The organism is Actinocorallia aurea, from assembly GCF_054783995.1.
Window position 1 is genome coordinate 1,241,750 of sequence record NZ_BAAGPQ010000002.1, and the last position, 99,481, is coordinate 1,341,230.

At 70.7% G+C, this 99,481-nt stretch carries 102 protein-coding genes, 2 tRNA genes and 2 pseudogenes (1 of these 106 only partly in view); 22 read left to right on the forward strand and 84 right to left on the reverse strand.

The window, feature by feature from the left end:
- From rpmG to ACYVOM_RS05995, 5 genes and pseudogenes are all read right to left on the reverse strand, one after another.
- Window positions 1–52: the beginning of a 50S ribosomal protein L33 gene (gene rpmG, locus ACYVOM_RS05975; RefSeq protein ID WP_106397297.1), read on the reverse strand. The gene continues 113 nt to the left of window position 1, outside the view; only the first 52 of its 165 coding nucleotides appear in the window; its start codon is at window positions 50–52; the stop codon falls past the left edge of the window.
- A gap of 82 nt (window positions 53–134) precedes the next feature.
- Window positions 135–208, reverse strand: a tRNA-Met gene (locus ACYVOM_RS05980).
- Window positions 209–318: 110 nt separating this feature from the next.
- Window positions 319–391, reverse strand: a tRNA-Thr gene (locus ACYVOM_RS05985).
- A gap of 222 nt (window positions 392–613) precedes the next feature.
- A pseudogene (locus ACYVOM_RS05990) lies at window positions 614–1,981 on the reverse strand (alpha/beta fold hydrolase); the annotation flags it as partial.
- Between the two features lie 72 nt (window positions 1,982–2,053).
- Entirely contained in the window at window positions 2,054–2,740 is a 687-nt protein-coding gene (locus tag ACYVOM_RS05995; protein WP_460302196.1) for a FadR/GntR family transcriptional regulator, read from the reverse strand.
- Window positions 2,741–2,846: 106 nt separating this feature from the next.
- On the opposite strand from ACYVOM_RS05995, the gene ACYVOM_RS06000 reads away from it, so the two are divergent.
- On the forward strand, window positions 2,847–4,034 hold the full coding sequence (locus ACYVOM_RS06000) for an MFS transporter (protein WP_460302197.1): 1,188 nt from the start codon (window positions 2,847–2,849) through the stop codon (window positions 4,032–4,034).
- Here the strand turns inward: ACYVOM_RS06000 and ACYVOM_RS06005 are convergent.
- From ACYVOM_RS06005 to ACYVOM_RS06035, 7 genes are all read right to left on the reverse strand, one after another.
- Entirely contained in the window at window positions 4,031–5,470 is a 1,440-nt protein-coding gene (locus ACYVOM_RS06005; RefSeq protein WP_460302198.1) for a sensor histidine kinase, read from the reverse strand. The two genes, ACYVOM_RS06000 and ACYVOM_RS06005, sit on opposite strands and share 4 nt — an antisense overlap.
- 67 nt (window positions 5,471–5,537) lie before the next feature.
- A complete protein-coding gene (locus ACYVOM_RS06010) occupies window positions 5,538–6,683 on the reverse strand; it encodes a methyltransferase (protein WP_460302199.1) in 1,146 nt (381 codons plus the stop codon).
- 158 nt (window positions 6,684–6,841) lie between these two features.
- Window positions 6,842–7,558 carry an ABC transporter permease gene (locus ACYVOM_RS06015; protein WP_460302200.1) on the reverse strand — a complete coding sequence of 239 codons (717 nt, stop codon included), beginning with the start codon at window positions 7,556–7,558 and terminating at the stop codon, window positions 6,842–6,844.
- The gene (locus ACYVOM_RS06020; RefSeq protein WP_460302201.1) at window positions 7,555–8,466 is read right to left on the reverse strand and encodes an ABC transporter ATP-binding protein; all 912 of its coding nucleotides are present in this window, start codon (window positions 8,464–8,466) and stop codon (window positions 7,555–7,557) included. Before ACYVOM_RS06020 ends, ACYVOM_RS06015 begins: the two co-directional genes overlap by 4 nt.
- Window positions 8,466–9,392: an ABC transporter permease gene (locus ACYVOM_RS06025; RefSeq protein ID WP_460302202.1), complete on the reverse strand. Its 927-nt coding sequence runs from the start codon at window positions 9,390–9,392 to the stop codon at window positions 8,466–8,468. Before ACYVOM_RS06025 ends, ACYVOM_RS06020 begins: the two co-directional genes overlap by 1 nt.
- On the reverse strand, window positions 9,389–10,282 hold the full coding sequence (locus ACYVOM_RS06030) for an ABC transporter ATP-binding protein (RefSeq protein WP_460302203.1): 894 nt from the start codon (window positions 10,280–10,282) through the stop codon (window positions 9,389–9,391). Before ACYVOM_RS06030 ends, ACYVOM_RS06025 begins: the two co-directional genes overlap by 4 nt.
- A gap of 32 nt (window positions 10,283–10,314) precedes the next feature.
- Window positions 10,315–11,265, reverse strand: a complete 951-nt coding sequence (locus ACYVOM_RS06035; protein ID WP_460302204.1) for a DUF389 domain-containing protein — start codon at window positions 11,263–11,265, stop codon at window positions 10,315–10,317.
- A gap of 94 nt (window positions 11,266–11,359) precedes the next feature.
- Here ACYVOM_RS06035 and ACYVOM_RS06040 point away from each other — a divergent pair, with 94 nt between their 5' ends.
- Window positions 11,360–11,995 (forward strand): HNH endonuclease family protein, encoded by a 636-nt coding sequence (locus tag ACYVOM_RS06040; protein ID WP_460302205.1) that lies wholly within the window; start codon window positions 11,360–11,362, stop codon window positions 11,993–11,995.
- Between the two features lie 3 nt (window positions 11,996–11,998).
- On the opposite strand, the gene ACYVOM_RS06045 is transcribed toward ACYVOM_RS06040, so the two are convergent.
- The 4 genes from ACYVOM_RS06045 to rplM form a co-directional block, all read right to left on the reverse strand.
- Window positions 11,999–12,301 carry a hypothetical protein gene (locus tag ACYVOM_RS06045; RefSeq protein WP_460302206.1) on the reverse strand — a complete coding sequence of 101 codons (303 nt, stop codon included), beginning with the start codon at window positions 12,299–12,301 and terminating at the stop codon, window positions 11,999–12,001.
- A gap of 292 nt (window positions 12,302–12,593) precedes the next feature.
- A complete protein-coding gene (gene glmM, locus ACYVOM_RS06050) occupies window positions 12,594–13,934 on the reverse strand; it encodes a phosphoglucosamine mutase (RefSeq protein WP_460302207.1) in 1,341 nt (446 codons plus the stop codon).
- Window positions 13,935–14,065: 131 nt separating this feature from the next.
- Window positions 14,066–14,566 (reverse strand): 30S ribosomal protein S9, encoded by a 501-nt coding sequence (rpsI, locus tag ACYVOM_RS06055; protein WP_460302208.1) that lies wholly within the window; start codon window positions 14,564–14,566, stop codon window positions 14,066–14,068.
- A 110-nt stretch (window positions 14,567–14,676) separates the two neighbouring features.
- On the reverse strand, window positions 14,677–15,120 hold the full coding sequence (rplM, locus tag ACYVOM_RS06060) for a 50S ribosomal protein L13 (protein WP_460302360.1): 444 nt from the start codon (window positions 15,118–15,120) through the stop codon (window positions 14,677–14,679).
- Between the two features lie 347 nt (window positions 15,121–15,467).
- Here rplM and ACYVOM_RS06065 point away from each other — a divergent pair, with 347 nt between their 5' ends.
- Both ACYVOM_RS06065 and ACYVOM_RS06070 read left to right on the forward strand, forming a co-directional pair.
- Window positions 15,468–17,144, forward strand: coding sequence for a hypothetical protein (locus ACYVOM_RS06065; protein WP_460302209.1), 1,677 nt, complete (start codon window positions 15,468–15,470; stop codon window positions 17,142–17,144).
- Window positions 17,145–17,228: 84 nt separating this feature from the next.
- Window positions 17,229–18,452: a hypothetical protein gene (locus ACYVOM_RS06070; protein WP_460302210.1), complete on the forward strand. Its 1,224-nt coding sequence runs from the start codon at window positions 17,229–17,231 to the stop codon at window positions 18,450–18,452.
- A gap of 13 nt (window positions 18,453–18,465) precedes the next feature.
- On the opposite strand, the gene truA is transcribed toward ACYVOM_RS06070, so the two are convergent.
- The 8 genes from truA to infA form a co-directional block, all read right to left on the reverse strand.
- Window positions 18,466–19,353: a tRNA pseudouridine(38-40) synthase TruA gene (truA, locus tag ACYVOM_RS06075; RefSeq protein ID WP_460302211.1), complete on the reverse strand. Its 888-nt coding sequence runs from the start codon at window positions 19,351–19,353 to the stop codon at window positions 18,466–18,468.
- Window positions 19,354–19,459: 106 nt separating this feature from the next.
- Complete coding sequence (rplQ, locus tag ACYVOM_RS06080; RefSeq protein WP_460302212.1) at window positions 19,460–19,981, reverse strand: 50S ribosomal protein L17; 522 nt, start codon at window positions 19,979–19,981, stop codon at window positions 19,460–19,462.
- Between the two features lie 53 nt (window positions 19,982–20,034).
- Complete coding sequence (locus ACYVOM_RS06085) at window positions 20,035–21,051, reverse strand: DNA-directed RNA polymerase subunit alpha (RefSeq protein WP_460302213.1); 1,017 nt, start codon at window positions 21,049–21,051, stop codon at window positions 20,035–20,037.
- Window positions 21,052–21,161: 110 nt separating this feature from the next.
- Window positions 21,162–21,788: a 30S ribosomal protein S4 gene (gene rpsD, locus ACYVOM_RS06090; protein ID WP_460302214.1), complete on the reverse strand. Its 627-nt coding sequence runs from the start codon at window positions 21,786–21,788 to the stop codon at window positions 21,162–21,164.
- Between the two features lie 16 nt (window positions 21,789–21,804).
- On the reverse strand, window positions 21,805–22,209 hold the full coding sequence (gene rpsK / locus ACYVOM_RS06095; protein WP_230615089.1) for a 30S ribosomal protein S11: 405 nt from the start codon (window positions 22,207–22,209) through the stop codon (window positions 21,805–21,807).
- A 67-nt stretch (window positions 22,210–22,276) separates the two neighbouring features.
- A complete protein-coding gene (rpsM, locus tag ACYVOM_RS06100; RefSeq protein WP_230615091.1) occupies window positions 22,277–22,657 on the reverse strand; it encodes a 30S ribosomal protein S13 in 381 nt (126 codons plus the stop codon).
- A gap of 171 nt (window positions 22,658–22,828) precedes the next feature.
- On the reverse strand, window positions 22,829–22,942 hold the full coding sequence (gene rpmJ, locus ACYVOM_RS06105; protein WP_106402415.1) for a 50S ribosomal protein L36: 114 nt from the start codon (window positions 22,940–22,942) through the stop codon (window positions 22,829–22,831).
- A 67-nt stretch (window positions 22,943–23,009) separates the two neighbouring features.
- Window positions 23,010–23,231, reverse strand: a complete 222-nt coding sequence (infA, locus tag ACYVOM_RS06110) for a translation initiation factor IF-1 (protein WP_123670005.1) — start codon at window positions 23,229–23,231, stop codon at window positions 23,010–23,012.
- Window positions 23,232–23,568: 337 nt separating this feature from the next.
- Between infA and ACYVOM_RS06115 the strand changes: the two genes are divergently transcribed.
- Window positions 23,569–24,114 (forward strand): hypothetical protein, encoded by a 546-nt coding sequence (locus tag ACYVOM_RS06115; protein ID WP_460302215.1) that lies wholly within the window; start codon window positions 23,569–23,571, stop codon window positions 24,112–24,114.
- A 6-nt stretch (window positions 24,115–24,120) separates the two neighbouring features.
- Here the strand turns inward: ACYVOM_RS06115 and ACYVOM_RS06120 are convergent, their stop codons facing one another.
- From ACYVOM_RS06120 to ACYVOM_RS06265, 30 genes are all read right to left on the reverse strand, one after another.
- Window positions 24,121–24,564, reverse strand: coding sequence for a DUF1707 domain-containing protein (locus ACYVOM_RS06120; RefSeq protein ID WP_460302216.1), 444 nt, complete (start codon window positions 24,562–24,564; stop codon window positions 24,121–24,123).
- A 43-nt stretch (window positions 24,565–24,607) separates the two neighbouring features.
- On the reverse strand, window positions 24,608–25,423 hold the full coding sequence (gene map / locus ACYVOM_RS06125) for a type I methionyl aminopeptidase (RefSeq protein WP_460302217.1): 816 nt from the start codon (window positions 25,421–25,423) through the stop codon (window positions 24,608–24,610).
- 27 nt (window positions 25,424–25,450) lie between these two features.
- A complete protein-coding gene (locus ACYVOM_RS06130; RefSeq protein WP_460302218.1) occupies window positions 25,451–26,092 on the reverse strand; it encodes an adenylate kinase in 642 nt (213 codons plus the stop codon).
- Window positions 26,092–27,390, reverse strand: coding sequence for a preprotein translocase subunit SecY (secY, locus tag ACYVOM_RS06135; protein WP_460302361.1), 1,299 nt, complete (start codon window positions 27,388–27,390; stop codon window positions 26,092–26,094). The genes ACYVOM_RS06130 and secY overlap by 1 nt, the downstream gene beginning before the upstream one ends.
- A 157-nt stretch (window positions 27,391–27,547) precedes the next feature.
- Window positions 27,548–27,994 (reverse strand): 50S ribosomal protein L15, encoded by a 447-nt coding sequence (gene rplO / locus ACYVOM_RS06140; protein WP_460302219.1) that lies wholly within the window; start codon window positions 27,992–27,994, stop codon window positions 27,548–27,550.
- Window positions 27,991–28,176, reverse strand: a complete 186-nt coding sequence (gene rpmD / locus ACYVOM_RS06145; protein ID WP_123669999.1) for a 50S ribosomal protein L30 — start codon at window positions 28,174–28,176, stop codon at window positions 27,991–27,993. Before rpmD ends, rplO begins: the two co-directional genes overlap by 4 nt.
- Window positions 28,173–28,811 (reverse strand): 30S ribosomal protein S5, encoded by a 639-nt coding sequence (gene rpsE, locus ACYVOM_RS06150; RefSeq protein WP_460302220.1) that lies wholly within the window; start codon window positions 28,809–28,811, stop codon window positions 28,173–28,175. Before rpsE ends, rpmD begins: the two co-directional genes overlap by 4 nt.
- A 34-nt stretch (window positions 28,812–28,845) precedes the next feature.
- Window positions 28,846–29,232 carry a 50S ribosomal protein L18 gene (rplR, locus tag ACYVOM_RS06155; RefSeq protein WP_460302221.1) on the reverse strand — a complete coding sequence of 129 codons (387 nt, stop codon included), beginning with the start codon at window positions 29,230–29,232 and terminating at the stop codon, window positions 28,846–28,848.
- Between the two features lie 2 nt (window positions 29,233–29,234).
- Complete coding sequence (gene rplF / locus ACYVOM_RS06160; RefSeq protein WP_460302222.1) at window positions 29,235–29,771, reverse strand: 50S ribosomal protein L6; 537 nt, start codon at window positions 29,769–29,771, stop codon at window positions 29,235–29,237.
- Between the two features lie 18 nt (window positions 29,772–29,789).
- Window positions 29,790–30,188 carry a 30S ribosomal protein S8 gene (rpsH, locus tag ACYVOM_RS06165; RefSeq protein ID WP_123669995.1) on the reverse strand — a complete coding sequence of 133 codons (399 nt, stop codon included), beginning with the start codon at window positions 30,186–30,188 and terminating at the stop codon, window positions 29,790–29,792.
- Between the two features lie 235 nt (window positions 30,189–30,423).
- Entirely contained in the window at window positions 30,424–30,609 is a 186-nt protein-coding gene (locus ACYVOM_RS06170) for a type Z 30S ribosomal protein S14 (RefSeq protein WP_460302223.1), read from the reverse strand.
- A gap of 2 nt (window positions 30,610–30,611) precedes the next feature.
- Window positions 30,612–31,181, reverse strand: coding sequence for a 50S ribosomal protein L5 (gene rplE, locus ACYVOM_RS06175; protein ID WP_460302224.1), 570 nt, complete (start codon window positions 31,179–31,181; stop codon window positions 30,612–30,614).
- Between the two features lie 2 nt (window positions 31,182–31,183).
- Complete coding sequence (gene rplX / locus ACYVOM_RS06180; RefSeq protein ID WP_460302225.1) at window positions 31,184–31,486, reverse strand: 50S ribosomal protein L24; 303 nt, start codon at window positions 31,484–31,486, stop codon at window positions 31,184–31,186.
- Entirely contained in the window at window positions 31,486–31,854 is a 369-nt protein-coding gene (rplN, locus tag ACYVOM_RS06185; RefSeq protein WP_123669991.1) for a 50S ribosomal protein L14, read from the reverse strand. The genes rplX and rplN overlap by 1 nt, the downstream gene beginning before the upstream one ends.
- 155 nt (window positions 31,855–32,009) lie before the next feature.
- Window positions 32,010–32,276 carry a 30S ribosomal protein S17 gene (gene rpsQ, locus ACYVOM_RS06190; RefSeq protein ID WP_460302226.1) on the reverse strand — a complete coding sequence of 89 codons (267 nt, stop codon included), beginning with the start codon at window positions 32,274–32,276 and terminating at the stop codon, window positions 32,010–32,012.
- The gene (gene rpmC / locus ACYVOM_RS06195; RefSeq protein WP_230615122.1) at window positions 32,273–32,500 is read right to left on the reverse strand and encodes a 50S ribosomal protein L29; all 228 of its coding nucleotides are present in this window, start codon (window positions 32,498–32,500) and stop codon (window positions 32,273–32,275) included. The genes rpsQ and rpmC overlap by 4 nt, the downstream gene beginning before the upstream one ends.
- Window positions 32,500–32,916, reverse strand: a complete 417-nt coding sequence (gene rplP, locus ACYVOM_RS06200) for a 50S ribosomal protein L16 (protein WP_460302227.1) — start codon at window positions 32,914–32,916, stop codon at window positions 32,500–32,502. The genes rpmC and rplP overlap by 1 nt, the downstream gene beginning before the upstream one ends.
- A gap of 5 nt (window positions 32,917–32,921) precedes the next feature.
- On the reverse strand, window positions 32,922–33,758 hold the full coding sequence (rpsC, locus tag ACYVOM_RS06205; protein ID WP_460302228.1) for a 30S ribosomal protein S3: 837 nt from the start codon (window positions 33,756–33,758) through the stop codon (window positions 32,922–32,924).
- Window positions 33,758–34,129 (reverse strand): 50S ribosomal protein L22, encoded by a 372-nt coding sequence (rplV, locus tag ACYVOM_RS06210; protein ID WP_460302229.1) that lies wholly within the window; start codon window positions 34,127–34,129, stop codon window positions 33,758–33,760. The genes rpsC and rplV overlap by 1 nt, the downstream gene beginning before the upstream one ends.
- Before the next feature lie 29 nt (window positions 34,130–34,158).
- Entirely contained in the window at window positions 34,159–34,440 is a 282-nt protein-coding gene (rpsS, locus tag ACYVOM_RS06215; protein WP_460302230.1) for a 30S ribosomal protein S19, read from the reverse strand.
- 8 nt (window positions 34,441–34,448) lie between these two features.
- The gene (gene rplB, locus ACYVOM_RS06220) at window positions 34,449–35,282 is read right to left on the reverse strand and encodes a 50S ribosomal protein L2 (protein WP_460302231.1); all 834 of its coding nucleotides are present in this window, start codon (window positions 35,280–35,282) and stop codon (window positions 34,449–34,451) included.
- Window positions 35,283–35,320: 38 nt separating this feature from the next.
- The gene (rplW, locus tag ACYVOM_RS06225; protein ID WP_460302232.1) at window positions 35,321–35,620 is read right to left on the reverse strand and encodes a 50S ribosomal protein L23; all 300 of its coding nucleotides are present in this window, start codon (window positions 35,618–35,620) and stop codon (window positions 35,321–35,323) included.
- Entirely contained in the window at window positions 35,617–36,222 is a 606-nt protein-coding gene (rplD, locus tag ACYVOM_RS06230) for a 50S ribosomal protein L4 (protein WP_460302233.1), read from the reverse strand. The genes rplW and rplD overlap by 4 nt, the downstream gene beginning before the upstream one ends.
- A complete protein-coding gene (rplC, locus tag ACYVOM_RS06235) occupies window positions 36,219–36,875 on the reverse strand; it encodes a 50S ribosomal protein L3 (protein WP_460302234.1) in 657 nt (218 codons plus the stop codon). Before rplC ends, rplD begins: the two co-directional genes overlap by 4 nt.
- A gap of 8 nt (window positions 36,876–36,883) precedes the next feature.
- Window positions 36,884–37,192, reverse strand: a complete 309-nt coding sequence (gene rpsJ / locus ACYVOM_RS06240) for a 30S ribosomal protein S10 (RefSeq protein WP_012854632.1) — start codon at window positions 37,190–37,192, stop codon at window positions 36,884–36,886.
- A gap of 216 nt (window positions 37,193–37,408) precedes the next feature.
- On the reverse strand, window positions 37,409–38,602 hold the full coding sequence (tuf, locus tag ACYVOM_RS06245) for an elongation factor Tu (RefSeq protein ID WP_460302235.1): 1,194 nt from the start codon (window positions 38,600–38,602) through the stop codon (window positions 37,409–37,411).
- A 102-nt stretch (window positions 38,603–38,704) separates the two neighbouring features.
- A complete protein-coding gene (gene fusA, locus ACYVOM_RS06250; RefSeq protein WP_460302236.1) occupies window positions 38,705–40,816 on the reverse strand; it encodes an elongation factor G in 2,112 nt (703 codons plus the stop codon).
- A gap of 41 nt (window positions 40,817–40,857) precedes the next feature.
- Window positions 40,858–41,328: a 30S ribosomal protein S7 gene (rpsG, locus tag ACYVOM_RS06255; protein ID WP_460302237.1), complete on the reverse strand. Its 471-nt coding sequence runs from the start codon at window positions 41,326–41,328 to the stop codon at window positions 40,858–40,860.
- Window positions 41,328–41,702: a 30S ribosomal protein S12 gene (rpsL, locus tag ACYVOM_RS06260; RefSeq protein WP_123669978.1), complete on the reverse strand. Its 375-nt coding sequence runs from the start codon at window positions 41,700–41,702 to the stop codon at window positions 41,328–41,330. The genes rpsG and rpsL overlap by 1 nt, the downstream gene beginning before the upstream one ends.
- A gap of 588 nt (window positions 41,703–42,290) precedes the next feature.
- Window positions 42,291–43,937: a hypothetical protein gene (locus ACYVOM_RS06265; protein WP_460302238.1), complete on the reverse strand. Its 1,647-nt coding sequence runs from the start codon at window positions 43,935–43,937 to the stop codon at window positions 42,291–42,293.
- A 165-nt stretch (window positions 43,938–44,102) separates the two neighbouring features.
- On the opposite strand from ACYVOM_RS06265, the gene ACYVOM_RS06270 reads away from it, so the two are divergent.
- Window positions 44,103–44,468, forward strand: coding sequence for a DsrE family protein (locus ACYVOM_RS06270; protein WP_460302239.1), 366 nt, complete (start codon window positions 44,103–44,105; stop codon window positions 44,466–44,468).
- Here the strand turns inward: ACYVOM_RS06270 and ACYVOM_RS06275 are convergent.
- The 3 genes from ACYVOM_RS06275 to ACYVOM_RS06285 all read right to left on the reverse strand — a co-directional run bounded on the left by ACYVOM_RS06275 (window position 44,462) and on the right by ACYVOM_RS06285 (window position 46,960).
- On the reverse strand, window positions 44,462–44,755 hold the full coding sequence (locus ACYVOM_RS06275; RefSeq protein ID WP_460302240.1) for a hypothetical protein: 294 nt from the start codon (window positions 44,753–44,755) through the stop codon (window positions 44,462–44,464). The genes ACYVOM_RS06270 and ACYVOM_RS06275 overlap by 7 nt on opposite strands.
- Before the next feature lie 263 nt (window positions 44,756–45,018).
- Window positions 45,019–45,738, reverse strand: a complete 720-nt coding sequence (locus ACYVOM_RS06280; RefSeq protein WP_460302241.1) for a type 1 glutamine amidotransferase — start codon at window positions 45,736–45,738, stop codon at window positions 45,019–45,021.
- Complete coding sequence (locus ACYVOM_RS06285) at window positions 45,728–46,960, reverse strand: MurT ligase domain-containing protein (RefSeq protein ID WP_460302242.1); 1,233 nt, start codon at window positions 46,958–46,960, stop codon at window positions 45,728–45,730. The genes ACYVOM_RS06280 and ACYVOM_RS06285 overlap by 11 nt, the downstream gene beginning before the upstream one ends.
- Window positions 46,961–47,378: 418 nt before the next feature.
- Between ACYVOM_RS06285 and ACYVOM_RS06290 the strand changes: the two genes are divergently transcribed.
- The 4 genes from ACYVOM_RS06290 (at window position 47,379) to ACYVOM_RS06305 (ending at window position 54,412) form a co-directional block, all read left to right on the forward strand.
- Complete coding sequence (locus tag ACYVOM_RS06290) at window positions 47,379–50,030, forward strand: hypothetical protein (protein ID WP_460302243.1); 2,652 nt, start codon at window positions 47,379–47,381, stop codon at window positions 50,028–50,030.
- A gap of 89 nt (window positions 50,031–50,119) precedes the next feature.
- Window positions 50,120–51,289: a hypothetical protein gene (locus ACYVOM_RS06295; RefSeq protein WP_460302244.1), complete on the forward strand. Its 1,170-nt coding sequence runs from the start codon at window positions 50,120–50,122 to the stop codon at window positions 51,287–51,289.
- 5 nt (window positions 51,290–51,294) lie between these two features.
- Window positions 51,295–54,099, forward strand: coding sequence for an ATP-binding protein (locus ACYVOM_RS06300; RefSeq protein ID WP_460302245.1), 2,805 nt, complete (start codon window positions 51,295–51,297; stop codon window positions 54,097–54,099).
- A 10-nt stretch (window positions 54,100–54,109) separates the two neighbouring features.
- Window positions 54,110–54,412: a hypothetical protein gene (locus ACYVOM_RS06305; RefSeq protein ID WP_460302246.1), complete on the forward strand. Its 303-nt coding sequence runs from the start codon at window positions 54,110–54,112 to the stop codon at window positions 54,410–54,412.
- A 59-nt stretch (window positions 54,413–54,471) separates the two neighbouring features.
- On the opposite strand, the gene ACYVOM_RS06310 is transcribed toward ACYVOM_RS06305, so the two are convergent.
- The 9 genes from ACYVOM_RS06310 to ACYVOM_RS06350 form a co-directional block, all read right to left on the reverse strand.
- Entirely contained in the window at window positions 54,472–56,238 is a 1,767-nt protein-coding gene (locus ACYVOM_RS06310) for a hypothetical protein (protein ID WP_460302247.1), read from the reverse strand.
- 197 nt (window positions 56,239–56,435) lie between these two features.
- The gene (locus ACYVOM_RS06315) at window positions 56,436–57,542 is read right to left on the reverse strand and encodes a hypothetical protein (protein WP_460302248.1); all 1,107 of its coding nucleotides are present in this window, start codon (window positions 57,540–57,542) and stop codon (window positions 56,436–56,438) included.
- A gap of 106 nt (window positions 57,543–57,648) precedes the next feature.
- Window positions 57,649–57,957, reverse strand: coding sequence for a DUF1416 domain-containing protein (locus ACYVOM_RS06320; protein WP_460302249.1), 309 nt, complete (start codon window positions 57,955–57,957; stop codon window positions 57,649–57,651).
- Between the two features lie 49 nt (window positions 57,958–58,006).
- The gene (locus ACYVOM_RS06325; protein WP_460302250.1) at window positions 58,007–58,846 is read right to left on the reverse strand and encodes a sulfurtransferase; all 840 of its coding nucleotides are present in this window, start codon (window positions 58,844–58,846) and stop codon (window positions 58,007–58,009) included.
- Between the two features lie 13 nt (window positions 58,847–58,859).
- Window positions 58,860–59,282, reverse strand: a complete 423-nt coding sequence (locus tag ACYVOM_RS06330; RefSeq protein WP_460302251.1) for a DUF4395 domain-containing protein — start codon at window positions 59,280–59,282, stop codon at window positions 58,860–58,862.
- Between the two features lie 83 nt (window positions 59,283–59,365).
- Complete coding sequence (locus ACYVOM_RS06335; RefSeq protein WP_413774902.1) at window positions 59,366–59,431, reverse strand: putative leader peptide; 66 nt, start codon at window positions 59,429–59,431, stop codon at window positions 59,366–59,368.
- Between the two features lie 123 nt (window positions 59,432–59,554).
- Entirely contained in the window at window positions 59,555–59,866 is a 312-nt protein-coding gene (locus tag ACYVOM_RS06340; protein WP_460302362.1) for a TlpA family protein disulfide reductase, read from the reverse strand.
- Between the two features lie 143 nt (window positions 59,867–60,009).
- Entirely contained in the window at window positions 60,010–60,714 is a 705-nt protein-coding gene (locus ACYVOM_RS06345) for an LmeA family phospholipid-binding protein (RefSeq protein ID WP_460302252.1), read from the reverse strand.
- A 71-nt stretch (window positions 60,715–60,785) separates the two neighbouring features.
- On the reverse strand, window positions 60,786–61,040 hold the full coding sequence (locus ACYVOM_RS06350; protein WP_460302253.1) for a MoaD/ThiS family protein: 255 nt from the start codon (window positions 61,038–61,040) through the stop codon (window positions 60,786–60,788).
- A 171-nt stretch (window positions 61,041–61,211) separates the two neighbouring features.
- On the opposite strand from ACYVOM_RS06350, the gene ACYVOM_RS06355 reads away from it, so the two are divergent.
- Window positions 61,212–61,925: a winged helix-turn-helix transcriptional regulator gene (locus ACYVOM_RS06355; protein WP_460302254.1), complete on the forward strand. Its 714-nt coding sequence runs from the start codon at window positions 61,212–61,214 to the stop codon at window positions 61,923–61,925.
- Window positions 61,926–62,231: 306 nt separating this feature from the next.
- On the forward strand, window positions 62,232–63,902 hold the full coding sequence (locus ACYVOM_RS06360) for an alpha/beta hydrolase (RefSeq protein ID WP_460302255.1): 1,671 nt from the start codon (window positions 62,232–62,234) through the stop codon (window positions 63,900–63,902).
- A gap of 120 nt (window positions 63,903–64,022) precedes the next feature.
- On the opposite strand, the gene ACYVOM_RS06365 is transcribed toward ACYVOM_RS06360, so the two are convergent.
- Window positions 64,023–65,819 carry a bifunctional metallophosphatase/5'-nucleotidase gene (locus tag ACYVOM_RS06365; RefSeq protein WP_460302256.1) on the reverse strand — a complete coding sequence of 599 codons (1,797 nt, stop codon included), beginning with the start codon at window positions 65,817–65,819 and terminating at the stop codon, window positions 64,023–64,025.
- 155 nt (window positions 65,820–65,974) lie between these two features.
- Between ACYVOM_RS06365 and mshD the strand changes: the two genes are divergently transcribed.
- The 7 genes from mshD (at window position 65,975) to ACYVOM_RS06400 (ending at window position 72,962) form a co-directional block, all read left to right on the forward strand.
- Window positions 65,975–66,832, forward strand: coding sequence for a mycothiol synthase (mshD, locus tag ACYVOM_RS06370; RefSeq protein WP_460302257.1), 858 nt, complete (start codon window positions 65,975–65,977; stop codon window positions 66,830–66,832).
- 170 nt (window positions 66,833–67,002) lie between these two features.
- Window positions 67,003–68,109 (forward strand): phosphate ABC transporter substrate-binding protein PstS, encoded by a 1,107-nt coding sequence (pstS, locus tag ACYVOM_RS06375; RefSeq protein WP_460302258.1) that lies wholly within the window; start codon window positions 67,003–67,005, stop codon window positions 68,107–68,109.
- A gap of 129 nt (window positions 68,110–68,238) precedes the next feature.
- The gene (pstC, locus tag ACYVOM_RS06380; RefSeq protein ID WP_460302259.1) at window positions 68,239–69,219 is read left to right on the forward strand and encodes a phosphate ABC transporter permease subunit PstC; all 981 of its coding nucleotides are present in this window, start codon (window positions 68,239–68,241) and stop codon (window positions 69,217–69,219) included.
- Window positions 69,216–70,106 (forward strand): phosphate ABC transporter permease PstA, encoded by an 891-nt coding sequence (gene pstA, locus ACYVOM_RS06385; RefSeq protein ID WP_460302260.1) that lies wholly within the window; start codon window positions 69,216–69,218, stop codon window positions 70,104–70,106. Before pstC ends, pstA begins: the two co-directional genes overlap by 4 nt.
- A gap of 29 nt (window positions 70,107–70,135) precedes the next feature.
- The gene (gene pstB, locus ACYVOM_RS06390) at window positions 70,136–70,912 is read left to right on the forward strand and encodes a phosphate ABC transporter ATP-binding protein PstB (RefSeq protein WP_460302261.1); all 777 of its coding nucleotides are present in this window, start codon (window positions 70,136–70,138) and stop codon (window positions 70,910–70,912) included.
- 269 nt (window positions 70,913–71,181) lie between these two features.
- Window positions 71,182–71,799, forward strand: coding sequence for a DUF47 domain-containing protein (locus tag ACYVOM_RS06395; RefSeq protein ID WP_460302262.1), 618 nt, complete (start codon window positions 71,182–71,184; stop codon window positions 71,797–71,799).
- Complete coding sequence (locus ACYVOM_RS06400) at window positions 71,796–72,962, forward strand: inorganic phosphate transporter (RefSeq protein WP_460302263.1); 1,167 nt, start codon at window positions 71,796–71,798, stop codon at window positions 72,960–72,962. Before ACYVOM_RS06395 ends, ACYVOM_RS06400 begins: the two co-directional genes overlap by 4 nt.
- Before the next feature lie 98 nt (window positions 72,963–73,060).
- Here ACYVOM_RS06400 and ACYVOM_RS06405 read toward each other — a convergent pair whose 3' ends face one another.
- From ACYVOM_RS06405 to ACYVOM_RS06415, 3 genes are all read right to left on the reverse strand, one after another.
- The gene (locus ACYVOM_RS06405) at window positions 73,061–73,231 is read right to left on the reverse strand and encodes a hypothetical protein (protein WP_170201811.1); all 171 of its coding nucleotides are present in this window, start codon (window positions 73,229–73,231) and stop codon (window positions 73,061–73,063) included.
- A 133-nt stretch (window positions 73,232–73,364) separates the two neighbouring features.
- Window positions 73,365–77,603: a hypothetical protein gene (locus ACYVOM_RS06410; RefSeq protein ID WP_460302264.1), complete on the reverse strand. Its 4,239-nt coding sequence runs from the start codon at window positions 77,601–77,603 to the stop codon at window positions 73,365–73,367.
- Window positions 77,604–77,621: 18 nt separating this feature from the next.
- Window positions 77,622–78,143, reverse strand: coding sequence for a gamma carbonic anhydrase family protein (locus ACYVOM_RS06415; protein WP_460302265.1), 522 nt, complete (start codon window positions 78,141–78,143; stop codon window positions 77,622–77,624).
- A gap of 211 nt (window positions 78,144–78,354) precedes the next feature.
- Between ACYVOM_RS06415 and ACYVOM_RS06420 the strand changes: the two genes are divergently transcribed.
- Entirely contained in the window at window positions 78,355–79,302 is a 948-nt protein-coding gene (locus tag ACYVOM_RS06420) for a DivIVA domain-containing protein (RefSeq protein ID WP_460302266.1), read from the forward strand.
- 12 nt (window positions 79,303–79,314) lie between these two features.
- Here the strand turns inward: ACYVOM_RS06420 and arfB are convergent, their stop codons facing one another.
- Window positions 79,315–79,755 carry an alternative ribosome rescue aminoacyl-tRNA hydrolase ArfB gene (gene arfB / locus ACYVOM_RS06425; RefSeq protein ID WP_460302267.1) on the reverse strand — a complete coding sequence of 147 codons (441 nt, stop codon included), beginning with the start codon at window positions 79,753–79,755 and terminating at the stop codon, window positions 79,315–79,317.
- 89 nt (window positions 79,756–79,844) lie between these two features.
- Between arfB and ACYVOM_RS06430 the strand changes: the two genes are divergently transcribed.
- Complete coding sequence (locus ACYVOM_RS06430; RefSeq protein WP_460302268.1) at window positions 79,845–80,678, forward strand: oxygenase MpaB family protein; 834 nt, start codon at window positions 79,845–79,847, stop codon at window positions 80,676–80,678.
- 106 nt (window positions 80,679–80,784) lie between these two features.
- Here the strand turns inward: ACYVOM_RS06430 and ACYVOM_RS06435 are convergent, their stop codons facing one another.
- From ACYVOM_RS06435 to ACYVOM_RS06450, 4 genes are all read right to left on the reverse strand, one after another.
- Complete coding sequence (locus tag ACYVOM_RS06435; protein WP_460302269.1) at window positions 80,785–81,612, reverse strand: S1C family serine protease; 828 nt, start codon at window positions 81,610–81,612, stop codon at window positions 80,785–80,787.
- Between the two features lie 305 nt (window positions 81,613–81,917).
- Window positions 81,918–82,682: a crotonase/enoyl-CoA hydratase family protein gene (locus ACYVOM_RS06440; RefSeq protein ID WP_460302270.1), complete on the reverse strand. Its 765-nt coding sequence runs from the start codon at window positions 82,680–82,682 to the stop codon at window positions 81,918–81,920.
- A 13-nt stretch (window positions 82,683–82,695) separates the two neighbouring features.
- Window positions 82,696–83,469, reverse strand: coding sequence for an SDR family NAD(P)-dependent oxidoreductase (locus ACYVOM_RS06445; RefSeq protein WP_460302271.1), 774 nt, complete (start codon window positions 83,467–83,469; stop codon window positions 82,696–82,698).
- 143 nt (window positions 83,470–83,612) lie between these two features.
- Window positions 83,613–84,911, reverse strand: coding sequence for a glycoside hydrolase family 1 protein (locus ACYVOM_RS06450; protein WP_460302272.1), 1,299 nt, complete (start codon window positions 84,909–84,911; stop codon window positions 83,613–83,615).
- A gap of 138 nt (window positions 84,912–85,049) precedes the next feature.
- On the opposite strand from ACYVOM_RS06450, the gene ACYVOM_RS06455 reads away from it, so the two are divergent.
- On the forward strand, window positions 85,050–86,204 hold the full coding sequence (locus tag ACYVOM_RS06455; RefSeq protein ID WP_460302273.1) for a pentapeptide repeat-containing protein: 1,155 nt from the start codon (window positions 85,050–85,052) through the stop codon (window positions 86,202–86,204).
- Between the two features lie 35 nt (window positions 86,205–86,239).
- On the opposite strand, the gene ACYVOM_RS06460 is transcribed toward ACYVOM_RS06455, so the two are convergent.
- The 9 genes and pseudogenes from ACYVOM_RS06460 to ACYVOM_RS06500 all read right to left on the reverse strand — a co-directional run.
- Entirely contained in the window at window positions 86,240–91,039 is a 4,800-nt protein-coding gene (locus tag ACYVOM_RS06460) for a DNA repair ATPase (RefSeq protein WP_460302274.1), read from the reverse strand.
- Window positions 91,036–93,036 (reverse strand): flotillin family protein, encoded by a 2,001-nt coding sequence (locus ACYVOM_RS06465; RefSeq protein WP_460302275.1) that lies wholly within the window; start codon window positions 93,034–93,036, stop codon window positions 91,036–91,038. The genes ACYVOM_RS06460 and ACYVOM_RS06465 overlap by 4 nt, the downstream gene beginning before the upstream one ends.
- A 114-nt stretch (window positions 93,037–93,150) precedes the next feature.
- Window positions 93,151–93,726, reverse strand: coding sequence for a hypothetical protein (locus tag ACYVOM_RS06470; protein WP_460302276.1), 576 nt, complete (start codon window positions 93,724–93,726; stop codon window positions 93,151–93,153).
- A gap of 103 nt (window positions 93,727–93,829) precedes the next feature.
- Window positions 93,830–94,426: a hypothetical protein gene (locus tag ACYVOM_RS06475; RefSeq protein ID WP_460302277.1), complete on the reverse strand. Its 597-nt coding sequence runs from the start codon at window positions 94,424–94,426 to the stop codon at window positions 93,830–93,832.
- 32 nt (window positions 94,427–94,458) lie between these two features.
- The gene (locus ACYVOM_RS06480; RefSeq protein ID WP_460302278.1) at window positions 94,459–96,099 is read right to left on the reverse strand and encodes a thiamine pyrophosphate-binding protein; all 1,641 of its coding nucleotides are present in this window, start codon (window positions 96,097–96,099) and stop codon (window positions 94,459–94,461) included.
- A 3-nt stretch (window positions 96,100–96,102) separates the two neighbouring features.
- Window positions 96,103–96,873, reverse strand: coding sequence for a cyclase family protein (locus ACYVOM_RS06485; RefSeq protein WP_460302279.1), 771 nt, complete (start codon window positions 96,871–96,873; stop codon window positions 96,103–96,105).
- A gap of 90 nt (window positions 96,874–96,963) precedes the next feature.
- Window positions 96,964–97,764 carry an SAM-dependent methyltransferase gene (locus ACYVOM_RS06490; protein WP_460302280.1) on the reverse strand — a complete coding sequence of 267 codons (801 nt, stop codon included), beginning with the start codon at window positions 97,762–97,764 and terminating at the stop codon, window positions 96,964–96,966.
- A gap of 360 nt (window positions 97,765–98,124) precedes the next feature.
- Window positions 98,125–99,105, reverse strand: coding sequence for a PAS domain-containing protein (locus tag ACYVOM_RS06495; protein ID WP_460302364.1), 981 nt, complete (start codon window positions 99,103–99,105; stop codon window positions 98,125–98,127).
- Window positions 99,106–99,156: 51 nt separating this feature from the next.
- A pseudogene (locus ACYVOM_RS06500) lies at window positions 99,157–99,420 on the reverse strand (PAS domain-containing protein); the annotation flags it as partial.
- Window positions 99,421–99,481 lie beyond the last annotated feature (61 nt).

Sequence of the window (99,481 nt, forward strand, 5' to 3'; positions counted from 1 at the left end):
TGCACTCCTGGCAGGCCAGCGTGATCTTCGGCCGAACGTCGGTGGCAGCCACGATGGAGTGCCTTTCTGCTCAAGGGATTCGGACATACTGATCCGAACACGTCCCGGGGGGACTTTGGTGTGATCGGATTTTGTAGCGAGGGCCGGACTTGAACCGGCGACACAGCGATTATGAGCCGCTTGCTCTGCCTGACTGAGCTACCCCGCCATGACGAGGCCACTGATGGCACTGATAAGAGTACCTGACCCAGTGGTCGCCCGAAACACAGTGAACGCCCGACCCGATGCGGGCCGGGCGTCTACTTCAGTGTTTCTCCGAGCCCCTTTACGGAATCGAACCGTAGACCTTCTCCTTACCATGGAGACGCTCTGCCGACTGAGCTAAAGGGGCTTGCGTCGTGCTCGCAGGGAAAACAATACACGCTCCCGACCCCTTGCGCGAACCGGATAACGGGCGGTCCGTTCCGGGGGTCGTCGCGACGGTGTTGCGGCCGGTCCGGCCTGCTCTTTCGGCGTCCCGCGCGGCCCCTTCGCCGTCGTGCGCGCGGTCCCGGCAGGCGGTGCCGCCCTCGGGCGGTCTCCCCGAGAGCAGGAATCCGTCCACGACCCCTCTCGTGCAGTCGCCCATCGGGTAGAACCCGTGGCCGCCGGACTCGTTGACGACCAGCGCGCTGCGGTCGAGCCTTCCGTGCAGGGCCCGCGCCCAGTGGACGGGCGTCGCGGCGTCGTGGCTGTTGTGCACGAGCAGGATCGGCGGCGCGCCCGCCGCCCCGAGCGCCCTGCCCGCCTCCGGCAGGGACGGCACGGGCCAGTCGACGCAGGCGAGCCACTGGGACTCGACCTGCCTGCCGAACAGGGGCGCGACGGCCATCGCCTCGTCGCCCGCGCGGGCCGCGGCCTCCGCGGTGCGCTCCTCCGGACGCAGGTGCGGGCAGAGCACCGCGTGGTATCCGGCGGGGACGGTGCCGGCGCCGCCTCCCGACTCGGTCTGCTCGGCGGTGAGGGCGCGCAGGGCCGAGCCGTCGCCGCGCAGGGCCCTGGCCAGCGCCTGGGCGACCTTGGGCCAGGACGCCTCCCGGTAGGTGGCCAGTTCGATCACCCGCAGCAGTTCGCGGCTGGTGACGGGGGTGGCTCCCGCGGCGGTCCGCAGGGGGCGCTCGTCGGTCCGCGCGATCATCCGGCCCAGCCGGGACAGGATGTCGGTGCGGTCCTTGCCGAGCGGGCAGCCTCCCTGGTCCACGCAGGTGGCGACCATCACACCGAACGCGGTCTCGAATCCGACGGCCTGGGCGGACGGGTCCCCCGGCCATCCGGTGGGGTCGGCGACGGAGTCGAGGACCATCCGCCCGACGGACCGGGGGAACAGATGGGCGTAGAACTGGCCGAGGACCGTGCCGTAGGAGGCGCCGTAGTAGTTCAGGGCGCGCTCCCCGAGGACGTGCCTGACGATTTCGAGGTCGCGCGCCACGTCGGGGGTGCGGGCGTGGCCGAGCAGCGCGCCCCCGGTCGCCGCGCAGCTCGTCGCGAAGGCCCGGGCGTAGTCGGCGGTGGAAGGCGCCTGGTCCATCGCGGTGGTCTCCGCGCAGGAGACGGGGTCGCTTTCGCCGACTCCCCTGGGGTCCATGCCGATGATGTCGTAACGCGCGCGCAGGCCGTCGGAGAAGAACGTGCGGGCGCGGTAGGCGAAGGCCAGGCCGGACGAGCCCGGACCCCCCGGGTTGGTGACCAGTGCGCCTCTGCGGTGCGCGGGGTCGGCCGCGGGCAGCCGGTTGAGCGAGAGGGAGACAGTGGCTCCGTTGGGGTCGGCGTAGTCCAGGGGCGCTTTGACGCGGGCGCAGGAGAAGGAAGGGTCGTGGGCGCAGGGCGTCCACACGGGGCGCTGTCCGTAGAAGTCGCGCAGGGGGTCGGCGGGCGGGGGCGCGAAGGCGGGGAGCCAGGCGATCGCCAGCCCTGCCAGAGCAAGCCAGACACGCACGCCCATCCGGCTTCCCCCGAAGCTGTCCGATCGTGAAATTCCCCCTACGGAACGTAGTGATTCCCGCGCTTTGTCCGGTTAAGCCTGCGAGTCCCGGCTCGCCCGGTCGAACAGCGCCCACTCCCGGGCGGCGGCCTCGGCGTCGCCGGCCCGGATGGCGGCCACGAGCCTGGCGTGGTCGACGTGCCGGTCGGGGGTCAGCTCGCCGGCGAACAGGTCGCGCAGCTCGGCCCGGAAGGAGTCGCCGAGATCGGCGTAGATGGCGCTGAGGGCGGGGTTGTGGGCCGCGTCGACGACCGCCCGGTGCAGCGCGGCGTCGGCCTGCACGAAGTCCTCCAGTTCCCCGGTCCGCTCGGCGTGCGCCCAGGCGCTCTCGCGGCGGGCCAGGAGGATGTCGAGGTACGCCAGGTCGGCGTCGGTGCGGCGGAGGGCGGCGAGGCCCGCAGCCGACCTCTCCAGCATCATCCGCACCTCCCGCACGTGCGCGTGCCCGACGTCGGCGAAGCTGCGGCGCATGACGCCGGCGAGTTCGCTGGCGGCGAGCACGTAGGTGCCGGAGCCCTGGCGGATGTCGAGGAGCCCGTTGTGGGCGAGGGCGCGGACCGCCTCGCGGAGAGTGCCGCGGGCGACCCCCAGCTGCTCGGCGAGTTCGGGTTCGGTGGGGATCCGGCTGCCGACCGGCCAGCGGCCCGCGGTGATCTGCTCCCGGAGCTGGGCGGCGACCTGCTCGAACAGCGGCGTGCGCCGCGGGGACGACAACGTCATGAGGGCATGCTCCCAGCAGTCGCCGTCGCTCGGCGGCCGGGCGCGGGAGAGCCGGGGGGCGGGGCCGCTGGTCGCAAATTCATCCAATCATTCTATGATTGCCCCTATGACGCTCGCCACCCCCCTGCGCCGCGCCTCCGCGGCGGGACCCGTCACCGCCCTGATCCTGCTCGTGTCGCTGAACCTCCGGCCGGGCGCCACGACCGTCGGGCCCCTCCTGCCCGAGATCAGGGCCGACATCGGGCTGAACGGCTTCACCGCGGGGCTGCTCACCGCGCTGCCCCCGCTGTGCTTCGCCGCCTTCGGGCCGCTCGCGCCGCGCGTCGCGCGCAGGTTCGGCGCGGCCGGGGCGCTGGGCGCCGGAATGCTCATGCTCGCCGCCGGGCTCGCGGCCCGCGCGCTGGCCGGCGACACGTGGGTGTTCCTGCTGTGCACCGTGCTCGCGCTGGGCGGGATCGCCATGGGCAACGTGCTGATGCCGTCCGTGGTCAAGCGCGAGTTCCCCGAGAAGACCGGCCTGATGACGGGCGTCTACACGACGGTCCTGACCATCGGCGCGACCGTGGGGGCCGCGGCCGCCGTGCCGGTCGCGCACGCGTTCGGATCGTGGCGGAGCGGCCTGGCCGTCTGGGCGGTGCTCGCGGTGCTCGCCCTGATCACCGCGGTGCGCTGCCGGGGGGTGACCGCCCGGTCCGGCGACGGCGCTCGCACGCTGCCGCCCCTGTGGCGCAGCCGGACGGCCTGGGGCCTCGCGGTGTTCTTCATGGTGAACGCGACCGCGGCCTACTTCACGATGGGCTGGATGCCGCAGATCTACCGGGACGCCGGGTTCTCGCCGAGCACCGCGGGCCTTCTGCTCGCCCTGTGCATCGCGATAGGCATCCCGTTCGCTTTCGTCATGCCGGTGCTCGCCACCCGGCGGCCCGACCAGCGACTCCTGGTGGCGGTGCTCCTCGGCACGGGGTTCCTCGCGTACAGCGGCCTCGCCTTCTGGCCCGCGACGATGCCGTGGCTGTGGGCCCTGCTCGCGGGCGTCTCCCAGTCGGCCTTCCCGCTGGCCCTCGCGCTCATCGGCCTGCGGGCGCGGACTCACGAGGGCGTCACGCTGCTGTCGTCGTTCGCCCAGAGCACCGGCTACCTCTGCGCGGTGCCCGGGCCGGTCATCATGGGCGTCCTCTACCAGTGGACGGGCGGCTGGGTCGCCCCGCTGCTGTTCCTGATGGCGCTGCTGGTGCCCGCGCTCGTCGGCGGGCTGCGGGCGGCGTCCGCGCACGTGCTGGAAGACGAGCTCTAGGCCTCCGACAGCGCCTCGGACGCCGCCTGGGGCGGCGCCTCGGCGAGCGGGAGTCGCATCTCGAACCGGCCGCCCGGCCCGTCCACGACGCTCAGGGTGCCGCCGTAGTTGTGGGCGATCTCACGGGCGATGGGCAGGCCGAGGCCCGTGCCTCCGGAGTCGAGCTCGCGGGACTCCTTGAGTCGGGCGAACCGCTCGAAGATCCGTTCCCGGTGCTCCTCGGGCACGCCGGACCCGTCGTCGTAGACCCCGAGGACCACGTCGGAGCCGTCGACCCGCACCTGGACGTCGACGACCTTCGTCCCGTGCCGTTCGGCGTTGGCGAGCAGGTTCTCCAGCACCCGGCCCAGGCGCAGCCTGCTGCCCCGGACCCAGGCCCCGCGGGCGAGGTCGGCGGCGATCGGAAGCCGGTCGGTCATCCGCTGGCCGAGTTCGTCGGCGACGACCGCACCCAGGTCGAGGGTCTCGGTGGGAGGGGCCGAGCCGGCCTCCAGCCGGGCGAGCTCCAGCAGGTCCTCGACGATCGCGCTGAGCCGCTCGACGTCGTGGACGGCCTCATGGACCGCCTCCTTCCAGGGGTAGTCCTCCTCTTCCATGTCCAGGACCTCCAGCCGGGTGAGGAGGCCCGCGATGGGGTTGCGCAGGTCGTGGGAGGCCTCGGCGACGAACCTGCGCTGCCGGTCCGTCGCCTGCTCCAGCCGCCCGAGCGTCGCGTTGACGGTCTCGGCGAGCCGCTGCACCTCTCCCCCACCGCTGTAGTGCACCGGGATGCGCCGGGAGAGGTCTGAGGCGGTGATGTCGGCCATCTCGCCGGTGATCTCCTCGACCGGTCTGAAAGCCGCGCCGATAGCCGTCCAGATGCCGAGGCCCAGGATGGAGATGAGGGCGAGCAGGAGGATCACCGCCCGGGCGCCGACCGAGGACCCGTCCCTCCCGAGGAGGCTGGGCAGCTCCACGGCCGCGTAGACGGTGACGGGCTGACCGTAGGCCGACTCCGCGACGTGGAATCCGACGACGTACAGGCAGTGGCGGAAGTCCTCGGGGCATGCCGTGGTGTCGATCCTGATGTCGTCGGGATCGGCGGGCCGGGCGGTGGACAGCGGGGGGTCGCCGAGGAGGGGCCGGCTCGCCGCCAGGACCGTCCCGTCGGCGCCGACGATCTGGACGAGGTCGCTGTGGGTCTTGCCCGCCGACGGGATGGGGTTGCCGAGACGCTCGCCGACGATCTTGAAAGAAAGCGAGCGGGCGGTGCGCGAGGCGGTCACCGCGGCCTCCGCGGCGGCCTGCTGGCGGATCAGTGCGAGCACGAGGAGCACGCAGATCGACAGGACGACCGCGGCGACGCCCACCGCGATCGCCGTGACCCGGCCGCGCACGGAATGGAACGCCCGCGCCCACACACGGGCGAGGCGTCCTCCCCTCTTGCGCCGGTTCACCCCACCCCCGATGTCTCGAACGGCACGAAACGAGGTGTACCCCCAGGTCAGGTGGGGGGAACCCGGGTCAGCGGCGGCGGACGGCGCGCAGCACGGAGAACTTCGGGTTCGCCGCGGCGACGGAGCAGCCGCCGAAGATCCGCCGGAGGGTGGCGTGGTGGCCGAGGTGCCGGTTGGCGACGACCCACAGCTCTCCACCCGGAGCGAGCGCGCGGTGGGCGCCCGCGAACATCCGGCGGGCTGCTGCGTCGGTGGTGGCCTGGTGGGAGTGGAAGGGCGGGTTGGTGAGGACGAGGTCGCACGAGCCGGGCGCGATGTCGCCGATCCCGTCGGCGGCGGTGAAGACGCCCCCGGTGGCGCCGTTGGCGGCGAAGGTGGCGCGGGCGGAGGCGACCGCGGCGTAGGACTCGTCGGTGCAGACGACCTCGGCGTCGGGATGGGTGAGCGCGGCGGCCAGGCCGAGGACGCCGTTCCCGCAGCCGAGGTCGACGATCCGGCGGGCGCCGGGCACGGCGGGCAGGTGCTGGAGCAGGAACCGGGTGCCGATGTCGAGGCGGTCGGCGCAGAAGACGCCCGCGTGGTTGACGGCGGTCCGGCCGGAGACGGGCCCGGCATCGCCGTCGAGGGTGTGGATGAGCGGCCAGGGGTCGGGGCCGGGGTCCAGGGAGGGGTCGTACTCGGTGAGGATCAGCCTGGCCTTGCGCTCGGCGAGCGAGGTGCGGGTCGGGCCGATGATCTGCTCGAACAGGCGCAGGGTGGAGGTGTGGATCTCCTTGACCATGCCGGTGCCGATGATCACGGCGCCGGGCGACAGGGCCGGGCGCAGCGCGTGCAGGCCGTGTTCCAGGGCGGCGAGGCTCTTGGGCACCCGGACGAGCAGCGTGCCCGCCTTGGCGGGCAGGGGGTCGCCGGGGGTGCGGAAGGAGACGGCGTCCGGGTCGACCCCGTTGCGGGCGAGGTTGGCCAGGGCGGCGCGGTGGCCGAGGAAGGAGTCGGTGAGCGAGACCGGCCGCTCGGCGGCGAGGGCCGTCGCGAGGGCGCCCCAGCGGTCGCCGAAGAGGACGACCTCGCCTTCGGGTGAGATCTCCCTTTCCGCGAGGTGGCGCAGCAGATACTCGTCCGCGGCGTCCCAGGCCCGCAGGGGATCGCGTTCGTCTTCGGGGTACCGGCCGAGGTCCAGCTCGCCCCGGGCCGTCTTCAGCCGCTCCAGCACCGGCCCAGGGTAGCCGTCCGCCAGCGGTGGACGTTCTCCGCGGTCCGCCGTGCACGCCCGGCCCGAGGCGATGCGCCCGCGAGCCCGCCGGCTGCTGAACGCGCGAGGGCCCCGTGCCGCGGATCACGGCACGGGGCCCTCGGGGCAGCGCCCGTTTGTTAGTCGGCGGAGGCCAGGGTCAGGGTGCGGAGCCTGGACACCGCGAAGGCCAGCGCCACTGCCGTGGTGATCGCCGACAGGACCAGGCCCGTGGTGACCGACGAGCCGATGTCGATGGTCGTGGCGGAGGTCAGGGCGTCCACGGTCGACAGGCCCCAGCTCTGGACGGACAGGTTGCGGGAGCCCGCGACGAAGCCGCCGATCATGGATTCCCAGACCAGGGCGTAGATGAGCCCGATGGTGACGGCGTTGCGGCTCACCACCGCCAGCGCCAGGAACACCGCGGCGTAGACCACGCCGCTCTGCAGGACGCCGACGGCGAACGCCCACGGGACGTCCGAGCCAGGGCCGAGCATCAGCACGCCTGCCAGCCACACGGGCACGGCGGCGAACGCGGCGAGGAGGCCGACCGCGCACACGTACTTGGTGAGCACCACCGACGTGCGCGGGATCGGCTTGGTGAGCACGTACATGATCTGGCCCTCGTCGATCTCCGGGCCGATGACGCCCGTCCCGATGATCAGCGCGAGCAGCGGCAGCAGCACCACGACCCCGAACGCGTGCAGCACGTCCGTGCTGGTCTGCAGGTTGTCGTAGCCGGTGACCGCCAATCCCACCGCCAGCGCCAGCAGGACCAGGGGCAGCAGGAACAGCAGGATCGCGCGGCGGCGTCCGAGCATCCCCCGCAGGGTCAGCGCGACGATCGTAAGGTTCATCTCTCCACCAGGTAGCTGAAGACGCTTTCGAGGGACTCGTCCGAGGGCGAGACCTCGTGCAGGCGGACGCCGGACTCCTTGGCCAGCCTGGGCAGGAGGCGGGTGAAGCGGGCGAAGTCGCCGACCTCGATCTCCAGGCCCTGGTCGGTGACCCGGACCGCGGTCGCCGAGGCGTCGGCGATCACCGCGGTGGCGAGCGCCCGGTCGTCGGAGGAGCGCAGCGAGAACACGTGCGCCCGGTCGGTCATCAGCCGGCGGATCTCGCGGAAGTCGCCGGACGCCGCGTGCCGTCCGGCGACGACGACCTCGATGTGGGTCGCGAGCCGCTCGACCTCCTCCAGGATGTGCGAGCTGAACAGGATCGTGCGCCCCTGGTCGGCCATGTTCCGGATGAGGTCCATGAGCTGGAGCCGCTGGCGCGGGTCCATCCCGTTGAACGGCTCGTCGAGCAGCAGCACCGCCGGGTCGTGCACCAGGGCCGAGGCCATCTTGATGCGCTGCTTCATGCCCTTGGAGTAGTTGCCGATCTGACGGTCGGCGGCGTAGTCCATCTCCACGAGGCCGATCGCCCGCGCGGCCGCGGCCTTCGGGTCGGGGAGCTTGTGCAGCCTGGCCATGGCGAGGATGAACTGCGCGCCGGTGAGGAAGTCGTAGGCGCTCTCCCGCTCGGGCACCAGGCCGATGTGCCGGTACACCTCGGGGTTGCCCCAGATGTCCTGGCCGTCGATCTTCAGCGCGCCCGTCGACGGGCCGAGGAAGCCGCCCATCATGTGGATGAGCGTGGACTTGCCCGCGCCGTTCGGGCCGAGCAGGCCGGTGACGCCCGGCCCGATCGTCATGGTGATCCCGTTGACGGCGACGACGTTGCCGTACCAGCGCGAGACGTTCTCCACGGTGATGACGGCCATCAGACGCCCGCCTTCCGGAACCGGGCGTGCAGCGCGGCCAGCGAACCGGCGACGACGAGCACGCAGAACAGCGGGAAGACGACGACGGCGCCGTCCGGTGGGGGCCAGACGATCGGGGCCTCGGCGGCGCCGAACACCGACACCTGGGTGCCGTAGACGAGCTTGACCGGGGTGAACAGGTTCATCCAGCCGGCGAGGTCGTAGGCGCCGCGCGAGTCGGCGACGCCCTGCACGATCCCGACGAGCGCGTTGGACATCAGGTAGAGCGCGACGACGGCGGCGACGCCGAAGCCGCGCCGCGGCGTGTAGGCCGCGACGAGCAGCGCGAACGAGGACAGGACCAGGGCCAGCAGCACCGCGCCCACCAGGGCGAGCGCCCACTGTCCGGTGACCTCGGCGGCGGAGGCGATGTCGTCGGTGCCGCCGATGGCCCCCGCCTGCGCGGCGGCGTCGACGATGCTCGACCGGGTGAGGAGGAACCCGACGTACATGAGGGTCATGGGCAGCGCGGTCAGCAGCGTCAGCGCCGTGGCGAACGCGCCGAACTTGGCGAGGACGAAGTCGCGCGGCCCGATCGGCCGCGAGAAGTACAGGGGGACGACCCGGAACCGGATCTCCCGGGACGCCGCCACCGGGGCCTGCGCGGCGAGGAAGATCGCGATGAGCGGCTGGAAGCCGTAGCCGTAGGCCTCGATCGGCACGATGAACTCGGCCTCGTGCACGACCGCCTTGATGACGACGTCGGCGAGCGCGGGCAGCATCAGCATGGCCGCCAGCGCGAAGGGGATGATCTTGGCCTTGGCGCCGCGGCCGAACCCGAACACGGTGCGGAGGTTGTGCACGTACAGCGCCCGGACGGTCTGCGCATGGCTCTGGCGGGGGCCGTCGTAGTGGCGGTACCCGATGTCGTGGATGGCGGTGCTCATCGCTGGAACACCTCCTCGATGTGGTGGCGCGCCTGCTCCATCCGGATGAGCGCGAGGTCAAGGTCGACGACGCCGTCGCGGATCACGTCGTAGGTCTCCTCGCCGTCGATGCGCACCACGAGCGTGCGGCCCTCGGGCCGTGCCTCGAGGCCGCGTTCGGCGAGGCGGGCGCCGAGTTCGTCGCGGCCCTCCTCGACCTCGACGACGAGCATGCCGCTGGTCTCGGTGAACGACGCGACGGCCGACGAGCGCAGCAGCCTGCCGCCGTCGATGATCACGACGTCGTCGCAGATCCGCTCCAGCTCGCCGAGCAGGTGGGAGGTGACCAGGACGCTGATGCCGAACTCCGCGCCGATCCGCCGGATCAGGCCGAGCATCTCGTCGCGGCCGCGGGGGTCGAGGCCGTTCGTGGGCTCGTCGAGGAAGACGAGGCGCGGGTCGTGCACGAGCGCCTGGGCGAGCTTCACCTTCTGCCGCATGCCCGTGGAGTAGCCGCCGATCGGGCGGTACCGCTCCTCGTACAGGCCGACGTGGCGGAGCACGTCGGCGGCGCGCTCACGGGCGGCCGACGCCGGCAGCCCGGACATCCGGGCCATGTGGACGACGAACTCGGTGGCGGACACGTCGGGGGGAAGGCACTCGTACTCGGGCATGAAGCCGACGAGGCCGCGGATCTCCGCGCCGCCCGTCGCGATGTCGTGGCCGAGCACCTCGGCGGCTCCGGACGTCGGCTTCTGCAGGCCGAGCAGGATCCTGATGAGGGTCGACTTGCCCGCTCCGTTCGCGCCGACGAGCCCGGTGACGCCGGGTTCGACGCCGACGCTGAGCGATTCCAGCGCGGTCACGCCGGGGAACCTCATCGTGAGGTCCCGGGTGGTGATGATGGGCATAAGGGAAGGCTAGGGCTGGTCGGGCGATTGCGTCATCCCTCCTTGGAACGACCCCGCCCCCTCCTTAGTACCAGTCTCCAGCACAGCCACTGGACCACGAACGTCACGATGCCGGCGAGGACCATCCCGGCGATGTTCACCGCGAGCTGGAGGACCGACCCGCGCACCTCCGAATAGTGCCCGAGCGCGAGCGCCACGGCGAGGTTGCCCGCGGCCGGGACCGTTGTGACCGAGATGAACACGCCGACCAGCGCCTCGGCCTTGCCCGACGTCAGCGACAGCACCCCGGCGATGCCGGCGAGGATCGCGACGAGGAACGACCACCGGTCCGGGCTGTAGATGAAGCCGGTGAGCGGGCGGCTCGCGGGCAGCTCGGCAAGGTCGAGGAAGCCGGTGGCGCGGCCGAGCCTGGTGCACAGGTACGTCCCCGCGATGGCGAGCGCGAAGCCCAGGAGAAGCGTCGTCGAGGCGTCGCGCAGCAGCCGCCACCGGAAGGTCAGCAGCGCGAACGCGATCGCGGCGATCGGCACGAACTCGGGGCCGAGCACCATCGCGCCGACGACGAGGATCGGCGAGTCGAGCAGGGCGGCGACCCCGGCGAGGAGGGTGGCGAGGACGAGGAACGCCCCGAACGTCCAGGTGAGCTGGGAGCCTTCCTGGAGGTGCCGGTAGACCTGGTCCCACACCACCGCGTCGGATCCGTGGCCGGGCGCGCGCGCCTCGGCCTCCTCCGCGGCGTCGGAGAGCGCGAGGTCCACCTCGGTGGCCGAGATCGAGCCGGCCTGGGCGATGCCGCGGGCCTTGAGCCCGCCCAGGACGTCGTCGGCGGCCTCACGGGCCACGTCGCACGTGACGAGGTCGCCCGACGGCACCCGGGCCGCGTCGGGCAGCACGACGACGTTGGTGACCCCGACGTGCAGGGCGAGTTCCGCCACGACCGCCTCGGTCCGGTCCGGGGGCACGATCGCGCGCACATGCAGCATGCGGCCCATGCTGCCGCAGACGCCGCCGCACGCGTAATCTGACAATTCCCCCGAATCAGGGCTAATGCCCGCAGAAAACTGAAGAGGTGGCCCCATGCTCCGCATGGCCCTCGCCGCGGTGTGCGCAGGTCTCGCCCTGACCTCCTGCACGGTCTCCGCCGGCTCCCCCGACCGCGAACCCGCCGACGCCGACGGATCCGGCCTCGCCTCCGTCGAGCGCCTGCGCGTCGCGAAGGAGACCGACGACGGCTCCTACGAGCGCGAGGCCTTCGGCAGCTCCTGGAAGGACGTCGACGGCAACGGCTGCGACACCCGCAACGACGTCCTCGCCCGCGACCTCGCCGACGTGGACAAGCGCGACGACTGCGTCGTGCTGTCCGGCGTCCTGAAGGACGACCCTTACGGCGACGGATCCATCGACTTCGACCGCTCGCGCCCGACCGAGGTCCAGATCGACCACCTCTATCCGCTCGCCCTCGCGTGGCGCATGGGGGCGTCGGACTGGGACAAGGCGCGCCGGGAGGAGTTCGCCAACGACCCGCGCAACCTGCTGGCCGTCGGCGGCCGGGCCAACCAGCGCAAGGGCGACTCCGGCCCCGAGGAGTGGCAGCCCCCGCAGGACTTCCGTTGCGAGTACGCGCAGGGGTTCGTGAAGGTCGCGCTCGCCTACGACCTGCCCGTGACGGCAGCCGCCGAGGACGGCCTCACCGCGATGCTGAAGACCTGCTGAACCTCACGGCACGGCGAGCCCGCGCCGCGCGACCCGGCACCATGGACCGTTCCCCTCCTCCGTACGCCTCGCCTTGATCGCGACGCTGAGCAGCGTCACCACCAGCTTCACGTCGTTCTCCCCGTTCAGCAGCACCCGGATCGCGGGGCCGTCGGGGACGATGCGTCCCGCGCACTCCAGCGCGGGGCGGATCCGGTCGACGCTCGCACGGCCGACCAGCAGCTCGGCGTCGTCGTCGTGCAGGTGGGCCACCTGGCCGCCGTCGACGGAGAGGGCGACGCCCACCCCGCAGTCGGCACGTTCCACTCGCAGATGGGGCCAGGAACGGGTCAGCGAGATGACTCGCTGGGAGAAGGGACTTTCCGCGCGGGCGTCGTCCATGGGGCCATCGTCACCCGGCCCGGCGGTTCCCCGGAACCAGGCACACCCAAATCGTTATCGCCGGATTCGGCGAATGTTCAGCCGACCTCGCACCATCGCAATTCTCATCTGCGCGGGTGTTATGGAAGGCACGCGGGAATGCCCGCGAGGCGCCGACCGAAACCACGCCTCGCGGCGGGGCCGAGCGGACGGCGCCGCCGCCCGCTCCCCCGCGGCCTCACAGGTGCGTCCGGACCGCCTCGGCCAGGCGCTCGGCGACGGTGTGCGCCTGCTCCTCGGCGGCGGCCTCCACCATCACCCGGACCATCGGCTCGGTGCCCGAAGGCCGGATGAGCACCCGGCCCGAGTCGCCCAGCTCCGCCTCGGCCGCGGCGACGGCGGCGGCCAGCTCCGGCGACGTCGCCGCGCGCTCCTTGGCCACCCCCCGCACGTTGATGAGGACCTGCGGCAGCCGCGTCATGCACTTGGCCAGCTCGTCCAGCGGACGGCCCCGGCGGGCCACCGCGGCGAGAAGGTGCAGCCCGGTGAGCACTCCGTCGCCCGTCGTCCCGTGCTCCAGCATGATCACGTGGCCGGACTGCTCGCCGCCGAAGCCGAACGCCCCCTCGCGCATCGCCTCCAGCACGTACCTGTCGCCGACCGCGGTCTCCACGACCGTCAGGCCCTGCTCGCGCAACGCGATCTTGAACCCGAGGTTCGACATGACCGTCGCGACGACCGTGGCCTCCGGCAGCCGGCCCGCGTCGTGCAGCTCCAGCGCGAGGATCGCCATGATCTGGTCGCCGTCGACGTCCTCGCCCGACGCGGTCACCGCGAGGCACCGGTCGGCGTCCCCGTCGAAGGCGAGGCCCGCGTGGGCGTCGTGCGCCACGACCGCGGCGCGCAGCGCCTCCAGGTGGGTCGAGCCGACCCCGTCGTTGATGTTGAGGCCGTCCGGCTCCGCGCCGATCGCGACGACCTCCGCGCCCGCGCGGCGCAGCAGGTCCGGCGCGAGGCCCGCCGCGGCGCCGTGCGCGCAGTCCACGACCACGCGCAGCCCGGCCAGGGACACCCCGAGCGTCGAAAGGAGGTGGTCGGCGTAGCGCGACAGCTCGCCGGCGGCCTCGCGGACCCGGCCCACGCCGCCGCCCGTCGGGCCCTGCCAGTCCTCGCCGAGCCGCGCCTCGATCCTGTCCTCGATCTCGTCGGCCAGCTTGAAGCCGCTGCGGTCGAAGAACTTGATCCCGTTGTCGGGCGCCGGGTTGTGCGACGCCGAAAGCATCACGCCGAGATCCGCGCCCAGCTCACGCGTCAGATAGGCGACCGCGGGGGTCGGCAGCACTCCCAGGCGCAGCACGTCCACACCGGCGCTCGCCAGGCCCGCCACGACCGCGGCCTCAAGGAACTCACCGGAAGCACGCGGGTCCCTGCCCACGACGGCCACCGGGCGATGCCCTTCGAACGCGCCCGCGTCGCCCAGCACCCGCGCCGCCGCGATGGAAAGATCCACCGCCAGCCGTGCGGTCAGGTCCCGGTTCGCCAGCCCGCGCACCCCGTCGGTTCCGAACAGCCGACCCACGTCAAGATCACCCTCAATCCCTGGATAGATAGACAGAAGCGGCGGACACCACGTACACCTTCGTGCATCGTGATGTCCGCCGCTCTGCGACACAAGCCGCGCTAAGCGAACCCGTCGAGCAGCTTGCGGGATTAGCGCTTGCTGTACTGCGGAGCCTTGCGGGCCTTCTTGAGACCGGCCTTCTTGCGTTCCTTGGCCCGCGGGTCACGGGTGAGGAAGCCGGCCTTCTTCAGCGCCGGGCGGTTGTCCGGGTCCGAGAGCTGAAGCGCCCGGGAGATCCCCATGCGCAGGGCGCCGGCCTGACCCGTGACACCGCCGCCGTGGACGCGCGCGATGACGTCCCACTGGCCCTCGAGGCCGAGCGTGACGAAGGGCTCGTTGATGAGCTGCTGGTGCACCTTGTTGGGGAAGTACCCCTCAAGGGTGCGGCCGTTGACGGTCCAGTTGCCCGAACCGGGGACGATGCGCACGCGGGCGATCGCCTCCTTGCGGCGGCCGGTCGCGGAGGCGGGGCCGGTCGCGGCGGGCACCCGCACGACGACTTCCTCGATCTCGGCGGACTCGGTGGTGTACTCGGACGGGGCGTCCTCGATGTCGAACTCGGTCGACTCGGTCTCGGTGGTCTCAGCCACTGTGTTCCGTTCTCCTGTCTGGTCTTCTAACCGGGGCGGCGGACCCTGCCTAAGCTCTCAGGGCGCCCCAGCGGCCTCTTTTTCGATGCGGGGGCTGGCGTAAGCCAGACCTACTGGGCGATCTGCGCGATCTCGAACGGCACCGGCTGCTGAGCCGAGTGCGGGTGGTTCGGACCGGCGTAGACCTTGACCTTGCCGAACTGGGCGCGGCCCAGCTTGGTCTTCGGCAGCATGCCCTTGATCGCCTTCTCGACGGCGCGCTCCGGGAACTTCTCGAGCAGGTCCTTGTAGGCGAGGGCCCGCAGACCACCCGGGTAACCCGAGTGACGGTAGGCCTTCTTCTGCTCGAGCTTCTTGCCCGAGAGCGCGATCTTGTCGGCGTTGACGATGATGACGAAGTCACCGGTGTCAACGTGCGGCGCGTAGATCGGCTTGTGCTTGCCCCGAAGCAGGACCGCGACCTGGCTGGCGAGGCGGCCCAGCACGACATCGGTCGCGTCGATGACGTGCCACTGACGCTCCACGTCAGCGGGCTTAGGGGTGTACGTGCGCACGGCGTAAGCCTTCTTTTTGTCGACTGTCGGAATCGGCCCTTCAGACGTTCCGTACCGTCCATGCTCGGCGGCGGAAGCCGCACCCTTGCGCATGGCCGTACTTCAGACGGGCCTGTGCCGGATGTTTGAGACGCCGGAAGCGGCGGAGTTCCCACTCCTGATCTCTCAGGCGATCTCTCGGGAAAATCTCCGCCCTCTCAGGCAACCCGACACATACGAACGCTCAGCATATCCGAGCCCGGGAGCATGCGGCAAAGCGGCTGCGCACGGGCCTTGCGCCGTGTCATCGTGGAGTCAGCAGCCGGGCCGCAAGGGCAACTGACGATTCGACCGATAGGCTCAGCATCATGGGTTATCCGGGTGACAGCAACCAGCAAAGGGCGTCCTGGGACAGCGATCCGCTGGAAGCGGCCGAGGACGACTGGTCCCGCCACCCCTTGAGCGCCCCCGTCCCCCCGCAGCAGCCCCCGCTCCCCGAAGGCCAGGGCGAGGCCCCCGCGTCCTGGCACGGCCCGGAGGCCGCCGCCGGATGGGGCGGCGAGCAGACCGGCGGCGCCTGGCTGGAGGGCGCGGCCGCCCGTCCGCAGGGACCGCTGGACGACAGGCCCTGGCCCGAGGCCCCGCAGGGCGGCGTGCCCGAGAACCCGCTCGCCGCGCCCGCCGCCGGCTACGCCGACACCTGGCAGGCAGGCCCCGAAGCCTCCTTCGACGGCCCCAGTGGGCCGCAGCAGTCCCCCTGGCACGACGGCGTCGCCTCAGGCGAGATCCCGGTCGGCCCCGGCCCGTCCGGCGCACCCGCCGGGGGCTACGACAACCCGACCGTCGCCACCGCGCCGCCGTCGCCCGAAGGGGCCACCGGCACCTACGCGCTGCCGCAGTACGGGGAGCCCCAGCAGTACGGAGAACCTCAGCAGTACGACGAGCCTCAGTACCACGACCAGGAGTCGCATTCCGGGCCGTACCGGCAGCCCGCCGAGCACGATTTCCGGTACCCGCCCAACGCCTACCCCCGCGAACCCCACGCCGACCCCTACGCCGACGAGGCCCGCCACGACGCCGAGCGCTTCGGCGGCGGCGCCACCGCCAGCGGGAGCTACGAGGTCCCGCGCTACGACGCCGAGCACGCCTTCACCGGCGCGCAGGCCGTCCCGCCGCCCGCCGGCTGGGGCGAGCCGCAGATCGACACCTCGGTGCCCCCCGCCCGGCCCGCCCCCGCCTATGACCGCGGTGAGCAGTGGCAGCCCGAGGGCGCGCGCGAGGAGATCGGCAGCGAGCGCGGCGGAGGCGGAGGCGGCCGAAAAGGCCTGATCATCGCGGGCGCGCTCGTCGCCGCGGTGGCCGTCGCGGGCGTCGGCGCCTACGCGCTCACCCGCGGCGACGACTCCGCCGACAAGAACGTCCCGGTCGCCGGACAGAGCTCCGACGGAACCGCCCCCGAAGGGACGTCTTCGGCGGAGCCCTCCGTGCCGGCGGCCTCCGGCCTGCTGAAGAGCCGCAAGACCGACCCCAAGCCGCTCAAGCTGGGCGAGGTCTTCGCCAAGAAGAAGTTCACGGTCAAGGGCACCGCCTACGTGATGTCCATCCGCAAGTCCACCAAGGGCTGCGCCGACGCCGTGCACGGCACCGCGCTGCAGAGCGCCCTGAAGAAGGGCAAGTGCACCCAGTTCCTGCGGGCGACGTTCGCCACCAAGGACGGGCGCATGATCGGCACGATCGGCGTCGCCAACCTGGCCACCTCGCAGGCCGCGGCGAAGGCCGAGAAGGCCGCCAAGGACAAGGACGCCTACGTGGTGGCACTGCCCGGCAAGGGCGTCACCGCCAAGATCGGTCAGGGCGACGCGCTGGGCGCGGCCTGGACCGAGGGCCACTACCTGATCATGACGTGGGTGCAGGCGCCGGACGGCAAGCCCATCCCCGCCAAGAACCGCAAGCGGGCCCAGGTCTTCGCGCAGAGCACGGTGAACGGCAGCAATCTGGGTCCCGCCCTGCACTTCCGCGACTCCGCGGGCGAACCGTCCTCTTGACCAGCGAAGCGCGAATTGACCGGCGAAGCGCGAATTCCCGACGAACCCTCCGGATCTTCACCCCGTTGACTACCCTGTACGACCATGTCCGGTCCTGACGACACCCGGCGCGGGTCCGAGGCCGCGGAGGCTCCCCCGTCTCCTCCGGCCTCGACGCTCGAAGCCGACCCCGCCGAAGGTCCGCCCGCCGCCCCCTGGTGGGCACCGGTGATCCCCCCGGCCGAACCTCCCGCCGGGGCGCCGATCGGCGTCCTCGCAGCTCCCGTGCAGGGCGCCACCCAGTCCCCGGAGTCCTCCGGCGACTTCCTCACGGGCACGATCGTGCCCAAGAGCCCGGAGATCCCGCCCGCCGAGGCGACGATCACCGGCGAGATCCCGCGCAGGGTTCCGCCACCCGTGCCGCCGGCCGAGCCCGCCCCTGCCGTCTCCTCGGGCGGCACGACGGTCGTCGGACTGGCCTCCCGGCCTTCCGCGGCGCCGTCCGAGCACCCGGCGGACCCCGCGCCCTCTTTCTCCGTCCCCGAGCCCGCCCCCGCGGAACCCTCCGCCACGGAACCTCCCGCCGAGGCGGAAGCCCCGACGCCGTCACGGTCCGCCCGGCACGGGGCGCGCAGGCGCAGGCGGGCTCCCCTGTACGTCGCGCTCGCGCTCGTGCCCGCCCTCGCCATCGCGGCGCTCGCCTACGCGGTCCTCACCGACGACGGGCCGCCTCCCGCGGCGGCCGCCCCGACCGTCACCGCCACCGTGACGGCCTCCGCGCCCCAGCCGACGGAGACCCCCGCGTCGTCCGGGATCCCGTCGGTCGACACCGCCGACACCGACCCCGAGCCGCTCACCATGGGCGAGGTCTTCCCCACCCGGAAGGTCACCCTGGACGGCCGGGACTACGCCCTCGACCGCAAGTCGCTCAACCTCCGCTGCGACTACGCCGCCGCGGGGGCGATGGCCAAGTCGCTGATCAGGAACGACTGCCAGATGGTGGTCCGCTCCACGTTCGTCAGCGGCAACGGCAAGACCGGGATCACCGTCGGCGTCGTCGCGATGCCGACCAAGCGCGTCGCGATCACCGTCCAGAAGGGCGGCAGCCCCGCCCGCAAGGGCGAGTGGTTCACGGGGCTGCCCGGCAAGCGCACGAAGCAACTCGGCGCCTCAGGCGGCTACGCCGCCAGCACCACCTACGGCAGATACATCCTGTACGTCTACGTACGCCATCTGGAGGGCCGCAAGCCCGCGAAGGCAGACCTGGCCTTCGCCAAGGTCGCCACGGCCTTCATCGGCTACGTGGGGGCCCCGCTGCACGAGCGCTGATCCGGGCCCGCGCTCAGCCCGCGCCATGCGCCGCCGGCTCGGAGGGCGCGGGCCCGGAGGGCGCGGGCCGCTCCACCGGAGGCGCCAGCGTGCGGACCCTGCGGGTCTCCTGAGCCCTTGCGGCGAGCTTGCTGTTCTCCGGATAGACGATCTCCACGAGGGCGAGCCCGTGCGCGGGCGCCACCTTCACCGCGGAGTCCCGCACGCCCGCCAACAGCACCTCGGCGGGCCACTCGACGGGCTTGCGGCCGTCGCCCACCGACAGCAGCGCGCCCACCAGCGCCCGCACCATCGAGTGGCAGAAGGCGTCGGCCTCGACCGTCGCGACCGCGAGGCGCTCACCGCGCCGCTCCCACTCGTAGCGCAGCAGCCGCCGGATCGTGGTCGCGCCCTCGCGCTTGCGGCAGTAGGCCGCGAAGTCGTGCTCGCCGACGAGCAGGGCCGCCGCCGCGTTCATCCGGTCCACGTTCAGCGGCCTGGGGTGCCAGACGGTGTCGTGCCGGTCCAGCGGCGGCAGGCCGGTCGGCTCGTCGCTCACCCGGTACTCGTAGCGGCGCCGCAGGGCCGAGAAACGGGCGTCGAAGCCATCGGGCGCGAGCGTCACCGCGGTCACGCGCACGTCGGGCGGCAGCACCGCGGCCAGGCGCCGCGTCATCGCCCCGCTGATCTGCTGGTAGTTCGGGTACGGCACGACGACGTGCGCGACCTGCCCCGTCGCGTGCACGCCGGCGTCGGTGCGGCCCGCCACCGTCAGCACCGGCGGCGGGTCGAGCCGCATGATCTTGGCCAGGGCGTCCTCGACCGCCCCCTGGACGGTCCGCTGCTCGGGCTGCCTCGCCCAGCCCGCGAATTCCGAGCCGTCATAGGAGATGTCGAGCCGGAGCCTCACCAACGACGTCATGTCCCCGCTTCCCCGCAGTCCAGTGGTCACACTCAGTGTCTCAAACGACAACGGCCCGCCGTCCCCGAACGGGAACGACGGGCCGTTGGCAGAACCGGAACGACGCTTACTGGGCGTCGTCGGCCTTCTCCTCGGCGGCCTCGGTCGCCTCGGCCTCAGCGACCGGGGTCTCCTCGGCGGCGGTCTCGTCAGCAGTGTCCACTGCCTTCGGGTCCTCGACCTTCGGCTCCTCGACCGGCGCGCTGGTCTTGCGGACGGTGACGCCCGAGACCTGCTCGGCGACGAGCTCGATCACGGCCATCGGCGCGTTGTCGCCCTTGCGGGGGCCGATCTTGGTGATCCGGGTGTAGCCGCCGGGACGCTCCGCGAAGTGCGGGCCGATCTCGGTGAACAGCTTGTGCACCACGCCCTTGTCGCGGACGGTCTGCAGCACCAGGCGGCGGTTGGCGATGTCACCCTTCTTCGCCTTGGTGATCAGCTTCTCGGCCACGGGGCGAAGGCGGCGGGCCTTGGCCTCGGTGGTCGTGATGCGGCCGTGCTCGAAGAGCTGAGTCGCCAGGTTCGACAGGATCAGCTTCTCGTGGGCCGGGCTACCGCCGAGGCGGGCTCCCTTGGTGGGCCTGGGCATGGCACTTCCTTCCTGCTCCAGCCGTGTCAGGTACTGGAGTCAGCGATGATGAATTAGTACTGCTCGGTCTCGGCGAACGACTCGTCGTCCCCGTCGCCGTAGGCGTCGGCGGCGGCGGTCGGGTCGAATCCGGGCGGGGAGTCCTTGAGGGACAGCCCCATGTCGTGCAGCTTCTGCTTGACTTCCTCGATCGACTTGGCGCCGAAGTTGCGGATGTCGAGCAGGTCCTGCTCGGAGCGGGCCACGAGCTCGCCCACCGAGTGGATGCCCTCGCGCTTGAGGCAGTTGTAGGAGCGGACCGTGAGGTTCAGCTCCTCGATCGGCAGCGCCAGATCGGCCGCCAGCGCGGCGTCGGCCACGGACGGGCCCATGTCGATGCCCTCGGCCTCGACGTTGAGCTCACGGGCGAGGCCGAACAGCTCCATGAGGGTCTTGCCGGCCGACGCGACGGCGTCGCGCGGCAGCATGCAGTGCTTGGTCTCCACGTCGAGGATGAGGCGGTCGAAGTCGGTGCGCTGCTCGACTCGGGTGGCCTCGACCTTGTAGGTGACCTTCAGCACCGGGGAGTAGATGGAGTCGATCGGGATCCGGCCGATCTCCTGCCCCGGCTGCTTGTTCTGGGTCGCCGAGACGTAACCGCGGCCGCGCTCGACCGTCAGCTCCATCTCCAGCTTCGCCTTGCCGTTCAGCGTGGCGATCTTGAGGTCGGGGTTGTGCACCTCGACCCCGGCCGGCGGCGCGATGTCCGCGGCGGTGACGTCACCCGGGCCCTGCTTGCGCAGGTACATGACCACCGGCTCGTCGTGCTCGGAGGAGACGACCAGCTGCTTGAGGTTCAGGATGATGTCGGTGAGGTCCTCCTTGACGCCCGGCACGGTGGAGAACTCGTGCAGGACGCCCTCGACGCGGATGCTGGTGACAGCGGCGCCGGGGATGGAGGAAAGCAGCGTGCGACGCAGCGAGTTGCCGATGGTGTAGCCGAAGCCCGGCTCCAGCGGCTCGATGACGAAGCGGCTGCGGTAGTCGTCGACCTGCTCTTCGGTGAGAGCGGGGCGCTGTGCGATGAGCATGATGCCCACTTTCCGTCGGGCCGCCCGCTATTTGACGGCACTGACAACAACAGGGTGCCCCCGATAGGCGCCGAAGCACCTGTCGGGGGCGGTGAGATCTCCCGAAGGGATTACTTCGAGTAGAGCTCGACGATCAGCTGCTCCTGGACCTGCGTGTCGATCTGCTGACGGACCGGCACGGAGTGCACCAGGATGCGCATCTGGTCCGAGAGCACCGAGATCCACGCGGGGACCTGGTGCGCCTCGGCCTCGGCGCGGGCGACGACGAACGGCGTCATCTCGACCGACTTGGCGCGCACCTCGATGATGTCCTTCTCGGACACGAGGAACGACGGGATGTTGACCCGCTTGCCGTTCACGAGGATGTGGTTGTGGCGGATCGCCTGGCGCGCGGCGTCGCGCGACTTGGCGAAGCCGGCCCGGTAGACCACGTTGTCGAGGCGGCGCTCCAGCAGCGTGAGCAGGTTCTCACCCGTCTTGCCGCTCTTGCGGGTCGCCTCTTCGTAGTAGTTGCGGAACTGCTTCTCCAGCACGCCGTAGATACGGCGGGTCTTCTGCTTCTCGCGCAGCTGGAGCTGGTACTCGGACTCCTTGGTCCGACCGCGGCCGTGCTCACCCGGAGGGTAGGGCCGGCTCTCGATCGGGCACTTGGCGCCCAGGCACTTGCTGCCCTTCAGGAACAGCTTGGTCTTCTCCCGACGGCACAGCTTGCAGTCGGCACCGGTGTAACGAGCCATGTCTCTATCTCTCCGATCAGACCCGACGACGCTTCGGCGGGCGGCAGCCGTTGTGCGGCACGGGTGTGACGTCCTGGATCGAGCCGACCTCGAGGCCGGTGGCCTGGAGGGAGCGGATCGCGGTCTCGCGGCCGGAGCCCGGACCCTTCACGAAGACGTCGACCTTGCGCATGCCGTGCTCCATGGCGCGGCGGGCGGCGTTCTCGGCGGCCTGCTGCGCGGCGTACGGGGTGGACTTACGGGAGCCCTTGAAACCCACGTGGCCGGACGAGGCCCAGGAGATCACGTTCCCGTTGGGGTCGGTGATGGAGACGATGGTGTTGTTGAACGTGCTCTTGATGTGGGCGTGCCCGTGAGCGACGTTCTTCTTTTCCTTGCGGCGCAGCTTCTTGGCAGCGCCCTGGCGGCTCTTAGGAGGCATTGCTCTTCTTCACTCCAGAGGTCATCGGACCGGTCGTCGGCGGGGCGCGTTCTCGCGCCCCCAAGGCCTACTTCTTGCCGGCCTTCTTCTTGCCGGCGACGGTCTTCTTCTTGCCCTTGCGGGTGCGCGCGTTGGTCTGCGTGCGCTGACCGTGGACCGGGAGGCCCTTGCGGTGACGGATGCCCTGGTAGCACCCGATCTCGATCTTGCGGCGGATGTCGGCCTGCACCTCGCGGCGCAGGTCGCCCTCGATCTTGTAGTTCGCGTCGATGTACTCGCGCAGCGGGATCAGCTCGGCGTCGCTGAGCTGGTGCACCCGCAGGTCACCGGAGACACCGGTGGCGGCGAGGGTCTCGAGCGCACGGGTGCGACCGATGCCGTAGATGTAGGTCAGCGCGACCTCCAGGCGCTTTTCGCGCGGAAGGTCGACACCGGCGATGCGTGCCATCGGGCAGTGTCCTTTCGTTCAGGCGGAGGTCCTACCGACCGCGTCCCCGTCCCTGCCCAGGGCGGGCCCCGGCCTCCGACCGGGGGTCACTCGCCCGTATCCCCCGAGATCTCGGAGGACGTGGCGAACTGCGGCGGTTGTTGAGTTGTTGTGGAGCGCGTAGAGAGAGCCTCAGCCCTGACGCTGCTTGTGGCGCGGGTCCTGGCAGATCACCATGACGCGGCCGTGCCGACGGATGACGCGGCACTTGGAGCAGATCTTCTTGACGCTCGGCTTGACCTTCATGAGGGTCTCCTGACGTGTTCGCAGGGTCATTCCCGTCTGCCACGACGGAAAAGGCAACCCTTGTCGGTTACTTGTAGCGGTAGACGATCCGGCCGCGAGTCAGGTCGTAGGGAGAGAGCTCCACAACAACCCGGTCATCGGGGAGGATTCGGATGTAGTGCATCCGCATCTTGCCGCTGATATGCGCGAGGACCTTGTGCCCGTTGTCCAGTTCCACCCGGAACATGGCGTTCGGGAGAGACTCGACGACAACGCCCTCGATCTCGATGGCGCCTTCCTTCTTGGCCATGACCTCCGCGCTTCGCTGCTCGGTTTCGTCTGTTCCCCGCGTCGACACACGCCCGCGACCGTACGAGACGGCGGCGGGTGGTGTTCCTCGCGGAGAAGTCCAGGACAGGCCCTCCGAGAGGAGGGACGTCCGCGACCCGAGCCACCCCATTCGCGACAACGTTCCCGGAACCGGAATTCCTTAGAACGCGTGTTCGATATGAGGGCACATGACGGGTCTGATACTGGACCGAATAGCGAGTCTACGCGACGCGCCCGAGAATGCGAAATCAGCGACCCGCCGCCCCGCTCGCCCCTACCGGCTTTCCCAGCGCGGGCCGGGCGGGTACGTTGCTCACATGGCGGCTTATGACTTCGAACTGGTCCTCAGCAGACCAGTCTTCGAGCATGAGCTGGACCCGCTCTTCGAACGGACCCAAGGGTACGTCACCGTCTCGTTCGTGAAGTCCTCCGCCGAGGTCACCGGACCGGCCAACGCCAGGTGCAGCTGGGAGGCTCCGTCCCTGGCCCAGGCCATGGTCGAGGTCGTCACCGAGGTCGAGGGCGCCGCGCCCGGCATCGTCGTGCGGCGCGTCGAGGCCGATCCGCTGCTGGCGCTGCGCGAGATCGCCGAGCGCGTGGGGCGGACCGTCGAGTCCGTCAGGTTGGCCTCCACCGGCCAGCGGGGCGCCGGCGGCTTCCCGCCACCCGAGCAACACCGGCTGTGGCGTTGGTCACTCATCTCCGCCTGGTACGGGATCGACGACCCCGCGCTGGACGAGGCCGCGCCGACCACCCGGGCCGTCAACGGCTGGCTCGCGCTGCGCGAGGTGGTGCCGGAGATCGCCCCCGACCCGCGCACGCTCGTCAAGGCGCTGACCCACGCGATCCGCGCGACCGCCTGAGGCGGCTCAGCCGTCGGAGCGTCCGCCGCCGAACAGCGTCTGCGCCAGCAGCACCGCGCCCCAGGGTCCGGCGACCCACAGGAACCAGGGGAAGCCGACGCCGCCGGCGGCGATCGAGGCGATCAGCCAGATCGAGGCGAGGACCAGGTTCACCGAGACGTAGGTGGCCCATTCGGCGCGCAGTCCCTTGCCCGGGCGTGCGACCTCGCCGCCCTTGCGGGTGGCGACCGTCGTCTCCGAAGCGGGGATCGGGAGGTCGTACATGTCCTTGGCGGGCAGATCCGCGGTCAGCGTTTCAAGGTCGCCGAGCGTCTTCGCGGCGTACGCGCGCTCCAGGCGCTCGTTCAGCTCGTCGAGGTTCAGCCGGCCCTGGGCGTAGTTGTCCCGGAGGACCTCCGCGAACCGGTCACGGTCCCGGTCGGACGCCCGCATCTCCGGACTCGACGGCATCGCTGGTCACTTCCCTCGTAGGCCGGACCGCCCATGATCGGGCTCAGCCCAATTCTGCGATGCGCTCCCGCCACCCATCAAGTGCCGTCAGCACCTGGGGTCCCTGCGCGGTGATCGCCACCGTGTGCTCGAAGTGCGCCGAGGGGCTGCGGTCGGCGGTGACGACCGTCCAGCCGTCCTCCATCTCCTCGGTGTGCGGCTTGCCGAGGTTCACCATCGGCTCCACCGCGAACACCATGCCGGTGCCGAGCAGCATCCCGCTGCCCTTGCGCCCGACGTTGGCGATGAAGGGCTCCATGTGCATCTCGGTGCCGATGCCGTGCCCGCCGTAGCCCTCGACGATGCCGTAGCGGCCCTCAGAGCGCACGTAGGACTCGACGGCGTGCCCGATGTCGCCGAGGTGGCCGCCGACCTTGCAGGCCGCCATTCCGCGCCACAGCGACTCCTCGGTCACGTCGAGGAGCTTCTGGACGTCCGGGGCGATCTCGCCGACGGCGACGGTCACGGCAGCGTCGCCGTGCCAGCCGTCCACGATGGCGCCGCAGTCGATCGCGATCACGTCGCCCTCGCGCAGGACCTTGTCCGCGCGCGGGATGCAGTGCACGATCTCCTCGTTCACCGAGGTGCAGAGGGTGGCCGGGAAGGGGGTGATCGGCCCTGGTACGCCGATGAAGGATGGGACACCGCCGTTGCCGCGGATGTTGTCCTCGGCGATCCGGTCCAGGTCCAGCGTGCTGACTCCCGGCTTCACCGCCGCGGCGACCAGCGCGAGCGTCTCGCCCACCAGTCGCCCGGCGACCCGCATGAGCTCGATCTGCTCAGGAGTCTTGAGCTGGATGCGCGTCCGCCTTCTGAACACCCGTCCCCCCAACTGCCCTGCTCTCGGTTACGCGCGCAGCGCGCCGAGCGCGCGGGCGGTGACCTCTTCGACGGTCCCGGTGGCCTGAATGCCGACCAGGATCCCTTCCTTGTCGTAGAACTCCACGAGCGGCTCGGTCTGTTCCTTGTAGACCTCGAGCCGGTGCCGGACGACTTCTTCCTTGTCGTCGTCCCGCTGGAACAGCTGTCCGCCGCAGTCGTCGCAGATGTCGTCGCGACCCTGGTCGAACTCCACGTGCCAGATGCGGCCGCACTGGCCGCACGTCCGACGGCCCGACAGCCGCCGCACGACCTCTTCCTCGTCGACCTCGAGCTCCAGGACCTTGTCCAGGGCCAGGCCGCCGTCGGCGAGGATCGTGCGCAGCGTCTCGGCCTGCGGCACGTTGCGGGGGAAGCCGTCCAGCAGGAACCCACCGAGGGCGTCCGGCTGGGAGATGCGGTCGCGCACCATGGCGACCGTCACCTCGTCGGGGACGAGGTCGCCCTTGTCCATGTACTGCTTGGCGAGGACGCCGAGCTCGGTTCCGCCGCTCACATTGGCGCGGAAGATGTCACCTGTCGAGATCTTCGGGACCGACAGATGGGATGCGATGAACTGGGCCTGAGTTCCCTTGCCCGCTCCCGGGGGGCCCACGAGCACGATACGCACTAGCGGAGGAAACCTTCGTAACTACGCTGCTGGAGCTGAGATTCGATCTGCTTCACGGTGTCCAACCCAACGCCGACGATGATCAGGATGCTGGTGCCGCCGAAGGGGAAGTCGTTCGCCGCCTGGATCAGCGAGAACGCCACCAACGGAATGAGGGCGACCAGACCCAGGTAGAGCGCGCCGGGAGCGGTGATCCGCGTGAGCACGTAGTCGAGGTACTCGGCGGTGGGCCGCCCCGGACGGATACCCGGGATGAAACCACCGTACTTCTTCATGTTGTCGGCGACTTCAGTGGGGTTGAACGTGATGGCCACGTAGAAGTACGTGAAGAACACGATCAGGGCGAACGTGATGCCCATGTTCACCGGGTTGTCCTGCTGGAGGTACGGCAGGACCCACTTGCCGAGGAACTCGTTGTTCGGCCAGAGCTGACCGGCGAGCTGCGGGAGGTACAGCAGCGAGGAGGCGAAGATCACGGGGATGATGCCCGCCTGGTTGACCTTCAGCGGGATGTACGTCGAGGTGCCGCCGTACATGCGGCGGCCGACCATCCGCTTGGCGTACTGCACCGGGATGCGGCGCTGCGCCTGCTCGACGAAGACGACGGCGGCGACGATGGCCAGACCGATCAGGAGGACGATCGTGAAGACGAAGCCGCCCTTGGTCTGGAAGATGTTGATGAACTGCTGCGGGAACGAGGCGACGACCGTGGTGAAGATGAGGATCGACATGCCGTTGCCGATGCCGCGGTCGGTGATGAGCTCGCCCAGCCACATGATGACGCCGGTGCCGGCCGTCATCGTGATGACGATGGTGATGATCGTGAACAGCGAGGTGTCGTAGAGCACGTCCACCGACTGTCCACTGAACAGGTTCCCGGTCGAGGCCATGGCCACGATGCCCGTGGACTGGAGGATCGCCAGCGCGATCGTCAGGTACCGGGTGTACTGGGTGATCTTCGACGTGCCGGCCTGGCCCTCCTTCTTGAGGGCCTCCAGCCGTGGGATCACCACGGTGAGGAGCTGCAGGATGATGCTCGCGGTGATGTACGGCATGATGCCGAGCGCGAAGATCGACAGCTTGAGCAGCGCGCCGCCGCTGAAGAGGTTGATCAGCGAGTAGAGGCTCGCGTTGGCGCCGGACTCGGCCGCCTCGATCGCCTGCTGCACGGCCGGTACGTTCACACCGGGGGTCGGCAGCAGCGCGCCGATCCGGAAGATGACAATGATCGCCAATGTGAACAGTAGCTTTTTGCGCAGGTCGGGCGTCTTGAATGCCCTAACAACAGCGGTGAGCACCATTCCTCCTGCGCGTTTACGACCTGTTCCAGACGGCCTGGAGCCGCGATCCAACTTTGCTCTGGACCCCGGGTGGGGCCCGTCGAATGCTAACAGCAGACGAAGCCGGGGCCGACCCTCCAACGATGGACGGTCAGCCCCGGTTCCGCATCTTCGATCAGACCTGCTCGGCGGTTCCGCCGGCGGCCACGATCTTCTCCTTGGCGGAGCCGGAGAAGGCGTTCACCTTCACCTGGACCGCGACGGAGATCTCGCCGGTGCCGAGGATCTTCACCGGACGGCCGGCGCGGACCGCGCCCTTGGCCGCCAGGTCCTCGGCGGTGACCTCTCCACCGGAGGGGTACAGCTCGCCGAGCTTGTCCAGGTTCACGACCTGGAACTCGACCCGGTTCGGGTTCTTGAAGCCCTTGAGCTTCGGAACCCGACGGATCAGGGGCATCTGCCCGCCCTCGAAGCCGACCGGGACGGTGTTCCGGGCCTTCGTGCCCTTCGTACCGCGACCCGCGGTCTTGCCCTTGGACGCCTCACCGCGGCCCTTGCGGACCTTCTTCTTGTGGGCGCCCGGAGCCGGCTTGAGGTCATGGACCTTCAGCGCCTCGCTCATGATTCGACCTCCTCCACCTTCACCAGGTGGGCAACGGTGCGGATCAGGCCGATGACCTCGGGCTTGTCCTCCCGAACGACGCTCTGGCCGATCTTCTTGAGGCCCAGGGTCCGCAGCGAGTCCCGCTGGTTCTGCTTCTCGCTGATCACGGACTTGATCTGCGTGATCTTGAGCTGGCTCACGAGTTCACCTCGACCTTCGCGGCCTCGAGGCCGGCGGCGCGGGCCCGCAGCATGGCGGCGGGGGCGACGTCCTCGATCGGCAGGCCGCGCTTGGCCGCGATCTCCTCGGGGCGCTTGAGCTGCTTGAGCGCCTGCACCGTCGCGTGGACGATGTTGATGGCGTTCGAGCTGCCGAGCGACTTGGACAGGACGTCGTGGACGCCCGCGCACTCCAGGACGGCGCGCACCGGGCCACCGGCGATGACACCGGTACCGGGGCTGGCCGGCTTCAGCAGCACGACACCCGCGGCGGCCTCACCCTGGGTGAGGTGGGGGATGGTGCCCTGGATCCTGGGGACCTTGAAGAAGTTCTTCTTGGCCTCTTCGACGCCCTTGGCGATGGCCGCGGGGACTTCCTTGGCCTTGCCGTAGCCGACGCCGACCGTGCCGTTGCCGTCGCCGACGATCACGAGGGCGGTGAAGCTGAAGCGACGACCACCCTTCACGACCTTGGCGACGCGGTTGATCGCGACGACGCGCTCGATGTAAGACGTGCCCTTGTCGGCGCCACCGCGGCGGTCGTCACGGCGTCCGTCACGACGGCCGTCACGACGCTCGCCGCCCTGGCCGCCTCCGCGACTGGGAGCAGCTGCCATTAGTGGTTCCTCTTCTCAGACTGGGTCTTGGAGGTCACAGTGCGAGACCCCCTTCACGGGCGCCATCCGCGACGGCGGCGACACGGCCGTGGTACTTGTTGCCCGCCCGGTCGAAGACGACGGCCTCGACACCGGCGGCCTTGGCGCGCTCGGCGACGAGCTTGCCGACTTCCTTCGACTTCGCGGTCTTGTCGCCCTCGGCCGTGCGCAGCGCGGCCTCCATGGTCGACGCCGACGCGACGGTCTTGCCCAGGGTGTCGTCGACGACCTGGACGAAGACGTGCTTGGTGGAGCGGGTCACGATGAGGCGCGGACGCGTAGCCGTGCCGACGACCCTCTTGCGGACCCGAAGGTGACGGCGCTTGCGGGAGACCGCCCGCTTGCTCGTGACCTTCCGGAACAGGCCCTTGGTGCCAGCCATGACTACTTACCAGCCTTTCCGACCTTGCGGCGGATCTGCTCACCCTGGTACCGCACGCCCTTGCCCTTGTACGGGTCGGGCTTGCGCAGCTTGCGGATGTTGGCAGAGATCTCGCCGACCTGCTGCTTGTCGATGCCCTCGACCTTGAACAGGGTCGGCTTCTCGACCGTGAAGGTGATGCCTTCCGGCGCCTTGACCAGGATCGGGTGGCTGTAGCCCAGGGAGAACTCGAGGTCCCGGCCCTTGGCGACGACGCGGTAACCGACGCCCTGGATCTCAAGGGTCTTGGCGTACCCCTGCGTGACACCCACGATCATGTTGAAGATCAGGGTGCGGCTCAGGCCGTGGAGGCTCCGAACCGTGTTGATGTCGTTCGGACGGGTGACCGTGATCACTCCGTCGTTGAGCTCGATGGCGATCGGCTCAGCGATCACCTGCTCGAGCGCGCCCTTCGGGCCCTTGACCGAGACCTTCTGGCCGTCGATCTTGACCTCGACTCCGCTGGGAACGGAGATCGGCAGACGTCCAATGCGTGACATTGTCTGTTTCTCCTTCCGCTACCAGACGTAGGCGAGGACTTCGCCGCCCACGCCGCGCTTGCCGGCCTGCTTGTCGGTCATGAGTCCGGAGGACGTCGAGATGATCGCGACGCCCAGTCCGCCCAGGACCTTCGGCAGGTTGTCCTTCTTCGCGTACACCCGGAGACCGGGCTTCGAGACGCGCTTGATGCCGGCGATGGAGCGCTCGCGGGTGGGACCGAACTTCAGGTCCACCACGAGCTTCTTGCCGACTTCGGCGTCCTCCACGTGCCATCCGGTGATGTAGCCCTCCTGCTGGAGGATCTCCGAGATGTGCGCCTTGATCTTCGAGTACGGCATCGACACGCTGTCGTGGTATGCCGAGTTCGCGTTGCGCAGACGCGTGAGCATGTCTGCGATCGGGTCGGTCATCGTCATGGCCGCTTGGCCCTCCTCGCTGCGGTTTCCAGCTGCCCCGGCTCCTCCCGCCTCACGAGCGGGGAGCGCAGGACCCTACGGACCTACAGCGCGGTCGTGGGCGCCTCAGAGTCGGGCGCCCGGTTTGTTGTACGTACGGTACGCGATCCGTGCCGCGACCACCGAATCGGCGGTCGCGGCACGCGATCAGCGTGATGTTCCGTTGGCCCGGAGGATCCGGACCGGTCAGCCGTCCTTACCAGGACGACTTGGTGATGCCGGGCAGCTCGCCCCGGTGCGCCATCTCACGGAAGCAGACACGGCACAGGCCGAACTTCCGGTAGACCGAGTGCGGACGACCGCACCGCGAGCAGCGGGTGTAGCCGCGCACGCCGAACTTCGGCTTGCGGGCAGCCTTGGCGATCAGGCTCTTCTTCGCCATTCTCAGGCCTCCTTGAACGGGAAGCCGAGGAGCTTGAGAAGCGCCCGGCCCTCTTCGTCATTCGTGGCGGTCGTCACGATGGTGATGTCCATGCCGCGCTGACGGTCGACCTTGTCGACGTCGACCTCGTGGAACATGACCTGCTCGGTCAGACCGAAGGTGTAGTTGCCGCGGCCGTCGAACTGCTTGGGGTTGAGGCCCCGGAAGTCGCGGATGCGCGGGAGCGCCAGCGACAGCAGACGGTCGAGGAACTCCCACATGCGGTCGCCGCGCAGCGTGACGTGCGCGCCGATCGGCATGCCCTCACGCAGCTTGAACTGCGCGATGGACTTCTTGGCCTTGGCCACGGCCGGCTTCTGGCCGGTGATGGCGGTCAGGTCCTTGACGGCGCCTTCGATCAGCTTGGCGTCGCGAGCGGCCTCACCGACGCCCATGTTCACCACGATCTTGACCAGACCGGGGATCTGCATGACGTTGGCGTAGCTGAACTGCTCCTGCATCGCCGGCTTGATCTCGCTCCGGTAGCGCAGCTTGAGCCGGGGCTGGGGAATCTCGACGGAAGTCTCGGTCATGATCAGATCTCCTTGCCGGTACGACGCGAGATCCGGACCTTCTTGCCGTCTTCGTTGACCGTGTAGCCCACGCGAGTCGGCTTGCCATCCTCGACCAGCGCGACATTGCTGACGTGCAGCGGCGCCTCGACGGTGACGATCCCGCCGCCCTTGCCCTGGGCGTCGACCTTGGTGTTCTTCTTGATGAGGTTCGCGCCCTCGACCGTGACGCGCGAGCGCTCGGTGTCGACGGCGATGACCTTGCCGGTGGCGCCCTTGGACTTGCCGGCGATGATGACGACCTCGTCGCCCTTGCGGATCTTCATTACAGCACCTCCGGCGCGAGCGAGACGATGCGCATGAACTTCTTCTCGCGCAGCTCGCGGCCGACCGGGCCGAAGATGCGGGTGCCACGGGGGTCCCCGCCATCCTTGATGAGGACAGCCGCGTTCTCGTCGAAACGAATGTAGGAACCGTCGGGACGACGGACTTCCTTGCGGGTGCGAACGACGACCGCCTTGACGACGTCGCCCTTCTTGACACCGGCCGCGGGGATGGCGTCCTTCACCGTGGCGACGATGATGTCGCCGATGCCCGCATAGCGCCGACCGGAGCCACCGAGCACACGGATGCAAAGGATCTCCTTCGCACCAGTGTTGTCGGCGACCTTCAGTCGCGACTCCTGCTGGATCACTTCTAACTCCTGTTGGTTCTCACCGGTTCTCCGGCCTCGGCCGGAGCCTGGTGGAGCTGCCCTCCCGGAATCGGCCCGGGAGGGGGAGTGCGGGGAGCTGCCGCGGCACGGGACACGCCCGGCGGCCGGGGCAGCTCGGCCCCCCGCAGGTCCAGTTACTTGGCCTTCTCCAGGATCTCGATGACGCGCCAGCGCTTGGACGCCGACAGCGGACGGGTCTCCATCAGGCGGACCCGGTCGCCGACGCCACAGGCGTTGGCCTCATCGTGAGCCTTGTACTTGGTCGTACGGCGGATGATCTTGCCGTACAGACGGTGCTTGACGCGGTCTTCGACGGCGACGACGACGGTCTTGTCCATCTTGTCGCTGACGACCAGGCCCTCGCGGACCTTGCGGTTCGCGCGCTGGGTGGTCTCGCTCACTTCTCGCCCTCCTCGGCAACGGTGACGATGCCGAGCTCGCGCTCCCGCATCACGGTGTAGATGCGGGCGATCTCACGCTTGACCGTCCGCAGCCGCCCGTGGTTCTCCAGCTGACCGGTAGCCGCCTGGAACCGGAGGTTGAAAAGCTCCTCCTTGAATTCCTTCAGCTTGGTCACCAGCTCGTCCTCGGGCTGGGTGCGCAGGTCTTCGGCCGTGTTCGCCATTACTCGCCCACCTCCCTCTTCACGATCCGGCACTTCATCGGCAGCTTGTGGATGGCGCGGGTGAGCGCCTCACGAGCGATCTCTTCGTTCGGGTAGGACAGCTCGAACATCACCCGACCGGGCTTGACGTTCGCGATCCACCACTCGGGGGAACCCTTACCGGAACCCATGCGGGTCTCGGCGGGCTTCTTGGTGAGCGGGCGGTCCGGGAAGATGTTGATCCAGACCTTGCCGCCACGCTTGATGTGACGCGTCATGGCGATACGAGCGGACTCGATCTGCCGGTTGGTCACGTAGTGACCCTCGACAGCCTGGATGCCGTACTCGCCGAACGTCACCTTCGTCCCGCCCTTGGCCATGCCACGGCGACGCGGGTGGTGCTGCTTGCGGTGCTTGACCCTGCGAGGGATCAGCATGGAATTCAGCTCCCCTCAGGCGCCGGAGCAGCCTCGGGGGCGGCCGGCGCGGTGTTCTCGTTCTGACGCGGGGCGCGCTCGCCACCACCGCGACGGGCGCCGCCACGCGACGGACGGTCGCCGCGGCCACCGCGACGGTCACCGCCGCGACGGTCGCCGCCACCGGCGCCGGCGCCGGCGCGCTGGGCCGCGGCCCGCTGCTCGCGCTCGGCGCGGGTCGGGGCGGCGTCACCCTTGTAGATCCAGACCTTCACGCCGATGCGGCCGAAGGTGGTCCGGGCCTCGTAGAAGCCGTAGTCGATGTCCGCGCGCAGGGTGTGCAGCGGCACCTGGCCCTCGCGGTAGAACTCCGACCGGGACATCTCAGCGCCGCCGAGACGACCGGAGCACTGGACCTTGATGCCCTTGGCGCCGGACTTCATCGTCGACTGGATCGCCTTGCGCATGGCGCGACGGAACGCGACACGGCTCGACAGCTGCTCGGCCACGCCCTGCGCGACGAGCTGGGCGTCCATCTCGGGGTTCTTGACCTCGAGGATGTTCAGCTGGACCTGCTTGCCGGTCAGCTTCTCCAGGTCGCCCCGGATGCGGTCGGCCTCAGCGCCGCGACGGCCGATGACGATGCCCGGCCGGGCGGTGTGGATGTCGACCCGGACGCGGTCGCGGGTGCGCTCGATCTCCACCTTGGAGATGCCGGCCCGGTCCATGCCCTTGGTGAGCATGCGACGGATCGCGACGTCTTCCTTGATGTAGTCCTTGTAGAGCTTGTCGGCGTACCAACGGCTCTTGAAGTCGGTCGTGATACCGAGTCGGAACCCGTGCGGGTTGATCTTCTGCCCCACTACCGGGCCCTCCTTGTCTTCTTGACCGGCGCGCCGTCCTCGACGGACTCGACGACCACGCTGATGTGGCTGGTGCGCTTGTTGATGCGGTAGGCGCGGCCCTGGGCACGCGGCCGGAACCGCTTCAGGGTCGGACCCTCGTCAACCCAGGTGCGGGAGACGACGAGCGTGTCCTGCGCCAGGTTGAAGTTGTGGGTGGCGTTGGCGATGGCGCTGTTCAGCACCTTGCCGACCGGCTCGCTGGCTGCCTGGGGGGCGAAGCGCAGCACAGCCTGAGCCTCCGCGGCCGGCAGGCCGCGGATGAGGTCCACCACACGGCGGGCCTTCCTGGGCGTGACGCGGACGAACCGCGCCTGGGCCCTGGCTTCCATGACTGTTCCTCTCGTGTGATTGCTGTGCTTCAGCCTCGGCGGCTGCGGCGGTCTTCCTTGACGTGACTGCGGAACGTGCGGGTGAGCGCGAACTCGCCCAGCTTGTGCCCGACCATCGACTCGGAGACGAACACCGGGACGTGCTTGCGGCCGTCGTGCACGGCGATCGTGTGACCGATCATCTCCGGCACGATCATGGAGCGCCGCGACCACGTCTTGATGACGGTGTGGGTTCCCTTCTCGTTCTGAGCGTCCACCTTCTTCATGAGGTGGTCGTCCACGAAGGGGCCCTTCTTGAGGCTACGTGGCATGACGACTCCTACCGCTTCTTGTTGCTGCGACGACGGACGATCAGCTTGTCGCTGGGCTTGCCGGGCTTGCGGGTCCGGCCTTCCTTCTGGCCCCACGGGCTGACCGGGTGGCGTCCACCTGAGGTCTTGCCCTCACCACCACCGTGCGGGTGGTCGATCGGGTTCATGGCGACACCGCGGACGGTCGGGCGCTTGCCCTTCCACCGCATGCGGCCGGCCTTGCCCCAGTTGATGTTGGACTGTTCGGCGTTGCCGACCTCACCCACCGTCGCGCGGCAGCGGACGTCGACCTTGCGCATTTCGCCGGACGGCATACGCAGGGTCGCGTAGGTGCCTTCCTTGGCGAGGAGCTGGGCGCCGGAGCCGGCCGAGCGGGCCAGCTTGGCGCCGCCGCCCGGACGCAGCTCGATGGCGTGCACCACGGTACCCGCGGGGATGTTGCGCAGCGGGAGGCAGTTGCCGGGCTTGATGTCGGCGCCGGCGCCGTTCTCCACCGCGTCGCCCTGACGCAGGCCCTGCGGGGCGAGGATGTAGCGCTTCTCGCCGTCCGCGTAGTGCAGCAGCGCGATGCGCGCGGTCCGGTTGGGGTCGTACTCGATGTGCGCGACCTTGGCCGGGATCCCGTCCTTGTCGTGACGACGGAAGTCGATCACACGGTAGGCGCGCTTGTGCCCGCCGCCCTGGTGCCGGGTGGTGATGCGGCCGTGGTTGTTACGGCCGCCCTTCTTGGGGAGCGGTCGCAGCAGCGACTTCTCCGGCTCGGACCGCGTGATCTCGACGAAGTCGGCCACGCTGGAGCCGCGACGACCCGGAGTCGTCGGCTTGTACTTACGGATGCCCATCTTTTTCGTTCATCCCATCCAGTTCGGAACCCCGGCCCTTAGGCCTGGGGGCCGAAAATGTCGATCCGCTCGCCCTCCGCCAGGCTGACGATCGCGCGCTTGGTGTCCTTGCGCTTGCCGTAGCCGTGACGAGTGCGCTTGCGCTTACCCTGCCGGTTGATCGTGTTGACGCCCGTGACCTTGACGCCGAAGACCTCTTCCACCGCCTGGCGGATCTGGACCTTGTTGGCGTCGGGCGAGACGATGAAGGTGTACTTGCCCTCATCGAGCAGCCCGTAGGACTTCTCGGACACGACCGGCGCGAGAAGGATGTCCCGGGGGTCGTAGATCTTGCTCACTTGTCGCTCCCCTTGGCGTGGGCGACGAAAGCCTCGTAGCCCTTCTCGGTGAACACGACGTCGTCATTGACCATGACGTCGTAGGTGTTCAGCTGGTCGGCGACGATGACGTGCACGGAGGGCTCGTTGCGCAGCGACTTCCAGGTCAGCTCGTCCTCACGGTCCAGGACCACGAGAACGCGCTTGGCCGAGGTCACCTCGCGCAGCGCCTTCACGGCGAGCTTCGTCTTGGGGGCGTCCCCCTCGACCAGACCGTCGACGATGTGCACCTGGCCCGCGCGGGCCCGGTCGCTCAGCGCACCGCGCAGGGCGGCGGCCTTCATCTTCTTCGGCGTCTTCTGGGTGTAGTCACGCGGCTGCGGGCCGTGGACGACGCCACCGCCGGCGAACTGCGGCGCACGGGTCGAACCCTGGCGGGCGCGGCCGGTGCCCTTCTGGCGGTACGGCTTCTTGCCGCCACCGCGGACCTCACCACGGGTCTTGGTCTTGTGCGTGCCCTGCCGAGCGGCGGCGAGCTGCGCGACCACGACCTGGTGGATCAGGGGAACGCTGACCTTGGCCTCGAAGATCTCGGGGGCCAGTTCGACGTTGACCTTCGTCACGGCTGGGTCTCCATCTTCTTCACGGCGTTGCGGACCAGCACCACGCCGCCGTTGGGGCCGGGGACCGCACCCTTGATCAGGATGAGGTTCTTCTCGGCGTCCACGGAGTGCACGGTGAGGTTCTGGATGGTCTTGCGGACCGAGCCCATGCGGCCGGCCATGCGCAGACCCTTGAACACGCGACCGGGGGTCGCGCAGCCGCCGATGGAGCCCGGCGAACGGTGCTTGCGCTGCACGCCGTGGCCCGCGCCCAGACCGGAGAAGCCGTGGCGCTTCATGACGCCCGCGAAGCCCTTGCCCTTGCTGGTGCCGGTCACGTCGATCTTCTGACCGGCCTCGAAGGTCTCGACGGTGACTTCCTGGCCGAGGGTGTACTCGGAGGCGTCGTCCGTGCGGAGCTCGACGAGGTAGCGGCGCGGCGTGACGCCGGCCTTCTCGAAGTGGCCGGCGGCCGGCTTGTTGACCTTGCGCGGGTCGATCTGCCCGAAGCCGAGCTGCACGGCGCTGTAGCCGTCGCTTTCGGCGGAGCGGACCTGGGTCACGACATTGGGCCCGGCGAGGACGACGGTCACCGGAACGATCCGGCCCTCATCGTCGTAAACCTGGGTCATGCCGAGCTTCTCGCCCAGGACGCCCTTCCTGTTGACGCTCATCGTTTTCCTTAGAGCTTGATCTCGATGTCCACGCCCGCGGGGAGGTCGAGCCGCATGAGCGAGTCAACCGTCTTCGGGGTGGGGTCGATGATGTCGATCAGCCGCTTGTGCGTGCGCATCTCGAAGTGCTCGCGGCTGTCCTTGTACTTGTGCGGCGAGCGGATGACGCAGTACACGTTCTTCTCGGTCGGCAGCGGCACCGGTCCGGCGACCTTGGCGCCAGTCCGCGTGACGGTCTCGACGATCTTCTTCGCGGAGCTGTCGATGACCTCGTGGTCGTAGGCCTTGAGCCGAATGCGGATCTTCTGTCCCGCCATGGTTGCCCGGTGTCCTTTACTGCTCAAGCGAGGGAGTGTGGACTCCCCGCGCTATACCTCCCGCTCTCGCGAGAGGCGGGCTGACGTGTCAAATGCGAGTGCTTGCGCACTCGCGGCGAGCCCCTGCCGAAAAAGGGCCAAGGGCAATGATATGTGACCGCGGGGGTACCTTCCGCAGTACGGGGCACTCCCCCGCGGTCACATACGTGAGCTGTACTACTTGAGGATCTTGACGACGCGACCCGCGCCGACGGTCCGGCCACCCTCACGGATGGCGAACTTCAGGCCCTCCTCCATGGCGATGGGCTGGATCAGCTCAACGCGCATGTCGGTGTTGTCGCCCGGCATGACCATCTCGGTGCCCTCGGGGAGGTTCACCACGCCGGTCACGTCGGTCGTCCGGAAGTAGAACTGCGGACGGTAGTTGTTGAAGAACGGGGTGTGGCGGCCGCCCTCGTCCTTGCCCAGGATGTAGACCTGCGCGGTGAACTCGGTGTGAGGGGTGTTGGTGCCCGGCTTGATGACACACTGGCCGCGCTCGACGTCCTCGCGCTTGATGCCGCGCAGCAGGAGGCCGACGTTGTCGCCCGCCTGGCCCTGGTCGAGGAGCTTGCGGAACATCTCGACACCGGTGACGGTGGTGGAGGTGCTCTTCTCCTTGATGCCGATGATGTCGACGACCTCGTTGACGTTCACGACGCCGCGCTCGATACGACCGGTGACGACGGTGCCGCGACCGGTGATCGAGAAGACGTCCTCGATCGGCATGAGGAAGGGCTTCTCGGTGTCACGCTCGGGCTGCGGGACGTTGTCGTCCACGGCCTGCATGAGCTCGAGGATGCTCTTGGACCACTTCTCGTCGCCCTGGAGCGCCTGGTAGGCGGAGACCCGCACGACCGGCAGGTCGTCGCCGGGGAACTCCTGGTCGGAGAGCAGCTCGCGGACCTCGAGCTCGACGAGCTCCAGGATCTCCTCGTCGTCCACCATGTCGCACTTGTTCAGGGCGACGACGATGTAGGGCACGCCGACCTGGCGGGCGAGCAGGACGTGCTCGCGGGTCTGCGGCATCGGACCGTCGGTGGCGGCCACGACCAGGATCGCGCCGTCCATCTGGGCGGCACCGGTGATCATGTTCTTGACGTAGTCCGCGTGACCCGGGCAGTCGACGTGCGCGTAGTGCCGGGACTCGGTCTGGTACTCGACGTGCGCGATCGAGATGGTGATACCGCGCTCGCGCTCCTCCGGCGCCTTGTCGATGTCCTCGAACGCGGAGGCCGCGTTGAGGTTCGGGTAGGCGTCGTGCAGCACCTTGGTGATCGCCGCGGTAAGAGTGGTCTTACCGTGGTCGATGTGACCGATGGTGCCGATGTTTACGTGCGGCTTCGTCCGCTCGAACTTGGCCTTCGCCACGAGGTTCTCCTCAGTATTGCGATCCCCGACCGTCCGCCCATGGACGGCCGACGCTACGAATCTGACGTAGTTGACTGTTGGCTTGTGGTGCCGCGGTTAGGACTATTCGCCCTTGGCCTTGGCGATGATCTCCTGTGCGACGTTCGAGGGAACCTCGGCGTAGGAGTCGAACTGCATGGTGAAAACAGCCCGGCCCTGGGTCTTGCTGCGCAGGTCACCCACGTAGCCGAACATCTCCGAGAGGGGCACGAGCGCCTTGACGATCCGGGCGCCGTGGGACTCGTCCATGGCCTGGATCTGGCCGCGGCGGCTGTTGAGGTCGCCGATGACGTCGCCCAGGTTGTCCTCGGGACAGGTGACCTCGACCGCCATCATGGGCTCGAGCAGCGCGGCGCCGGCGCGGCGCGCGGCCTCCTTGAACGCCATCGAACCGGCGACCTTGAACGCCATTTCCGAGGAGTCGACCTCGTGGTAGGCACCGTCGAGGAGGGTGACCTTCACACCCACCATCGGGTAGCCCGCGAGAACACCGAACTCGGCGGCCTCCTGGCAGCCCGCGTCCACCGACGGGATGTACTCCCGGGGGATGCGGCCACCGGTGACCTTGTTCTCGAACTCGTAGCCGTCGCTGCCGCCGCCGATGGGCGACAGCGTGATGATCACGCGGCCGAACTGGCCGGAGCCACCCGTCTGCTTCTTGTGGGTGTACTCGACCTTCTCGACGGTCTTCGTGATCGTCTCGCGGTACGCGACCTGCGGACGGCCCACGTTGGCCTCGACCTTGAACTCGCGCTTCATCCGGTCGACGAGGATCTCCAGGTGGAGCTCGCCCATACCGGAGATGACGGTCTGGCCGGTCTCCTCGTCAGTGCGCACCTGGAAGGACGGGTCCTCCTCGGCGAGCCGCTGGATCGCGGTGCCCAGCTTCTGCTGGTCGGCCTTGGTCTTGGGCTCGATGGCGACGCTGATGACCGGCGCCGGGAAGCTCATCGACTCCAGCACGACCGGGTGCTTGTCATCGGCCAGCGTCTCACCGGTGGTGGTCTGCTTGAGGCCCATGACCGCGACGATGTCGCCCGCGCCCACGCGGTCGATCTCCTCGCGCTTGTTCGCGTGCATCCGGTAGATCTTGCCGATCCGCTCCTTCTTGTCCCGAACGGTGTTCAGGACCGAGGAGCCGGACTCCAGGACGCCCGAGTACACGCGGACGAAGGTCAGCTTGCCCAGGTGCGGGTCCGACATGATCTTGAACGCCAGGCCGGAGAAGGGCTCGTCCTCGCTCGGCTTGCGCGCGATGACGGTCTCCTCGTCGCCCATCTTGTGGCCCTCGATCGCCTCGACGTCCAGCGGGGACGGCAGGTAGCGGACGATGGCGTCAAGAAGGGGCTGCACGCCCTTGTTCTTGAAGGCGGTACCGCAGAACACCGGGGTGAGCTTCGCGGCGAGGGTCGCACGACGGATGCCGGGGACGATCTGCTCGATGGTGGGCTCGCCGCCCTCGAGGTAGATCTCCATGATCTCGTCGTCGTTCTCGGCCAGCGTCTCGATGAGCTCGCCACGCGCCACCTCGGCGGCGTCGGCGAGGTCCTCGGGAATCTCGACCTCGTTGTACATCTCGCCCAGCTTGGCCTCGGCGTTCCAGACCAGCGCCTTCATGCGCACCAGGTCGATCACGCCGAGGAAGTCGGACTCGGCGCCGATCGGCAGCTGCATGACGAGCGGAACCGCGTTGAGGCGGTTCACGATCATGTCGACGCAGCGGTGGAAGTCGGCGCCGGTCCGGTCCAGCTTGTTGACGAAGCAGATACGCGGAACGCCGTAGCGGTCGGCCTGACGCCACACGGTCTCGGACTGCGGCTCGACGCCGGCCACGCCGTCGAAGACGGTGACGGCACCGTCCAGAACGCGCAGCGAACGCTCCACCTCGACGGTGAAGTCGACGTGACCCGGGGTGTCGATGATGTTGATCGTGTGCTCAACGTTCTCGACAGGCCACTTGCAGGTGACAGCGGCGGAGGTGATGGTGATCCCCCGCTCCTGCTCCTGCTCCATCCAGTCGGTGGTGGCCGCGCCGTCGTGGACCTCGCCGATCTTGTAGCTCATCCCCGTGTAGTAGAGGATGCGCTCAGTCGTCGTGGTCTTGCCAGCGTCGATGTGCGCCATGATCCCGATGTTGCGGACCTTGGAGAGGTCTACACCGGTCTTAGCAGCCATTGTGCTCGCGTCCTTGCTCTCGTGGGTTCAGCCGACCGCTGTTACCAGCGGTAGTGGGCGAAGGCCTTGTTGGACTCGGCCATCTTGTGGGTGTCCTCGCGCTTCTTGACCGAGGCTCCGAGGCCATTGCTGGCGTCCATGAGCTCGTTCATCAGGCGCTCGGTCATCGTCTTCTCGCGGCGACCGCGGGAGTAGGTGACGAGCCAGCGCAGCGCCAGCGTGGTGCTGCGCGCCGGCCGGACCTCGACCGGGACCTGGTAGGTCGCGCCGCCGACGCGGCGGGACTTGACCTCGATGGTCGGCTTCACGTTGTCGAGCGCGCGCTTGAGGGTGACGACCGGGTCGTTGCCGGTCTTCTCGCGGCAGCCTTCGAGCGCGTTGTACACGATGCGCTCGGCGATCGACCGCTTGCCGTCCAGCAGGATCTTGTTGATCAGGCTGGTGACCAGCGGCGAGTTGTACACCGGGTCGGCGACCAGTACGCGCTTGCCCGCGGGGCCCTTACGCGGCATTAGCTCTTCTCCTTCTTCGCGCCGTAGCGGCTGCGCGCCTGCTTGCGGTTGCGGACACCCTGGGTGTCGAGCGAACCGCGGATGATCTTGTAGCGAACACCCGGCAGGTCCTTCACACGACCGCCGCGCACCAGCACGATGGAGTGCTCCTGCAGGTTGTGTCCGACACCGGGGATGTAGGCGGTGACCTCGATGCCACTGCTCAGGCGGACACGGGCGACCTTGCGCAGAGCCGAGTTCGGCTTCTTCGGCGTCGTCGTGTAAACGCGCGTGCAGACGCCGCGGCGCTGGGGGCTTCCCTTCAGCGCGGGCGTCTTGGTCTTGGTCACCTTGTCCTGCCGGCCCTTTCGGACCAACTGCTGGATTGTGGGCACCGCTCTCCGTCTTCCTTCGTCGTACCGGGCCCGGTCTCCGCGACCGGGTGAGCACGGCTTGTCCATGCTCTGTTTTGTATGCGCGAGTCACACCCGGAATTTCTCGTCCGCGCATAACCCTGATCAGCGACCTTTGAGGGGCCTCTGACCTGCCGGTTTGCTTGATCTGCCGACCCCCGCGGTCGGGCGTGTCGCACCGGCCGTGACCCGTCCGGTTCCCAAGGGGAACCCGGTCGTGCCTGGGGGAAGAGATCCGCGCCGCTCCCGGGGTCCTTCTCGAGGTACCCGCCGGAGCGCACGCACGCGTAACCCACGATGCCGCGGGCACGAAAGTAGAGCGTACCCAACCCCTACGGCGAGGTCAAAGCGAATACGCCATTACCGGGAAGGGCCCTCCTGCGCAACCTTCACGCGGCGGAGCGGCGAACGCTTCAGGATGAAGAACGGGGCGGCCCGGGGGGAAGGTTCCAGGAAGGCGGGGTGAACCCGCGACGACGAAGAGACCCGTATGACGGGAGATCATACGGGTCTCTTCGCGGCTCCGTCACTACGGGGCCTTCGGCGCCTGCGTTCGGCGCGCCGCGCGGCCTAGCCGCCGAAGGGCGACGCGAGGAAGGCGATGGCGATCACGATGACGGCGACCAGGGCGACCAGGCCGAGCCAGATCCAGATCTTGTTGTCCGAGCGCGCGGGCTCTTCTTCGCCGGACTGGGCGGGCTGCTGCTGCTCGCCGTACTGCTGCGGCTGCTGCGGGTGGGACCGGCCCTGCTCGCCGCCCTGGCCGTACTGGCCGCCGTAGGCCTGCTCGCCGAACTGCTGCGGCTGCTGGCCGTACGCCTGCTGTCCGTAGGGCTGCTGCTGGCCGTACTGGCCCTGCTGCTGCCCCTGGGCGGACTGCTGACCCTGCTGCTGGCCCTGAGCGGGCTGCTGCGGCTGGCCGAAGCCCGGCTGCTCGGCCTGCTGGCCGTAAGGCTGCTGCTGCCCGTAGGGCTGGCCGAAGCCGCCCTGCTGGGCCTGCTGCTGGCCGTAGCCCTGCTCGGCGCCCTGGCCGTACTGGCCTCCGTAGGGCTGCTGGCCATACTGGCCGCCCTGCTGGGGCTGGCCGTACTGACCCTGCTGGCCCTGCTGACCTTGCTGGGGCTGCTGGCCATACTGGGGCTGCTGGCCCTGCTGGGGCTGCTGGCCCTGCTGGGGCTGCTGGCCCTGCTGGCCCTGCTGCGGGGCCGGGGCCTGCGGGCGGTCGCCGAAGGAGAAGGCCTGGGTGGCGTCCGGATCCGCCTCGGGCTGGGCCGGAGGCTGCTGCGCGGGCTGGGGGGCCTGCTGCTGGTAGGCGCGGGCGTCGAAGTCCAGGATGGTCTCGCCGCCGGCCGCGGCCTGCGGGGCCGCGGCGGCCCAGGGCCGCTCACCTTCGCGGACGGTCTCCTCGACCGGCGGCTGCGGCTTGTTGACGACCAGCGGGATGTCACCGGGGTAGGGCTGCCCGGACGGGGCCGGCGCCTCGGGCGCGGGCGTGCCCAGACCCGGGATGACGGTCGTCGCGGGGGCCTCGCCGACCGGCGGGCGCAGATCCTCGCGCCGCGGCAGCGCGGTGGGCGCCGTGCCCCACGGGTCTTCGAGCTCCGGCGCGGGCCGGGCCGACGCAGGAGCCCCGGCGACGGGGTTCCGGTCGCCGGACCCGCCGGGCTGCGGGCTGCCGTAGGCGGGCGCCGACGGGTAGCCCTGCTGCGGCTCGGCCGGAGCCGGGAACGCGCTGCGCGGCTCGGCGGGGGCCTGGAACGGCTCCGCCGGGGCCTGGTAAGGCTCGGCAGGGGGCTGGTAGGCCTCCGCGGGGGGCTGGTACTGCTCCGCGGGCGGCTGGTAGGCCGGGGGCTGGTGGCCGCCGGGGGCGCCGCCGGGCGGGGCCCACGCGGACGGCGGGGCCTGCGGGGAGGGCTGCGGCTGCGGGGCGGGCGGCTGCCACGCCGGCTGCTGGCCGTAGGACTCGGCGGGCGCACCGTACTGCGGAGCCGCGGGCGGCTGCGCGGGCTGGCCGTAGGGCGGCTGCTGAGGCGCGGGCTGGGCCGGGGCCGCCGGCGGCTGCGCGGGCTGCTGCGGCCGCAGCTGCGGCGCGCCGAAGACGACGGTCCGCTCCCCTGCGGGGCGGACGGGCGGATCGACCTGGTCCGGGGCGCCGGGCTGGTCGGCCGATGCCGGCTCTTCTGGCGACGGCCACTGGGGGCCGTTCTGCTCGGTCATCGGTGGACTCCTTATCGGCTCTCGAATACCACGCGACCAGTCACAGAGTGCCCGGTGCGTCTGCATACGGCAAATCCCCGGTGCACCGGTCAAGATTGTTTACGTCCCGATTACACAAAGATCTCCGCTTTCGGGCGACCGAAGTCGGCGAAGTAGGCTGCGGCCATGACTCGCTCGCTGGTGATCAAAGTGACCGTGGGGGCCGACTCCCCCGAACCCGCCAACCAGGCGCTGACCGTCGCCGCGGCCGCGGTCGCCAGCGGGGTGCCGGTGTCGCTGTGGCTGACGGGCGAGGCGGCCTGGTTCGCCGTGCCGGGCGGGGCCGACCGCTTCCCGCTGCTCCCGCACGCGACGCCGGTCGCCGATCTCCTGGACGTCGTCCGGGCCGGAGGCAGGGTGACCCTGTGCACCCAGTGCGCGTCCCGCCGGAACCTCACCCAGGACGACCTGCTGGAAGGCATCCGCATCGCGGGCGCGCCCGCGTTCGTCGAGGAGGCGATCGCCGAAGGGGCCCAGGCTCTCGTCTACTGACCGGGCCTCTCCTCCCCCTCTTCGCGGGGGGCGTGGTGCTCGCGGGCCTCGACGTGGATCGCGGCCTCCTCGGCCGGGCGGTCGTCGTCGGCCCGGTCCCCCGCACGGCTCTCCCGCCGCATCCAGGCGGTGATGCCGATCTCGCCCCGGTCCTCGTCGGAGATGACCCGGTCCCGGGGCGGATCCTCCTCGTACTCGCGCAGGAGTTCGGTCTGGTACTGCTGGTCGTCGTCGCCCAGTTCGGCCTGCGGTGACCGATCCCGGCCGCCGTCGCCTTCCCGCTCCATGGCATCCCTCCCGGATCGCCGAACGTCACGCCCCACGCAGGGACTCATAACGCACAACGCCCGGAAGAGCCGATTTCGTGCCTGGCCGCGGCGAAACCCTCCGCATCTTCCCCCGGCCCCGGGGATCGGGCACCCCGGCGAAGCCGGGCTCTCCAGTGCCCGTATGCGTGGGCGAAGCGGACGATCCCGCATCTTCCCCCGGCCTCGGGGATCGGGCACCCCGGCGAAGCCGGGTTCTCCAGTGCCCGATCCCCGAGGCCCGATCAAGAAGGTGCGGGAAGAACCGCGCGGAGGCGCTCTTCGCGGAGGCGGCCGGCCCAGCTGTCGTCGATGGGGTCGAGGCGGCGCTTGACGGCCCAGCTCAGCAGGAGGTCGGCCAGGGCCGGGTTGCGGACGAGCGCGGGACCGTGCATGTAGGTGCCGAGGATGCGGCCCGCGTAGGCGCCCTCGTAGCCGTCGCCGTTGCCGATGCCGACCGCGACCCTGGCCAGCGGCTTGGCGCCCTGGCCCAGGTGGGTGACGCCCTGGTGGTTCTCGAATCCGGTGATCATCGGCACGCCGAGCGCCGGGTCGACCTCGCCCGCCAGTTCGCCGACCGCGCGGACCTCGCCGCGGCCGCTGCGGATGTCGAGCAGGCCGATGCCCGGGACGGGCTGGCCTTCCTCGCCGCCGAACTCGTGGCCGAGCAGCTGGTAGCCGGCGCAGACCGCGAACACCGCCGCGCCGAACTCGACGGCCTTGTGCAGGCCGCCGTCGGTGCGCAGCCGCTGCGCCGCGAGGATCTGCGGCCGGTCCTCGCCGCCGCCGAGCAGGTAGATGTCGCCATCGACCGGGACCGCTTCGTCGGAGCGGACCCGGACCGTGCGGGGGATGATGCCGCGCAGCCGCGCCCGGCGTTCCAGGACGATGACGTTGCCGCCGTCGCCGTAGGTGCTGAGGAGGTCGGGGTAGATCCAGACGATCTTGATGCTCTCAGAGGGCACGGCCGTACCTCGTTCGGATGTCCTGGAAGGCGGTGTAGTTGGCGATCACGTCGAGCTTGCCGGGCGGCACCGCGAGCACCGCCTGCTCGATGTCGTCGACCATGCGGAAGTCCACCTCGGCGGCCTCCAGTCGGGTCGCGAGGTCGAGCCTGCGCTCGCCGGTCGCCCAGACGGGGCGGCCCTTGAGGACGCGGTAGTCGACGTCCCACAGCCACGAGGTGTCCCGGCCGTCGGGCCCCTGGGCGTTGATCGACAGGACGACGGGGCCGGGCGCGGGTTCGAGGACGTCGAACGCCTCCAGCCAGCCCGCCGGGTTCTTCGCCAGCAGCAGCCGGATGTCACGGCCCTGGTAGGCGACCGTGGTGTAGCGGCCCGCGACCGAGGCGACCTTGCCGAGCAGCGGCAGCGCCTGCTCGGGCGAGACCCCGAACAGGGAGACGACGGCCAGGGACATCGCCCCGTTGGAGCGGTTGGCCCGGCCGGGGAGCTGGAGGTCGAGCGAGTAGGTGTTGCCGCCAGGGGTCGTCACCCTGTCTCCGTGCAGGATCCAGTCGGGCTTCGGCCGGGCGAAGTGGCACTGGCGGCACGCCCAGTGGCTGCCGTCGCGGTCGAGCGGCCCGCCGCACTCGGGGCAGCACCAGGAGTCCTCCTTCCAGTGCTGGCCCGCGGCCACCCAGGTGACCTTCTTCGCGGTGGAGGCGCCCCACGTCACCAGCGGGTCGTCGCAGTTGGCGACGACGTGGGTGTCGGCCCCGTCGAGGGCCTTGCGCCATTTCCCGGCGAGCTGCCAGATCTCTCCGGCGCGGTCCATCTGGTCGCGGCTGAGGTTCATCAGCAGGACGACGTTCGCCCGGGTCTCGCGCAGGACCAGCGGCACGTACTTCTCGTCGCACTCGAGCACGCCGTACTGCGCGTTGGGCGCGGCGGCGAGCGCGCTGACGTGGCCGGTCGGCATGTTGGCGCCGAAGGCGTTGGTGGCGACCTCTCCGAGCCCGCTCATCGCACTGGCGATCAGACGGGTCGTGGTGGTCTTGCCGTTCGTTGCGCTGACCAGGACGAGCTTGCGGTCGGCCGACAGGCGGGTGAGCAGTTCGGGGTCGAGCTTCAGCCCGATCTTCCCGCCGATCACCGAACCGTCGCCGCGCCCGGCAAGCCGCGACATCCGGGAAGCGGTCCGCCCGAGGGCGACCGCCAGCTGCGACCGCAGCGGAAGATCACTCATCGAATCTCTTTCCCCTATAAGCCCGACTCCCGCCGAGCCTAGCGGCTGGCGCGCCCGTTCCCGTCTCGTCAAGGTTAAACCGGCTACTGTCGCACGCTGAGCTACGGTACGACTACCGTTCGCAGTACTGTGACGAACGCCGCAGTGTGGTGTGAGCCCCAGCTAGACATGCACGCCAAATGCCACATGTGCCGAGGAATCTTCCTTGCGCCCCTACTCGCGTAAGGGACAAGGCAGAATCACCGGGTAACGACGTGAAGAAGGGTTGAGCGCCATGCGGTGTCCGTCCTGCGCCGTGCAGGCGCCCGAGGGGCAGCCGTCTTGTGCCCACTGCGGTGCCCCCCTCCCCGCCGCTTCGGGTGCCTCCTCTGCTCTGGCCGGTGCCTATGCGGCCCCGACGAGCAGCACGGAGAAGACGATGGTGTTCGACAAGTGGCCGCCGGAACCCGAGCCGGAACCCCAGGTCCCGCCTCCCCCGCATTACGGAGCGCCGGGCGCCGGAGCCCCCGCGTACGGGGCCTTCCCGGCGCCGTACGGGACGCCCGAGACCGCGCCCGAGGCGGGGCCGCGGCTCCCGTCGCAGTACGCGGCCTCCCCACCCGGGCAGGACCAGCCGGGCTCCACTCCCGTCCCCGGCACCCCGTTCGTCCCGAACGCCCCGCTCCGGCCCCTCTCCACCGACGGCGCCTTCACACCCGGCCAGGGCTTCCCCCCGGCTCCGCTGTACGCGGAACCCCCTTACGCCGACAACCCCTTCGTGCCCGACCCCGCCCCCTCCGCCGACCATCCCTTCCCCAACACGCCCGGATTCCCCGCCGACACCGCCCACCCGGGCGACACCGGTTTCCCCGGCGACACCGCTTACCCGAGCGACCCCGGATTCCCGAGCCCCCACGGCTTCCCCGGCGGCGGCGGCCCCGCACCGGGTGTGCCGGGCGGCAGCTCCTTCCCGGGCGACACCGGCTTCCCCGGTGACAGCTCCTTCCCGGGTGGAAGCTCCTTCTCGGGTGGCACCGGCTTCCCGGGGGACAGCGCCTTCCCGAGCGATCTCGGCGTCTCCGGCGAGCACGGGTTCGCGAGCGGGCCCGGTGCCGTCGGCGGGTCCGGTTCCACGGGCGAGCACGGCTACCTCGGCGACCAGAGCCTCGCGGGCGGCCACGGGCCGCTCGGCGACGCCGCGTTCCCGGGCGCGACCGCGTTCCCGAGCGACCCGAACCGCTTCCGCGACGGCGAGTTCCCGGGGGACACCGCGTTCTCCAGTCGCCCGCACCACCCCGGCGGCCTCGGCGACCAGGGCTTCGCAGGAGATTCCGCGTTCGGGGGCGGCTCGTTCCCGAGCGACCCCGGGTTCCCCGCCGCGCCGGGCCTCTCGGGCGGCACCGCCTTCCCGGCCACCCCTTCGGGCGACGCGGCCTTCTCCCATGACTCCGCCTTCCCGGGTGACAACGCCTTCCCCGGTGACTCGGGTTTCCCGAGCGATCCCGGCTTTCCGGGCGGACGGGGGGTCCCGGGGGACGGCGGGGGCTCGGCCGAGACCGCGTTCGCGGGCGGTTCCGGCTTCTCCGGCGAGCCGGGCTTTCCGGGTGGGGCGGGTGACGGGGGGTTCCCCGGCGCGGGTGCGCTGACCAGCGGCGAGCACGGGTTCCGGGGGGCGTCGGGTTTCGCGGACGAGGGAGCCCTTTCGACGGGAGAGCGCTTCGGCGAGTTCGGTCACGGCGCGGACGCGGCGGACGGTAGCGCACCCGGGGAGCGGGTCTTCCCCGGCGGCGGCGACTCCTTCCCGCCGGGCCCTCCGCCCACCGACAGCACCTTCGCCATCGACAGCAGGGCGACCGGGTTCGGGTCCGACGGCACGCCGCCGCCTGGCTCGACGTTCGCCGCCGCCGTCTACGACCCGTCGCCCGCGACGCCGTTCGCCGGGGGCCCGTTCGACGCGCCAGGACCGTTCGGCGGGTATCCGCCCGCGTCCGAGAACTCCGGTTCCGGCCCAGGGTTCGGCTCGGCCTTCGACTCGACGTTCGCCGGGCAGCCGCCCGGGGCGCTGTCGGCCGCGCCGCCGCCTTCCGAAGACCCGGGGGAGGCCACCCAGTGGTGGACCCCGGCACTGGACGGGCCGTCCGGCGGCACTCCCCTGCCGCCGCCGGCCTCCCCGCCCTCTGCCGCGCAGGCTCCCGAGCCCGCCCAGTCCGCCGCGCCGCTCGTGCCGGACTCGTGGTTCGCCGAGCCCGTCGGCCCCGGCCGGAGCGCCGTGCAGCCGCCCCCCGCGCGGCCGCAGGCGCCGCCCGCGCCCCCGGCGCCGTCCGTCCCGTCCGTACCGTCCGCCCCGTACGCGCCGCCGCCCATGCCCGGCCCTTACTCCGAGCCGGGCGGGCAGTCCTGGGGACCGCGCGAGGAGCGTCCCCTGTGGGACCCCGAGGGCCCCATGCCGATGACGCGCTCGCACCGGTCGCCCGCGGCGACCACGGGCCGGGGACGCCCGCCGAAGCCGCTGCTCGTCGGCGTCACCGTGCTGGTCGCCCTGGCCGCCGCCGCGGTCCTGTTCGTCACCACGAACGGCGAGGATCCGGAGCCTGTCGTCAACCCGACGAAGACCTCGGACACCGTCGCCGCGGGCTCCTCGGCAGATCCCGCCGCGACGCGTCAGGCCAAGCGGGTCAACGCGCTGCTGAACGCCAGCTCCAAGAGCCGCACCCAGCTCGGGTCGGCGCTGGAGAGCGCCAAGAAGTGCAAGCAGCTCCCGGAGGCCGTCGCCTCGATGCAGCAGATCGCCCAGCAGCGGCAGGAGCAGCTGCAGAAGGCGCAGGCGCTGAAGATCGGGAAGCTGCCGAACAAGGCGAAGCTCCGGTCGACGCTGGTGCGCTCGATGCAGCTCTCGCTCGACGTCGACAACGCCTTCCTGGCGTGGGCGGGCCGGCACACGGGCTGCAAGGGCAAGACGCCGACGAAGGATCCCGACTACGAGCGCGGCAACACGCTGTCCGCGCAGGCCAGCACCGCCAAGAGCGATTTCCTGTCGGTGTGGAACAAGGTCGCCCCGACGCACGGGCTCGCGAAGCGGCAGCACTTCTAGGCGGTGCGTGACGAAATGCCCGGCGTGCTGGCGCTAGTGTGAGCTGCGACGTACGCCGGGTCTGAGCCCCTCCCCCTGGAGCGACCGCGATGCAGTGTCCCGAATGCCGGAGTGAGACGCCGGGGTCCCTCGGCAGGTGCACCCGCTGCGATGCCCCTCTCCCGCAGGCCGACGAGGCGCCCTGGACTCCGCAGATCTCCGCCGAGCCTTGGCCGCCGGAGCCGTGGCAGCCCGATCCCGCGGTGCGTTCGTCGTGGCGGCCTCCGGAGCCCGTCGAGGAGGATCGGGCGCCTTGGCCGGACGTGGTGCCGCCGCAGTCCCCCGAGCCGCGCACCGAACAGCACGCCGACGCCTACGGTGCCCCGTGGCCAGGTCCGCAGCCCTCCCCGCCAGCTCAGTCCGCCCAGCCAGCACAGTCCGCCCAGCCAGCACAGTCCGCCCAGCCAGCACAGTCCGACCCGGGCTGGGGCGGCGCGGGGCGGCCCGAGGTCTGGGGCGGGCCCCCGCAGGAAATGCCGCGGCCTCCCGCGCCCGAGGAGGCGCCGCGGCAGTACCAGGACGGCAACTGGCTGCCCGACGAGGGCGGCTCGCGCTGGCGGGGACCGCTGGCCGCCGGCCTGGCCGCCGCGCTGTTCACCGCGGCGGTCGTCGTCGGCTACCTGTTCTTCTCGCGGGACTCGGACAACGACATCGACCTGTCGCTCAACGGCGGCCAGGGCACCGAGCAGGCCTCCCCGTCCGACGAGAAGGACGGCGCGGGCGCCGGCGAAGACGGCGGTGACGGCGGCACGGGTGAAGACGGCACCGGCGAAGACGGCGACGACGCCCCCACCGGTGACGCCGCGGCCCAGGCCGAGTCCGTCGACGGCCTGCTGGACGACATGGCCGGCAGCCGAGGCAAGCTCGCAGGCGTCTCCTACTCCTGCGCGAACATCGGGACGGAGAAGTCCGCCTTCACCGAGGTCGTGGAGGAGCGCAAGACGCAGCTCGCGGGCGTCGGCGATCTCGACACCTCGGCGCTCACCCAGGGCGAGGAGTTGAAGGCCGCGCTCGAAAAGGCGCTCCAGGCCTCGGTCGACGCCAATACCGCGGCCCTCGACTTCCTGGAGGACGGCGGCACCTGCGACGGCGCCGACCCGGCCGACACCCTGAAGGACGTCAACGACACCGCGACGGAGGCCAAGGAGGCGTTCGTCGCGCTGTGGAACACGATCGCCGACGAGCAGGGCCTCCCGCCGCGGGAGGCCGGGAAGATCTGACGGCGATGGCCTCGGCGGAGCCCGCACCCGGGCCGTGGATGCGGATCGAGGCGGTGCCTGCGGCGCAGCGCACGGCATCGCCCGAATGGGACTTCCTCACCATGCTGCCCGCCGCGCTGTCGGCGGCGCAGCAGCGCCGCCCGTTCGTCGCGGGCTGGCTGTCGCGGGGCGGCGGCACCCCGCTGGAGCTGGTGACCAACGCGGTGTCGGCGGACGGCGGGCTGCTGTTCCCGAACGGGGCCCGCGGTGTGCCGTACCGGGCGGACTGGCTCGCCGAGGCGGCCCGGCTGGTGTGGACGCGCTGCCCCGGCCGCCAGGCGCCGCCGCTGCCCGCCGCGGCGGCCGAGGGCGCGTCGCTGTTCGAGTCGATGCTGGTGACGCTGCTGGGGCGGCCGTTCGGCTGGCTGGTCGCGGCCGAGGCGCGCAGCGAACCCGAGCTCGACGAGGAGATCCGGGCGGTCCGGCACGAGCTGCGCGTCGCCCGCCGCGACGAGCAGAGCGGGTTCGAGCGGCTGGAGCGCCGCCTCGCCGAACTCGACACCTACCGGGAAGGCGCGCTGTGGGACGTGCGGGTGCTCGCGGGCGCGGCGAGCGCCGCCGATCTGGAGCGGGTCGCGCCCGTCCTCGTCGGCTCGGTGGAGCTCGGCCACCACCCTTACCGGCTGCGCACCGGGCGAAGCGTGCAGATGCTGCGCGAGGCGCTGGCGGGCGCGGAGGACGGGTTCCCCTTCGCGGCGACGGCCGGGGTGCTCGCGCCGCTCGCCGGGCTGCCGCGCCGGGAGGTGCCGGGCGTGCGGGTGCTGGACTCCGGCTCCTTCGACGTCACCTCCGAGACCCCGCCGGGCGGCCTCGTCCTCGGCGACATCCTGGACGGGCGGGACAGGCCCGTCGGCGCGTTCACGGTGCCGCTGGAGACGCTGAACCGGCACGCTTTCGTCACCGGGGCGACGGGATCGGGCAAGTCCCAGACGGTGCGGCACCTGCTGGAGCAGTTGACGGCGGCGGGGGTCCCGTGGCTGGCGATCGAGCCCGCCAAGTCGGAGTACGCGGCGATGGCGGGCCGGATCGGCACCCCGGTGACCGTCGTGAACCCCTCGGATCCGGCGGCGGTCCCGCTGTCGGTCAACCCGCTCGCGCCCGAGCCGGGCTATCCCGTGCAGGCGCACATCGACATGGTCCGGGCGCTGTTCCAGGCGGCGTTCGCGGCCGACGAGCCGTTTCCGCAGATCATCGCGCAGGCTCTGCAGCGGGTGTACGAGGAGAACGGCTGGGATGTCGTGACGGGCGCGGGCAAGCCCGGCGCGCACGTCCCGCCCGCCGTCCCGACGCTGGAGCAGCTCCAGCGCGCCGCCCTGGAGGTCATCGACGACGTCGGCTACGGCAAGGAGCTGATGGCCGACGTGAAGGGCTTCGTGGACGTCAGGCTGCGGTCCCTGCGGATCGGGTCGGCGGGCCGGTTCTTCGAGGGCGGCCACGACGCCGACATCCGCGGGCTGCTGCGCGAGAACGTCGTCCTGGCGATCGAGGACGTGGCCAACGACGAGGACAAGGCGTTCCTCATGGGCACCCTCATCATCCGGGTGGTGGAGCATCTGCGGATGCGGGCGCGCGAGGAGCGTCCGCCGGGGCTGCGGCACGTCATCGTCATCGAGGAGGCGCACCGGCTCCTGCGGCACCGGGAGCACGCCGGCGCGCACGCGGTGGAGCTGTTCGCGGGGCTGCTCGCGGAGATCCGCGCCTATGGCGAGGGCATCGTGGTGGCCGAGCAGATCCCGGTGAAGCTCATCCCGGACGTCGTGAAGAACACCGCGCTGAAGATCGTGCACCGGCTTCCGGCCTACGACGACAGGCATGTGGTGGGTTCGGCGATGAACCTCGACACCGAGCAGTCGCGCGAGGTGGTGTCGCTGCGGCCGGGCGTCGCGGCGGTGTTCGCCGACGGGATGGACCGGCCGCTGCGCGTCCGCGTCCCGCACGGGGAGGGCAGGGAGCGCAGGATGCCGGGGCCGCCTCCGCCGATCGACGGGCGCCGGTCGGCGGCGTGCGGACGGGAGTGCCGGTCGGGCCGGGCGTGCTCGCTGCGGGAGCTGCGCGAGGCCGAACTGCTGGCGGGCGGGACCGAGCAGGCTTGGCTGCGGCTGTGGACCGACGTCCTGGTGCTCGCCCACCTGGTGAACCGGCCGCTGCCGGAGGTGCCCGCGGAGCTGGGCCGCGCCTGGCGGCGGCTCGCACCCCGCACCCGCGAGTGCATGCTCGCGACCGTCGTGGACCGGACCATCGACCGCCGGGCCCGCGCCCTGCGCGACACGTTCGACCCGGCGGACCTCACCTGGCACGTCACCGCCGCGGCGGGCGCCCTGCTGGGCGGGGCTGTCGCGACGCAGCCGCCGGGGCCGGGGTTCGTGATCCCGCAGCTGCGCTGGCTCCACGAGATAGACAAGCTCCTGCCTTTGGACGTCCCCGACCCCGACGCCCACGCGCCCGCCCCTCCCCTGGACTACGTCCTGCCCGGCCTGCGCTCCCGCGACCCCGCCGTCAAGATGGGCCACCGCCTCCACGCGCTGCGCCGTCATCCCCTGTCCATGGACCTCCCGGCGAACCGCCCCACCGCGCTCACCGCCCTCGTCGGCACCCCGCCCGACCCTTTCGAGACCGACCTGGACACGGTCTCCGTGGGCCTCCCCGCCGACGCCCATCTGGACCACCTGACGACGTCCCTGGCCGTCCCCTGGCTCCCGACCGTCCTGTCCTGGCCCGACCGCTTCATAGAACCGCCCCCCGACGAGCACCCCGACCTGCTGGAACGCTAGCCTCGACGGCATGTTGAACACGTTCAATCAGTGGATCGCCAAGGCCTTCGTCACCATGCTCGCCTTGGCGGTGCTCGGGTTCGGCCTCCTGTGGCCGGTGACGGTGCTGATGCTGGGCTCGTCGGCGGCGATACTCGGCGAGTACCCCGGCCTCGGGCTGTGGTCCCTGTTCCTGGTCACCGTGCCCGGTGTCGCGGGGGTCGCGGTGTTCCGGCTGCTGCTCGGCTTCCCCATCCGGTCGCCCTGGCTGCTGCCCCCGCTGGTCTTCCCCGCGCTGTGGCTGGCGCTGCCCGTCGCGTTCGCCTGGGCCTGAAGGCCGTCGGGCCGTGCCGCCGGGCCGTGCCGACCGGTTCGTGCCGACCAGTACGGGGATCAGTCCTTGCCGTCCGCCGTGAGGGGCACCGCCGTGGGGAGGGTGAGGATGCCCGGGTTGGTGTCGATGAGGTGGATGGTGCCCTCGTGGGCGAAGACCATGGCGGTGGGGGGAAGGTCCTGGAGCTGGCGGCGTTCGGGGCGGAAGTCGCGGGTCTGCTGGGGGGTGTGGGCGTCGGCGACGGTGCCGGGCCAGGGGCCGGTGCGGATGGCGTCCAGGAGGGTGGGGCCCACCTGGGCGGGCACGGCGACGGGCGCGGTCAGGATGTGCTCGTCCTGCTTGCGCCGGGCGTAGGCGATCGTCGACGGGTAGGGGCCCTTGGGCTCCTCCGGGGCTGTCTTCACGGTGGTCTCGGCGAGCAGGAGCCGGGGGTCGGCGCCCAGGTAGGCGGCGGCCGCGGCGGCGTCGTCGGCGTTGCCGAGGCGCATGAACCCGACGGCGCTGTTGCCGCGGCCGAGCCGTTCCCTGACGTGCGGCGGCACCGTCCGGTACAGCAGGACGAGGCCCGTGCCGGTCGTCTCGCAGGCGTCGGTGAGCCTGTCGAGGACGTCGCCGCGGAGCTTCTCCGCGCCGCAGAGGAACACGGTGTGGCCCCACGGGTGCTGCGCGGGCGACTGGCGCAGCAGGTGGGTGAGCACTGTCGCGACGTAGGTGCCGAGGACCTTGTTGGTGAGGACGCCCGCCCTGCGGTCGAGGGAGACGACGCGCAGCCGGGCCGGCGGCAGGTGGACGGTCTCGGCGCCGAGGTCGTCGAGCTTGCGGAGCTGGGATTCCAGCGTCCACGCGCGCTCCAGGACGACCCGGTCGGCGGCGGTCCTGCCGAACAGGGTGGTGAGCCGATCGAGCTGCGCCTCGGTGAGCAGGCCGGCGCGCAGGTCGTCGCGTGGGTCGCCGACCTGGCCGAGGGCGCGGAGCGCGGCGGTGATCTGGCTGATCCGCGGCGCGCCGCCGAGGACGGCGATGACCCGCTCCAGGATGGAGTTGTCGATGGAGGTGTCGCGGACCGTCGACTCGGCCTCGGTGGCGTTGACGACGACCGACAGCACGTCCGCGAGCGCCGACGGGCTCAGCCGCGCGCCGAGGTCGAAGCGGCGGAGGTCGGCGGGCAGCACCCAGACGAGGGGATCGTCGGCGGCGGCGCGCAGCAGGTCGCGGGCGACGGCCCCTTCCGACAGGTCGAGGACGGTCACCTGGGCGCCGGCCGCGAGGCGGGCCGAGCCCATGAGGGTGACGGCCGCGGACCATCCGGCGAGGGTGCCTCCGGCGACGTCGACACGGTCGACGCCGGGCGGGACGGGCACGGGATGCCATTCGGGCTGGCTCTCATAGGCGGCGCGCTGCTCTTCCCAGCGGATTCGGGCGCGGACATAGCCGTCCTCGGCCTCCGCGCGGCGCCGCTCCACCCTGGCCCGCTCCCCGTCCTGCCTGGCCCGCTCGGCGCGGCGGCGGATGCGCATCGCCTGCTCGCCCTGCCAGATGGCCCATCCGGTGATGCCCGCGACGACGGCGCAGGCCAGCAGCCCGACGAGCGCGAACGGCCACGGGAGCCAGTCGAGGACGCCGAGGACGAGCAGGAACGCCGCCGCCGCGCCCGAGGCGCCCGCGGTGTACTTGAGCGGCCGGTTGAGCAGGGTCTGCCCTTCGAAGCGCTCGGCCTCCTCCTGCCAGGTGGGGGCGCCCCGGACGTGCGAGGACGGAGGCCGGGGGGCCGGCCCCGGGTCGGGATGCGCCTGGGCGTAGCGCCAGCCGACGAACACCCGGTCCATAACCGTGCGGCCCACCTCACGTCGTCCAGGTCCGGCGCCTCCGCGGAGGTCGCCGGTGTGCAGGTTTCCTACTCGTCACAGAGTAAGAAGGTTGCCCGTTATCCGCCCCGAGTTCAACGGAACAGGCAGGGAGCCTTCATGCCAAGTCGGGCATATGACACATTTCACCCGGGTGTCGCCCGCCGTCCGCCGGCGGGTCACTGGAACGCGAGGACCGCGCTCAGCTCCGCGCCCAGCTCGCCGGACGCCTTGTTGGCGACGCCGCCCTTGTCGGTCTTGCCCATGTCCGACCGGTACGCCATCGCGAAGAGCGCGAGGTTGCCCTTGATCTGGATCTGGGACCAGGTCTGGACGGGCGACTTGCCGAACGACTTCACCCCACTGCCCTTCTTCGGGGCGATGAGGTACGGGTACTTGCCCGCGCGCTTGACCGCGGCCGCCGCGTCGGCGTTCTTCAGCGGCATGATGATGACGGTCACGACCGCGTCCTTCTTGGGACTGCTGTAGACCGCGCCCCGGTACTGCCCTATGCAGGGGTTCTTGGCGAGCGCCTTGCGCAGGGCCTTCGGCGCGATGGACGGGCACTTGCCCGACGCGGTCCCGGCCCGCGTGTAGGTCGTGCCGAACGCCGTCTTCACCGACGCCTTGAGGATGTCGGGCACCTGCCGCGGCTCGGACGCGGCAGGAAGGGTCGGCGCCTCCGTCGGCACGGCCGACACCGTCGGCATGGGCGGCACGCTCACCGACGGCATCGAGACCTCGGGGGGCTTCTTCTCGTCGTCGCTCCTGACGAAGTGCATCGCGACGAGCCCCGCGACGAGGACCACCACGATCGCGGTGATCGCCCCGATCGCGAAGACGACGGGATTGGGCTTGGGCGCGAGCGGCGGCGGCGGGGGGAATCCGCCCTCGCCGAAAGGCGCGGGAGAGCCCTGCGGCGGGTAACCCGGCCCGTAAGGCGGCGCGAAAGGCGGCGGGGTGCCTTGGGCGAAGGGCTGCGGGGCGGGGAACGGCGGCGGCGTGCCCGGCGCGAACGGCGGCGGCGTGCCGGGTCCGGGCTGCGGAGCCGCGGCGGGAGGCTGCGGAGCCTCGCCTTGCGAGGCCGCGTCGTGCGGAAAGGCGCCATGCGGCAAGACGCCCTGCTGGGCTGCGCCCTGCTGGGCGTCGGAGGGCTGGGCGAAGGACGGCGGCGCGCCCTGCGGCTGACCGGGGTGCACCAGTGGCGTGCCGAGCTGCGTTTCCTCGCCGGGAGCCTGCGGCGGGTGCTGGTACGGGAACGGGTCTTGGTTGCCGGGGTCGACCATACGAACGCACTTTACCTTTCCTTGACGCGGCGCCCCACTGTCCGGACGCGAGAAGGCCCCGCGACGCGGTGCGCGTCACGGGGCCCTCACTTGCGAGCGGGTCCGCTCAGATGGCCACTTCGAGGCCGGCGATCGTGCCGGTCTCCGCGGTCACCGAGGAGTCCACGCTGACCCCGCCGGGGGCCAGGACGCGGACGGTCCACGAGCCGTCGGCGGCGAAGAAGCGGAAGACGCCTTCCTCGCTGGTCACGACCTCAGCGGTGAACTCACCGCTGGAGTCGAGCAGGCGGGCGTAGGCGCCCGACACCGGGGAGCCGTCCCGCAGGACGGTGCCCTGGATCACGGCCTCGTTGTTGAGGTCGACGGTGGCCGGAATGTGGGCGGTCTGGGCCGGGGCGGCGCATCCCTGGGTCATGACTGTGTCTCCCTAGAGCTTCTCTTACCGAACTGGCTTCGGCCGGGTGTTACTTGGCGGGGCCGAGTTCGATCGGCACGCCCACGAGCGAGCCGTACTCGGTCCAGGAACCGTCGTAGTTCTTGACGTCGGGCAGGCCCAGCAGCTCCTTGAGCGCGAACCAGGTGTGCGAGGAGCGCTCGCCGATGCGGCAGTAGGCGATGATCGGCTTGGCGAGGTCGACACCGGCCTCGGTGTACAGCTCGCGCAGCTCCTCGTCGGACTTGAAGGTGCCGTCGTCGTTCGCGGCCTTCGACCACGGGATGCTGCGGGCGGTCGGCACGTGGCCGGCGCGCTGCGCCTGCTCCTGCGGGAGGTGGGCCGGGGCGAGCAGCTTGCCGGAGAACTCGTCGGGGGAGCGGACGTCGATCAGGCCCTTGGTGCCGATCGCGTCGACGACTTCGTCGCGGAAGGCGCGGATCGCGAGGTCCTGCGCCTTGGCCTTGTAGTCGGTGGCCGGGCGGGTCGGGACGTCCTTGACCAGCTCGCGGGAGTCCAGCTCCCACTTCTTGCGGCCGCCGTCGAGGAGCTTGACGTTCTCGTGGCCGTAGAGCTTGAAGTACCAGTACGCGTAGGCCGCGAACCAGTTGTTGTTGCCGCCGTACAGGATCACGGTGTCGTCGTTCGCGATGCCCTTGGACGAGAGCAGCTGCTCGAAGCCGACCTGGTCGACGAAGTCGCGGCGGACCGGGTCCTGCAGCTCGGTCTGCCAGTCGATCTTGATGGCGCCACGGATGTGGCCCCCGTCGTAGGCGGAGACGTCCTCGTCGACCTCGACCAGCACCAGGCCGGGGGCGTCAAGGTTGGCCTCGACCCAGGCGGCGTCCACCAGGACGTCGTTGCGGCTCATTACGGAACCTCCTCTAGGAGAACTTCTTCTTCGGCGTGACACGCTTGATGATCAGAAACATTTCGCACCCGAGGCAGAACGAGAACGCGGCGTTCAGGAACGCCGCCCCGAGGGCGAAGGCGGTGGCTGTGATGCCCAGCCACGTGGCTCCCAGGCTGTATCCGGCCACGCCCACCAGCGCGAACACGAGACCGACACCCTGCGCGAATCGCGGCGGGGCCTCGTCTTCGAGTTCTCCTGGCGGGCCCAAGCGCGGCCGTACGAAGCGGGCGAAGAGCTGCCCGTACGGATGGTGACGCAATCCGAAGAAGACTCCGACGGCGAACACCACGGCCTGAGCGGCGAGAAGCACCCAGTTCCCGGTGAGAAGGACGGCCAGCAGGACGATCGAGGTCGCTGCGGCAGCGAAACGCTGCCCTCGCGGGTCGACTCTCATGATGGGTTCGCTCCCTCAGGAAGCAAGAGGTGCGGGCGCCTGGACGGTGCGGGTACTCCCCGCGACAGCGGCTACGGCTGTTCTCAGGCCATGCGACAGAGCGCTGTGGCGACGCGGCAGTAATCGACCGCCCGTCGCTTCGTCAGCATCTGCTCTGTCCAGTAACGCACGGACCCGATGTTACGAGCCTTCTCGCCGGATGTCACCCCCGTCTCGTATGACGAGACGATTACCACGCGGTAAGGAGATCATTTCGGCAGGTAGGAAGGGGTTCAGACCGTGGTGGAACGGCCCAAAGCGGCGATGACATCGGCTTTGCGGGGCTGTCCGGAAGCCCGTTGCACGATCGCGCCCCCGGCGTCGAGGACGAAGACCGTCGGGGTCTTCAGGACGTTCAGCTCGCGGACGAGGTCGAGGTGGTCCTCGGCGTCGATCTCGATGTGGCGGACCCCGTCGACCATGCCGGCCACGTCCGCGAGGACGCGCCGGGTCGCCCGGCAGGGCGCGCAGAACGCGGAGGAGAACTGGAGGAGGGTGGCCCGCTCCCCCAGCTCGAAGTCCCAGGTGCGCGTCTGCTCCGCCATCTTCTTCTGCGCCTTCAGCCGTCCGCCCCGCCGCTGCCTGACCAGCCCGAAGACCGTGCACACGGCGAGGGTCGCCGCGGCGACGAGAACTCCGGTCATGCCCGCAATCTACGCGACGGGCATGACCGATCGTCTCGCCCGCGTTACAGGGCGCCCTGGTCGAGCGGGACGTTCACTGCCTCTCCGGTGACGCGGAGGCCCGCGTCCGTCGGCGAGACGTCGGTGATCTTCGCGCCGAGCGGGAGGCCGACGACGGGGATCGTGTAGGTGAACATCTCCTTGACCGAGGCGAGCGGCACCTGGATGCCGACGGCGGTCACCTTCTCGGGCACGACCGCGACGCCCTTGGCGGTCACCTTGAGGGAGACGATCAGGTCGATCGGGACCTCGCCGACGAGCGGGGCCTGGTAGGTGCCCTTGGCCAGGACGTTGCCGTCGGCGCTGCGGGAGACCGCGGTCACCCCGCGCTCGGCGAGCTGCTTCTGCACGACGCCGTAGGGGATGACGGCCGAGGCGATGGCCTTGTCCGCGGTGATCGACGAGGAGTCGCCGCTCATCAGATCCGACAGCGGCGCGTTCAGGCCCTCGACCCGCAGCGCGACGTCCTGGAAGGTGACGCCCTGGTCGGCGTAGTCGCCGATCTCGATGTCGACGGAGTCGTACTTGCCGGACAGCGCCTGGGTGAGGAACGGGAAGCCGCCGAAGGAGACCGCGGGCTCGCTCGTCAGCCGGTACTGGACCGCGACCTGCCGGGCGACCTCCGCCTCCGCGCGGGACTCCGCGAACCGGTCGGCGCCGAAGACTCCGGCGAGGATCAGCACGAGCAGGACGAGCAGCACCTTGCGCATCAGGCCTCCGGGTTCCCTGGGCTACCAACGGTGAGACGAAGGGTAGTGCCGGAAAAGTTCTCGATGTGACCTCAACCACCCGCGAACGGCGGCAGAACCTCCAGCACGCCTCCCTCGGGAAGCCCGACGGACGCGTGCGGGCGGACTCCGACGGGAGCGCCGTCGATGAGGAACGAGCTGCGCCGAAGGACGTCGCGGAACGCGGCATCCCTTCCCGCGCAGGCGTTCTCCAGGGCTTGCGCGACGTTCTCGGCAGCGTATGGTTCTTCCGCGACACCGGCGGCGGCCTTGGCCGCGGCCCAGTAGCGGATCACTCCGTTGGCCATCGTCCAAGGATCTCATTCATGTATCGCCCGTAATGAATCGGTCGGCCGACCATTGCCGGTTTCGAGGGCTCGTATAAGCTTCTAGCGAAGGATCCGGGCGATGAGGCCCCCGGGTCCTTGACGTCTTTAAGGGGAGATTCACCCCCGAAAGGCAAGAGAGGGAGGCGGCCGTTGAGCAGCTTGCTGTTGCTCACCAACGCGCTGGAACCGTCAGATGAGGTTCTTCCGGCGTTGGGTTTGCTCTTGCACTCGATCCGCGTCGCACCGGCGGAGGCGTCCGCCCTGATCGACGCACCACCCGCCGACGTGATCCTCGTCGACGCGCGCCGCGACCTGGTGCAGGCCAAGAGCCTGTGCCGGCTGCTGCGCACGACCGGTCTTGACTGCCCGCTGATGGCCGTCGTCACCGAGGGGGGCCTCGCTGCCCTCACCCCCGAATGGGGACTCGACGACGTGCTGCTGCAGGCGTCCGGTCCGGCGGAGGTCGAGGCAAGGCTCCGACTCGCGATCGGCCGCTCGTCGGCCGGCGAGGCGGAGGACCAGCCCGGAGAGATCCGTTCCGGCGACCTGACCATCGACGAGGCGACCTACACCGCCCGGCTCCGCGGCCGGGTGCTCGACCTCACCTTCAAGGAGTTCGAGCTGCTGAAGTACCTGGCGCAGCACCCCGGCCGGGTCTTCACCCGCGCCCAGCTGCTCCAGGAGGTCTGGGGATACGACTACTTCGGCGGCACCCGCACCGTGGACGTCCACGTGCGCCGCCTGCGCGCCAAGCTCGGCGCGGAGTACGAGTCCCTGATCGGCACGGTCCGCAACGTCGGCTACCGCTTCGTCCCCGACCACCGCCCCGGTGCCGAGGAAGAGGCGCTGGCCGGCAAGAACTGAACATGATCTCGCCATCGGCCGCTGGAACGTTCCTACCGGCCAGTAGCGGAGTCATCGCAGGCTGAGACGCCCCCGTGCGACGTTGCCCGGGGGCTCTTCGCGTTCAACGGACCCCGCGCGAGCGCCGTACGACCCCTCTGCCGCTTCGTCTGCGGAACGTCTCGGTCGAGACTCGAAAGGGCGACTTTCGGGCCGCGTGTATTTACCCGCCGCTTATGTCCGTGAAACTCTCCTTGAGAACTCTGTAGGGAGGGCCCCCGGCCGACATCGGCCGGGGGCCCTCCCGTTTGTCCGCGAGGAGGATGCATGCGGCGTAGCGTCGCCCGATGGGCCGGTCCCGTCCTAACCCTGGCCCTGGTGGGAGCGGCCCTCAGCCCGACGGGCGCCACAGCCGCTCCCGACCCCTTCCGCGCGCTCCCCGCCGCGAAGATCAAGTGGGAGAACTGCTTCGGGCCCCTGATCGGCGCGCCCGCCGCGTACGGACGGCTCCAGTGCGGGACGCTCAAGGCGCCCCTCGACTGGCGGAAGCCGAGCGGCAAGAAGATCACCCTCACCGTCTCCCGGCTGAAGGCGCTGAGCGGCAAGCCCAAGGGCGTGCTGTTCACCAACCCGGGCGGCCCCGGCGGACCCGGCCTCGAACTGCCCCTGCTGTTCGTCGAGGCGGGCCGCAAGAGCATGCTCAAGAACCTCGACATCATCGGGATCGACCCGCGCGGCACCGGCTACGGCACCCAGGCGAGCTGCGGGAACCTCACCTACGCGGTGGGCGACGCGCGCAAGGCGTCCGGCGCGAACGCGCTGCTCGCCGCGGCGAAGAAGAACGCGGCGGCCTGCCAGAAGAAGGGCGCCAAGGCCCTCCCGTCCAAGTACGTGACGACCTGGCAGACGGTCCACGACCTCGAGTGGATCCGGCGCGCCATGCGCGACTCGTCCGGCGCCCAGGTCAAGAAGATCGACTGGCTCGGCTACTCGGCCGGCACCTGGCTCGGCGCGCACTACGCGCGGTACTTCCCCGAGCGGACCCGCCGCTTCGTCCTCGACTCCAACGTGGACTTCACCTCCACCTGGCAGCGGGCGAGCACCCTCCAGGCGAAGGGCTTCCACACCCGCTTCGTCAAGCAGTTCGCGCCTTGGGTCGCCGCGAACGACGCGACGTACAAGCTCGGCAAGACCGCCAAGGACGTCCTCGCCCAGTACGAGAAGGTCCGCACCTCCCTCCTCAAGACGGGCGGCGTCGAGGTCGTGTACGAGATCGACGAGGGGGTGACCGCCGAGGAGGTCATCGACGGCCCGGCCCTCGACTACATGCTCGCCAACGCGATGTACGCGAAGATGGCGTTCCCGTACGCGGCGGAGAACCTGAACTACGTGATCTCGCTGGTGTTCCCGGCTGCGGCGCGCGCCCGCGGCGGGAAGCTGGTGCTGGCCAAGAACCCGTACGCGGGGATGGACGCCACGTACCTCAACACCACCTGCAACGACGCGAAGTGGAAGGGCTCGGTCAACGACCTCAAGGCCCAGGCCGTCGCGTCCGGCAAGAAGTACCCGCTCATGGGCTACTACCTCGTCGACAACCCCTGCGTGTACTGGAAGAACCCGGCGGGCAACCCCGTCCTGAAGCACCTGACGGGCCGGAAGGGCCCGCGGATGCTGATGATCCAGACCGCCCTGGACCCCGCCACGCCGATGGAAGGCGCGGTCGCGGCCCACAAGAAGTACCCCAACAGCCGCCTGGTCACCGTCAAGAACGAGGGCGACCACGCGATCTACCTGGGCGGCAACTCCTGCGTCGACAGGATCGTCGAGAACTACCTGATCAACGGCAAGTACCCGAAGGCCGGCACCTCCTGCAAGGGCACCCCGCTGCCCACCGCTTACGTCCCGTCGGCGGACGAGCCCCTCCGCGGCACCAACCCGATCTACCGCCTGGCCGACATCGCCGAGCAGGTGCGCCCCCTGTTCTCCCTCCCGAAGTAACTGCGTTGGATTGCGCCGCCTTCGGCGTCGCGTGATCGGGCGCCTGAGATCCCGGCGCTGCCGAAGTGAAAATCGTGAATGAGGCCCGCTCCGGGGAGCGGGCCTCATTCACGCTTCAGCTCAGTACTTGATGCGGGTGGTGGCGGGCGGGGAGACGGGGGAGTTGGCGGTGAGGTACGCGGTGAAGCCGTCGAGGTCGAGGGGGCCGCTCCACAGGTCGGTGCCCTGCGTGAAGACGGAGAAGCCGTCTCCGCCGCCGACGAGGAAGTTGTTGGCGGAGACGCGGTAGGAGGCGGCGGGGTCGACGGGGGCGCCGTCGATCTCGATGCCGCTGACGCGGTCGCCGAACGCGTTGGCGAGGGTGGCGGTGTAGGTCAGGCTGGCGGACGGCTGGAGCACCGCGGTGCGGGCGGCGGTCCACTGCTGCTCCAGCAGCGCGTCGATCTGCGCGCCGGTGAGCGTCACGACCTGCATGAGGTTGCTGAAGGGCTGGACCGTGAACGCCTCGCCGTAGGTGATGACGCCGTCGGGCGCGTAAAGCAGGTCGGTGCGGATGCCGCCGGGGTTCATCAGCGCGATCTGGGCGCCGCCGCCGGTCTTGGTCGCGGCGAGCTGGGAGTCGGCGATGAGGTCGCCGAGCGGGCTCTCACCGGCCGGGGTGGCCTTCCGGTCGATGTCGGCGGTGACGGAGCCGACCTGCTTGTTGGCGACGCCGGCGACCCGGTCCTTCCAGGTCTGGACGAACGTGGCGGTGTCCTCGTCCGAAATGGCGCGGGTGACGATCTGGTTGTCGATGGTCACCGAGGAGCGGTCGATCTCGCCGGTCTTGCGGGAGATCTCGAGGTCGACCTGGGAGATGACCCGGCCGAAGGAGCCGCCCTGGCTGTAGAGGCGGTCGTTGCCGGCGGGGTCCTTCACCGTGCAGACGTAGGCCTGGTGCGAGTGGCCCGAGAGGATGAGGTCGATCTCGGGGTCGGCGTTCGCGGCGATCTCGGTGCCGGCGCCGGCGCTGCCGTCGGGGTCGGTGGTGGTCGAGCAGGTGTCGGGGGACTTGCCGGTCAAGACGTTGTCGCCCTCGTGCACGAGCAGCACCTGGGCGTCGACGCCGAGTTCCTTCAGCAGCCGGGAGCCGAACTCGGCGGACTTGACGACGCCGCCGAACCTCAGGCCGGCGATTCCGGCCGCGGTGACGATGTTCGGCGTGTTCTCGGTGACCGCGCCGATGAAGCCGATCTCCTGGCCGTTCATCTCGCGGACGGCGATGGGCGGCAGCGCGGGCACGCCGTACTTCTTGACGAGGGCCGCCAGCCGCTTCTTGTTGATCTTGGACAGCAGCTCCATGCCCGGGACCTTGGGCAGCCTGGTGCCGTCTTCGAGGAAGACGTTCGCGCCGATGTACTGGTACTCGGCGCCCTTCCACTCGCCCGCCGGGGACGCCCCGTCGACGGGGTGGGAGCCGCCCTTCATGATCCGCTTGAGCTCGTCGTAGCCCTCGTCGAACTCGTGGTTGCCGACCGAGGAGACGGTGATGCCGAGGTCGCCGAGGAACTCGACGCTGGGCTCGTCGTGGTAGGCGGCGGAGATCAGCGGGGTCGCGCCGATGAGGTCGCCCTGGGCGACCTTGAGGGTGTTCTCGTCCGACAGCCGGTCCATCCACGCCGCGATGTGGGCGGCGCCGCCGGCCTCGACGGTCGCGCCGGTCTCGTCGACCATCCGGCCGGACGAGCCGGTGGGCGGCTCAAGGTTGCCGTGGAAGTCGTTGAGGGCGAGGATGCGGACCGGGACTGAGGGGTCCTTGGGGCCCTTCGGCTTCGGCTCGGCCTGCACGGCGGGGGCCGTGGCGGCGGCCAGCACGGCGGCGACGGTGCCGGCGAGCAGGGTGTTGCGGAGGCTGCGCGTCCTTCTGGAGGGCATCATGCGGATCCTTCGGGAGTACGGAGACAGGAGTCCACGGATGACACTAAAGATCTCCGTCATACGTGTCACTTGGAGATTGATGAGAACATCTCCGAGTGCACGGAGTGCGGCCTGGTGGTGACGTACGAACGGACTGACGAATAAGCTGGCGATCTATGGTCGTCGTGCATGAGTTGTCAGCCCAGCAGTCCGCCTCCGTCCTCGATCTGGCCGAGCGGGCCGCCGAGGCCGACGGCGTTGCCCCCCTGTCCGAGCAGACCCTGCTGGCCGTGCGGCACGGCGGCGGCGAGCACCATCTCGTCCACGAGGGCGACGTGCTCGCCGGCTACGCCTTCGCCGAGGCCGGGTCCGCCGAGGTGGTCGTGGACCCGGCGCTGCGCCGCCGCGGCATCGGCGCCCGGCTGCTGGCCGAGCTGCCGCAGGACGTCCGGATCTGGGCGCACGGCGACCTTCCCGGCGCCGCCGAACTCGCCGCGTCCCAGGGACTGCGGCCCGTCCGGACCCTCCTGCAGATGCGCCGTCCGCTGGCAGAGCCGCTGCCGGTGAACCGGGTCCACGCCGGATACACGCTGCGCACCTTCCAGCCAGGCGACGCCGCGGCCTGGCTCCGCCTCAACGCCGCCTCCTTCGCCTCCCACCCCGAACAGGGCCAGTGGACGGAGGAGGACCTCCGCCGCCGGATGGCCGAGTCCTGGTACGACCCCAAGGGCTTCTTCGTCGCCACCAAGGACGACAAGCTCGTCGGCTTCCACTGGACGAAGGTGCATCCGGCCGAGCCCGGCCACCCCCACGGGATGGGCGAGGTCTACGTCGTCGGAGTCGATCCGGCGCAGCAGGGAGTGGGCCTGGGACGCTCGCTCACGCTCCGTGGCCTGTATCACCTGAAGGATCTCGGCCTGGACACCGTCCTGCTCTATGTCGACGGCGAGAACACCAGTGCCGTGAGGCTTTACGAGTCCCTCGGGTTCCGCCGGTACCAGGTCGACGTCCAGTTCGGACGCTCGTTCACCTGACGGCAACGCCAAATCGAGACATTCTTCCCGAAGCATCCCAACGCTGTTCACTCTGCGTTCACCTGGACCGCTCCGAGCCGTTCACCTGGGCTTCCTACCTTCATTCCTGACGGTGACCCCACCTCCCTGACCTAGCACGGGGATCACCGCATCGACTGGAGGAACAACCCGTGAAGAACGGCATCCGGCTTGCGGCCCTCGGCGGCGTCATCCTGAGCGGCGCCCTGTCGCTCTCCGCCTGCGGCTCTGACAACAACGCCGACGTGGACGCCTCGACGGCGCCCGAGAGCGGCAACTGCGTCGAGGCCACCGTGAACGCCGCCGGTTCGAGCGCGCAGAAGAACGCGATCGACGAGTGGATCAAGAACTACACCGCGAACTGCGCCGGTGCCGTTCTGAACTACAACCCGAGCGGTTCGGGCGCGGGCATCGAGGCGTTCAACGCCAAGCAGGCGTCCTTCGCGGGCTCTGACTCCGCCCTCAAGCCCGAAGAGGCCACCGCCGCGCAGGCCCGCTGCGCCGGCAACACCGCGCTGAACCTGCCGATGGTCGTCGGCCCGGTCGCGGTGGCCTACAACCTGGAGGGCGTCGACGGCCTCCAGCTCTCCCCCGAGACCCTGGCGAAGATCTTCGCGGGCGAGATCAAGAAGTGGAACGACCCGGCGATCGCCGCGGACAACCCCGACGCGAAGCTGCCGGACACCGACATCACCACCGTGCACCGCGCGGACGAGTCGGGCACCACCGACAACTTCACCAAGTACCTCACCGCCGTCGCCCCCGACGTGTGGAAGTTCGAGGGCGGCAAGGTCTGGACCGCCCCCGGCGGCCAGGGCGGCACCAAGTCCGACGGTGTGACCACGCTGATCAAGCAGTCCGCGGGCTCCATCGGCTACATCGAGATGTCCTACGCCGAGAACGCGGCGCTGTCCACCGCCAAGGTGAAGAACGGCGCGGGCGAGTACGCCGAGCTGAGCGCCGACTCGGCCTCCAAGGCCATCGCGGGCGCCAAGATCGTCGGCACCGGCAACGACCTCGCGCTGGAGCTCGACTACAAGACCGCGACCCCGGGCGCCTACCCGATCGTCCTGGTCACCTACGAGATCGCCTGCGAGAAGGGCCTCACCGGCACCGAGGGCGAGTTCGTGAAGTCGTTCCTCACCTACACCTCCTCCGACGCGGGCCAGGCGGCCCTCAAGGGCCTCGGCTACGCGCCGATCCCCGCGGAGATCATCGCCAAGGTGCGCGCCTCCGTGGACGCCATCTCGGCCGCCTGAGACCGCTCTCTCTAGAAACCGAGCAGGGCACTGAGCGCAGAGCAGGACCGAAGCCCCTCCGCCGAGACCGGCGGAGGGGCCTCACCCGGTTACAGGGAAATGGCAAAAGATCCCGAGGGAGGGGCTGGTGTGACCAGCATCGACGACGTCCAGAGCAGGGCCGTCGGCGCGGCGCGGAAGAGAAGGGCGATCAGCACGGGCAGGAAGGGCGACCGGATCTTCTCCGGCGCGGCCCTCGGCTCCGGCACGCTCGTTCTCATCATCATGGGTGCGATCTCGCTCTTCCTGGTGTGGAAGGCCATCCCCGCCCTCCGGGCCAACGAGGGCAGCTTCCTCACCGACACCCAGTGGCTCGCCAACAACGACCCGCCGCGATTCGGCATCGCCCAGCTCACCTTCGGCACGCTGATGTCGGCTGCCCTCGCCCTCCTCATGGCCACGCCCGTCTCCATCGGGATCGCGCTGTTCATCTCCTTCTACGCGCCGCGCAGGCTCGCCGATGGGCTGGGCTTCGTGGTGGACCTGCTCGCGGCGGTGCCCAGCATCGTCTACGGCCTGTGGGGCCTGCACTTCCTGGTGACGAACTCCGAGGGCGTCGTGGAGTTCCTCAACACCTGGCTCGGCTGGATCCCGCTGTTCGCGGGCGACAACGTGGGCGGCCAGTCGATCTTCATCGGCTCTGTGGTGCTGGCGATCATGATCCTGCCGATCATCTCCTCCATCTCCCGCGAGGTCTTCCTCCAGGTCCCGACGCCGCACATCGAGGCGGCGCAGGCGCTCGGCGCGACCCGCTACGAGACGATCCGCCTGGCGGTGCTGCCCTACGGCCGCTCCGGCGTCGTCAGCGCGATGATGCTCGGACTCGGCCGCGCGCTCGGCGAGACCGTCGCCATCGCGCTGGTGCTGTCCACCGTGGTCGGGATCAACTGGCGCATCCTGGAGCCCGGCGGCAACACCTTCGCCGCCAACATCGTGCGCAGCTTCCCCGAATCGGGCGAGATCGGCCGCAGCGCCCTCATCGCCTCCGGCCTCGTGCTCTTCCTCATCACGATGGTCGTCAACATGGGCGCCCGCGCGATCGTCTCCCGCCGCAAGGAGTTCACCGAATGAGCGCCGTCACCACCAAGACGAGCCTCGCGATCCCCGCGACGTCGGCCGGTCGCAAGATCAAGGACAGGATCGTCCTCGTCGCGGTCTACATCGCCTTCGCGCTCGCCGTCATCCCGCTGATCAGCGTGCTCTACAAGGTGATCAGCGAAGGCATCGGGGTCATCAGCTCCGACTTCCTGCTGCGCTCGATGAACGGCATCGGCGCCCGCGACGCGGGCGGCGGCATCTACCACGCCATCGTCGGCACGTTCCAGCAGGTGCTGCTCGCCAGCGTGATGGCCATCCCGGTCGCGGTGCTCACCGCCATCTACCTCGTCGAGTACGGCCGGGACAAGCGGCTCGCCCGCGTCATCAGCTTCTTCGTCGACGTCATGACGGGCATCCCGTCGATCGTCGCCGGCCTGTTCGTCGCCAGCTTCTGGATCCTCATCCTCGGCTTCAAGGAGTCCGGCTTCGCCGGCGCGCTCGCCTTGGCCGTGCTGATGATCCCCACCGTCGTCCGCTCCGCCGAGGAGATGCTCAAGCTCGTCCCGAACGAGCTGCGCGAGGCCTCCTACGCGCTCGGCGTTCCGCGGTGGCGCACGATCACCAAGGTCGTCCTGCCGACCGCCTTCACCGGCATCATCACGGGCATCATGCTGGCGGTCGCCCGCGTCATGGGCGAGACCGCGCCGCTGGTCCTGACGATCTGGGTCACCAAGGTGATCAACTTCAACCCGTTCAGCGGAGCGCAGTCGTCGCTGCCGACCTACATCTGGGAGCAGAGCACCGACTCCCAGCTCGTCGCCGTCGACCGCGCCTGGGGCGCCGCCCTCACGCTCATCTTCATCATCATGGTCCTGAACCTCGGCGCGCGGCTGATCGCGCGCAGGACCTCGATCCGATAGCCGTCCCAGGACAAGGAGCACAAAGCATCATGGCCAAGCGGATCGAGGTCTCCGACCTCAACGCCTACTACAGCGGCTTCCTCGCCGTCGAGGGCGTCTCCATGACGATCGAGCCCCGCTCGGTGACGGCCTTCATCGGCCCGTCCGGCTGCGGCAAGTCGACGTTCCTGCGGACGCTCAACCGCATGCACGAGGTCATCCCCGGCGCGCGCGTCGACGGCAAGGTCATGCTCGACGACCAGGACCTGTACGGCGCGGGCGTCGACCCGGTCGCGGTCCGCCGCGTCGTCGGCATGGTGTTCCAGCGGCCGAACCCGTTCCCGACCATGTCGATCTACGACAACGTCGCCGCGGGCCTCAAGCTGAACGGCGTCAGGGGCAAGAACCAGCTCGACGACATCGTCGAGACGTCCCTCAAGGGCGCCAACCTGTGGAACGAGGTCAAGGACCGGCTCGCCAAGCCGGGCGCGGGCCTGTCCGGCGGTCAGCAGCAGCGCCTGTGCATCGCCCGCGCGATCGCGGTGCAGCCGCAGGTCCTGCTCATGGACGAGCCGTGCTCGGCGCTGGACCCGATCTCCACCCTCGCCATCGAGGACCTGATCGCCCAGCTGAAGTCGCAGTACACGATCGTCATCGTCACCCACAACATGCAGCAGGCCGCGCGCGTGTCCGACAGGACGGCGTTCTTCAACATCGCCGGGACGGGCAAGCCCGGCAAGCTCATCGAGCTCGACGACACCTCGAAGATCTTCACCAACCCGACGGAGAAGGCCACCGAGGACTACATCACCGGACGTTTCGGCTGATCAGCCGCCCCGTCGAGGGCGTCCGCAGGCCGGACGCCCGGTGAGAAGGCCCACACCGCGAAGCGGCGTGGGCCTTCTCCGTTGTCGGGTACGTGCGCGCGGGGCGAGTCCCCAAAACGCGAGTGTCGCGGCGTGTGTCCGCACCGATCATTGGTAACCATCACAGGTGGACGGTGGTGAACACGAACGAAATCTTCGGACAAGGTTCGTCAACTCGGGCAACTGCGCCTACGATCACACGCGGACAGTTCCCGCACTAGGAGAAGAACGTGCGCTTGCGTCTCACACCTCGTGAAGACGGCTTCTACGATCTGTTCGCCGACTCGGCGAACAACATCGTGACCGGGGCCCGTCTTCTCGTGGAACTCATCAGCGAAGGCGCTGACCGAGAGGCCATCGCGGAGAAGATGCGCGCCTGCGAGCATGCGGGCGATGAATGCACTCACGCGATCTTGCACCGACTCAACGAAAGCTTCATCACCCCGTTCGACCGCGAGGACATCTACGACCTGGCCTCGCAGCTCGACGACGTGATGGACTACATGGAAGAAGCCGCCGATCTCGTCGTCCTCTACAAGATCGACAAGCTGCCGTCCGACGTGCTCCGGCAGGTCGAGGTGCTGGAACGAGCCGCTGAGCTGACGGCCGAGGCGATGCCCCGGCTCAAGTCCATGCGGGAGCTGAGCGAGTACTGGATCGAGATCAACCGGCTGGAGAACGAGGGCGACCGGATCCACCGCCGCCTCCTCGCCCGCCTGTTCAGCGGTGAGTACGAGCCCCTTGAGGTCATGAAGCTCCAGCAGGTCGTCGACCGGCTGGAAGAGGCGGCCGACGCGTTCGAGCACGTGGCCAACACCATCGAGACGATCGCGGTCAAGGAATCATGACCGCGAAGGGTCCCGGGCCGGACCTGGTCAAGGAGACCGAAGAGCTGCCGGTGGACTTCGCCACCGGCGCCAGCACCAAGCAGGCCCGCACCACCTGGGTGTCCGTCATCGGCGGGCTCATCACCATCGCCGTCGCGGTGTTCTTCGTCTTCTACCTGGGCCCGTCCACCGAGACCATCGCGCTCGTCGCGGTCGTCGCGGTGGCCCTGGGCTTCAACTACACCAACGGCTTCCACGACGCGGCCAACGCCATCGCCACCTCGGTGTCCACCCGGGCGCTGACACCGCGGGCGGCGCTGCTCATGGCCGCGGTCATGAACCTGCTCGGCTCGTTCGTCGGCGTCGGAGTCGCCAAGACGATCGCGGAGATCCTCCCCGATCTCGACGGGCTGAGCGGCCTCGCCGTCGTGTTCGCCGCGCTGGCCGGCGCCATCGTCTGGAACCTCATCACCTGGTGGTTCGGCCTCCCCTCGTCCTCGTCGCATGCCCTCATCGGCGGTCTCGTCGGCGCGGGCATCGCCGCCGCGACCACCATCGGCTGGGACAAGGTCGTCGAGAAGGTCATCATCCCGATGGTCATCTCGCCGTTCGCCGGATTCCTCCTCGGCTACCTGTTCATGGTCGCCATCATGTGGATCTTCCGGCGGGCCAAGCCCGCCAAGGTCAGCCGCGGGTTCCGCATCGCGCAGTCCCTGTCGGCCGCCGCCATGGCGTTCGGGCACGGCCTGCAGGACGCGCAGAAGACCATGGGCGTCATCGTCCTGGCGCTGGTCTCGACCGGCTACCAGGAGGACCTCGGGCACGTACCGCTCTGGGTGATCCTGGTCAGCGCCGCGGTGCTGTCCATGGGCACCTACGCCGGCGGGTGGCGCATCATGCGCACCCTCGGCCGCAAGGTCATCGAACTGGACCCGCCGAAGGGGTTCGCCGCCGAGGCGACGGCGTCGTCCATCCTGTACATCGCGGCGATGGGCTTCCACGCGCCCATCTCCACCACGCACGTGATCTCCTCGGCGATCATGGGCGTGGGCGCCACCAAGCGGCTCTCGGCCGTGCGGTGGGGGGTGGCGGGCAACATCCTCGTCGCGTGGATCCTCACCCTGCCCGCGGCGGGCCTCATGGCCGCGGTCGTCTTCTGGGTGCTCAGCCTCTTCGGCGTCTGAGCCGTGTTCGACCGCCGGTTCCCTGGCGGTCGAGAACCCGGCGACCCAGCGTCCGGCCCCGAGCCCGCACCTTCCCCGGGTGCGGGCTCGGGCGGACGTCAACGGCGCTCTACCGCCGGTTCCTCGCACACGCCGAGCACGATGTCTATCTCGGCCTCGGTGAGCCGCCGGTCGGCCACGGCGACCGCGCTCAGCAGTTCCGACACCAGCTCGATCTCGCCCAACGCGACGTCGTCGTGCAGCCGCCGGTCGAGTTCTGACAAACGCACCGTGCACCTCCTCCTTGCCCGCTCCGGCTTCAAGGCTACGCGGCGGGAAGGCGGGATCCCATGACCCATGCGGGCTAGCCCGGGGCTATTCGCGTTAGCGCCGTCCTAGCCCTCGCGGGTGCCGCCCGCCCCGTCACTCCCCCTGCGGGCGGCGGGTCTGCTGGAGGTCGCCGAGCATCCGGTCCAGGCCGGACTCGGGCAGGTCACGGGTGGTGAGGCGGGCCGCGACGTGGCCGTCGGCGCCCGCCTGGCCGGAGATCCGGCGGCTCTGCCGGGCGAGGGTCTCGTCGAACCAGGCCTGCACGGTCCGGCCGAAGGCGAAGTTCTCGCTGTCGCGGAACCGGGCGAACCGGGTCATCAGCTCGAGGCGCAGCTCCTCGTCCACCATGTAGAGCTTCTTCTCGGCGAGCCGCACGAACATCTGGACCAGCTCGCGGTCCGACGGGGCGGGGAAGTCCACCCGCTCGAACGTCGCGGCGATGTCGGGGTTGGCGGTGAGGAACGGGTCGATGTCCGTCGCGGCGAGCACCAGCATGTAGGGGTGCTCGCGCAGGCCGCGGAACAGCTCGGCGACGGCTTCGGGGGTGAGCCCGTCGGCCTTCTGCACGAGCAGCACGCCGCCCTCGGCCTGCCGGACGATCCCCGCCGTGCGCAGTTCGGTCTCCAGCGCGTCGCGGCCGACGATGTGCTCGGGCCGGCACTGGATGAGATGGCCGGAGGGGAGCAGGCCCAGGGCGCCGAAGATCCCCGCGACCAATGCCGCGACGGTCGCCTTGCCGGTGCCCGCGGGCCCCTCGAAGGCGAGGTTGACGGGCCCGTCGGCCTCCCGCGCGAGCCTCTCCACGGCGGCCTTCGCCTCGTCCAGGCCGACCATCTCGCCGAGGAGGTCGAGGTAGCCGTCGACGTCTCCGGCGGGGTGCAGCGCGGGCTCGATCGACTCGGCCACGCCCGCGAAGTCGGCGGCCTGGAGGACCAGGCGTTCCGCGGCACCCCCTCCGCGGCCCAGAGCGCGGTTGTAGGCCCGCTCCAGGTACGTCTCCACCAACCGGGCCGCCGTGAGGTCCCCCGGGCCCCTGAGGCGCACCAGGTCCTCGCGGACCGCCGCCCACGCGACGGTGTCGAGGGACGCGCGGCGCTCGTCGGCCAGCACCCGCAGCAGGGTCGTGCGCTCCTCGGCGTCGCGCAGCTCCGGCAGCTCGTAGACCCGGAAGACGCGCGCGAGCTCCGGGTACTCCTCGGCGATCCGCCGGTAGGAGCGCGGGTCGCAGGTGGCGATCAGGGGGGTGCGGGCGCGGGTCCGGACCGTCCGCAGGGTGCGCAGGAACACCGCGGGGTCGTTGGCGTCCAGCAGCGCGACGTCCAGGCGCTCCAGCAGGACCGGCGAGCCGCCCGGGTCGAACAGGGTCGCCAGCCGCTCCAGCGCGAGGCCGCGGAGGTCCTCGGCGTCCCGGACGACCAGCGCGCCGTCGGAGACGACCGAGGAGATCATCCGGGCGAACCTGCGCTGGCCGGTGTGCGGGGTGCCGACGAGCAGCACGGACACGGCGACCGGACCGGTGTGGGCGGGCTCCGCCCGCGTCGGGGGCGGGCCGCCGTCGAGCCGGGTGGCGCCGCCGACGCCCGCGTCGAAGACCGTGGCCTGCGGCTCCGCGGGCCTCCCCCGGACCCCCGGGTCGAACATGGTCGCCTGCGGATCGAAGGCGGTGGCCTGCGGATCGAACGCCCCATGGCCGGGAGGACCGGAAGGACCAGGGCGGGAAGAAGGCCTGCCGGAAGAAGCGGGGCCGGAGGGCGCGGGCGGGTCGAACATGGTCGCCTGCGGGTCGACGGGACGAGGACGGTGCGGCCCGGCCGGGTCGAAGATCGTCGCGTGCGGGTCCACGGGCGGCGCGGCGGGCCTGCCGGAACCGCCCTGGTCGAGCATCGTGGCCTGGGGATCGAAGCCGCCCCGCTCCTGCGGGCCCTGCGCGTCCGGGACCGTCGACTCGTCGTCGAGGCCGAACGCGCCGGGCGGCGCGACCATCGTGCGCGGCGGCTCGGCGGGCCGTTCGGGCGCGGGCTCGAACGCGCCGGGCGGGGCCACCATCGTGCGCTGGGCGTCGGCGGGGTCCGCCTGCGCGGCGCGCGCCTCGCGGAGCAGCCCGGCGACGTCCTGGTCGAGCATCGTGAGCGGGTTCTCGGGCGTGGGCGGCCGGTAGACCTGTGTGGAGTCCGCGGCGAACGCGGGCGCGGGCAGCGCGTCCAGGAAGGCCTCGGCGTCGGAGCGCGGGTCGTAGACGAACGTGACGCCGCGCCGGGTGACCGTCGCCGCCTCCGGCGGGCCCTCGGGCGGCGGGGCGATGTCGCGGACCGGGCGGGAGGGCGTGGGGGCGTAGTCGAGGATGTCCCCGACCATGGTCTCCGACATGATCATGGTCCCGTGCGCGGGCGCGGGGGCCTGCGGGGTCGGCACGGGCGGCTGGCTCGGTCCGTCGGGGCGGTCGAAGCCGACCGGCCCCGTCGTGTACGCGTCGGGCTGGGCCTCGGGGGCGCCGCCGCCGAGCAGCCGGCCGCCGAGCCGCCGGGCCCGGCCCCAGGCCTTCTCGAACACCTTCCCGGCGTTCTGGGCGAGTTCCTCGGCCGTCGGGCCGCGCTGGGCCGCGGCGGGCCTGCGCACACCCGGCTGCGCGGCCTGTTCGGCCTGCCACGGCTGCGCCTGCTGGTCGTGGGCGGCGGGCTCCTCGACGCGGTTCGGGTCGCCCTGCGGCCCGGCCTGCGGCGACCAGGGCGTGGCGGGCTGCTGCACGTCCCAGGGCGCGCCGGCCTGCGGCTGCTGCTGCCGGGGGTCCGGCCCGGCGGAGGGCTCCTGCGGCTGCTGCGGGCTCCACGCCTCGGGCCCGGGCTGCGGCTGCACCTGCGGCTGTATTGGGGGTTGCGGCTGGGGTTGCGGCTGAACCGGAGGCTGCGGCCGCTGATCGGTCTCCTGCGGACGCCGGCCGCCCCACACGTGCTCGGACAGCTCGGGCGTCGTGGCGGTGGCCCGCGCGACGCCGACGAGTTCGGCGAGCACCGCGATCGCGGCGGGGAATCCGCGCGGCCGCGCGGGGATGCCGCCGCCGAGGCGGCACCAGGCGAGGTCGAGGGCGCACAGGGCGGCCAGCACTTCCGCGCGGTCGGCGGCGATGCCGGTCCGCAGCGGCTCGGGAAGCAGGTTCCCCTCGGGCCAGAAGCGGCGGCGCAGCGGGTGGCCCGCCTGCGCGACCATCGCCTGGACGGTGAAGCGCAGCTCGGGGTCGAGCCAGCGGGACACCTCCTGCACGACGTCCTGGCGGACCACCGACAGGTCGGCGGCGAGCAGCGCCGCGGCGATCAGCCGGGGCTCGACGAACGCGGCGGCGGCCGGTTCTCCGGCGGCGCCGACGAGGGTCTGCGCGAAGTCGTAGAAGGCGTGCCGGAAGCCGTCGCCGGGCGAGCTCTCCACCCTGAGCGCGGGGGTGAGGTGCGGCGGGCAGCGGGTGATCCACAGCTGGGCGACGGCGGCGTCGCCGTGCGCCAGCGCCCCGTAGTCGACCTGCGGGTCGGCGAGCGTGCTGCCGAGGACGGCCAGCAGCGCCTCGGCCCGCGCGGCGAACCGCGGCTCGTCGCGCAGCACCGAGGCGATCGCCCACATCGTGCGCAGGACGACGACGGCCGACTCGACGCGGTGCGCGCGCAGCCGCTCGGTGTAGAGGGAGACGAGCTGTTCCAGGGTCGGCGGGGTGAGCCAGCGCGGACCCGCGACGCGGGGCAGGGGCGCGGCCCGGTACTGCTTCCACACGTCGAGGAGGCGTTCGTCCTCAAGGCCGTCGAAGACCGGCGCGGCGGCGCACCACAGCATCGTGCCCCAGCACGCGGCGACGGTGCTGGGCCCCGCCGTGGAGAACTCGGCGAGCCATCGCGCGGGGTTCTCCGGTATCGGGTGGTCCTGCGGGCTGAGCATGGCCGCCGACGTCACGGTGGCCCGGACGCGGTCGGTCAGCGCGGACAGGTCGCCGCCGAACACCGGCAGCGCGCGGGCCGCGGACCCCGCGAAGTCGGGCCCGAGCGGCACCACATGCGGGGGCGGCGGGGAGCCGGCCTGCGCCTGCTTCCCCGAGGCCCGCACATGCGCGGCGTAAGGCGGCGGGCACAGGTACCACTGCGTGTCCCCGGCGTGCTTGCGGTACCACCGCGCCCACGCCCCGAACAGCCACTGGGACCCGTCCGGCAGTTCCACGACCTGCGCCGCGAGCGCGTGCTCGCGCTGCCCGGGCCGGGCGGTGGCCCACCACTCGGCTCCGACGACGTCGCGCACCGCCCGCTCGGCGGCGTCGAACGGATCGTCCCGCCGCGATTCTCCCGGTCCCCATCCCACGCGGGCCATGCTAATTGATTACCTCCATTCGACCTCTCGGTGCTGGCGCGCCTTCTCCATGTAGTGGGTGGAGGTGTGCTCCAGGACGAGACGGTCGTTGTCGTTCAGTTCTCTTACGACGCGCGCGGGGGCTCCGGCGACCAGGACTCCGGAGGGGAATTTCTTGCCGGGGGTCACGAGGGCCCCTGCGGCGACGAGGGTGTGCGCGCCGATGCGGGCGCCGTTGAGCACGATGGCGCCGATGCCGATGAGCGCGCCGGTCTCGACGTGCGCGCCGTGCACCATCGCCTTGTGGCCGAGGGAGACGCGGTCTTCGAGGACCGCGGGCATGCCGGGGTCGGAGTGCATGCAGCTCAGGTCCTGGATGTTCACGCCCTCGCCGACGATGACGGCCTCCTCGTCGGCGCGCAGGACCGTCCCGTACCAAACGCTGGAGTCCGCGCCGAGGCTGACCTTTCCGACGACGATCGCGCCGGGCGCGATCCATGCCGTCGGGTGGACTTCCGGCTCGTATGCGCCCAGTGCGCCCAGATTCGTCATGAGCCGTATTGTGTCTGGTTCGGGGTGCCGACCCCGACGGCGACCCGCAATTCACGCGAGTACCGGCGTTTCGGTTGCGCGAACAGGTCAGACCGGACCAGAGTCAGCCTTGAAGCCTGTACTGAAGCCAGTATCAGGGGTCACCCCAGCGCCCCTAACCGAACCGACACCAGCAGATTCCCCGGTCACGGGGCCGACCGCCTGAGGCGCCATGAGCAACGAAGCAGAGATCCTCCCGAACCTTCTCCGGGACGAGCAGTTCGAGATCGTGATGCGGGGCTACAACCGCCGTCAGGTCGACGAGATGATCACCCGCTACCAGAACCAGATCCGCGACCTGGAGGCACGCCTCCAGCGGTCGCTCGACGACGTCGAGCGCACCCGCCGCGAGATGGTCGAGGTCCGCGAGGCGCGCAAGCCCACCGGTGACGACCTCAGCGACCGGCTCCGCCAGATCATCAACCTCGCCGAGGACGAGGCGAAGGAGAAGATCTCGCAGGCCGAGGACACCGGCAAGCAGATCCGCGAGGGCGCCGAGAAGGAGTCCAAGCGCATCATCGACGACGCCCGCGGCCAGGCCGAGCGCGACGTCGCCACCGCGCAGGACAAGGCGGGGCAGGTGCTCAACGCGGCGAAGAACGAGTCGGAGAAGGTGCTGACGGCCGCCAAGCACGAGGCCGAGCAGACCGTCACGAGTGCCCGGCTGGAGGCCGAGCGCACCCTGACGCAGGCCGAGCGGCGCGCGACCGTCATCAACGAGGACGCGACCGAGCGGCTGAACCACGTCACGAAGAACCACTCTTCGGCGCTGCAGCGGCTGACCGAGATCAGCCACACCCTCAGCGCGCTGCTGCGGGCGGAGAACGAGGCGGGGCCGCTGGAGAAGATGGTGGAGGACGCCGTCGCCAAGCCGGTCCGCAAGCCCGCGCCGACCCGTCCGGCCGCGCCGGTGGCCGAGCCGCGGCCGAGCCAGACGGCGCCGCTGCCGCCGGTTCCGGCCGAGCCGGTCGAGCAGGTGAAGCCGCTCGCCTCGCCGGCCGCGGTGTCCGCCGTGGCTCCCGGGGCCGTGTCGGCCTCTTCGCCGTCGCTTTACAAGGACGACGACGACCTGCGCCCGTCGCCGCTGTCGAGCCCGCTGTCGAACGACCTCGGCATCTGACGCCGAAGCCCGCTACCAGTCGCGCCGCCGGCCCTCTTTGAGGGTCGAGCGGCGCTTCTTGTTGTCGAGCCGCCGCTGCACCGCGCCGCGGGAGGGCCGGGTGGCCTTGCGCTTCTTGGGCGGCGGGGCGAGGGCGGTGCGCAGGAGGTCGGCGAGGCGCTCGCGGGCGGCTTCGCGGTTGCGCAGTTGGGAGCGGAACTCCTCGGCGCGGATGGTGACGGCCCCGGCGACGAGTCGGCCGGCGAGCCGCCGCAGCGCGCGGTCGCGGAGGTTCTCGGGGATCGAGGGCGATCCGGCGACGTCGAAGGTCAGCTCGGCCGCGGTGGACGAGGTGTTGACGTGCTGGCCGCCGGGCCCGGAGGAGCGGGAGAAGCGCCAGCTCAGCTCGGTTTCCGGGACCACGACCGAGACGTCGGACGTGACGTCGATGCGCAGGGGTTCGCTGGCGGACATGCCTCCATTATCGGAAACTCCCGCCGAGTGCGCGACGCAATATCGCCCGGCCCTGGAGAGTACTGCAAGTACTTACTTACACTCGTCCCATGAGCGAACCCGGTCTGTTCAAGGACGGCGACGTCATCCGGCGCGTCACCCAAGAGGGCGTCCTCCTGCTCGGGGGCGGCGTGGCCTCCATCCTCCAGACGTCCCATCCCGGCGTGGGCCAGGGCGTCCACGACCACAGTTACACGTTCGACGACCCGTTGCTACGGCTGCGCGGCACCATGGAGTGGCTGACCGCCGTCCACTTCGGGACACGGGAGGAGGCCGAGCGCGTCAGCGCCTTCGTCGGGAAGATGCACGACAAGGTGAACGGCCCCGGCTACGACGCCCAGGACCCGGAGCTGAAGGTCTGGGTGGGCGCCACCCTCTTCGACGTCTCCGCGCGGCTCTACCAGGCGCTCTTCGGCCGGCTCTCGGAGGCCGAACTCGAGGAGTACTACCAGCAGACCAGGATCTACGCCCAGATCCTCGGCGCGCCCGCGGACCTGCAGCCCGCCGACCTCAAGGAGTTCAAGGCCTACTACCGCAAAATGGTCGAGAGCTTCGAGCTGACCCCGGCGTCCAAGGAGGTCGCCCGGCTCGTGCTGCACCCGAAGGCCCCCTGGTACCGCCGTCCGGCGCTGGTGGCGGTCCGGCTCGCCTCGGCGGGCCTCATGCCGGAGCCGCTGCGCTCGGCGTACGGCTGGCCGTGGTCGCCCGCGCGCGAGCGCCGCTTCCTCGTCCTGATCAACCTGCTCAGGCTGGTCTATCCGCGGCTGCCCGAGTCGGTCCGCACGGCGCCCCGCGAGATGTTCCTCGCCTCGCTGCGGCACCGCCTCGCCAAGGCCGAGAAGGCCAGACCGCGCAAGCGCCTGCGCTCCACCGACCCCGCCTGACCCCGGAACGGGACCGGAAAAGGGCCGGGCCCGGGGCGCCCCGGCGAAGCGGCGGGATCGGAGACTCCACCCCCCAGTGGCCTCCGACCCCGCCGGTCTCAGGGCGTCAGTTCGGGACTGACGCGTGACTGGCGATGATCTTGTCGGTCACCGCCTTGACGGACTCGCCCGGGATCGCGAACCCGACGCCGACGCTCCCCGCCGCGGTGCTGGTCGTGGCGATCGCGGTGTTGATCCCGATGATCCGGCCCGTGCCGTCGGCGAGCGCGCCGCCGGAGTTGCCCGGGTTGATCGCGGCGTCCGTCTGGATGGCGTTCTGGATGACGGCTCCGCCGGTCTCCTTGACCGCCCGGTTCAGCGCGCTGACGATGCCCGCGGTGACCGAGCCGTCGAGGCCGAGAGGGCTGCCGACGGCGATCACCGTGTCGCCGACGGCCAGGGACCGGCTGTCGCCGAGCGTCGCCGGAGTGGCGGCCTTGCCCGAACGCGTCGCTTTGATGACGGCGAGGTCGTGGTCGGGGCTGGTGCCGACGACCCGGGCGGGCGAGGTGGTCCCGTCGCTGAACTTGACGGTGATCTCGCCGGCGTCGGAGACGACGTGGTCGTTGGTGACGATCATCCCGTCGGCGCGCAGCACCACCCCGGAGCCGGTGGCCTGCGTGTTCGCCGAGACCGCGGTGACGGAGACGACCGAGGGCTGCACGTTCGCGGCGATCTCGCTGACGGTGGTGTGCGCGGCGATCCCGTTGGCGACGGTCACCGCGGTGGCGCCGCCCCCGGTGAGGGAGATCGCGCCGACGGCTCCGGCCGCGCCTCCGGCGAGCCCGAGGGACAGGGCGACGCCCATCGCCACGATCATGCCGCCGGCCCGCGGCCCGCGCCGCTTCGCGGGACGCAACCTGTAGGCGGCGTACTGCGGCGTCTCCTCGGTCACGTGTCCCCCCGGCTGCGGTCTGTCGGCGCCGGGCGGTTCCGCCCGGCACAACACACAATGCGGGGAAAACCTGAAAGATTCCTTAACCAACTGTGGGCGAAGGTAAAGAATTCCGTTTCCTCATCCGTCTCCGGCTGGCGATCCGATGACCCGGACGGGACCGGAGCGCGGGGAACGGAAGTCCCGGACGGGGTCCCGGGATGGTCGGTCACGGGACGGCAGGCCCGCCGGCCCCGGAAACGGCGCAGGCCGCACCCTTGCGGGCACGGCCTGCGGCGGAACGCCTGGATCGGGAGTGCGGAAGGCTACTCGCCGCTCCAGTTCGGCTTGCGCTTCTCGGCGAAGGCCCGGGGGCCCTCCTGCGCGTCCTTGGAGCCGAAGATCGGGTTCGAGATCTCGCCCTGCTTGTCCCACATCTCTTCCGTGGACCACTCGGCGGACTCGACGATGATCTTCTTGGTGCCGGCCAGCGCCAGCGGAGCGTTCTCCGCGATCTTGGCGGCCAGCTCCTTGGCGGTCTCCAGCGCCTTGCCGGGCTCGGCGATCCGGTTGATCAGGCCGAACGCGGCGAGCTGCTCCGTGCCGTAGAAGTCGCCCGTCAGGGCCATCTCCATGGCGATGTGGAACGGAATCCGCTTGGGCAGGCGCATGAGGCCGCCGGCCGCCGCGACCAGGCCGCGCTTGGGCTCGGGCAGACCGAACTTGGCGGCCGAGGACGCCACGATCATGTCCGTCGCCAGCGCGATCTCGCAGCCGCCCGCGAGGGCGTAGCCCTCGACGGCCGCGATCAGCGGGGTCGCCGGCGGCTTCTGCACGATGCCCGCGAAGCCCCGCTCGGGGGTGAACGGCAGCTCGCCCGTCAGGAAGCCCTTGAGGTCCATGCCGGAGCAGAAGGTGCCGCCCGCGCCGGTGATGATGCCGACCGCGAGGTCCTTGCGGCTGTCGAGCAGGTCGAGGGCCGCGCCGACACCCTTGGCCACCTCGCCGTTGATGGCGTTCTTGGCCTCGGGGCGGTTGATCGTGATGACGAGAACGCCACCGTCTTCTTCGACGAGAACTGCGTCGCTCATGTCTGACCCTGCCTTACTTCGGCTGGAAGCGGATGCCGCCGTCGAACCGGACGGTCTCGGCGTTCATGTAGTCGTTCTCGATGAGCGCGAGCGCGAGGTGCGAGAACTCGGTCGCCTTGCCCATGCGCTTGGGGAACGGCACCGGCGCGTACAGCTTCGCCTTGAACGCCTCGGCGGCCTCGCCCTCACCGTAGATGGGGGTGTCGATGATGCCGGGGCAGATGGTGTTGACCCGGACGCCGATCGCGGAGAGGTCGCGGGCGGCGGGCAGGGTCATGGCCACGATCGCGCCCTTGGAGGCGGAGTAGGCGAGCTGGCCCGTCTGGCCCTCGAGTGCGGCGACGGACGCGGTGTTGATGACGACGCCGCGGGCGCCGTCGGCGTCGGCGGGCTCGGTGGCGCCCATGGCGGCCGCGCCGAGGCGCATCAGGTTGAAGGTGCCGATCAGGTTGATCTGGATGACCTTCTCGAAGGGCTCCAGCGGGTGCGGGACGTTGCCCTTGCCGACGGTCCGGGTGGCCCAGCCGATGCCGGCGCTGTTGACGACGACGCGCAGCGGCGCGCCGGTGTCGACGGCGGCCTGGACGGCGGCCTGCACCTGGGCCTCGTCGGTGACGTCCGTCTGGACGAAGATACCGCCGACTTCGTCGGCCAGCGCCTTGCCCTTGGCCTCGTTGAGGTCGGCGATGACGACCTTCGCACCCTTGGCCGCGAGGTCACGGACGACCGCCTCGCCGAGACCGCTCGCGCCACCAGAGACGACGGCGGAGACTCCGTTCAGTTCCATGAGAGCACCTTACCTGAGGAAACCGAATATCGTTCGGTCGATGTTACCCACTGGTCAGTCCCGAAGAATAGCCACCCCCCACTTACTGCCACCAGGGCGGCCCGGGGAATCCTCGCCGACGGTTTTCGGGTGCGTCCGCGGACTCAGGCGGGAGGCGTCGGCAGGGTCTCCAGACAGCTCTGCAGGGCGCCCTCCCACGAGCACCAGGCGGGCGGGATCACCGGCGTGTACCCGGCCGGGACGCCCCGCGCGGCGATCGTCTCCCGGTACGTGGCGACGGCGTCGGTGGGCCTGCGGACCAGGGCGGGATCGGTCGCGGCGTCCACCGTGTAGAGGCCGAACCGCGGCCGGTAGGAGCCCCACTCGTAGTTGTCGGTGAGGGACCAGTAGTTGAAGCCCATCATCTTCACGCCGTCGGCCATGGCGCGCTGCACCCAGTAGAGGTGGTCGCGCAGGTGGTCCGAGCGCGTGTAGCCGTCGGCGCGGGCCTGGCCGCCGTCGGTCGGCATGCCGGCCTCCACGACGAAGACCGGCAGATGCGGAAGCCGCCGCTGGTAGTCGCGCAGGACGTGGTACAGCCCTTCCGGCTCGGGCTTGACCTTCCAGAGGGCGCCGGTGGCGGCGTTCACCGCGGAGAGGTTGAAGACGCTCGCGCCGTAGTAGTAGTCGACGCCGATGAAGTCCATCTTGTCGGTCACCTGGGTGAACAGGGCCTGGTCGAACAGCCCGTTCAGCACGGTGCCGTAGGCGATGTTCGTGGACACCTTCGCCGCCGGGTCCGCGGCGTGGATCAGGTCGTAGGCGGTCCGGTGGGCGCGCACAAGGTTCCTGCGCATCTTCGGCACGTCCAAGACCGAGACGCTGCCTTCGGCCACCTCATGGAAGACGTACTGGCTCGCCTCGTTGAAGGTGATCCACACGATGCCCAGGCCGCGGTACCTGTCGGCGACGAACGCCACGAAGCGCAGCCAGTCGTCGGCCGTCGCGGCGTTGGCCCACGACCCCTGGTCGGCCACCCAGCCGGGGTGCACCCAGTGGTTCAGGGTGATCATCGGGCGCATGCCCTCGGCCCGGATCGCCGCGATCAGATCGTCGTAGTAGGCCACCTCGTCCCAGTCCCAGGCGCCCTTCTCCGGCTCGACCCGCGCCCACTCGACGGACGTCCGGAAGACGCCGACGCCGAGGTCGCCGGCCCGCTGGACGTCCTCGCGATAGCGGTGCCGGAAGTCGACCGCGTTCTTGTAGGGCTCCTTGTTCCCGGCGGACTCGACGTAGCGCGTCCAGTTGCTGTCCGGGAAGCTCCCCTCCGACTGGAAGCCCGAGGACGACACGCCCCACAGGAAGTCCGCCGGGAACCTCGGCACCGCGCTCTCTGCGCGGGCGGGAACTCCGACGAGCAGGGCACCGAGCACGACCGCCAGCACGAACCACGTCCGACCCACAGAACACCCCTCTCAGTGCCCGGAACGTACGCCGCGTCCCGCATCGGGGGAATCCGCCCGGCCACTTCCGGACCCCGTCCGGGACCATCACACGGGGGACACTTCCGCCGACGCTCCGTGCGGAGTACAACGTGGAATGTGGAGCTGCAACCCGGGGGGAGCCTGGATCTGCGCGGCACGACCGTCGACGCGGCGGCATGGGAGGCCGTCCGCACCGCGGCCGCCGGACCGGACGGGGTGGTCCGCCTCGGCCGCTGCCGCTTCGACGACGCGCTGCTGGACTGCGCCGACTTCCGCGGGGTCGTCTTCGAGGGCGACGTGTCCTTCGACCGGGCCGAGTTCCGCCGCGGCACCGCGTTCCGCGACGCGGTCTTCGCCGGGAACGCCGGATTCCACGAGGCGGTGTTCCACCGGGGCGTCACCTTCGACCACGCGGTGTTCCTGCGGCACGCGGGCTTCACCGGGGCCCGGTTCAACGGCGACGCGCTGTTCACCTGCGTGCGCTGGCACACCGACGTGGCCTTCACCGGCGCCTGGTTCTCCGGCGCCGCCGACCTCGACCGCGCGACCTGCGCCCGGGACGTGCAGGCGCAGGAGACCCGGTTCGGCTCCCCGGTGTCGTGGCGGCACGGGTCGGTGGAGCGGCATCTGCTGCTGGACCGGGCCGCCTTCCGCGACTGCGCCTGGCTCGGCCCGCTCACCGTCGGCGGCAGGCTCAGCCTGAACTCCGCGCGCGCGTCGCGGACCCTGCGGCTCACCGCGACCGCGCCGCACGTGAGCATCCGCAACGCGGTGCTGCACACCACCCGGCTGCGCACCCGCGCCGACCTCTCGCACACCACCGCCACCGACCTGCACCTGGACGGCGGCGGCCCGCTCACCCTCACCGGGACGGTCGCCGGCGCGACCCGGCTGACCGGCGTCGACCTCGGCGCGTGCCTGTTCGAGTCGGCCGACCTCTCGGGCCTGAGCCTGCGGGGCTGCCGGTTCCCCGGGCGGCTCCCCGAGGAGCCCGCTCCGTGGACCGCGGACCTGTACCGGCGGTTCGCCGAGGCGACCGACGACCCGGACCAGGCGCGCGAGTTCCGGTACCGGGCCGCCGAGATCTACCGCAAGTCCCATCCGTCGGCCTGGTGGCGGTTCCTGATGGCGGTCTGCCGGGTGACGTCGGGGTACGGCCACCACCCCGTCCGGACCCACGTCACCATCGCAGTGCTGCTCTTGGCGTGCCTGCTCATGGCGGGGCTGGGCCTCGAGGACGGCGCCGGGCTGACGCATCTGGCCCATCCCTGAACCCGGCGCGTCTCCCGCCACGCCGGGTTCGGGGATCAGGGACGGTCCTCCAGGGCCGCCTGGATCGCGGCGAGCCTGTCGGCGAGCAGGCCGAGCGCGCCGACGGCCCGGGCGACGGGATCGTCGCCGGACGCGCCCAGCGCGCGGGCGCGCAGGAACGACGCCTTGACCTCCGCCCAGCGGCGCTCCTGCTCGGGCGTCAGGGTGCCCCGCAGCTCGGCGAGCTTCAGCAGGTTCGCCTCCGCCCCCGTCGTCAGGGTCTGCGCCTCGCCCGCGTAGTGGTCGTCGATGAGCGACTCCAGTTCGGCGTCGTTCAGCACCGGGACGATCCGCTCGGCCAGCTTGTTCATGTTCCGGTAGGAGCCCTGGAGCTGGAAGCGCGGCTCGGTGCGGCTCGTGTCGGACTGCGCGGCCGAGGCGATGTAGGCCCTGTTGTTGGCCAGGACCACCTTCTGCGCCCGCAGCATCTTGCGCAGCACCGCGAGGACCTGCTCCAGCTCGACCCGCCCGTAGGGGTGGGCGAGCCTGTCGGGGCGGATCTCCGCCTCGCCCCCGGCCATCCGGACCAGCAGCTCCACGTCGCCCCGGTCGCGGGTCGACAGCGGCGCGAGCACCGGGTTGGAGGTGAGCGCGTTCTCGATGTAGGAGAGCGCGAAGACGTCGTCGCGCCCGGCGAGCACGTCGCCCAGGTTCCACACGTCGGCCCGGTTGGCGAGCATGTCGGGGATCTTGAAGCGCTGCCCCGACTCGGTGTAGGGGTTGCCCGCCATGCAGACGGCGAAGCGCTTGCCGCGCAGGTCGTAGGTGCGGCTCCGGCCGTTCCACACGCCCTCGATGCGGCGCTGGGCGTCGCACAGGGAGATGAACTTCTGGAGCAGCTCCGGCGAGGTGTGCTGGATGTCGTCAAGGTAGAGCAGGGCGTTGTTGCCCAGCTCCAAGGCGAAGTTGATCTTCTCCACCTCCTGCCGGGCGGTGGCGTCGGGGGCGTCGGCCGGGTCGAGGGAGGTGACCTCGTGGCCGAGCGCGGGCCCGTTGACCTTGACGAACACCATCCCGAGGCGGGAGGCGACGTACTCCATCAGGGTCGTCTTGCCGTAGCCGGGCGGGGAGATGAGCAGCAGCATGCCCATCTGGTCGGTGCGCCGCTGCGCGCCCGCCGCGCCGAGCTGCTTGGCGAGGTTCGCGCCGATGAGCGGCAGGTACACCTCGTCCAGCAGCCGGTTGCGGACGAACGCCGACATCACCTTGGGCTGGAACTCCGACAGCCGCAGCCGCTCCCGCTCGCGTTCCACGAGCTCGTTGCGGCGGCGCTGGTAGGCGCGGAACCCGGGCACCCGCTCCTCGGTGAACCGCCGTGTGCGCGCCAGGAACTCGTCCAAGCGCAGGTCGAGGCGGCCTCCCGTGATGCGCGGGTGGGTGCCGAGGAGCCCTTCGACGGCTCCGGAGACGCCCGTAGCGGCGTCGCGCCTCGGCAGGTCGGGACACAGCTCCAGGGCGACCGCCTCGGGGAGGTCGTCCGAGGAGACGCCTTTGCCCTCGGCGTACGCGCTCAGCCACGCCTCGACGAGCTGCGCCCGCTCCTTCAGCTCGGGAAGGGCCACGAGGTCGCGGGCATAGCCTTCGCGGCGTCCCCCGAGCGTCCGGTGGAAGCCGTCGAGCAGCTCACGCGCCGCCTTGCCGGTGACGAACGACGCCCCGGTCGGCTCGGCGAGCTCAGCGACGAGGTACTCGCCGGCCTCGCGGGCGTGGTCGCCGCCGATCCGCTCGGCGAGTTCGGCGGCCAGCTCCGCCAGCGCGGGGGCGGCGCCGAACAGCTCACGGGCCCGGCTCAGCGAGGCGGCCCTGATCCGCCAGCCTTCCCGCTCCCCCTCGGGCGCGCGGTGCGCCCAGAAGAGCTGGGCGGCGGCGCGGGCGGACGCGCCGAACCTGAGCAGGCCCGCGCCGTCCCGCAGCTCCACCAGGCGCTCCAGGATGAGCGCGGCGTCGTGGTCGTGCACCCCGCGCTCGTAGCCTTCGTCGTAGCGCTCGGCGGCCGCCTCCCGGACGCGTTCGGCGAGCGGGTCTCCGGCCATCACCTCGGCCAGGAGGGACGCCGCGAGGTACTCCGCCCGGTAGACGTCGGCAGTCTCCGACACCAAGGACTGTGACCAGTACGGGCGGGTGTCCTCGAAACCGGGATCCGCGACGGGCTGCCGGTAGTCCGTGCCCGTCACGGTGAAGGCGAGGCCGCCCTCGTGCGGGACGAGGGTGAGCTCCGTGGGCTGGTCATCGACGGTGAAGCGGTGCTCACCGAGCCTGATCGTGTCGCCTTCGAACAGGTCGAGCCTGTCGCGCAGCGCCCGGCCCGCCTCCTGGCGGGCCGCCTTGACCCTGCCGTCCAGCTCGTCGGCCCGGACGGGGTCGCCCAGCGCGCGCAGTTCGGCGGCCGTCGCCTGGAGTTTCGCGACCATCGCGTCGGTGGCGAAGAAGGTGTTGACCTCCTCCGGCGAGCCCAGTCCCGCGACCCGCCTGCCGACCCCGGCCAGCACCCGGTCCGCCGACGCCACAAGGCGATCAGCGCGGCGTGTCCGCTCGTCCAGCAGGGCCTGCTTGCGCGAGGAGAAGGCCTCGTAGAGGTCCTCGCGTTTCGCGGCGAGCTCGCCGAGGAAGTCGTCGAATTCCGCGAAACGCGATTCGAGGGCGTCGATCCGGAGCAGGATCCTGCCGAGTTGGTCGTCGCAGGACTCCGGGTCGGACGCGGCGGCCAGCGCCGCCGTCACGGCCTGGCCGAGCAGCGCGAACTCCGCGGCGAACGCGGCCCGGCCCTCGACCTCCAGGAGGTCCCTGCGGCGGCCGTCGAGGATCGCGCGGGCCCGGTTGACCCCGCCCAGCACCTCGCCGATCCCGGCCAGAACGCCCGTCCGGACCGTCGTGTCGGCGAACTCCAGCGACCCGACGATCTCGGTGACGCCCTCCAGGGCCGCCGCCTGCTCCGCGAGCCGCTCGGCGACCGGTCCGGCCTCGGCGACCGAGCCGAGGCCGCCCGCGCGTTCGGCGAGTTCGGCCACCTCGATGCGGTAGCCGTCGAACGCCTCGGGACGGCCCAGGAACTCCACGGCCCGCTGGGCGGCGGCGGCCAGGTCCTCGGTGAGGCCCGCGGCGAGCGCGTCCAGGCGTGCAAGGTCCACGTACCGCAGCTCGCGCAGCGTCACCAGGTGGCCCTGCCAGCCGCGCAGCGCCGCGAGGCGGCCCACCCAGTCGTCGGCCGTCGCCGGGACCTCGGCCCGGATCCGGCGCACGAGCGCGGCGATCTCGGCGGCGGCCTCCTCGACCGCCTCCGCGGCCCGCGAGGTCAGCTCCCGGACCGACTCGAACTCCTCAAGCACCTGCGACGCGGTCGCCTTGACCTCGGCCAGCGGCTCGGCGAGGCCGTGCTCGGCCAGCCAGTGGTGGTGGTCGGCGGCGCTCACGCAGGCCGCGATCAGCGCCTCGAACACCTGCGTCGTCGGTGTCATCTCGGCGGCCATGCGGGCCACCGACAGACAGTCGGAGATCCCCCTGACCAGGTCGGCGTTCCCGATCCGCTCCAGCGGTCCCGTCCCGACCGGGGCGGCCTCGTCCGGTTTGAACGGGGTCTCCCAGATCTGCATCGGATGCGACCTGGACGGCTCGTCGGAGTCCGCCCGGAAGACGATGAGGGTCCCGTCGTCGAACAGCGAGTAGCCGTGGCAGACGATCGGGGCCGCGACCTCCTTGCGGATCACGTTGTAGGGCAGCAGGAGGGAGCGGCCTTCGGCGCGGTCGTGGAAGACGTACATGACGTCCTCCCCGTTGCCCGCCTTGATGAGCCGTTCGAACTCCAGCCCCTCGGTGGCCGTGTCGAACGTCTTCACCGCGTCGGTCTCCAGGTAGAAGCCGCCCGGGAAGATGATCCCGTGGTCCTCAGGGAGCCGCCTGCACGCCTGCCCCAGGCCGTCCAGGCGGACGACGGTCTTGGTGCGCGTGTTGAAGACGAGGTGGCGGACCGCGTCCTCGTTGTAGGGCCGGATGCGCAGCAGGATCAGCGCGCCGACCCTGGCGTGGGAGACGTCGGCGTCGGCGAGCGACTGGAGCGGCTCGTCGACGGGCTCGCTGTAGACGCCCTCGCCCGTCTCGGTGTTGTTCTCGATCTTGATGGTGAGGTCGCCGCCGACGGTCTCGACGAACACCTCGCCCTGGATCGAGATGTGCGGGTGCCGGCCCTCGACGTGGTCGGCCCGCGTCGCGTCGGTCCACGCGAAGTCGAACGCGGGCGGGTGGACGTTGTCGCGCTCACCCCGGTTATCCAGGTACGTCCCGTCGGCGGACCAGCGCAGCACCCGCTGGTCGGTGCCGGTCTGGAACACCGCGAGGAGTTTGCCGTCCAGCAGCCGCAGCCGCATGAGCCTGGCGTCGCGGTAGTACCGGTACAGGTCGCCGAAGTCCTTGACGAACCCCGGCTCGGCCAGCAGGGGCGCGTCCGTCGGGGTGAAGGCGAACCGCTCCCCGTCGCGGGCGAACGCGTGCGCCGAGAACACGTCGGAGACCGCGGTCTCCGGCCGCAGGCCGACGAACACGTTGTAGCCGAAGAGCATCACTCCGCCGACCGCGACGATGTCGCGCGGCACGCAGTGGTTCTCGGTCCTGATCCGCTCGGTGCCCACCAGGCGCAGCTCCGCGCCGCCGAAGACCGCGGTGCGCTCCTCGTTCAGCGCCGCCGCCCGCTCCTTCAGGGCGGCGGCCTGGGCCGCCAGCCGGGACCTGAGGACCTCGTAGGTCCCGGCGTCGAGCCCTGGCGCCTGCTCCTGTGCCGTCTCTCGTGCCTTCTCTTGGGTCACTTGCCCTTCCCGTTGACCCGCTCCAGCACCTCACCGACCAGGCCGGTGACGAGCTCCCCGGTGAGCGGCGCGTTCGCCACGACCGCGTCCGCGCTCTTGCCGAGCGCCACCGCGCCGACGAGCTTGTCGAAGAAGACGCTGTCGCCGCCGACGATGTCGATGTCGGCGCTCTCCAGGCCCTTGGCGAGGACCTCGGCCTGCGCCTTGGCGACGTCGCGCTGCATCTCGATGCCGGCCATCCGCAGCTCCTTCTCGGCCTCCAGGGTGAGGCGGAACTCCTCGTGGCCCCGGCTCGCCTCGGTGAGCGCGGCCATCGCCGCGGCCTTCTCGGTGAGGCCCTCGGCCTCGCCCTTCAGCTTCTCGCGCAGCGCGTCCGCCCCGGCCAGGGCGATCTCCCGATCGGCGACGGCCTGCGCCCTGCCCTTCTGCTCGGCGACCTGGGCCTCCGCCAGGCCCAGCTTCTCCGCGCCCTCGGCCTCGGCCAGCGCCTTCTCCCGCGCCACCTGGGCCTGCGCGAGACCCAGTTTCTCCGCGCCTTCCGCCTCGGCCAGCGCCTTCTCCCTGCGCACCTGGGCCTCCGCGCGGCCCTCACGCTCGATCGCCTCGGCGCCGCGCTCGCGGACCGCGGCCTCGGCGAGGCCCTCCGCCGCGGCGTCCGCCTGCTTGCCCTCGGCCAGGCGGATCATCGCCTGCGCCTCCAGCTCGGCGGCCTGCTGCTTGGACTCGGCCAGGATGATCGCCTCGCGCGCCTTGAACCCGGCGGCGGTCTCGGCGGCCTCGGCCGCCTTGATGTCCTTGACGAGGCTCTCCTGCGCCTCGGCCTCCGCGGCGATGATCGTGGCCTGGCGCATCCGCTCGGCCTCCTCGACCACCCGGACGCGCTTGATGTTCTCCTCCTGCTCGACCACGGTCTTCTCCACCGCGACGCGCTCGCGCACGACCTCGGCGATGTCCCGCTTCTCGCCCTCGACCTCGCGGTCCTTGGCGATGACCGCGAGCTCCGTCGCCCGGTCCCGCGCGACGACCTCCAGCAGCCTGTCCTTCTCGATCCGCTCGGACTCCACGGCCACGACGCGCTTCTTGTTCAGCTCGGCCACCGCGATCTCGCGGTTCTTGTTCTCGTACTGGACGCCCAGCGCCTCGTCGGTCTTGATCGCCGCGGTCTCCGAGCGCAGCCGCTCCTCGGCCTGCACGCGCGCGGTCTCGGCCTCCTCGCGGGCCCGGACGGTCTCGATCTCGCGCTTCTGCCGGATCTCCGCGTCGGTCCTGCGCCGCTCCAGCTCCAGGATCGCCTCGCGGGCGTCCACGTCCTGGCGGGTGATCTCCTTCTCCTCGTTGCGCTGGAACTCGTTGGTGCGGACGTGCTCGATCGCCGTCAGTTCGGTGATCTTGCGGATGCCCTGCGCGTCGAGGATGTTGTTGCGGTCGAGCTGGCCGACGGGGGTCTGCTCCAGGTAGTCGATCGCCGCGTCCTCAAGGCTGTAGCCGTTGAGGTCGGTGCCGATGACGGCGATGATCTGGTCGCGGAACTCGTTGCGCTTGGTGTAGAGGTCGACGAAGTCGAGCTGCTTGCCGACCGTCTTCAGCGCCTCGGAGAACTTCGCGTTGAACAGCTCCTGCAGGGTCTCCTGCGACGAGGCGCGGGTGGTGCCGATCGCCTGGGCGACCTTCACGACGTCCTCGACCGTCTTGTTCACCCGGACGAAGAAGGTGATCCGGATGTCGGCGCGGATGTTGTCGCGGCAGATCAGCCCCTCCCGTCCGGTCCGGGCGATCTCAATGGTCTTGACCGAGATATCCATGAACTCGGCCTTGTGCAGGACCGGGAGCACGACCGCCCCCGTGAAGGTCACGTCGACCTTCTTCACCTTCGAGACGATCAGCGCCCTGCCCTGCTCCACCTTGCGGAAGAGCCGGCTGATGATGAAGATCATCCCGACGACGATCAGGAGGGCGACACCCGCCAGAACGGCGATGCCGGTCGTCACTGTGCCCATGTTCAAGCCTTCCTTCAAGGGGGTCTCCGGGCACGGCCCGGCCGGGAGTCCGGCCGCGCGCGGAGGTCTTGCACGGCTGTTGCGCTGTCCTTCGGCGAGGGCCGGAGCCGCCGCCTACACGTCCTTGCGGTGCGGGTCGAGCGCGGCGTCGTAGGGCATGACCCAGAAGAACTCGCCCGCCGCGTCGTAGTCGAAGATCAGTGCTGCGTCGCCCGCCCCGAGCGGCTCGCTGCCCACCCGCCGCACCTGGACCAGGGCCGTGGAGCCGTCCTCTGAGCGCACCTCGGCCTGGCCGAAGCGCTCGCTCACCGTGCCGGTCCGCACCACGCACAGGCGGCCGACGAAATCGTGCCGCGACGGCACCGGGGACTCCGGCAGCACGTACCGCAGCGGGTTGAGCAGGAGCCGTGCCGCGAGCCAGCCGCCCGCGAGCGCGCCGACGACGACGAGCGGGTTCGGTCCGAGCCACGACGTCCCCGCGAGGCACAGGAACCAGGTGACCGCGACGAAGAGCGAGACGATCACCGAGGTGGGGATGCCGCGCAGCCCGAGCACGCCCAGCAGATCAGTGTCGTCGGCGAGCGCGTCGAGGCCCGCGATGGCCAGCGCCCAGTACAGGACGACCACGCCGAGCAGCACCGTGAACACCACGGTGGGCATTCCCAGGGCAATCTCGACGAACTCCCTCATGCCAGCTCAGACGCGGATGCGATCAAGGCGGTTCAATCGGGGAGGAAAGTTCCTTATTTTGTTCTTACGTTCCGGTCATACGACACAGGTGGCCTCTCGGGCGTCATTCCCCGAGCTTCCGCAGGGCGAAGCTCTCGCAGATGTCGGCGGTGCCCGTCATCGTCAGGCCGCCGTCGGACGTCCTGGCGACCTCTCCGCTCAGGCCGACCATCACGTAGTCGTCGGGATGGTCGATCCACGTCCCGGGCTGGAGCGTCACCCGGCCTCCAGCGAAGTACCCGCCCATCGTGTAGCGGCCGTGCGGCGTCCCGTCGGTCCGCGCGTCCCGATAGAAGATGAACTCGGCCTCCAGCATCGACGCCCCGTCCGGCGCCACGGTCAGGCGGAGCCCGCGCACCTTCCCCGAGCACGAGTAGTCGCCGGTCCAGACGCCGACGAGGTTCTCGCGGGTGATCCCGGCGGGCAGCGGCGAAGCCGTCACGCGGGGGGCGGGGTCGTCCTCCAGATACTTCGGGACGACCGCGTACGCCACCGCCGCGAGGGCGAACAGCACGATGAGCGCCCCGAAGACCGCGGCGAGGACGACCGCGGGAGACCGCTGCGGGGGCTGCGGCGGGGCCGGGGGCTGCGGCGGTACGGGAGCGGCGTAGGGGCATCCGGGGGCGTGCCCATAGGCGGCGCCGCAGTACTGGCAGGGCATAGGCGGGGGACTGCCTTTCGTGGGAGCGGGGGTCAGTGGCCCTTGAACGCCTCCGCGAGCCACCACGACGGCTCGGTGTCGGCGACCTTCGCGTCGATCAGCAGCGGCCGGTCGCGCGGGCCGGCCAGCCACTCGGCGACCTCGCCCAGGTCCTCGCCGCCGCGCACGGTCACCGCGGCGAAGCCGTAGCCCCGCGCGACCGCGGCGATGTCGGAGTCCGGGAATGTCACGAAGCCGGCGTCGGCCGCCGTCCTGCCGAAGTGGTGGATCTCCGCGCCGTAGGCGGCGTCGTTGTAGACGATGACGACCATCGGCAGCCCGAGCCGCGCCACGGTCTCCAGCTCCGAGGCGGCCATGAACAGGCCGCCGTCGCCCGTCCCGCAGACCGGCAGCCGCCCCGGCTGGGCCAGCGCCGCGCCGATCGCCGAGGGCAGGCCGAGCCCGACGGACTGGAACGCCTGGCTGAAGCAGAGGCCGAACTCGTCGGGGACGTCGAGGAACATCGTCGGATAGCCGAGGAAGTTCCCGGAGTCGACGGCCAGGACCCGCTCGCGGTCCAGCATGCCGTCGAGGGCGATGGTGAGGGTGCGGGGGTCGATCCTGCCGTTCTTGCCGAGGTCCTCGTAAGGCACCCTCTTCCAGCGGCCCTCCAAGGCGATCCGTTCGCTCACCTCGGGCGTCCGGTAGCCCTCCTTGGGCGCGGCGAGCGCCGCTGTGACGGCCCGCGCCGTGGACGCCGCGTCGCCGACCACGCCCAGGTCGGCCGGACGGTGCCGGCCGGGGGCGAGCGGGTCGCGGTCCACCTGGACGACGGTCGTGTCCGGCCCGATCAGCGCGCCGTGCTTCATCGTCCACATGTTGAGGGCGCAGCCGAAGGAGACGAGCAGATCCGCACCCTGGATCAGCTCGGCCGCCAGCGGCGTGGCGAAGCCGCCCGAGACGTCGAGGTCGAACGGATCGCCGTGGAACAGGCCGCGCGCTACCGCCGACGTCGCCAGGAGCGCGCCCGAGGCCTCGGCCAGCGCGCGCAGTTCTGGCCCCGCCTTACGGCCGCCGCGCCCGGCGATGATCACCGGGCGGCGCGCCGCGTCCAGCAGCTCCGCCAGCCGCGCGACGTCCGCGGCCGACGCCTGCGGCGTGTCCCGCGGCGTGTCCTGCGGCGCGAGCAGCGGATGGTCCGCCTCGGTGCTCTCGGCCGCCTGGACGTCCAGCGGGAGGTTCACCAGCACCGGGACGCCCTGGTCCCGCGCCATGCGGTGGGCGAGCACGACGTCGCGCACCGCGCTGTCGGCGGTGATCCGCACCGACACCGCGCCGACGGACTCCACCAGCAGGTCCTGGGCGATCCGGAAGTTGGAGTGCAGCGCCGCGGCCGCCGGCTCGGCCGCCAGGATCAGCAGCGGCGTCCCGCTCTTGGCCGCCTCCCCGATCCCGGTGACCGCGTTCGTCAGCCCGCAGCCCTGGTGCACGCTCAGCACCGGGACCGTCCCCGAAAGGCGGGCGAACGCGTCGGCCATCGCCGCCGCGCCGCCCTCGTGCCGGGCCGCAGTGTACCGCACGCCCCGCTCGACCAGCCCGCGGGTCACCGCGTAGTTCCCGCTGCCGATCACCCCGAACGCGTGGGTGACCCCCAGCTCGACCAGCTTCTCCGCGACCCGCTCATGCACCCTCATGGCTCACGCGTCCACCAGCGCCAGGACTCGCGCGGGCGAGCCGGAGCCGCCGACGATCGGCAGCGGCGCGGCGATGAGCAGCGCGCCGCGCGGCGGCAGTTCGGCCAGGTTGCGCAGCTGGGTCAGGCCGTACTTGCCCGCGCCCAGCAGGTACTGGTGGCACGGGAAGGCGGGGTCGAACGAGTGCGCCGCGCCCGCGTCCGTGCCGACGGTCTCCACGCCGAGGCCGATGATGCGCGGGTCGTTCGCGAGGAACTCGGCGCACTCGACGGACACGCCCGGGGTGATCGGGCCGTTCTCGGTCGGGTTCAGGAACTTATCGGCGTCCTCGCCGTGGACCGACCAGCCGGTGCGCAGCAGCAGCCACGTGTTGTCCGGGAGGGCGCCGTGCTCGGCCTCCCACTCGTGGATGTCGGAGACCGTCAGGAGGTAGCCGGGGTACTCCTCGACCCTCGCCGTCACGTCGATGACGCAGGCCTGGCCGAACAGGCGGCGGGCCGGGACCTGGGAGACGTCCTCGCCGTCTTTGCCGGTGATCCAGTGCACCGGCGCGTCGAAGTGGGTGCCGGTGTGCTCGCCGCACGCGAAGTCGTTCCAGTACCAGGCCGGGCCCCGGTCGTCGTAGCGGCTGATCTCGGTCCTGCTGAACTGGATCGTGTTGGCGAACGGCGGCGGGAGCTGGAGGATCGGCGTCCCCTCGTGCAGCGGCGACGTCAGGTCCACCACCTTGACCGAACCGTCCAGCGCACCCAGGAGACCTGCGACGACACCCATGACCCACTCCTCGCCGAAACACTATGAGCGGGACATATCGAATCACTTGCCGGGCCTTCTCACCAGTGCGGACGGTCCGGCGCGTCGTGGCTACACGATCCTTCCGACGGCCGCCCAGACCGGGGCCTGCTCGACCGGGCGCGGCGTGGTGCCCGGCTCGGGACGCCAGTGCACGGCGTAGACGACTCCGGGATCGACCGGCTCGAACCCGTCGAGGAACCGGGCCACCTGAGCGGCGTCGCGCAGGAACAGGCCGCTGCTGGACCGCTGGGAGTACGCGTCGGTGAACTCCTTGGAGTCCGGCCGGTCCTCGGCGTTGGTGCCGTGCGTCAGGGCGAGGTGGCTGCCGGGCGGGAGGGCGTCGCGCAGGACCCCGACGATCCGGTACGGGTCGGCCTCGTCGTCGAAGAAGTGCAGGATCGCGCTGAGCAGGACCGCCACGGGCCGCGTGAAGTCGAGGAACTCGCGGGCCTCGGCGAGGATCGCCTCGACGTCGGCGAGGTCGCCCTCGAACACCGTGACGTTCTCCGTCCCGGTGAGCAGCGCCCTGCCGTGCGAGAGCACGATCGGGTCGTTGTCCACGTAGACGACCCGGCAGTCGGGGTCGACGGCCTGGGCCACCTGGTGGACGTTCTCCTGCGTCGGCAGCCCCGCGCCGATGTCGAGGAACTGCCGGATGCCCGCCTCACCCGCCAGATGGCGCACCGCGCGGCCCAGCCAGGCGCGGTTCTCCAGGGCGGTGGCCTGTGCGAACGGGAACATTTCCGTCAGCATGCCGACGACTTCCCTGTCGGACTCGTAATTGTCCTTGCCTCCGAGCAGCGCGTCATAGATGCGGGCCGAAGAAGGAACCGAGGGGTCCACTCCGCGAGGCGCGGTCTCTTCCGTCACGAGGTGATCATAAACACAAGTCCGACAGAACTCACCCCTCTCGCCTTTTCCATTTTCCCGACATTACCGACGTGGGCGCGGTGAAGGACGGCGACCGGACACTCCGGGTCGGGAACGTTGCGTATTCACCTCGGCACGGCGAGATAAGTGGCAGTCTTTTACCCGTGCAGACGGGCTACACCGACGACGGGCAACTACTGCTTCTGCTCACCGGGGCATGGCAGTTGCTGACCGGGCGCGCCCGCCCGGCCGATCCCGAGGCAGCGCCGGACGAGCTGATCGCGTTCTGGTCGGATCCGGCGATGGACTCCGTCGCGCCCCGCGCCCCCGCGGCCGAACCCGGGCGCACCGCACCAGGGCTCACAGCACCCGGGCGATCCGCTCCAGCGGACGGGTCATGAGCACCGCGTCGAACGGCACCACGGCCGCCTCGTAGCCCTCCCACCGCAGCGTCCGCATCCAGTCCCAGCTCGCCGCGAGCTCACCGTCGATCACCGCGAGCTGCCCGCTGATCTCCGGGCCGACCCGGTGCCGCAGCACGAGGTTGCGCCACTGGCCGAGCCACTTCCGGAAGTCCTCCATCAGCCCTTCGGCCTGCGCCGCGAGATCCGCGACCCCGTGCAGGCCCGTGTTGACCCGGCGCACGTGTCCTGCCATCTCCAGCGCCCCTGCCGCGGCCGCGTCGCACAGCAGCGGCACCGACGACAGCGACGCGCCGGGCGAGAGGCCGTCGTGCACCTCGGCCGCGAACGCCGCGGACATCTCGGCGTGCACCCGGGCCAGCGCGATCCAGAACCGCAGCCGGGCCACGTCCCCGCGCAGCCGCGACAGCTCGGGCCCGAGCCGCTCCAGCGCGAGCACCGCGTCGCCGATCGGCTTCGCCATCACCCGCGCCACGTTCGCCAGGACCGGAGCGTCGGCGACCACCTGCGAGGCGTCCTGCGCCGCGCCGACGGCCCGCTCCAACCGCCGCGCCACCTCCAGCACCTCTTCCGACGCCCCCGTCAGCTCCGCGCAGACCCGCTGGTACACCTCGAGCCGCCCGACCAGTTCCCCCAGCACCCCCTGGAGCTCCTCGGTCCCGCCGAGCACCTCGCCGATTGGCCCGCCCGCCTCCGGCCGCGCGTGCACCCGCACCGACCCTGCGCCGCGCGCCGCCACCTCGGCCGCCGCCGCCTCCACCATGAACGCCTCATAGGAGGCGTACCCGTACCCCTGCAGCTCCTCCTCGATCACCTTCGCCCCCGCCTCGGCGGCGTCCCGCCGATTCCCCCCGCTCTCCCGAAGCGCCTCCTCCGCGCTCCGCGCCCGCGCGTAAACCCGCTCCGCGACCTCCCGCAACCGGGTCCGCGGCACCACCCTGACCGACAGATATTTCTCCCCTATCGGACAGATAGTGGCAAATACCCAATACTCCCCACCCGTCTTCGTGGCATTGCGCACATAAACCCCAACCGCCTTTCCCTCCGCCAACCGCTCCCACACAATCCGGAACACCCCACCCGGCATCCCGCCATGCCTGACCAGGCTGTGCGGCCGCCCCAGCATCTCCCCCAGCCCGTACCCCGAAACCCGCGCGAACACCGAGTTCCCCTCCCGAATGACCCCTTTGGAGTCCGTGACCGAGAAGAACAACTCCCCATCCCCCAACAACACGCCGGCCCCTCCCTCTCACCAACTCCTCCAAACCCCCAAATCTAACCCCCCCCCCCCCCCC

Bases quoted from the DNA above. Each gene is read 5' to 3' on its own strand.
- ACYVOM_RS05995 (WP_460302196.1), bottom strand. From the start codon at position 2,740: ATGACGTTGTCGTCCCCGCGGCGCACGCCGCTGTTCGAGCAGGTCGCC.
- ACYVOM_RS06000 (WP_460302197.1), top strand. From the start codon at position 2,847: ATGACGCTCGCCACCCCCCTGCGCCGCGCCTCCGCGGCGGGACCCGTC.
- ACYVOM_RS06015 (WP_460302200.1), bottom strand. From the start codon at position 7,558: ATGAACCTTACGATCGTCGCGCTGACCCTGCGGGGGATGCTCGGACGC.
- ACYVOM_RS06020 (WP_460302201.1), bottom strand. From the start codon at position 8,466: ATGGCCGTCATCACCGTGGAGAACGTCTCGCGCTGGTACGGCAACGTC.
- ACYVOM_RS06025 (WP_460302202.1), bottom strand. From the start codon at position 9,392: ATGAGCACCGCCATCCACGACATCGGGTACCGCCACTACGACGGCCCC.
- ACYVOM_RS06030 (WP_460302203.1), bottom strand. From the start codon at position 10,282: ATGCCCATCATCACCACCCGGGACCTCACGATGAGGTTCCCCGGCGTG.
- ACYVOM_RS06035 (WP_460302204.1), bottom strand. From the start codon at position 11,265: ATGCTGCATGTGCGCGCGATCGTGCCCCCGGACCGGACCGAGGCGGTC.
- ACYVOM_RS06040 (WP_460302205.1), top strand. From the start codon at position 11,360: ATGCTCCGCATGGCCCTCGCCGCGGTGTGCGCAGGTCTCGCCCTGACC.
- ACYVOM_RS06065 (WP_460302209.1), top strand. From the start codon at position 15,468: ATGGGTTATCCGGGTGACAGCAACCAGCAAAGGGCGTCCTGGGACAGC.
- ACYVOM_RS06070 (WP_460302210.1), top strand. From the start codon at position 17,229: ATGTCCGGTCCTGACGACACCCGGCGCGGGTCCGAGGCCGCGGAGGCT.
- truA (WP_460302211.1), bottom strand. From the start codon at position 19,353: ATGACGTCGTTGGTGAGGCTCCGGCTCGACATCTCCTATGACGGCTCG.
- rplQ (WP_460302212.1), bottom strand. From the start codon at position 19,981: ATGCCCAGGCCCACCAAGGGAGCCCGCCTCGGCGGTAGCCCGGCCCAC.
- ACYVOM_RS06085 (WP_460302213.1), bottom strand. From the start codon at position 21,051: ATGCTCATCGCACAGCGCCCCGCTCTCACCGAAGAGCAGGTCGACGAC.
- rpsD (WP_460302214.1), bottom strand. From the start codon at position 21,788: ATGGCTCGTTACACCGGTGCCGACTGCAAGCTGTGCCGTCGGGAGAAG.
- rpsK (WP_230615089.1), bottom strand. From the start codon at position 22,209: ATGCCTCCTAAGAGCCGCCAGGGCGCTGCCAAGAAGCTGCGCCGCAAG.
- rpsM (WP_230615091.1), bottom strand. From the start codon at position 22,657: ATGGCACGCATCGCCGGTGTCGACCTTCCGCGCGAAAAGCGCCTGGAG.
- rpmJ (WP_106402415.1), bottom strand. From the start codon at position 22,942: ATGAAGGTCAAGCCGAGCGTCAAGAAGATCTGCTCCAAGTGCCGCGTC.
- infA (WP_123670005.1), bottom strand. From the start codon at position 23,231: ATGGCCAAGAAGGAAGGCGCCATCGAGATCGAGGGCGTTGTCGTCGAG.
- ACYVOM_RS06115 (WP_460302215.1), top strand. From the start codon at position 23,569: ATGGCGGCTTATGACTTCGAACTGGTCCTCAGCAGACCAGTCTTCGAG.
- ACYVOM_RS06120 (WP_460302216.1), bottom strand. From the start codon at position 24,564: ATGCCGTCGAGTCCGGAGATGCGGGCGTCCGACCGGGACCGTGACCGG.
- rplO (WP_460302219.1), bottom strand. From the start codon at position 27,994: ATGAGCGAGGCGCTGAAGGTCCATGACCTCAAGCCGGCTCCGGGCGCC.
- rpsE (WP_460302220.1), bottom strand. From the start codon at position 28,811: ATGGCAGCTGCTCCCAGTCGCGGAGGCGGCCAGGGCGGCGAGCGTCGT.
- rplR (WP_460302221.1), bottom strand. From the start codon at position 29,232: ATGGCTGGCACCAAGGGCCTGTTCCGGAAGGTCACGAGCAAGCGGGCG.
- rplF (WP_460302222.1), bottom strand. From the start codon at position 29,771: ATGTCACGCATTGGACGTCTGCCGATCTCCGTTCCCAGCGGAGTCGAG.
- rpsH (WP_123669995.1), bottom strand. From the start codon at position 30,188: ATGACGATGACCGACCCGATCGCAGACATGCTCACGCGTCTGCGCAAC.
- ACYVOM_RS06170 (WP_460302223.1), bottom strand. From the start codon at position 30,609: ATGGCGAAGAAGAGCCTGATCGCCAAGGCTGCCCGCAAGCCGAAGTTC.
- rplE (WP_460302224.1), bottom strand. From the start codon at position 31,181: ATGACCGAGACTTCCGTCGAGATTCCCCAGCCCCGGCTCAAGCTGCGC.
- rplX (WP_460302225.1), bottom strand. From the start codon at position 31,486: ATGAAGATCCGCAAGGGCGACGAGGTCGTCATCATCGCCGGCAAGTCC.
- rpmC (WP_230615122.1), bottom strand. From the start codon at position 32,500: ATGGCGAACACGGCCGAAGACCTGCGCACCCAGCCCGAGGACGAGCTG.
- rplP (WP_460302227.1), bottom strand. From the start codon at position 32,916: ATGCTGATCCCTCGCAGGGTCAAGCACCGCAAGCAGCACCACCCGCGT.
- rplV (WP_460302229.1), bottom strand. From the start codon at position 34,129: ATGGAAGCCAGGGCCCAGGCGCGGTTCGTCCGCGTCACGCCCAGGAAG.
- rpsS (WP_460302230.1), bottom strand. From the start codon at position 34,440: ATGCCACGTAGCCTCAAGAAGGGCCCCTTCGTGGACGACCACCTCATG.
- rplB (WP_460302231.1), bottom strand. From the start codon at position 35,282: ATGGGCATCCGTAAGTACAAGCCGACGACTCCGGGTCGTCGCGGCTCC.
- rplC (WP_460302234.1), bottom strand. From the start codon at position 36,875: ATGAGCGTCAACAGGAAGGGCGTCCTGGGCGAGAAGCTCGGCATGACC.
- rpsJ (WP_012854632.1), bottom strand. From the start codon at position 37,192: ATGGCGGGACAGAAGATCCGCATTCGGCTCAAGGCCTACGACCACGAG.
- fusA (WP_460302236.1), bottom strand. From the start codon at position 40,816: ATGGCTGCTAAGACCGGTGTAGACCTCTCCAAGGTCCGCAACATCGGG.
- rpsG (WP_460302237.1), bottom strand. From the start codon at position 41,328: ATGCCGCGTAAGGGCCCCGCGGGCAAGCGCGTACTGGTCGCCGACCCG.
- ACYVOM_RS06265 (WP_460302238.1), bottom strand. From the start codon at position 43,937: ATGACCGAGCAGAACGGCCCCCAGTGGCCGTCGCCAGAAGAGCCGGCA.
- ACYVOM_RS06270 (WP_460302239.1), top strand. From the start codon at position 44,103: ATGACTCGCTCGCTGGTGATCAAAGTGACCGTGGGGGCCGACTCCCCC.
- ACYVOM_RS06275 (WP_460302240.1), bottom strand. From the start codon at position 44,755: ATGGAGCGGGAAGGCGACGGCGGCCGGGATCGGTCACCGCAGGCCGAA.
- ACYVOM_RS06285 (WP_460302242.1), bottom strand. From the start codon at position 46,960: ATGAGTGATCTTCCGCTGCGGTCGCAGCTGGCGGTCGCCCTCGGGCGG.
- ACYVOM_RS06290 (WP_460302243.1), top strand. From the start codon at position 47,379: ATGGTGTTCGACAAGTGGCCGCCGGAACCCGAGCCGGAACCCCAGGTC.
- ACYVOM_RS06295 (WP_460302244.1), top strand. From the start codon at position 50,120: ATGCAGTGTCCCGAATGCCGGAGTGAGACGCCGGGGTCCCTCGGCAGG.
- ACYVOM_RS06300 (WP_460302245.1), top strand. From the start codon at position 51,295: ATGGCCTCGGCGGAGCCCGCACCCGGGCCGTGGATGCGGATCGAGGCG.
- ACYVOM_RS06305 (WP_460302246.1), top strand. From the start codon at position 54,110: ATGTTGAACACGTTCAATCAGTGGATCGCCAAGGCCTTCGTCACCATG.
- ACYVOM_RS06310 (WP_460302247.1), bottom strand. From the start codon at position 56,238: ATGGACCGGGTGTTCGTCGGCTGGCGCTACGCCCAGGCGCATCCCGAC.
- ACYVOM_RS06315 (WP_460302248.1), bottom strand. From the start codon at position 57,542: ATGGTCGACCCCGGCAACCAAGACCCGTTCCCGTACCAGCACCCGCCG.
- ACYVOM_RS06320 (WP_460302249.1), bottom strand. From the start codon at position 57,957: ATGACCCAGGGATGCGCCGCCCCGGCCCAGACCGCCCACATTCCGGCC.
- ACYVOM_RS06325 (WP_460302250.1), bottom strand. From the start codon at position 58,846: ATGAGCCGCAACGACGTCCTGGTGGACGCCGCCTGGGTCGAGGCCAAC.
- ACYVOM_RS06330 (WP_460302251.1), bottom strand. From the start codon at position 59,282: ATGAGAGTCGACCCGCGAGGGCAGCGTTTCGCTGCCGCAGCGACCTCG.
- ACYVOM_RS06340 (WP_460302362.1), bottom strand. From the start codon at position 59,866: ATGGCGGAGCAGACGCGCACCTGGGACTTCGAGCTGGGGGAGCGGGCC.
- ACYVOM_RS06345 (WP_460302252.1), bottom strand. From the start codon at position 60,714: ATGCGCAAGGTGCTGCTCGTCCTGCTCGTGCTGATCCTCGCCGGAGTC.
- ACYVOM_RS06350 (WP_460302253.1), bottom strand. From the start codon at position 61,040: ATGGCCAACGGAGTGATCCGCTACTGGGCCGCGGCCAAGGCCGCCGCC.
- ACYVOM_RS06360 (WP_460302255.1), top strand. From the start codon at position 62,232: ATGCGGCGTAGCGTCGCCCGATGGGCCGGTCCCGTCCTAACCCTGGCC.
- ACYVOM_RS06365 (WP_460302256.1), bottom strand. From the start codon at position 65,819: ATGATGCCCTCCAGAAGGACGCGCAGCCTCCGCAACACCCTGCTCGCC.
- mshD (WP_460302257.1), top strand. From the start codon at position 65,975: ATGGTCGTCGTGCATGAGTTGTCAGCCCAGCAGTCCGCCTCCGTCCTC.
- pstA (WP_460302260.1), top strand. From the start codon at position 69,216: ATGAGCGCCGTCACCACCAAGACGAGCCTCGCGATCCCCGCGACGTCG.
- pstB (WP_460302261.1), top strand. From the start codon at position 70,136: ATGGCCAAGCGGATCGAGGTCTCCGACCTCAACGCCTACTACAGCGGC.
- ACYVOM_RS06400 (WP_460302263.1), top strand. From the start codon at position 71,796: ATGACCGCGAAGGGTCCCGGGCCGGACCTGGTCAAGGAGACCGAAGAG.
- ACYVOM_RS06415 (WP_460302265.1), bottom strand. From the start codon at position 78,143: ATGACGAATCTGGGCGCACTGGGCGCATACGAGCCGGAAGTCCACCCG.
- ACYVOM_RS06420 (WP_460302266.1), top strand. From the start codon at position 78,355: ATGAGCAACGAAGCAGAGATCCTCCCGAACCTTCTCCGGGACGAGCAG.
- arfB (WP_460302267.1), bottom strand. From the start codon at position 79,755: ATGTCCGCCAGCGAACCCCTGCGCATCGACGTCACGTCCGACGTCTCG.
- ACYVOM_RS06430 (WP_460302268.1), top strand. From the start codon at position 79,845: ATGAGCGAACCCGGTCTGTTCAAGGACGGCGACGTCATCCGGCGCGTC.
- ACYVOM_RS06440 (WP_460302270.1), bottom strand. From the start codon at position 82,682: ATGAGCGACGCAGTTCTCGTCGAAGAAGACGGTGGCGTTCTCGTCATC.
- ACYVOM_RS06445 (WP_460302271.1), bottom strand. From the start codon at position 83,469: ATGGAACTGAACGGAGTCTCCGCCGTCGTCTCTGGTGGCGCGAGCGGT.
- ACYVOM_RS06465 (WP_460302275.1), bottom strand. From the start codon at position 93,036: ATGGGCACAGTGACGACCGGCATCGCCGTTCTGGCGGGTGTCGCCCTC.
- ACYVOM_RS06470 (WP_460302276.1), bottom strand. From the start codon at position 93,726: ATGAGGGAGTTCGTCGAGATTGCCCTGGGAATGCCCACCGTGGTGTTC.
- ACYVOM_RS06475 (WP_460302277.1), bottom strand. From the start codon at position 94,426: ATGCCCTGCCAGTACTGCGGCGCCGCCTATGGGCACGCCCCCGGATGC.
- ACYVOM_RS06480 (WP_460302278.1), bottom strand. From the start codon at position 96,099: ATGAGGGTGCATGAGCGGGTCGCGGAGAAGCTGGTCGAGCTGGGGGTC.
- ACYVOM_RS06485 (WP_460302279.1), bottom strand. From the start codon at position 96,873: ATGGGTGTCGTCGCAGGTCTCCTGGGTGCGCTGGACGGTTCGGTCAAG.